This is a genomic window from Kosakonia sp. N21 (genome assembly GCF_050587465.1).
Lineage (GTDB): Bacteria > Pseudomonadota > Gammaproteobacteria > Enterobacterales > Enterobacteriaceae.
Genome location: NZ_JBOBHR010000011.1, coordinates 57672 through 148988, shown reverse-complemented (window position 1 = coordinate 148988; position 91317 = coordinate 57672). Strand labels below are relative to the sequence as shown.

Genomic DNA, 91317 nt, shown 5'->3' with positions numbered 1-91317 from the left:
CCCAAAGGGGAGAGGGAGAAAATCATTCTCACCTGTCTCCAGGTGGGAAAAGAACATCCCCCTCTCCCCGGCCCGCTCCTCACAGGGGAGAGGGAGAAAACCGCCATCACCTCTCTTCAGGTGGGAAAAGAACATCCCCTCTCCCCTTTGGGGAGAGGGTTAGGGTGAGGGGCAACGATTTTTGAATCCCATCACAATCATTCGCTCCCGCTTTTCCCTTTTTGTCCGGGACGGCTACAGTAGAACTCATCCGACCACATAACAATTATTTTACATTGGAAGAGAGCATGAGCCACTACCCGTCGTTGTTCGCCCCGCTGGATTTGGGCTTTACCACGCTAAAAAACCGTGTACTGATGGGCTCGATGCACACCGGGCTGGAAGAGCGCCCTGACGGCGCAGAGCGGCTGGCGGCCTTTTACGCCGAGCGCGCACGGCACGGCGTAGCGCTGATTGTCACTGGCGGCGTCGCCCCTGCGCTTTCGGGCGTCACCATGGAAGGCGGTGCGGTATTGTGCGACAACAGCCAGCTCCCCCATCACCGGCAAATCACCGATGCGGTCCATCAGGAAGGCGGCAAAATCGCACTCCAGATCCTGCATACCGGGCGCTATAGCTATCAGCCACATCTGGTCGCGCCGTCTGCGCTACAGGCACCGATCAACCGTTTCACGCCGCATGCCCTCACGCACGATGAGATCCTCACGCTGATTGCTGACTTTGCCCGTTGTGCGCAACTGGCGCAGCAGGCCGGATATGACGGCGTGGAAGTGATGGGTTCCGAAGGCTATTTGATCAATGAATTCCTCGCTGCGCGGACTAACCAGCGTGAGGATGCGTGGGGCGGCGATGCCACCCGGCGCATGCGGTTTGCCCTGGAAGTGGTGCGCGCTGTACGCGAAGCCGTGGGCCGCGAGTTTATTATTATTTACCGTTTATCAATGCTGGATTTGGTGGAAGGCGGTGCGACGCTGGACGAGACCATCACGCTGGCAAAAGCAGTGGAAGCCGCAGGAGCGACCCTTATTAATACTGGTATCGGGTGGCATGAAGCGCGCATTCCGACGATAGCCACGCCGGTACCACGCGGCGCGTTTAGCTGGGTGACGCGTAAATTAAAAGGCCAGGTGGGCGTGCCGCTGATCACCACTAACCGCATTAACGATCCGCAAGTTGCGGAAGCGATCCTGGCTCACGGCGATGCCGATATGGTCTCGATGGCGCGCCCGTTTCTCGCCGATGCGGCGTTCGTGTCAAAAGCGCAGGAGGGCCGCGCAGATGAAATCAACACCTGCATCGGCTGCAACCAGGCCTGCCTCGATCAAATCTTCGTTGGCAACGTCACTTCCTGCCTCGTTAACCCCCGCGCCTGCCATGAAACCCGGATGCCCGTCATCCCGGCGCTGCACAAGAAAAACCTCGCCGTGGTCGGCGCAGGCCCGGCGGGGTTAGCGTTCGCGATAAATGCCGCCGCCCGTGGCCACAGCGTAACGCTGTTCGATGCGCAGGCGGAGATCGGCGGCCAGTTCAACATCGCCAAACAGATCCCCGGCAAAGAGGAGTTCTATGAAACGCTGCGCTACTACCGCCGAATGATTGCGCTGACCGGCGTTGAGTTATGCCTGAATCAGCGCGTTTCTCCGGCCATGTTAACGTTGTTTGATGAAGTGGTTCTCGCTTGCGGCATTGAACCACGCATTCCGCCCATCCCCGGTATTGATCACCCCAAAGTACTGAGTTATCTCGACGTCCTGCGCGACAAAGTCCCGGTGGGTGAAAGCGTGGCTATTATCGGCTGCGGGGGCATCGGTTTTGATACAGCGATGTATTTGAGCCAGCCAGGCGAACCCACCAGCCAGAATATCGCCGAGTTTTGCGTGGAATGGGGTATTGATACCAGCCTGCAAAATGTGGGAGGGCTGCGCCCGGAAGGGCCACAACTACCAAAGAGCCCGCGCCGTATCGTGATGCTGCAACGTAAAGCCAGCAAACCCGGTGAAGGTCTGGGCAAAACCACTGGCTGGATCCACCGCGCAACCTTGCTGTCGCGCGGGGTGAAAATGATCCCCGGCGTAAGCTATCAGAAGATCGATGATGCCGGTCTGCACCTGTTGATCAACGGTGAACCGCAACTGATTGCGGTGGATCAGGTGATTGTCTGCGCCGGGCAGGAACCGCGTCGTGAGCTGGCGGATCCGCTACGTGAAGCGGGTAAAACGGTGCATTTAATTGGCGGGTGCGATGTGGCGCTGGAGCTGGATGCGCGCCGGGCAATTGCGCAAGGGACAAAACTGGCGTTGGAAATCTAGGTCAGCCGACTGCCGGAAGGCGCTGATGCCTGTCCGGCAGGACGGTTCACGGCATTAGCGTTTTTTACGCACTTTCACCGCTTTCAGGATGACAAACTTGTTGTTGGTCGCCAGCGTTTCGCAGTTGCCGAACACCTTCTTCAGCTTACGGAAATAGTCCAGATGCCGGTTACCGACAATACGCAGTTCGCCCCCGTATTTCAGGCAACGACGCGCATCATTAAACATCTGCCAGGCAATATGATCGGTGATGGCGCTTTGCTGATGAAACGGTGGATTGCACAGCACTGCGTCAAAACGATCCGGCTCCACGCCAGACAAGGCGTTGTTGATCATGTAATCACAACGCGAGATATCCGCCGGTAAGTTGGACTCCACATTGAGCCGGGAAGAGGCGACCGCCATCGCCGACTCATCCACAAACAGCACGCGGCTGTCCGGGTTTTGCGCCAGCAGTTGCAGACCAATCACGCCATTGCCGCAACCGAGATCGACCATCTCCCCTTCCACACCTTCCGGTAAGTGTTGCAGGAAAAAGCGAGCGCCAATATCAAGACCGCTGCGCGAAAAGACGTTGGCGTGGTTATGGATGGTCCAGTCGGTGCCGTCCAGTTTCCAGCTCGCCAACGGGGACGCATCCGCCAGTTCCGGCGCGGTGAACGTACAGTTGATCAAGCGCGCCTTTTTCCACGCCAGCGTGGTGCTGGTTGGCCCAAGGATCGTTTCAAACAGCGCCAGCGTGGAGTTATGCACATCGCGCGATTTCGCCCCGGCGATAATGCGCGTCTGCGGTGTCACCACCTGACGCAGCGCGCGCAACTGCTGTTCCAGCAATGCCAGGTGTTTCGGTACTTTGATCAACACCAGCGCCGGGTTAGCGGGCAGTGGGCTAAGGCTGTCTTGCTGCGTGACGGTGTGTTCATCAAGCGCGTTGATGCGCAGGTTATGCTGTGTGGCCAGCTCAGCAATGTACGAATCGTTTACGCTGACCGGGTGATGTTGCGACAGCGCGCACGCCAGCGCACCGAAGTTATCGTTGAAGATGAGCACCGGGCCAGTGACCTCATTCACCTGCTGCAGCAGATATTCGTCCGCCGCGTCCCATGCCTGTAATGACGCATCTTCCACGCCGACCGGGAATCTGTCTAAAGTGAACAACTGTCCGTTTAACTCAACCTGGCTCATCACCCCTCCGCAATGCTAAAATTCGCGCGTTTTATCGCTTAAATACGTCGGGAAGTAAACACATTTCGCCATGAACACGCTCACTTACCTTCAGGGCTATCCTGAAAACCTGCTGGCGCAGGTAACCGCATTGATTGAACAGAACCGCTTAGGCGAGGTGCTGCAAAAACGCTATCCCGGCAGCCACGGTATTACCACCGACAAAGCGCTGTATCAGTACACGCTGGAGATGAAAAACCAGTATCTGCGTAACGCCGCACCGGTCAATAAAGTGATGTACGACAGCAAAATCCATGTGCTCAATAACGCCCTCGGTCTGCATACTGCGGTATCACGCGTGCAGGGCGGTAAGCTGAAAGCCAAAGCGGAAATTCGTGTGGCGACGGTGTTTCGCGACGCGCCGGAAGCCTTTCTGCGGATGATTGTGGTGCATGAGCTGGCGCACCTGAAAGAGAAAGATCACAACAAAGCGTTTTATCAGTTGTGCTGTCATATGGAACCGCAATATCACCAGCTCGAGTTCGATACCCGCCTGTGGCTGACGCATCTTGCGTTGAAATAACCCGCCGGGCAAAAAACTGGTAGTCTGGGGATCACCCTTTTTCGCCCGCTAGTGATGCCCATGTACAACATTGATGATTTCGACCTGAAGATCCTGACGCTGTTGCAGTCAAATGGCCGCCTGACAAATCAGGAGTTGAGTGAACTGATTGGTTTGTCGGCATCGCAGTGTTCCAGGCGACGTATTGCGCTGGAGCAGGCGCAGCTTATTCTGGGTTATCACGCCAGGCTGGCGCCGGATGCGGTGGGTCAGGAGATGCTGGGGCTGATTGAAGTGCGTCTGTTGAACCATACGCCGGAGTGCGTGGCAAGCTTTCACCAGATGGTCAGCGGCGTCGATGCCATTCTTGATGCCTACAAAACCACGGGCGACAACGACTATTTGCTGAAGGTAGCGGTGTCGGATCTGCCGGGGCTTAACCATGTGATCAGCGGCATTCTGGCGCAGAATAAGAGCGTGGCGCACCTGAAAACCTCCGTCGTGCTTCATCGACTGAAAGAGAACGGGCTGTCGATGCCAGGAAGCAATGCACTGCCCTGATTTGGGGCGCGACGCCCCAAAACTGTGCAAAGACACGACCATTTCACGCATGGTAGATCGATAAAACGCATAAAACACACCTAAAACACCCACAAAACGCACACATCATGCATTCCGTTCTTTTTTGACATTTCAAACTGTTAGCGTCTGCGGCGTCTGTTTTTCCGCCATTTAACGCGATCCGGGGGCGGCCTGGTGCACTTATTGCAGGTGATACTTATCTTTATCACTTAATAAATAGTGCACCCTTATGGATAACGTCCTCACCCCGACTAAACTCACGCACACCTGGCTGGAAGATGCGCTGGCGTTGTTATTTGGCACGCTGATGATCTCATTTGGCGTGGTGCTATTTCGCCAGTCAGGCGCGCTGACCGGCGGCACGGCGGGGCTGGCCTTTCTGATCCACTACACCACGCACATTTCGTTTGGCGTCGCCTTCTTTGTGATTAACCTGCCCTTTTACTGGTTATCCGTACGCCGTATGGGGGCGCAGTTTACGCTGAAGACCTTTTGCGCCGTGGCGATGGTGTCGCTCTTTTCCGATTTGCATGGCCGTTTTATTCATATCGACCAGTTAAACCCGTTCTACGCCACACTGTTTGCCAACATCATGATGGGGGTGGGTTTTGTGGTGCTGTTCCGCCATAAAGCCAGCCTGGGCGGCATGAACATTCTGGCGCTCTATCTGCAAGAGAAAAGCGGCATCCGAGCGGGTAAATTCCAGATGGTGGTGGATGCCTGCATCGTCACGGCATCGCTGTTTGTGGTGAGCCTCCCGATGCTGGTGGTGTCTGTTGTTGGCGCTACGCTGCTGAATTTGATTATCGCCATGAATCACCGGCCAGGTCGTTACGCGGGCTAAGAGCGTGTAATCCCTGCGCTCGCGTTAATCACCCGCAGGCGCGCTCTTCTCCTTAAGGCCATTTGTGCTTCTGCGTGGCAGTGCACTGGTTTTGTCATGCTGTCGTGGTAGAGTGACAAAAGACCCCCATTACGGAGAATCAGCGCCTGTATGATACGTTTCGCTGTCATAGGCACCAACTGGATCACCCGCCAGTTTGTCGATGCCGCCCATGAAACGGGCAAATATAAACTCACCGCCGTTTTTTCCCGCAGCCTTGAGCAGGCGCAAGCGTTCGCCAGCGATTATCCTGTCGAACACCTGTTTACCTCTCTCGACGAGATGGCGCAAAGCGATGCGATTGACGCGGTGTATATTGCCAGCCCTAACTCCCTGCACTTCCCGCAAACCCGTCTTTTCCTCAGCCACAAAAAACATGTGATCTGTGAAAAACCGCTGGCCTCAAACCTGCAGGAAGTGGAAGCCGCTATTGCCTGCGCGCGGGAGAATCAGGTGGTGCTGTTCGAAGCGTTTAAAACCGCCAGCCTGCCCAATTTCATCCTGCTGAAACAGTCGCTGGCGAAGGCCGGTAAAGTGCGTAAAGCCTTTATCAACTACTGCCAGTACTCTTCCCGCTACCAGCGTTACCTGGACGGTGAAAACCCGAATACCTTTAATCCGGCATTCTCTAACGGCTCGATTATGGATATTGGTTTCTACTGTCTGGCATCCGCCGTGGCGCTGTGGGGCGAGCCGCATGCCGTGCATGCCACGGCCAGTAAGCTTGAGAGCGGCGTTGATGCGCACGGTGTGGTGGTGATGGATTACGGCGATTTCAGCGTAACATTACAGCACTCCAAAGTGAGTGATTCCGTGCTACCCAGCGAAATCCAGGGCGAAGCCGGTTCACTGGTGGTCGAGAAGATCTCCGAATGCCAGAAAGTGTCATTTGTGCCGCGCGGTGGTAAAGCACAGGATCTGACGCTGCCACAGCACATCAACACCATGCTGTATGAGGCGGACGTTTTTGCCCAACTGGTGGAAGATAACCAGGTCAACCATCCGGGGCTGGATGTCAGCCGCATCACCGCAAAACTGCAAACGGAGATCCGCCGCCAGACCGGCGTGGTTTTCCCGGCGGATGATGTCAGCCAGCAACTCCCCGCGTAAAGGTTCGTAAGCAGGGCGTGTGTATTATTGACGGAGTGAATACTCTGACATATTTTGTTACCTGCAAAGGGGAGTAACTTCATTGCCGGTGGATCGTCATTACGATGCGTATATGCATCCGGTCGCCGGGCGTCTTTACCGACGTAAGTGAGACCTTGCCGGAAGGCGAGGAACCATTGCATCTAAAGCAAGCGGCTAACGTCTTCTGACGTTGGCCGTTTTTGTTTTTAGGTAAGGAACTGATGATGAATAGTGTCGGCACACCGATGTTATGGGGCGGATTCGCCATTGTGGTGGCAATTATGCTGGCCATCGACCTTCTGCTTCAGGGGCGTCGCGGCGTCCACACGATGACCATGAAGCAGGCGGCCGTCTGGTCGGTGGTATGGGTAACTCTCTCTTTGCTGTTCAATGCCGCGTTCTGGTGGTATCTGACGCAGACCGAAGGCCGCGCCGTTGCGGATACGCAAGCGCTGGCATTTCTCACGGGTTATTTGATTGAAAAGGCGCTGGCGGTTGATAACGTCTTTGTCTGGTTGATGTTATTCAGCTACTTCGCCGTGCCCGCCGCGTTGCAGCGCCGCGTGTTGATCTACGGTGTCCTCGGGGCGATCGTGCTGCGAACCATCATGATCTTCGCGGGAAGCTGGCTGATCAGTCAGTTCTCGTGGTTGCTGTACGTGTTTGGCGCGTTCCTGCTGTTTACCGGCGTGAAGATGGCGCTGGCGAAAGAGGATGAAACCGGGATCGGCGATAAGCCGCTGGTGCGCTGGCTGCGGGGACACCTGCGCATGACGGACAGCATTGAAAATGAGCACTTCTTCGTGCGCAAAAACGGTCTGCTGTTTGCCACGCCGCTGCTGCTGGTGCTGATTCTGGTGGAACTGAGCGATGTGATTTTCGCGGTCGACAGCATCCCGGCGATTTTTGCCGTCACCACCGATCCCTTTATTGTGCTGACCTCGAACCTGTTCGCCATTTTAGGGTTGCGCGCCATGTACTTCCTGCTGGCGGGCGTGGCGGAGCGTTTCTCGATGCTTAAGTACGGCTTGTCGGTGATCCTGGTGTTTATCGGCATCAAGATGCTGATTGTCGACTTCTTCCATATCCCGATCGCCATTTCGCTTGGCGTGGTGGGCGGGATCCTCGCCATGACGCTGCTGATCAACGCCTGGGTTAACTACCGAAACGACAAGAAAAACGCGGCCAGCTAACAGGGGCCCGCCGTCAACGGGCGGCAGGCGTCTTCACACTCTGCGCGGTTTCGACTTTAAACGGGTCGATGCCGCGTTTTTGCATTCGCCAGAAACGGATGATATTCAGCCCGTTCATGATAAGAAAGCTGCCTTCGATCAATGAGCCGCCAATCGATCCGAGCCAGATATTGTGGATCACCCAACAGCCGGTCGAACACCAGATCACACAGCGCATCGGCAGACCTTTAAAACGGAACAGCGCCCAGGTGCTGACGATAGTGCCCGCCACAGGCAACAGCTCCATCGGATGGTGAAATTTCGCCAACCCCAACCCACCGGTCAGCACGATAAACAGCGCCATCACCCACAGACTGCGGGTGCGCAAGGTAATCAACGTACGGACGGCGTTGAGCATGGCGCTCGAACCGGCAGGAAAGGCCCCCATCAGAAAGAAGTGGACGCCAATAATAGCGCTATACACCGAGAGCTGTTTTTTAAACCGTCGTTCATCACGGTTAATAAACGTGGTAATGCCAATCAGAAAAGCAATGACACCCACACCCTGGGCAAGCCAATACGCGGTCATGGAAAATCCTTGAAGGGGTAGATAAAAAAAGAAACGGCCTCTATTAGAGCGCCGTTTTTATTATGGAATCTACCTGCTTACCAAAAAGATTTCGCACCGTGGCAAGGCGGAGTCCCCACTCAGCCCCGGAAACTGACACCTCAGCAACCGGGGTGAATAAGCGCAGCCATGGCGCGAAAGCGAACGGTAACTTACAGGGTTACGCCGCTTTTGAAGATCGCCAGTTCACGGAAATCGTTCTTCTCGTTGCAGGTCTGCTGGCCGTTCGCGATAGCCACAATCACATCGACAAACTCGTTCAGCAGTTGCGGCATCGCTTTGCCGTGGATCAACTGACCGGCATCGAAGTCGATCCAGTGTTTTTTCTTCGCCGCCAGTTCGCTATTGGTGGCGATTTTCACCGTCGGCACAAAACCGCCGTAAGGCGTACCGCGACCGGTGCTGAACAACACCATATGGCAGCCCGCTCCCGCCAGTGCGCTGGTCGCAACAGCATCGTTGCCCGGCGCGCTCAGCAGGTTCAGACCGTGGGTTTTCAGCCGTTCGCCATAACGCAGTACGTCCACGACCTGGCTGGCGCCGGCTTTCTGCGTACAACCCAGAGACTTCTCTTCCAGAGTGGTGATCCCGCCTGCTTTGTTGCCCGGCGATGGGTTCTCGTAAATAGGCTGGTTATGCGCAATAAAGTACTGTTTGAAGTCGTTGACCATGGTAACGGTCTTCTCAAAGGTACTTTCGTCGCGGCAGTGGCTCATCAGGATCTGTTCCGCGCCAAACATCTCCGGCACTTCAGTCAGGACGGTTGTACCGCCGTTACCGATGACATAATCCGAGAAACGCCCCAGCATCGGGTTCGCGGTAATACCGGACAGACCATCGGATCCACCGCATTCCAGACCAAATTTCAGTTCGCTCAGTTTACCCGGTACGCGCTTATCGTTGCGCATGACCTGATACAGCTCGTGCAGATGCTCAAGCCCGGCTTCCACTTCATCGTCCTGGTGTTGGCAAACCATAAAGTGAACGCGCTCAGAGTCGAACTCACCCAGCGTCTGGCGGAAAGCATCGACCTGGTTGTTTTCGCAACCCAGACCAATCACCAGCACAGCACCGGCATTCGGGTGGCGCACCATGTTTTGCAGCATAGTGCGGGTATTAACGTGATCGTCGCCCAGTTGCGAACAGCCATAGGTGTGGCTGAACAGGTAGACGCCGTCGGTGCCTTCGGCATTTTGCGTCTCTTTCAAGAAACGGTTCTGGATCTGACGGGCAATGCCGTTGACGCAGCCTACCGTTGGCAGGATCCACAGCTCATTACGGATCCCCACTTCACCATTAGCGCGACGGTAGATCTGGATATCCCGGTCCACCGCCTGTGCGCCTTCATCCTGAAAATCAGGTTGATAGCTATACTCGTCCAAATCACTCAGATTGGTACGCGCGTTGTGGGAATGAATGTGCTCGCCCGGCGCGATATCTGACGTCGCGTGGCCAATTGGCAGACCGTATTTAACGACATTTTCGCCCTGAGCAATGGCGTGCAGGGCAAATTTATGCCCACGCACCACCGCCTGACGCAGCCGAACGGTCTGGTTGTCGACAACGACTTCCGCGCCTTCGGCGAGATCGGCCAGTGCTACCGCAACGTTATCCAGCGAATGGATCTTGATGTATTGCATATCAACCTCAAACGGCCTTAGTTCAGTTCAATCGCGAAGTAATCACGCGCATTGTTAAAGCAGATATTTTTCACCATCTCGCCCAACAGCTGGATATCCGCCGGCGCTTCGCCCGCTTCGACCCAGTGACCAATCATCTGGCACAGGATGCGACGGAAATATTCGTGACGGGTGTAAGACAGGAAGCTGCGGCTATCGGTCAGCATACCGACGAAACGGCTCAGCAGACCGAGTTGCGCCAGCTGCGTCATTTGACGTTCCATGCCATCTTTCTGATCGTTGAACCACCAGCCGGAACCGAACTGCATTTTGCCCGGCATGCCTTCGCCCTGGAAGTTGCCGACCATGGTGCCCAGCACTTCGTTATCACGCGGGTTCAGACAGTAGAGAATGGTTTTTGGCAGCAGGTTCTCTTCGTTCTGTTTGCTTAACAGTTTGGAGAGTTCTTCCGCCAGCGGGCGGTCATTGATGGAGTCGAAGCCAACGTCCGGCCCCAGCAGTTTGAACTGACGCAGGTTGTTGTTGCGCAGCGCGCCGATGTGGTACTGCTGTACCCAACCGCGACGGGCATATTCAGCACCCAGCCAGACCAGTACCGCGGTTTTAAACTGCGCCACTTCTTTTTCGCTCAGCGTTGCACCGGTCAGGCGACGCGCCAGGATGCTATCCAGCTCGGCTTCGCTGGCTTCGGCAAACAGCACAACGTCCAGTGCGTGGTCAGAGACTTTACAGCCATGCGCAGCAAAGTGATCCAGACGTTTGCTCAAGGCAGTTTGCAGATCGGCAAAGCGACGAATGTCGGTGTCGGACACTTCGCCCAGTTTCGCCATGTAATCATTAAAGGTCGCCAGTTCAATATTGAACGCTTTATCCGGACGCCAGCTCGGCAGCACTTTGATGCTGAAGGTGGTGTCTTTGGCAACCGACGCGTGATGCTCCAGAGAATCGATCGGATCATCAGTGGTGCCGACCATTTTGACATTCATCTGCTGCATGATGCCGCGCGCGGAGAACTTATCCTGCGCCAGCAATTCGTTACCGCGTTCCCAAATTTCACCGGCAGTAGAAGGCGAAAGCAGCTTACCTGTAATACCAAAAGGACGACGCAGCTCCAGATGCGTCCAGTGGTATAACGGGTTGCCGATCGTGTGCGGCACGGTGGCTGCCCAGGCGTCAAACTTCTCGCGATCGGACGCATCACCGGTACACAGGCGCTCCGGCACACCATTGGTGCGCATTGCACGCCATTTGTAGTGGTCGCCTTTCAGCCAGATGTCATACAGGTTTTTAAAGCGGTAGTTATCTGCAATCTGCTGCGGCGGCAGGTGGCAGTGATAGTCAAAAATTGGCTGATCTTTTGCGTAGTCGTGGTACAGGCGGCGAGCAAATTCAGTGTCCAGGAGAAAATCTTCAGTCATAAACGGAGTCATTATCGTCTTCCTCTCAACGAGTGCGTCTGATGTTTACCTTAGATGCTGACAAAGTTATCACACCAATTTCTATAGCCCGAAGATATTTTCGTGAGTTGGATCAATAAAAGCAGACAAAAATTTACCGTTTGTTCCCGCAAATAGCGCGCCAGACCGCGCTGTATCTGGCTTCTCGCGCCAAAGTTAAAGACCACACAAAGAAAAACACTTTTGTGATGTCACTCACCTTTTCAAGTTGTATGACAAGTTATCTTTCTGCCGTCGAATACATAAGCCGACGGAATGCATTCCCGATAACACGTTGATCGGATTTTTAGGGTACGGATACCGACTTAAACACGCTTACTTATGGCAAGGTTTGGGCCGTACCGGGACTGGCTCCCGGTTACGTCCTCCCGTTTCATCCTTCGAGGGCGATCGCAGGATGACCGCGCAAGCGGTAATAACATAACGATGAGGTTTACATGCGTAAAATCAAAGGATTACGTTGGTACATGATAGCATTGGTGACGGTCGGCACCGTGCTGGGCTACCTGACACGTAACACCGTAGCGGCAGCGGCTCCAACGTTGATGGAAGAGCTGCACATCAGCACTCAGCAATACTCCTATATCATTGCGGCTTATTCCGCGGCTTATACCGTTATGCAGCCTGTTGCAGGCTATGTTCTGGATATTCTTGGCACCAAGATTGGCTACGCCTTCTTCGCCGTGACCTGGGCTGTCTTCTGCGGTGCAACGGCACTGGCGGGTAGCTGGGGCGGTCTGGCGCTGGCGCGTGGCGCGGTCGGCGCGGCTGAAGCGGCGATGATCCCCGCAGGCCTGAAAGCGGCGTCCGAATGGTTCCCGGCAAAAGAGCGTTCTATTGCCGTTGGCTATTTTAACGTCGGCTCTTCTATCGGTGCGATGATTGCTCCGCCGTTGGTGGTGTGGGCTATCGTGATGCACAGCTGGGAAATGGCGTTCATCATTTCTGGTGTGCTGAGCTTTGCCTGGGCAATGGCGTGGTTGTTCTTTTATAAACACCCGCGCGATCAGAAAAAATTAAGCGAAGAAGAACGTGACTACATCATTGGCGGTCAGGAAGCTCAGCACCAGACCAACAATGGCAAGAAAATGTCACCATGGCAGATCCTGCGCACTCGTCAGTTCTGGGGTATCGCGCTGCCGCGTTTCCTGGCAGAACCGGCCTGGGGTACGTTTAACGCCTGGATCCCGCTGTTCATGTTCAAAGTTTACGGCTTTAACCTGAAAGAAATTGCAATGTTCGCCTGGATGCCGATGCTGTTTGCTGACCTTGGCTGCATCGTGGGTGGTTATCTGCCGCCGCTGTTCCAGCGTATTTTCGGTGTTAACCTGATTGTCTCCCGTAAAATGGTGGTCACCATGGGTGCGGTACTGATGATCGGCCCGGGCATGATCGGCCTGTTCACCAGCCCGTATGTTGCAATTGGTCTGCTGTGCATCGGCGGTTTTGCTCACCAGTCTCTGTCCGGCGCGTTGATTACCCTCTCTTCCGACGTATTTGGTCGTAACGAAGTGGCTACCGCAAACGGCCTGACCGGTATGGCCGCCTGGACCGCAAGTACGCTGTTTGCTCTGGTGGTCGGCGCACTGGCTGACACCATCGGCTTCAGCCCGCTGTTCGCCGTACTGGCGCTGTTCGACGTGCTGGGTGCGATTGTCATCTGGACCGTGCTGAAAAACCAAACAGCGGAAGAGTTTGAGAGAAGCCATTCGGTTGGCAGTACCGCGACACAAAGTTGATTCACCGCATTAATGTTGACAAAAGCCGCCTTGCAGGGCGGCTTTTTCGTTATAGATTGTGGTGAGAATCAGGTAAAAGTGGTATAACAAATCTACTATTGCCCTTCTTTCCCTGGAGCTCATATGGAAATCTCCGAGTCACGACGTTTGTACCAGCAGCTTGCCGCGGAGCTTAAAAGCCGTATTGAGCAAGGCGTGTATCTTGTCGGGGACAAACTGCCCGCCGAACGCTTCATCGCTGATGAAAAAAGCGTAAGCCGGACCGTGGTTCGTGAAGCCATCATCATGCTGGAAGTGGAAGGGTATGTCGAAGTGCGTAAAGGCTCCGGCATCCATGTCATCTCTAACCAGCCGCGGCATACACAAGCGCCGGATGAAAATCTCGAGTTCGCCAATTACGGTCCGTTTGAACTGTTGCAGGCTCGCCAGCTGATTGAAAGTAATATCGCCGAATTCGCCGCCACTCAGGTGACGAAACAGGACATCATGAAGCTGATGGAAATTCAGGATAACGCGCGTAAAGAGAAGTGCTTCCGCGATTCAGAGTGGGATTTGCAGTTCCATGTGCAGGTCGCGCTGGCGACGCAAAACACCGCGCTGGCGGCGATTGTCGAAAAAATGTGGACCCAACGCGTACACAACCCGTACTGGAAAAAACTGCACGATCACATCGACTTACGTACGGTGGATAACTGGTGCGATGACCATGACCAGATCCTGCGGGCGTTAATCCGTAAAGATCCGCACGCGGCAAAGCTGGCGATGTGGCAACATCTGGAAAATACCAAACAGATGCTGTTTAACGAAACCAGCGACGATTTTGAATTCAACGCAGACCGCTACCTGTTTGCGGAAAACCCGGTGGTGCATCTCGATACCGCCGCCACCGGCACCAAGTAAAAACGGCTTTCCGGGCGCAGAGTTACGCTGCGCCCGTCGTCGATTTTGGGTAAGTAAAAAGTATAGAGTGTCAGCGTTTGTAAATAGCCTCGCCACCCCCTCTCCCGACAAGCAAAATCATCACCGAAACGCTTTTTTCTGACTGACGTATAACGTCAGCCTTTGTTACAATTGGATGCATTTCGCCATCATGTTAGTTAGTGCTTGCTCCCAGCGTCTTTTCCGGGAATATGCCGCACCGGCGTGTCACGAGCGACCATAATGTATTAAAACGCATCGCCGTGCTGTTCCGGGCGTGACGTAAACCGATGTACCAGGAACACTGAATGGAACTGTTAAGCCAATTACTTCATGCCCTCTGGAGCCAGGATTTCGAAACGTTGTCGAATCCAGGCATGATCGGCATGCTTTATTTTGTTTTATTTGTCATTTTATTTCTGGAAAACGGCCTGCTTCCGGCAGCGTTTCTTCCGGGCGACAGCCTGCTGGTATTGATTGGCGTGTTGATTGCCAAAGGTGCGCTGGGTTACCCGCAAACCATCCTTTTACTGACCGCGGCGGCAAGCCTCGGTTGCTGGCTCAGTTACATCCAGGGGCGATGGCTTGGTAATACGCGCCTTGTGCAAAACTGGCTGTCGCATTTACCCGCTCATTATCATCAGCGGGCGCACCATCTGTTTCATAAACACGGGCTTTCCGCGCTGTTAATTGGCCGTTTTATCGCATTTGTTCGTACGCTGTTGCCAACTATTGCCGGACTTTCTGGTCTGAGTAATGCCCGCTTTCAGTTTTTCAACTGGATGAGCGGTCTGTTATGGGTGCTGATCCTGACCTCGCTGGGCTACCTGCTGGGCAAGACGCCGGTGTTTCGCAAATACGAAGACGCACTGATGTCCTGCCTGATGTTGCTTCCGGTAGCGCTGCTGGTGATCGGCCTGATTGGCTCGCTGGTGGTTCTGTGGAAGAAAAAATATGGCAATCGGGGTTAAAAGCATGGAATTGCGACGTCCGTTTCTACGCTGGCTGGTGATGAGCATCTGCGCGCTGGCGCTGTTCAGCGTGATGTTTTTCGCCTGGACGGCGTTGCAGGATCGCGAATCCACGCTGGCGATTCGCCCGGCAGCGCAGAACATTAGCGTACCGGATGGCTTCTCTATCTGGCATCATCTTGACGCGAACGGCATTCGCTTTAAAAGCATTACCCCTGATAACGACACCATACTGATCAAGTTTGATTCCAGCGCACAAAGCGCCGCGGCAAAAGCCGTACTGGATCGTACATTACCCCACGGCTACATCATCGCCGCACAGGACGATGACGCCAGCCAGACCTCCGCCTGGCTCACCCGACTGCGCAACAGCACACATCGATTCGGCTGATCCTTCCAGGATTCTGAATCTTTTCACTCACTTTGGTGTTATCCGTTAACTTAACTATGCTTGAGTAGACGGAACCAGGGTTCACTTTTTGTCACTGGATGCTGGCGTAACGACCGTTTCGCTGGCCAACAATGGAAGGTTTCGACTATGAATTACCGCATCGCACTGGCTCTGACCCTTCTTTCTTTGAGCGCAGTTTCTCAGGCCGCGACGCCATGTCAGGAGAAGGAACAGGAGATCCAGCGAGAAATCAGCTATGCCGAAAAGCATAACAATCAGAGCCGGATTGACGGTCTGAACAAAGCACTGCGCGAAGTGCGCGCAAGCTGTTCTGACAGCAAGCTACGCGCTGCCCATCAGAAAAAAATCGCTGAACAGAAAGAAGAGATTGCACAACGTCGTCGGGAACTGACCGGGGCGAAGCAAAAAGGCGATGCGGACAAAATAAGCAAACGTGAACACAAGCTGAAAGAGGCACAGGAACAACTGAAAGCCCTGGAAGCGCGTGACTATTGAATGAAGGAAATGACCACTCACTCACCTGGAGAGAACTATGTCGAAAGATAATGCTGACCATCTGCGCGCTGAGTTGAAATCCCTGGCGGATACCCTGGAAGAAGTGCTGAGCAATTCCGGGGAAAAATCGAAAGAAGAGCTGAGTAAATTACGCAGTAAAGCTGAACAGGCGCTGCGTGACAGCCGCCATCGTCTTGGCGAAACCGGCGATGCGCTCGCCCGTCAAACCCGTGAAGCGGCCGCCCGTACTGATGAATACGTACGCGAAAACCCGTGGGCCAGCGTGGGTATCGGCGCCGCTGTCGGCGTGGTGTTGGGCGTCCTGTTGACGCGTCGCTAATATGACGGAGCCACGAAACGCGCAGGGGCCAGGCAAAAGCGCGCTGGGGATTGGTCAGCGTATTCTGACCATCCTTGTTGAAATGGTTGAGACCCGTCTGCGGCTGGCGGTTGTCGAGCTGGAAGAAGAGAAAGCCAATTTATTCCAGTTGCTGCTGATGCTGGGGCTGACCATGCTGTTTGCCGCATTTGGCCTGATGAGCCTGATGGTGCTGATAATCTGGGCCATCGATCCGCAATATCGTCTGAACGCGATGATTGCAACCACCATGGTGTTGCTGGTGCTGGCGCTCATTGGCGGCATCTGGACGCTGCGTAAAGCACGGGCTTCAACGCTGCTGCGCCATACCCGGCAGGAGCTGGCAAACGACCGCGCCTTGCTGGAGGATGAAAAACCGTGAGCAACAAAGCGGAACGCCTGAAGCGCAAAGCACGCTTGCTCAGTGAGATCCAGCAACAACGCCTGGATCTCACCGCCGGACGCCGCGACTGGCTGGAAGCCACCAGCGCCTACGATCGCGGCTGGAACGTGCTGCTAAGCCTGCGCTCCTGGGCGCTGGTGGGTAGCGGCGCAATGGCTATCTGGTCTGTTCGTCATCCCAACAGGCTGGTGCGCTGGGCCAAACGCGGTCTGAGCGCCTGGAGCCTGTGGCGACTGGTTAAAGCAACGCTTAACGCGCCGCGATAACGCCCCTCCTGACAGGCGATGGCTGCACATCGCCTGCCTCTCTGTTCTCTTACTCAGTTTTTTTGAAAAATTTCGACAGTTTTCCTTGCTAACAATCCGCCACCGTCGCGATTAATATCCTCTCCATCGACAGCAAGCACGCGGCATCCGCCGGTAATTGCACAAAATTTACTTACAGCCGCTATTGTGGTTCCCTGGAGAGAAAGATGAAAAAATTAGAAGATGTTGGTTTTCTGGTTGCGCGTATCCTGATGCCGATTCTGTTTATTACCGCTGGCTGGGGCAAAATCACCGGTTACGCAGGTACTCAGCAATACATGGAAGCCATGGGCGTTCCGGGGTTCTTCCTGCCGCTGACCATTCTGCTTGAGTTCGGCGGCGGTCTGGCGATCCTGTTCGGTTTCCTGACCCGCACCACTGCACTGTTTACTGCCGGTTTCACGCTGCTGACCGCATTTATCTTCCATAGCAACTTTGCGGAAGGCATGAACTCGCTGATGTTTATGAAAAACCTGAGTATTGCTGGCGGCTTCCTGCTGCTGGGCATCACCGGTCCGGGCGCCATCAGCATCGACCGCGTGCTGAATAAAAAATGGTAAGCGCTCTATACTGAAAAGTACCAACACAGCAAAGCGAGGGGTTTACTCCTCGCTTTTGCTATCTGAAGGAGAAGCAAAATGGGACAACTGATTGACGGCGTCTGGCATGACACCTGGTATGACACGCAATCCACCGGCGGCAAATTCAAACGCTCTGTTTCCGCATTTCGCAACTGGCTGACCGCCGACGGCGCGCCAGGGCCTTCCGGTGAAGGTGGCTTCGCCGCTGAGAAAAACAGATACCACTTGTACGTTTCTCTCGCCTGCCCGTGGGCACACCGCACGCTGATCCTGCGCAAGTTAAAAGGACTTGAGCCGTTTATTTCCGTCTCCGTGGTTAACCCGTTGATGCTGGAAAATGGCTGGACCTTTGATGATGATTTCCCGGCCGCCACCGGCGACACGCTGTATCAGCATGAATTTCTCTACCAGCTCTATCTGCATGCCGACCCCCACTATAGCGGACGCGTTACCGTACCGGTGCTGTGGGATAAGCAGCGTCACACCATTGTCAGCAATGAATCTGCGGAAATCATCCGCATGTTTAACACCGCCTTTGACGGACTGGGCGCGAAAGCAGGCGATTACTATCCGCCAGAATTACGCAGCCAGATCGACGAGCTGAACGGCTGGATCTACGATAACGTCAACAATGGCGTCTATAAAGCGGGTTTCGCTACCAGCCAGCAGGCATATGACGATGCCGTGGTGAATGTGTTTAACGCGCTGGAGCGACTGGAGCAGATCCTCGGTCAGCACCGTTATCTGACCGGCGACCGCCTGACGGAAGCGGATATTCGCCTGTGGACTACGCTGGTGCGCTTTGATCCGGTGTACGTCACCCATTTTAAATGCGACAAACACCGCATTAATGACTATCTCAACCTGCACGGTTTTCTGCGCGATATTTATCAGATGCCGGGTATAGCGGAAACCGTCGATTTTGATCACATCCGCCATCATTACTTCCGTAGCCACAAAACCATCAACCCGACCGGGATTATCTCTATCGGCCCGTGGCAAAACCTGGATGAACCCCATGGCCGGGACCGTCGTTTCGGTTGATCCTTCCGGGCGCGTCGCGGCGCGCCCGAAAATTTGTTTCCGCGCTTACCCGTTTCTCTTTTTGCCGTCTATTCTTACAGTGATCGCTTAGAAAACAACGAATTGACCGTTGACCGAGGTGGAGAATGGACTGGTATTTTAAAGTGCTTAGTAACTACGCCACTTTCAGCGGGCGCGCGCATCGCCGCGAATTCTGGATGTTCACGCTGGTCAATCTCATTCTCTTTGGCGTACTGCATGTTGTAGACAGGATCATCGGCTGGCACACATTAAGCCTGCTTTATGAGCTGCTGGTGCTGGTGCCGTCGCTTGCGGTTCAGGTTCGCCGTTTACACGATACCGACCGTAGCTGGCGTTGGTTATTGCTGCTGCTCTTTCCGGTGATTGGCTGGCTGGCGCTGCTGGCTTTCTACAGCCAGCAAGGAACACCCCAGGAGAACCGTTTCGGGCCGGAACCCAAACTCTTCGCCTGAATGTGACCGCGGCGCCCCTGGCAAAACGGTCACTTATTTACCGGCAAACAGTTTCGGGATTTCGCGCAAACACCAGGCTTTGCCTTCGCCCATGCTGTCGCGCCGCCAGGCCATAATAATGTCCACCTGGCTGGTGTATTCCGGGCTCACCACCCGCAAACGCCCTTCCGCAATATCCTGCTCCACCAGCGGATAAGGCATGGTCGCCACGCCCAGCCCGGCCAGCAGCGCCTGGCGTTTGTCCTCAATGGTGCTTACCGTCAGCCTTGGCTGTTTATCCAGCAACTGCACCGTCAGTACAGGACGCTCGCGGGCGGTGTCCGCCACCGCGACGCCACGGTATTTCACACGCGTCACTTCCGACAACGGCTCTGGCTCATGGTGAATGGGGTGATCTGGCGCGGCAACGTACACATTCATCACCGAGTACAGCTTGCGCGAGTTGATTTCGGATGACGATCGAAAGTGCATATCCGGCGCGACGACGATATCCGCCCGTCCCTGCTCCAGCCGCTCCCACGCCCCTGCCAGCACTTCAGTGATAATCGACAGTTGTGTGTTGGCCTTCGCCGCCAGACGATCCACCAGCGGGAACAGCTCAACCGTCGGCACCAATGCTTCCGTCACCAATGTCAGGTGCGTTTCCCAACCGCGCGCCAGCGCTTCGGCATCGGTAGTGAGTTTGTCTGCGGCTTCTAGCAGCACGCGGCCGCGCTCCAGCAGCATGCGCCCGACGTTGGTGAATTTTGTCCGGTGCCCGGAGCGGTCAAACAGCACCACATCCAGCTCTTCTTCCAGTTTCTGCATGGTGTAGCTCAGCGCGGAGGGAACGCGCCCCAGCTCATCCGCCGCCGCCGCGAAGCTCCCGCGCCGATCAATTGCATCCATTACGCGCAGTGCTTCCAGCGTAAGTGCCCTTTCTTTCGCCATTTTTGTTCTCATTCAGGAAATTTGAACATACCGGGCAGAATATCTGGCTAACAATGAAGCGTCCATACCTTTAACATTGTTTTAAGTAAAGAGAGGTCAATAACTATGATTACTACCCGTACAGCAAAACAATGCGGACAAGCTGACTTCGGCTGGCTTCAGGCCCGCTACACTTTTTCTTTTGGACACTACTTTGACCCGAAACTTCTGGGCTATGCCTCACTGCGTGTATTAAACCAGGAAGTCCTCGCCCCGGGCGCGTCTTTCCAGCCGCGCACCTACCCGAAGGTGGATATTCTGAACCTGATTCTGGAAGGCGAAGCTGAATATCGCGACAGCGAAGGCAACCATATCCAGGCGAAAGCGGGCGAAGCATTGCTGATTGCCACCCAGCCCGGCATCAGCTACAGCGAACATAACCTGAGCAAAGATAAGTCGTTAACGCGTATGCAGTTATGGCTTGATGCCTGCCCGGAACGGGAAAACCCGCCAGTGCAGAAAGTCATGATCACCTCGCGACCGCAACAGTTACTGGCCTCGCCGGATGGCAGCCAGGAGAGTTTGCAACTGCGTCAGCAGGTTTGGCTGCACCATATTGAGATGGAAAAAGGCGAAGAGCTGAGTATTCAGTTACATGGCCCGCGGGCGTATTTGCAATCCATTCACGGGACAGTGCATGCGGTAACGCACTGCGAAGCGAAGGAAGCCCTGACCTGCGGTGACGGCGCGTTTATTCGTGACGAGGCTAACATAACACTGGTTGCCGATACGCCTTTACGTGCATTACTGATAGATTTACCGGTGTGATAGTTGCGTTACGCAGGTAAGTCAATGAACAGAAATAGCAAAAGTACCCTATCAGAAAGTGCGCAATCCTCCTCCCACGATGCCGCCCGCGCGTTTGGGTTTGAAGAGATGTTGACGGAGCTGGAAGCCATTGTCGCCGAAGCCGAAATCCGGCTGGCGGAAGAAGAAGCCACAGCCTGACTGACCGCCCCGGTGCTCGCCGGGGCTGCGTCTTGCCCGAACGTCTGTATGCCTTCCCTTGTCGCTGCCGCCCGTATCAGCTACCGTTATTTAAACGAAACGCCCCCGGTGTTGTGCCAAAGCGCAGCTTGAATGCAGCAATAAACGCGCTGGCATTCTCATACCCACATTGCGCCGCCGTCTCGCTGACAGACTCGCCTCTCAGCAAATACTCCAGTGAAGCCAGAATCCGCGTCTGCTGCCGCCACTGACTAAAACTCAGCCCGGTTTGCTGGCTGAACAACCGGCTGAGTGTCCGAACGCTCAATCCAAAGCGAGAAGCCAATTGCGTTTGCCGGATCGTGTTGTGGGGCTGCATTAATAACAATTCAGCTACCTGCCGGGCGCGACGGTCTTCCGGCAATATCAGTTTCAGCGGCGCAGGAGATATCTGTGCAATTTCATCAACCATTACCGTCAGAAGGTGTCGCTGTCGCTGCCGATCAGCCGGGTTTGATACAAGATGCCGGAGCCTTTCCATCAGCAACAGCAAAAACGGATCGGCAGGCCAGACGCCCGCCTGCACGGATAAAGCGTCCCCGTCAAGCTGCATACTGATCCCATCGATGTCGCCCACGGTCCAGGCGCTGTGACGCATATGTGCGGGAAACCAGCCGATAGTCGCTGGCGTCAACGCCCACTGCACATGATCGGTCTGCACAATCATCATGCCCCGCTGGATGCAAAACAGCTGTCCGGTCGCATGCTGGTGCCAGTCAGTTATATGTTTGCTTTGATGCGTCAGTCGCTGGCTGTGCACAATCAACATGGCTGATTCACCGTATTTAATGTCTGATTACGGTTAATATACCGTTGTCCGGCTTCGATATCCTCTGCTTACCCTAATCAATGAGGATCAACCGATGTCCGATGTCTCTCAGCGCGTTGCCCAGGCATTACATTCTATTGTCTGCACCCCGGAACATGATGAAGCCAAAATCCGTGAGTTCTTTTCGCCGCAGTATCGCCAGTATGTAGACGGGGAATCGCTGGACTTCCGCGGTTTTGTTGAACATATGGCCAGGCTTAAGCAACTGACACACGCGATTGAGCTGACCATTATCGCCATAGCCCATGCAAACCAGGAGGTGCTAACCCACCACCGCGTGGCGGTGAGTAAGAAAGGAGGCGGGGTATCACATGTCGACGTCCTGGCACATTTTACGCTACAGGACGGGATGATTATCCGCTGTGAGGAGTTGACGCGATTAATACAGGGCGCAGAGGAAGATCATTCACTGGGTCACATCCGGTGACGGCACGACGAGCTTACGCGCGGTAACATCGCGGACGAAACGCCGCAGGATCTCTGCTGCACCGGGAGCCGGGAGAACCCCGGCAACTAAGCTGTCGGCATCGACGCCCTCTTTTTCAATATTTGCCCGGTTCAGACGCAGCAGATCGGTGGCGATTTCGGGTGTCATTTCCGGGTGGAACTGCACGGAGACGGCACGGGGTCCATAACGAACAATTTGGTGGTTATCGTGCAGAGATGAAGCCAGCACCGAAGCGCCTTCCGGCAGCCGGGTAACGGTTTGCCGGTGAGTCAAATGCGCCGGAAATGTCGCCGGCAAATGGCTGAGTAACGGATCGTTTGCCGCCGCCGCATTTAAATAGACAGTCTGCGTTCCGGCTTCCCGACCTTTGGGATGATACTCAACATCGCCGCCCAGCGCCCAGGCCATCAACTGGTGGCCATAACAGACGCCAAACAGCGGCATCTCTACCGCTACCGCGTCGCGGATCCACTCTGCGGTTTTCTCGCTCCAGGGGAGCCGGTCCGAAACCATCGCCCAGGAACCGGTAATGATGGCTGCCCGGCTAACATCCGGCGGAGGCAGCGTTTCGCCTTCAAATACGCGCACCACATCCACATCATCCGGCGAGCAGCCGATAGCCTGGCAAAACCAGTCCGGGATATCACCATGAACGTCACGCAGAGGCTCAGGCGCAGTCCCCACCTGAATAATGATTAAGGATTTTTGCTCCATGACAACAGCAGCTCCCGTAGCGGTAGTGGCGATATTTCATGAACATGGTAACGCTTTTTTCGCTCAACCAACGGGCTAATTATTTATATGTTAGAAGCAATGCAGATTAAGTGGAGCAGAAAGCAAGACGCCCACAGGCGTTATCCTGCGGGCGTCTTTATAAGAGTCGATGCTGACCGGTGAGCCGCGTTCTTTCCCGCAGAAAGCAAAAACCCGCCGAAGCGGGTTTTTACCTGAAAAATTGAAACTGACCGATAAGCCGGGTTCTGTCGTGGACAGTCATTCATCTAGGCCAGCAATCGCTCACTGGCTCAAGCAGCCTACCCGGGTTCAGTACGGGCCGTACCTTGTGAACCCCTATTTGGCCTTGCTCCGGGTGGAGTTTACCGTGCCGCGAACTGTTGCCAGACGCGCGGTGCGCTCTTACCGCACCCTTTCACCCTTACCTGATCCCGCTTGCGCGGGCCATCGGCGGTTTGCTCTCTGTTGCACTGGTCGTAGGCTTGCGCCTCCCAGGCGTTACCTGGCACCCTGCCCTATGGAGCCCGGACTTTCCTCCCCTTCGCCCGTCTCCCCCGAAGGAGGACTGCAACGAAGCGGCGACTGTCTGGTCAGCTTCGGCGCGCAGTATAGAGGGTTTGCGCGCGCCTGTCACCCTTCCGTCAACATTCCGACCTGCAAGGTGGCCGCAATGTTGCGTGAAGCGCGATAAATATTGTCAAACGCGCCGCGGAACGCCTCTTCCAGCGTACTGATGCTGGTCAGCACGCTGAACACTGCATCAATCCCATACTGATGCACAACGCCGACATCGCTGGTCAGGCTACCGGCAATGCCGATAACCGGCTTATGGTATTTTTTGGCAACGTGCGCAACACCCACCGGCACTTTACCGTGGATGCTCTGGCTATCGATACGACCTTCTCCCGTCACCACCAGCGTGCAATCGTGGATATGCTCTTCGAGATTCAGCGCCTGGGTGACAATCTCAATACCACTGCGCAGTTCCGCGCCGAGGAACGCCATCAACGCAGCCCCCATGCCGCCTGCCGCACCGGAACCGGGTACATTTTTCACATCCACATGCAGACATGTTTTGATCACATCAGCAAAGTGACCGAGGTTGCGATCCAGCTCGACGATCAACGCTTCGGTCGCACCTTTCTGCGGCCCAAAAATGCGCGATGCGCCTTTCTCGCCCGTTAAGGGATTTGTTACATCACAGGCAACGCGCAGGATGCAGTTTTTCAGCCGCGGATCCAACCCGGAAATATCAATGGCGTTAAGGCTTATCAGACTACCGCCGCCGTAACCTATTTCCGTGCCGTTGGCGTCGGTCAGTCTGGCGCCCAATGCCTGCACCATACCCGCGCCGCCATCGTTCGTGGCGCTGCCGCCGATGCCAATAATAATGTTTGTCGCCCCATGCTCCAGCGCCTGCAAAATAAGTTCCCCGGTGCCGCGCGAAGTGGTAATCAAAGGATTACGTAATTCAGGAGGGACAAGCGCCAGTCCGCTGGCGGCCGCCATTTCGATAAAAGCCGTTTTGCCATCGCCAGACATTCCCCAGCAGGCCTCAACGTTCTCACCCAGTGGGCCGGTCACGTTCGCAGTGTGAACAGTGCCTTGCGTGGCGGCAATCATGGCTTCAACCGTACCTTCACCGCCATCCGCGACCGGAACTGAAACGTACTGAGCATCGGGAAAAATTTCCCGAAATCCTTTTTCTATCGCCTGAGCTACCTCAGAGGCAGAAAGGCTTTCTTTGTAAGAGTCTGGGGCGATTACGATTTTCATAATTGTTAGCCTGAAAGTGCCGCGCAAACCAGGCACTTCATCCCCCAGGCTCGGGCAATACGAAGCCCGTCAACAGCCTGAAAGATGCTGATGTAAAAGAGATCAGGGGCGCTGTTACACGCCCCTTCTGGTTAACGAGTGACTTCGATTTTCGCCAGTTTCTCGTAGTAGCACGCAATCGCGCTGTGGTCGGCATTACCCAGACCATCCGCACGCAGCGCCTGCATCATTTCCATCACGGCAGCCGTCAGCGGCAGTTGCGCACCCACACCATGAGAAGTATCCAGCGCGTTGGCGAGATCTTTGATATGCAGGTCGATACGGAAACCCGGTTTGAAGTTGCGATCCATCACCATCGGTGCTTTCGCTTCCAGCACGGTGCTGCCCGCCAGACCGCCGCGAATCGCCTGGAATACCAGATCCGGATTCACGCCCGCTTTGGTTGCCAGGGTCAGCGCTTCAGACATCGCAGCAATGTTCAGCGCCACGATCACCTGGTTTGCCAGTTTGGTTACGTTGCCCGCACCGATATCACCGGTGTGCACCACAGAACCGGCCATGGCTTTCAGCAGATCGTAATATTTGTCGAAAATCGCTTTATCGCCACCCACCATCACTGACAGGGTGCCATCAATAGCTTTCGGTTCGCCGCCGCTCACCGGCGCATCCAGCATATCAATGCCTTTCGCTTTCAGGGCGTCGCTAATTTCACGGCTTGCCAGCGGAGCGATAGAGCTCATATCGATCAGCACAGTACCGGCTTTCGCACCTTCAATGATGCCACCTTCACCCAGCGCCACTTCTTTTACATGCGGGGAGTTAGGCAGCATGGTGATGATCACATCACACTGTTCAGCAACGGCTTTCGCGCTGGTAGCGGCTTCTGCGCCTGCGGCGATCACTTCGGCAACCGCGTCCTGGTTACGGTCCACGACCACCAGTGAGTAACCTGCTTTAATGAGGTTTTTACTCATTGGTTTACCCATGATGCCCAGGCCAATGAAACCAACTTTCATCGTCATAATTGCGTCTCTCTCTCTTTAATGGTGGTTTGGTTATTTCTTAAAGGTGTCGGCCAGTTTCTGCGTAGCCGAACGGAACACGCCCAAATCGCTACCGACGGCAACCACGGTCGCACCCCATTCCAGGTAACGACGCGCGTCCGCTTCAACCGGCGCCAGGATGCCGCTCGGTTTGTTGTGCGCTTTGGCGCGGGCAAAAATGTGCTGAATCGTACGTTGAACTTCCGGGTGCGCAGCGTTGCCGATATAGCCCAGGGTCGCAGCCAGATCGCTCGGCCCCACAAACACACCGTCTACGCCGTCGGTAGACAGAATGGCATCAAGGTTATCCACGCCCGCCTGGCTTTCAATCTGCACCAGGATAGAGATATTGGCGTTAGACTGGCGGAAGTAATCCGGTACGGTGCCAAACATATTGGCGCGATGAGATACAGACACCCCGCGAATACCTTCCGGCGGATAACGGGTCGCAGCGACAGCGTTCACCGCTTCTTCTTCCGTTTCCACGAACGGGATCAGGAAGTTGTAGAAACCGATGTCCAGCAGGCGTTTAATCACCACCGGATCGTTAGTCGGCACACGCACCACCGGTGCGCTGACGCTGCCTTTTAATGCCATTAATTGCGGTACAAAAGTGAGCACGTCGTTAGGGGCGTGTTCGCCGTCCAGAAGCAGCCAGTCAAAGCCTGCCAGGCCCAGAACTTCAGTGCTGATATGACTACCCAGCGCAGACCAACAACCGATTTGAATCTGTTGAGCCGCCAGCGCGGCTTTGAATTTGTTTGGGAAGATATCGTTATTCATCTTTTGTACCTTAATGAGTTGTTGCTTATTTCTTCAGTTCCATACGTTTGATGTCGCCAACCACAAACAGGTAGCAGACCATCATCATCAGCGCTGAACAGCCAACGAACACCAACGCACCGTTGAAAGAATGCAACTCTTTAACCATGTATCCGATGACCAGCGGCGTTACGATAGACGCCACGTTACCGAACACGTTGAATACACCGCCGCACAGCCCAACAATTTCTTTCGGCGCGACGTCGGAAATGACCGGCCAGCCCAGTGCGCCAAAGCCCTTACCGAAGAACGCGAGCGCCATCAGTGCGACAACCAGTGTTGTGCTATCGGTGTAGTTACACAGAATGATGCTTGAAGCCAGTAACATGCCGACAACGATAGGGAATTTACGCGCCACGGTCAGGGTGGAGCCACGTTTGATCAGATAGTCAGAAAACAGCCCGCCCAACACGCCGCCGGCAAAACCGCACAGTGCCGGAATGGAAGCGACAAACCCTACTTTCAGAATCGACATGCCCTTTTCCTGCACCAGGTAAATCGGGAACCATGTCAGGAAGAACCAGGTAATGGTGTTCAGGAAGTATTGCCCGAAGAACACGCCGAGCATCATGCGGTTGCACAGCAACTGCTTGATGTAATCCATTTTAGGACCCGCGTTTTTGCTGTCGTCCGTTTTTTTATGGTCCATATCCACAACGGCGCCATTTTTCTCGATGTACTCCAGCTCTTCGCGGGTCATACGAGGATGGTCAGTCGGGTTATGCACAAATTTCACCCAGGCGAACGTCAGCACAAAACCGATCACGCCCATCACGGTAAACACATGTTCCCAACCCCAGGCAAATGTCAGCCAGCCCAGCAGCGGCGAGAACAGCGCCAGTGAGAAGTACTGCGCAGAGTTAAAAATCGCCGAGGCAGTACCGCGCTCTTTTGCCGGGAACCAGGCCGCCACGATGCGGGCGTTCGCCGGGAATGAAGGCGCTTCAGAGAAGCCCAGCATAAAGCGCATGAAGAACATTGACACCCCGGCCCATGCAATCGGGAAGATGTCGACGAAACCTTGCAGGAAGGTAAAGAGCGACCAGAAAAACAAACTGTAGGTGTAGACTTTTTTCGAGCCGAAGCGGTCGAGCAGCCAGCCGCCCGGGATCTGCATCAGCAGATAAGCCCAGCCAAAAGCGGAAAAGATGTAGCCCATCGACACAGAATCAAGCTGCAGCTCTTTCGCCACTTCTGTTCCGGCGATAGAAAGCGTCGCGCGATCGGCATAGTTAACTGCTGTGACAATAAATATAATCAGCAGAATTAAATAACGGGTGGGTAAACCCCGTTTTGTCTCGACGGTATGTTCAATAGTCATTTTAATTTCCTCGGGCACCGCTAACTTTTAAAATATAATTATATTTGCTGTTTATTATCCGATTTTATTTAAGCACTCGAAACTTAATATCAGATAATTGGTACTTCGATTTTATAGCCCTCAGTATAATCAGCGACATGATGCCACACACTGGTGTGTTGCTCAATTTTAACATTGACCAGAAAGATTATTTTGAGCATATGCACATAAGCCTGGGCGCTGATGCACAGATCTTGCAATATCCAGCCCCGCCACACGGGGAATCGCGAAAATAAGTGATTTAGATCACATTTTAATATTTGAACTCCTGACATTCTTATTTCAGCAAACAAGATTTTTATTTCTGATATTTATTCCAGAATAAAGAATTGGTTCCTCTCTTTGAGTAATGCATCGTATAGTTAGCTGGAGATTACTTGACAATGTCCGACATTGAAATTAGACAGCAATCGCCTGGGGCGTTTTATATTAAGGTACACGACACTGATAATGTCGCTATCATCGTTAATGACAATGGCTTAAAGGCGGGTACGCGTTTTCCGGACGGTCTCGAGCTGGTTGAGCATATTCCTCAAGGCCATAAAGTCGCCCTCGTCGATATCCCGCATCATGGCGAAATCGTGCGTTATGGTGAAGTCATTGGTTACGCCGTACGCGATATTCCTCGTGGTAGCTGGATTGATGAGTCCATGGTCGAGCTGCCAAAAGCGCCACCGCTGAACACGCTGCCGCTGGCGACCAAAGTGCCAGAGCCGCTGCCACCGCTGGAAGGTTACACCTTTGAAGGTTACCGCAATGCAGACGGCAGCGTCGGCACCAAAAACCTGCTCGGCCTGACCACCAGCGTGCACTGCGTTGCCGGGGTGGTGGATTATGTCGTGAAGATTATCGAACGCGACCTGCTGCCAAAATACCCGAACGTCGACGGCGTGGTCGGTCTGAACCACTTATACGGCTGCGGTGTGGCGATCAACGCACCGGCGGCAGTGATCCCGATTCGCACTATCCATAACATCTCCCTGAACCCGAACTTCGGCGGTGAAGTGATGGTGATTGGTCTGGGTTGCGAAAAATTGCAGCCGGAACGCCTGCTGCAAGGCACTGAAGATGTGCAGTCTATTCCGGTGGATAGCGCCAGCATTGTGCGTCTGCAAGACGAGCATCACGTTGGTTTCCGCTCCATGGTCGACGATATTCTGCAAGTTGCAGAACGCCATCTGGCGAAACTCAACCAGCGTAAACGTGAAACCTGCCCGGCCTCTGAACTGGTTGTCGGTATGCAGTGCGGCGGCAGCGACGCCTTTTCCGGCGTTACGGCAAACCCGGCGGTCGGTTATGCATCTGATCTGCTGATCCGTTGCGGCGGCACCGTAATGTTTTCTGAAGTGACCGAAGTCCGCGATGCGATCCACCTGTTGACGCCGCGCGCCATCAACGAAGAAGTGGGTAAACGTCTGCTGGAAGAGATGGCCTGGTACGATAACTACCTGGACATGGGTAAAACCGACCGCAGCGCCAACCCTTCTCCGGGGAACAAAAAAGGCGGTCTGGCAAACGTGGTGGAAAAAGCGCTGGGCTCGATTGCCAAATCCGGTAAGAGCGCCATTTCTGAAGTGCTCTCTCCTGGCCAGCGCCCGACCAAACGCGGCCTGATTTACGCGGCAACCCCGGCGAGCGACTTCGTTTGCGGGACGCAACAGGTTGCATCCGGCATCACTGTTCAGGTGTTCACTACCGGTCGCGGTACCCCTTACGGCCTGGTGGCTGTACCGGTGATTAAAATGGCGACCCGTACTGAACTGGCAAACCGTTGGTTCGACCTGATGGATATCAACGCCGGCACCATCGCCACGGGCGAAGAGACTATCGAGGATGTGGGCTGGAAGCTGTTCCACTTTATCCTTGATGTGGCCAGCGGCCGGAAGAAAACCTTCTCCGATCAATGGGGTCTTCACAACCAGCTGGCGGTATTTAACCCGGCTCCGGTGACCTGATTTTTATAAAAAAGTTGTAAACCTCAACCTTAAGCATGGCTCCGGCCATGCTTTTTTTTTGCCTGGCAAACCTTTCACAACCTTACCTTCCCTTTCGTAACTTTCATTTTTCCGACTTAAATCACAAAAAAACGTTACGAAAGCCTATATCTTCTTTCGAAGAAAACAAACGAAAGGTTTCGGAGGAAGGATGTATATCATTTCGACAAAAGCAATGCTGAATAAGGCGCAACGGGAAGGCTACGCCGTGCCGGCATTCAATATCCACAATCTCGAAACATTGCAGGTGGTGGTCGAAACCGCTGCGGAACTGCGTTCACCGCTTATTGTGGCGGGGACTCCCGGGACATTCAGCTACGCCGGCGTCGGCAACATTGTCGCCATCGCCAGCGATCTGGCGAAAAGTTACCAGCAACCGCTGGCGATCCATCTCGATCATCATGAAACGCTCAGCGATATCGCCGGAAAGGTTGAAGCCGGTGTGCGCTCGGTGATGATCGACGGTTCGCATCTCCCGTACGACGAAAACTGCGCACTGGTGAAAGCGGTTGCGGATTACTGCCACCGCTACGACGTCAGTGTTGAAGCGGAGCTGGGCCGCCTTGGCGGTCAGGAAGACGACCTGATCGTCGATGCGAAAGATACGCTCTATACCAACCCGGCGCAGGCGCGGGAATTTGTAGAGAAAACCGGTATTGATTCGCTCGCCGTCGCCATTGGTACTGCGCATGGCTTATACGCCGCCGAGCCAAAACTCGATTTTGACCGACTGGCGGAGATCCGTCGGTCTGTGGATATCCCACTGGTGCTGCACGGTGCATCAGGCCTGCCGACCACGGATATCCGCCGCGCCATCTCGCTTGGCGTATGCAAAGTCAACGTCGCGACCGAACTGAAAATCGCCTTTTCCGATGCGCTAAAGGCGTATCTCCTGTCGCACCCGACCGCCAGCGATCCACGCCATTACATGGTTCCCGCCAAAGCAGCGATGAAAGATGTGGTGCGTAAAGTGATCCACGATTGCGGCTGTGAAGGAAAGCTGTAACCCCCCACAGAATTGATGCTGTTTTAGTGATAACCGGAGGATGAAGTGAAAGAGATTATTGCCCGCCATAAAGCGGGAGAACCCGTCGGCATTTGTTCCGTCTGTTCCGCTCACCCGTTAGTGATTGAAGCGGCGCTGCGCTTTGATTTGCACAGCCAGAACAAAGTACTTATTGAGGCGACATCCAACCAGGTTAACCAGTTTGGCGGTTATACCGGTATGGAGCCGAAGGATTTTCGTGACTTTGCGCATAACATCGCCAAAGAGGTTGGCTTCCCGCTCGAACGTCTGATTCTGGGCGGCGATCATCTCGGGCCAAACTGCTGGCAAAATGAGAGCGCTGATGCAGCAATGGAGAAATCGGTCGCGCTGATCAAAGCTTACGTCGCCGCAGGGTTTAGCAAAATTCATCTCGACGCTTCTATGTCCTGCGCTGGCGACCCGGTTCCGCTGGATCCGCAAGTCGTTGCCGAACGCGCGGCACGCCTGTGTCAGGCAGCAGAAGAAACCGCCAGTGACGCGCTAAAAAAATCACTGACCTATGTGATTGGCACCGAAGTGCCGGTACCCGGCGGCGAAGCCAGCAGTATTAATACCGTTCACGTCACACGCGTCGAAGACGCCGCACGTACGCTGGAAACCCATCGCGTTGCGTTTGCCGCCCTGGGCCTGAACGAAGCCATGACGCGCGTGATCGCCATTGTGGTTCAGCCAGGCGTTGAGTTCGATCATACGCAGATTATCCACTATCAATCGCAGGCGGCAGAAGCGCTCTCCGGTTGGATCAGGCAAACCCCCATGGTGTACGAAGCCCACTCCACGGACTACCAGTCGCGCCAGGCCTACCGTGCGCTGGTTCGCGATCATTTCGCCATCCTGAAAGTCGGCCCGGCATTAACCTTCGCCCTGCGAGAAGCCATTTTCGCGCTCGCACAAATGGAAAATGAGCTGATCGCGCCGGAAAACCGCAGCCGCGTGCTTGAAGTGATCGATGAAGTGATGCTCAACGAACCGGGGTACTGGAAGAAGTATTACCGTCCGACCTTTAGCCAGGCGATGGTGGATATTCACTTCAGCCTCTCTGACCGCATCCGCTACTACTGGCCGCATCCGCGCATTCGCCAGAGTGTGGAAAAACTGCTCGCCAACCTTAACGCGACAACGCTGCCATTGGGACTCATCAGCCAGTTTATGCCGGTCCAGTTCGAACGTTTGTCACTAAATGAGATCACCGCGACGCCACAAAACCTGATTATTGACAAAATACAGGATGTATTGCGCGCTTACCGCTACGGCTGCGCCCCTGAAACGGCCTGATGTCTGGAGATTGTATGAGTCAACTTTTTGTCCGTACCGGAATTGAATTTACCTCGCGCCAGCACGTACTGGCGCACATTGGCGAGGAGATGCTGGCGAAAGGCGTGGTGCATGACACGTACCCGGCGGCGTTGCTGGAACGTGAGGCGACCTATCCCACCGGCATCGCACTTGAGCACCATGCGGTCGCTATTCCGCATTGTGAGGCAACCCATGCAAAATCCGCCGCGCTGTATCTGATCCGCCCGGATAAGCCGGTCTATTTTCAGCAGGCGGATGATGATGCAGAGATCGCCGTCTCGTTGATTATTGCGCTGATCGTCGAGAACCCGGCCGCGCAACTGAAGTTATTAAGACGTTTATTTAGTGAGCTGCAAAACCCGAACACGCTGGATGCACTGCTGACGGCCCCGGCTGATGACCTGGCGACGCTTTTTCGGGACACGATCCTTGAGCCTGAGCAGTGCCAGCAGGCTTAATAACATATTGATAATAAAAGGAGTACCCTATGAAACGTAAAGTGATCGTCGCCTGCGGCGGCGCTGTTGCGACCTCCACCATGGCTGCCGAAGAGATCAAAGAACTCTGCGCCGCCAACAATATTGAACTCGATCTGGTGCAGTGCCGGGTCAATGAGATCGAAACCTATATGGACGGCGCAGACCTGATCTGCACGACCGCAAAGGTCGATCGCACCTTTGGCGAAATCCCTGTGGTGCACGGCATGCCATTTATTTCTGGCGTCGGCATCGAAGCATTGCAGCAAAAAATCCTGACCATTCTCGTGGGGTGACGCGATGTTTAGCGAAATTATGCGTTACATCCTCGACCTGGGTCCCACGGTTATGCTGCCGGTGGTGATTATCATCTTCTCAAAATTGCTGGGGATGAAGCTCGGGGATTGTTTTAAATCCGGTCTGCATATCGGTATTGGTTTTGTCGGTATAGGCCTGGTGATTGGCCTGATGCTCGACTCTATTGGGCCTGCGGCAAAAGCGATGGCGGAGCATTTCCAGATTAACCTGCATGTTATTGATGTGGGCTGGCCGGGATCGTCACCGATGACCTGGGCATCGCAAATTGCGCTGGTCGCGATTCCTGTCGCCATCGCCGTGAACATCTTTATGCTGGTGACCCGTATGACCCGCGTCGTCAATGTCGATATCTGGAATATCTGGCATATGACATTTACCGGCGCCATGCTGCACCTCGCGACGGGCTCGTACTGGATCGGCATTCTCGGTGTGGTCGCCCATGCGGCTTTCGTCTTCAAGCTGGGTGACTGGTTTGCCAAAGATACCCGTGACTTCTTTGGTCTGGAAGGGATCGCCATTCCGCACGGCACCTCCGCCTACCTTGGCCCGATTGCCGTTCTGGTTGATACGCTTATCGAAAAAATCCCGGGGCTTAACCGTATTCACTTTAGCGCCGATGATATTCAAAAACGTTTCGGGCCTTTTGGCGAGCCGGTCACCGTTGGCTTCGTTATGGGGATCGTTATTGGTCTGCTGGCGGGTTATGACCTGAAGGGCGTACTGCAACTGGCGGTGAAAACCGCAGCGGTCATGCTGCTGATGCCGAGGGTGATCAAACCGATCATGGATGGCCTGACCCCGATTGCCAAACATGCGCGTAAACGCCTGCAAGCCAGATTCGGTAGCCAGGAGTTCCTGATTGGCCTCGATCCCGCGCTGCTGCTTGGTCACACGTCGGTGGTTTCCGCCAGCCTGATCTTTATTCCGCTGAGCATTCTGATTGCAGTGCTGGTGCCGGGTAACCAGGTACTGCCGTTTGGTGACCTGGCGACGATCGGCTTCTTTGTGGCGATGGCAGTGGCGGTGCATCAGGGCAACCTGTTCCGCACGCTGATCTCCGGCGTCATTATTATGAGCATTACCCTGTGGGTTGCGACCCAGACCATTGGTTTGCATACGCAACTGGCCGCCAATGCCGGTGCGCTGAAAGCGGGCGGAATGGTGGCGTCAATGGACCAGGGCGGCTCCCCCTTCACCTGGCTGTTAATCCAGCTCTTTACCTGGCAAAACGTGGTCGGATTCGTGGTTATCGCCACAATTTATCTGGCGGGCGTACTGCTGACCTGGCGCAGAGCGCGCCACTTCAGGGCAGCAGAAAAAGCGGCAATGGCGCAACAAAGCCAGACCGCGTCCTGATTCGGGGGGAGCACCCTGCTCCCCCTGTTCATTCCTGGAGAGTGTTATGAAATCAGTGGTTATTCACGCTGAGGGCAACGTTTGCGTTGAAGAGCGCCCGGAGCCTCAGCTACAGCATGATGATGACGTCAAGGTAAGGGTTGTCAGTTCCGGTCTTTGCGGCTCTGATATCCCGCGCATTTTCGCCAACGGCGCACATTTTTACCCCATCACCTTAGGACATGAATTTAGCGGTTATGTGGAAGCCTGCGGTCCGGCGGTGAGTGATTTGCACAACGGTGATGCGGTCGCCTGTGTGCCATTATTGCCCTGCTTCGATTGCCCGGAGTGCCGCCGGCACTACTTTTCGCTGTGCAAACGCTATCAGTTTGTCGGCTCGCGCAGCGATGGCGGCAACGCGGAGTATGTTGTGGTGCGCCGCGCTAACCTCGTTCAGTTGCCGCAAAATATGACGATTGAAGATGGCGCGTTTATTGAACCCATTACCGTCGGGCTGCATGCCTTTCATCTGGCGGGCGGCTGTGAAAATAAAAACGTGGTGATTATCGGCGCGGGCACCATCGGCTTGTTAGCAATGCAGTGCGCACGGGCGCTGGGTGCAAAAAGCGTCACGGCGATTGATATCAATCCCGACAAACTCAAGTTAGCCGCCGCGCTGGGCGCAACGCAGACCTTTAACAGCCGGGAGCAGGACGCTAACACCATTCTCGCCGCGCTGGAAACTTCGCGTTTCGACCAGTTAGTGCTCGAAACAGCAGGCGCACCGCAAACGGTCTCACTGGCGATTGAAATTGCCGGCCCGCGCGCGCAACTGGCGCTGGTGGGCACGCTACACCATGACCTGACATTAACCGCGCCGGTTTTTGGCATGATTTTACGTAAAGAGCTGACCATCGTCGGTAGCTGGATGAACTACTCCGGCCCCTGGCCTGGAGAAGAGTGGCAAACCGCAACACGGCTGCTGACGGAAAAACGCCTGGCGCTGGAGCCATTGATTGCCCATCGCGGCGACCCGGAGAGTTACGCCCGGGCGGTTCAGGCGCTTAATGGCGCGCCAATGCAGGGTAAAATCCTGCTGCGCCTCGGTTAAGTGAAAGAGCCAGCAACCTGAGCTGGCTCACATTTACTTTCGATCATCAGCGTTCAACTTTCGCAATCCTTCGATTACACTATCTGGAGTTAATTACCAGGCAAATCAATATGAACTCATTTGAACGAAGGAATAAGATCGTCGATTTGGTCAATGCGCAGGGAAGTGTGCTGGTGATCGATCTTTCGAATACCTTTGGTATCTCAGAAGTCACCATCCGTACGGACCTGCGCCTGCTGGAAGAAAAAGGGCTGGTGACTCGCTTCCACGGCGGCGCGGCGAAACCCGGCACGTCAATGCTGGACAGCGAAAACCAGGAAGTGGTGCTGGAAGATCGCTACAAACTGGCCAGCGATCCCAAGAAACGCATCGCCCAGGCTGCGGCGGCCATGATAGAGGAAGGGATGACAGTGATCCTCGACAGCGGCAGCACCACCATGCTGATTGCCGAAGCGCTGGCCAAAAAGACCAATATCACCGTCATCACCAATAATCTTCCTGCGGCTTTTGCACTCTCTGACAATAAAGACATCACCCTGGTGGTTTGCGGCGGCACGGTGCGCCATAAAACGCACTCCATGCACGGCACCATTGCGGAGCGCTCATTGCAGGGGATCAGCGCTGATGTGATGTTTGTGGGTGCCGACGGCATTGATGCTACCCATGGCATTACCACGTTTAATGAAGGCTATTCCATTAGCGCGGTGATGGCCGCAGCAGCGCATAAAGTGGTTGCGGTGGTGGATGCGAGTAAATTCAACCGTCGGGGCTTTAATCAGGTTCTGCCCATGGCGCAGATTGACTGCGTGATCACCGACGACAGCATCAGCGAAAAAGATGTCTCCGCCTTGCGCAAGGTGGAAAAAGCATTGCTGGTTGTTTAAGGCTGACCGAACGGATGAGCGGCAGGCGTTAGCCTGCCCTGGCACTTTATTTTACCTGCCAGTACCCGCCCTTCTTCGCACCAATACGGGTGAGCTTACCCTTTTGCTGTAACGATTTCAGGTAACGCTCCACGGTGCGTGCGCTCACCCCGAGGATACGGGATAGCGCAAGTGCACTGTGTCGGGGCTGCGTCTTTAGCAGGTCGATGAGCGCCTTTTCCGCCCCGCTGAAGAGCATATTTTTTTCCGACATGTCTTCCGACACGTTATCCGACATGCTGAAACCGGGATCCAACCCTTCCACTAACGCCGCGTTAACCGCCGACAGCATAAATTCGACAAACGCCGTGCAATCGCTGGCTTTATCACACGCGCCCAACACCTGATAATAACGTTCTTGCTGGTAGTGAATGATGGTTTCAACCGGCAACCATGCCAGTTCAGAACGCCATTCACTCAGGATCAAGGTCTGCCACAAGCGCCCCATTCGCCCATTACCGTCCGCAAAAGGGTGGATAAACTCAAGCTCATAATGGAAAACAGAACTCGCGACTAAGGGCGGCAAATCCGTTGCGGCGAGCCATGCCATGAGATCGCTAATCAGAGGTGAAACACGTGAAGCCGGGGGGGCCATATGAATGAGCTGGGTCTCACGGTAGATACCAACATTGCCCTGACGGAAATGACCGGCGTTATCCACCAGGCCATATGTCAAAAGACGATGCGCTTCCAGCAAATCATCAACACGGTGGCTTTTCCAGCGGGGCATCGCATCATAGGCCTTTATCGCGTTGCGAACTTCCTGAATATCTTTTGCCGGGGCCAGTACGCGTTTACCTTCAAGAACAGCGGTCACCTGCTCTGTTGTCAGGCTATTGTGCTCTATTGCCAGCGAGGCCTGAATGGTGCGAATACGGTTATTTTTACGTAGCAACGGCGATGAACGCCCGGATTGCGCCGCCCAGTGCCCCAATAACTCACCAATCTCAATCACCTGGTTGAGGATCCCGGCGGTAATGGTAAAGGGGGGCACGTAGCGGCTCATCAGAGTTACTCTTGATTATCCAGCGCGTATTTATACAGCGCATTTTTCTTCACGCCGTGGATTTCCGCGGCCAGCGCGGCGGCCTTTTTCAGCGGCAACTCCGCTTGCAGCAACGCCAGCGTGCGCAGCGCATCGGCGGGAAGTTCGTCTTCCTGCGCTTTATGGCCTTCCACAATTAACACCATTTCGCCTTTGCGACGGTTTTCGTCTTCTTTGATCCACGCCAGTAACTCACCAACCGGCAAACCCTGAATGGTTTCCCAGGTTTTGGTCAGTTCACGCGCCAGCACCACATAACGGGATTCGCCCCAGACGGCGACCATATCTTCCAGGCTTTCCAGCAAACGGTGGGTGGATTCATAAAAAATCAGCGTACGGCTTTCTGTTTCCAGTGCTTTTAACGTATCGCGGCGGCCCTTTGATTTGGCGGGCAGAAAACCTTCATAGCAGAAACGGTCCGATGGCAGTCCCGCCGCGCTTAGCGCTGCAATGGCCGCGCAAGGCCCCGGCAGAGGGACAACGCGAATACCGGCTTCCCGGCAGGTGCGCACCAGGTGATAGCCCGGATCGTTAATCAGCGGCGTACCGGCATCCGACACCAATGCGATGTTCTGCCCCTCTCTCAGTTTCGCCACCAGCGTGTCGGCTTTTTGTTGCTCATTGTGATCGTGCAGCGCAAACAAACGGGCGTTAATGGCGAAGTGCTGGAGCAATAAACCGGTGTGACGGGTATCCTCAGCTGCAATTAAATCAACGGTTTGCAACACAGTCAGCGCACGTTGAGTAATATCAGCCAAATTCCCGATGGGAGTAGGTACAATATAGAGCTGACCCTGAGAATTCTCCGCCGATTCGTGTTGTTTCATTGTTTCATCCGTATTGCCGATTTAATATTGAGCATTGCGTAAAAAATATCACTGGATACAGTATGCTACCGTCAACATTTCTACGTTCGAAAGCCACACGCTGCCTGCCTGTGGTGCTGGCCGCCCTGCTGTTTGCTGGCTGTGGCACCCGGTCTGGTGACCAGAGCGCCGCGCATATGCAAGGCGCGACGCAGGCTAATTCTGCTTTTTACCTGCAGCAGATGCAGCAAAGCACAGATGATAGCAAGACCAACTGGCAATTACTCGCCATTCGTGCACTGCTGAAAGAGGGGAAAACCCAGCAGGCAAGCGAGCTGTTTGGCAAGTTGCCGCAGGATCTGAACGATACCCAGCGCAAAGAGTACAGCCTGCTTTCTGCAGAACTGAAACTCGCGCAGCGGGACTTTGCCGGCGCGCTGGCGCTACTGAATAAAATCGATCCTGCCGACCTTGAGCAACCGCAACAGGCTCGTTACTGGCAGATCGGCATCACCGCCTCTCAGGGTAAACCGTCGCTCACGCTGCTGCGCGCATTGATTGCACAGGAGCCGCTGTTAACCACCCCGGAAGAGAAGCAGAAAAATATCGATGCCACCTGGCAGGCGCTGTCATCCTTTAATCAGGAGCAGGCGAAAGCCTTCGTGATCAACGCCGATGAAGTTACGCTGCAAGGCTGGCTTGACCTGCAACGCGTGTGGTTCGACAACCGTAACGATCCGAACATGTTGAAAGCCGGTATCACCGACTGGCAGACGCGCTACCCGCAAAACCCGGGAGCGAAAACCCTGCCGAGCCAGCTATCGAATCTGCAAAACTTTAAACCCGCATCCGCCAACAGAATCGCCCTGCTGCTGCCATTAAACGGCCAGGCTGCGGTCTTCGGCCGGGCTATCCAGCAAGGTTTTGAAGCCGCGAAAAACGGTGTGTCTGCGGTTTCCGGCCCGGCAGTACCGCAACAGGTGGCTCAGGCAGCAACCAGCCCGGTAGTGAGCCCATCACAAACCAATGTCAACGACCTGACTGACGCGTCTGCGCAGCAAGACGCTGCCGCGCCAGATGCGCAACAAGCTGAAGCGCCGGACAGCGCTGCGCAAACCGCAACCGCAGAAACCACGCCTGCGGCAGAGACGGCGCAGCCAGCAGATGCCAATGCAACGCAGCCCGTAGCCGCGCCTGCTGTGGCTGCAGCACCGGCAAACCCTGGCGTAGAGCTGAAAATTTACGACACCAGCGCACAGCCGATGGATCAGGTGCTTAATCAGGTGCAGCAAGATGGCGCCAGCATCGTGGTAGGTCCGCTGTTGAAAAACAACGTTGAAGAGCTGATGCGCAGCCACACCACGCTGAATGTACTGGCGCTCAACCAGCCGGAAAACGTCGAGAATCGCGCCAACATCTGCTACTTCGCCCTCTCTCCGGAAGATGAAGCCCGCGATGCCGCGCGCCATATCCACGAACAAGGTCGCCATGCGCCGTTGTTGCTGATCCCACGTAGCCCGCTGGGCGATCGCATCAGCAACGCCTTTGCCCAAGAATGGCAAAAACTGGGCGGCGGCGTAGTGCTGGCACAAAAATTTGGCTCTACCGCTGAGCTGCGTATGGGGATTAACAGCGGTTCCGGCATTGCGATGACCGGTAGCCCGGTGCTCTCCAGCCTGCCGAAACAGCAGGGCGTTACCATTGGTGGGCTGAACATTCCTGCGCCGCCGACCGATGCGCAAATCAGCGGCAGTGGCAACATTGACGCGGCGTATATCGTGGCGACACAGGATGAAATTGCGCTGATCAAACCGATGATCGCCATGCGTACCGGCAGTCAGAGCGGCGTGATGCTGTATGCCAGTTCCCGCAGTGCGCAGGGCGGCGCTGGCCCGGACTTCCGCCTTGAAATGGAAGGACTGCAATTTAACGACATCCCGATGCTCGCTGGCGCCAACCCCTCATTGATGCAGCAGGCGCTGAAAAGCGTGAACAATGACTATTCACTGGCGCGGTTGTATGCAATGGGCGTTGATGCCTGGTCGCTGGCGAATAACTTCTCGCAAATGCGTCAGGTGCCAGGGTTCGAACTCAATGGCAATACCGGCGATTTGACCGCCACTCAGGATTGCGTGATCAACAGGAAGTTGTCATGGCTCAAATACCAGCAGGGGCAAATCGTCCCGGCGAGTTAAGTCGTAAACAGACCGGCGACGCGTGGGAAGCCAAAGCGCGTTGCTGGCTGGAAAGCAAAGGACTGCAGTTTATCGCCGCCAACGTGCGTGAGCGCGGCGGCGAGATTGATTTGATAATGCGGCACAATCACACCACCGTATTTATCGAGGTGCGTTATCGCAGGTCAGGCCGTTTCGGCGGCGCCTTGAGTAGCGTCACCCGGACGAAGCAAGTGAAACTGCTGCATACCGCCCGTTTGTGGCTCGCCCGGCACAATGGGAGTTTTGATACTGTGGATTGCCGGTTTGATGTGGTAGCCTTCACCGGAAATGAGGTTGAGTGGATACAAAACGCCTTTAACGACCACTCATAATTGCTGAATTATAGGGATTACCGTGCTCGAACGAATTAAAGTCTGCTTTACGGAAAGCATTCAAACGCAAATTGCGGCGGCGGAAGCATTGCCTGACGCCATTTCCCGCGCCGCCATGACGATGGTCCACTCCCTGCTTAACGGCAACAAAATCCTCTGTTGTGGCAATGGCACGTCTGCCGCCAACGCACAGCATTTTGCTGCCAGCATGATCAACCGTTTTGAAACAGAACGCCCCAGTTTACCTGCCATTGCACTTAATACCGATAATGTGGTCTTAACGGCAATAGCAAACGATCGTCTGCATGATGAGATTTACGCCAAGCAGGTTCGGGCGCTCGGTCATACCGGCGATATTCTGCTCGCTATCTCTACGCGGGGTAACAGTCGCGATATCGTTAAGGCCGTGGAAGCGGCGGTAACGCGCGATATGTCGATCATCGCGTTGACGGGCTATGACGGTGGCGAGCTGGCGGGTCTGCTGGGGCCGCAGGATGTCGAAATTCGTATTCCTTCCCACCGCAGCGCGCGCATTCAGGAGATGCACATGCTGACGGTCAATTGCTTATGCGATCTGATTGATAACACGCTTTTTCCTCACCAGGATGATTAAGGAGTACACATGAAGGCATTTACGCCCCTCGCAGTCCTTATTTCCGCGCTGCTGTTACAAGGTTGTGTTGGCGCTGTGGTGGTAGGTTCCGCAGCAATGGGCACCAAAGCCGCGACGGATCCGCGTACCGTGGGCACCCAGGTTGACGACAGTACACTGGAACTGCGCGTGAATAGCGCGCTGTCGAAAGACGAACAGATTAAGAAAGAAGCGCGTATTAACGTCACTGCCTATCAAGGGAAAGTGTTGCTGACCGGCCAGGCGCCGAACACCGATCTCTCTTCCCGGGCAAAACAGATTGCCGTGGGCGTTGACGGCGCCACCGAAGTCTTTAACGAGATCCGCCAGGGTCAGCCGATTGGTCTGGGCACGGCCTCTTCCGATACCTGGATCACCACCAAGGTGCGTTCTCAGCTCTTAAGCAGCGACCAGGTGAAATCGTCTAACGTGAAAGTCACCACGGAAAACGGGGAAGTGTTCCTGATGGGACTGGTGACCGACCGTGAAGGCAAAGCCGCGGCGGATATCGCTAGCCGCGTCAGCGGCGTCAAACACGTCACTACCGCGTTTACTTTTATCAAGTAATGCGCGATCGCCACCTCCACAGGAGGTGGTTTAAGATTGATAACAAAAAACCCGGCATTGCCGGGTTTTCTTTTTCTTTGACCGCCATCCATCAGAACAGCGCAATCATTCCGGTAAGTATCCCACACAGCGCCACCAGGCCCGCCGTCATCCACAAGGCTTTCGCCGGGAATGATTTACGCAGCATGATAAGCGACGGCAAACTCACTGCCGGTAACGTGATCAGCAATGCCAGCGCAGGTGCCATGCCCATACCGGCCAGCATCATGGTCTGCACAATCGGGATTTCCGCCGCTGTCGGGATGACAAACAGGCAACCGACAATCGCCATGGCAATCACCCACAGCAGCGTGTTGTCGATAGCACCATCCGCATGCGGGAACAACCAGACGCGCGCAGCGCCCAGCACCAGTACTGCCAGAATATAAACAGGAATGGTGCTCCAGAAGAGCTGCCACAGCGCTGTCCCCCAGCGTGCCATAAAGCTTCCCTGCGGCTCCGGCAGCGTGATATCTACGGCATCCGCCTGCTGCGGGTTCTCTTTCACCAGCGCCTGCACCAGCATCGCCACGCCAAGGACAGTCACCAGTCCCGCCACAAGGCGAATGGCAGCAAAATGCCAGCCAAGTACAAACCCCATAAACACCAGCGTGGCCGGGTTCAACAGTGGGTTACCCATCCAGAATGCCAGTGCGCCGCCCATCGACACGCGCTGGCGGCGCATACCGGCGGCAACCGGCGCAGCGCAGCAGGAGCACATCATGCCAGGCAAGGCGAACAGCGTGCCAAAGAGCGTACCGCTAAAGCGTTTTTGCCCCAGCGTGCGCAGCAACCAGTCACGCGGGATCAACACCTGAATTAACGATCCCAGCAGCACGCCCAGTACGGCGGCTTTCCAGACGGCAAGGAAATAGACCATTGCGTAATCCCATGCCGCTTTAAACGGACTGGCATCGGCCTGCGCGAGAATAGATTTACCAATACTGTGTGTTTCTGCAGCAGTGAAGGCTTTGCCGTAATAAGGCTGCCATTTCACATACCAAAGACCAACGATAACAACAAGAAAGAACAGTGCGGGTTTCCACCACTGAAAGCGGGGTGCCGCCTGAGATGAAGACTGACCAGTCATAACATTCCCCGGGGATAATGTGGTTTGAGCCTGCGAATAGTACGCCGGAAATGCTATTTTGCAAATGCACGCTCAGCGGCAATGGCGCGAAGCTGTGCCGACCCGATGATCTGTACCCCACAGGTATTTGGCGAAAATGCCAGCGTCAGTAACGCCAGCGCGACATCCTGCGCGTTAATTGACTTCCAGTTGCCCGGTAGAAAACGAAACAGCGGTGCCAGCAACGACTCATTAAAGCGCGTCTTCTGGCGATCTCCCAGTAGCATCGACGGACGGGCGATAGTCAATGAAGGCCACCCCTGCGCGATTAACGCATTCTCCATTTCGCCTTTTACCCGGTTATAAAAAAAGGGAGAGCGTGCATTGGCTCCCATGGCACTGACCACCAGCATCTGTTTCGCCCCCAGCCGCAAACCGGCGATCGCCGTGTCCACCACCAGCGTGAAATCCGCATGGATGAATGCCTCTTTACTGCCCGCTTCGCGCCGCGTGGTGCCAAGGCAACAAAAGACCGTGTCCACGGGTTCCGTGACCTGCGCCAGCGCATCGGTTAATTGCGGATCGTGGGGATTGAACACGCCCGCGACGTCACCCAACGGACGCCGTGTTGGTGCAGCAATGGAGGTGATGCGCGGCTCGTTAATCAGTAGCCGCAGTAAATGCCCACCCACCAGACCGGTCGCCCCGGTCAGTAATATACGTTGCATCTCTTCCCCCTTTGCAGATGAATCCGTCTTGCAATACCCGCCCGCTGAACCAGGCTTACTGTTCTGGTGAATTATCAGTATGGATAATTCGCCTCTCTGAAGCCAAAACAACGGAGGAATTATGAGCAAGAAAATTGCTGTCTTGATCACCGACGAGTTTGAAGATTCAGAATTCACGTCGCCGGCGCAGGAATTTCGTAAAGCCGGGCATGAAGTGATCACCATTGAGAAACAAGCAGGGAAAACCGTGCACGGTAAAAAAGGCGAAGCCGATGTGGTGATCGATAAAGCCATTGATGACGTTAGCCCGGCGGATTTTGATGCGCTGTTGCTACCGGGTGGGCATTCACCGGATTATCTGCGCGGAGACGATCGCTTTGTGACCTTTACGCGGGACTTTATCAGCGCCGGTAAACCTGTTTTCGCCATTTGCCACGGCCCACAGCTGCTGATCAGCGCAGATGTGGTGAGAGGCCGTAAGCTGACGGCGGTGAAACCCATCGTTGTGGATGTGAAAAACGCCGGGGGCGAGTTTTATGACCAGGAAGTGGTGATCGATAACGATCAACTGATCACCAGCCGAACCCCCGATGATTTGCCCGCTTTCAACCGCGAAGCACTGCGTTTACTGGGTGCCTGATTCACGGATCCAGTGAAGTTTTTTGCCAAACCCCAGCGTGTTGTCGGTGAATTTCACCTCGTTGAGGCGAATTTCCCACATCGGGGCTGACAGCATGCGGGCTACCGGAAAGCGACGGTTGTACTGCGCGCGCGGTACCGCGCTTTCCTCTTCATCCAGCCGACGGATCTCCCCGGCGAACTGCACACCCCGGATCAACGCCACGGTTTTCGGTTGACCGTTTACCGTACCGGCAACCTGCGCTTTCAGGCCGGTCATTTGCCCATGGCGCGTCTGGTCTTCACTCAGGACATAAAACGCCACGGCGTGCGGATCATAGAAATAAAATGCATTGGCGCACCATAACTCCCCCCTGTTCGCCACGCACCAGGTCACCACATGCTGTTTTGCCAGCCAGCGATTAATGGCCGCAAGAGTCTCCATTTTTGCCCTTCCTCGTGTTATTTTTCCGTTCACATTAACACAATGAATACTGCCATGACGCCCTGGTTTCTCTATCTTATTCGTACGCCGGATAATGCCCTCTACACCGGCATTACTACCGATGTCGCGCGCCGATTTGCGCAGCATCAAAACGGAAAAGGGGCAAAAGCGTTACGGGGAAAAGGCGAGCTGGAGCTGGTTTTTTCGGCGCAGGTAGGGGACAAATCGATCGCGCTGCGGCTGGAATACCGAATCAAACAGTTGACCAAGCGCCAGAAAGAGCGCCTCGTCGCCGGAGATGGCGCATTCGAAGCGCTGCGGGAGAGTTTGCTATCGCCTGCGGTTACAGGCGATTGAAGTGCTCTGAATACTCAACCAGACCACGTACGCCGTTTAAGGCATCGTCAGCCAGGCGGTGCACCAGAAACGCCGCTTCGGTTTCCGGCCAACGGCAGTGCAGGCCGTGCTGCGCCGCGTTTTCAAAACCGAGACGGCTGTAGAACGCCGGATCGCCCAGCGTCACCGCAGCCGCGTAGCCAAACTCATTCAGCGAATCCAGCCCTTCATACACCAACTGGCGCGCAAGGCCCTGCCCGCGGTACTGTTCGTCCACCGCCAGCGGCGCAAGCCCGACCCATTGCAGCTCTTCGCCCTCAACCGTAACCGGGCTGAACGCAACATAGCCAATCACTTGCCCTTCATCATCGGTTGCGACAAATCCCAGCGTGATCAAACCGTCTTCGCGCAGATCGTGCACCAGCCGGGCTTCGCCCTCGCCGCCAAAGCTGCGCCGGAGCAACGCGTCGATACCCGGCGCATCAATGGGAATTTCAACTCTAATCAGCATGGCTCACCTACAGAAGGTTGTGTCGTTGCAGGCGGCGCTTGCAGGCCAGCCTCAACAAATTCCGCCAACTGCAACAGCATCACCCGCAGGGGTTTTGGCATCTGCTCCAGTTCAATGGCGTCCATCAAATTCTTAACGTAAAGCCCCAGCTCCGTATCCCCTTCAATCACCAGTCGGCGCTGGAAGAAGAGCGTATCCGGATCCTGTTTGCGTGCGGCAATCATCAGCAAATCGCTGGCATCCGCGCTGAAGCTCACATCGGCGTCCGCCGATTCGCGCACGATCAACCGCCCGTCCTCAACAGAGGTATACCACGTCAGGCCAATATCACGAACCTGAATACTTAACCAGCGGCCTTCCAGAAACTCAAGCTCTCCGTCCGCCAGAGCCTGTTGGAACTGCCAGCGCAGCACCTGCTCCAGTACCTGGCGCTTGATGGCGAAAGGCGTCAGCTTAACCGGCACACTCAGTAACGACGGACCAAAGTGAACAAGATGTGAACGCAATTTTTCCAACACGAGCTTTACTCCCTGAAATGATAATGACTGCTATTTTGCCACACCAGTGAAATGACATAGCGGCGCAAATCAACAATTACACAATAAATCGGCCCCGATTATTGGTATTGCCAATACACATTTAACTGCCTCAAATCAAGAATTGTCGCAGACAGGTTAACTAAAATCCCAGTTCGTTAACAATTAGCGCCCCCAGGGGTACGACCGGGCCACTGCGCCCCCGATTGCAGGATACACTATGGAGTTGCTCTGCCCTGCCGGAAACCTTCCGGCATTGAAGGCGGCCATCGAAAACGGCGCCGACGCTGTCTATATCGGCCTGAAAGATGACACCAACGCCCGTCATTTCGCCGGACTCAATTTTACGGAGAAAAAACTCCAGGAGGCGGTCAGTTTTGTGCATCAGCATCGCCGCAAACTGCATATTGCCATCAATACCTTTGCGCATCCGGATGGCTACTCACGCTGGGAGCGTGCGGTGGATATGGCGGCGCAAATTGGTGCCGATGCATTGATCCTGGCGGATCTGGCGATGCTGGAGTACGCCGCCGAGCGTTATCCGCACATTGAACGCCATGTTTCCGTGCAGGCTTCTGCGACCAATGAAGAGGCTATCCGTTTTTATCATCGCCACTTTGATGTCGCCCGCGTCGTGCTGCCGCGTGTGTTATCTATCCACCAGGTTAAACAACTGGCCCGCGTCACTCCCGTGCCACTGGAAGTGTTCGCCTTCGGCAGCCTGTGCATTATGGCGGAAGGACGCTGCTACCTCTCCTCTTACCTGACGGGTGAATCGCCGAATACCGTGGGCGCATGCTCCCCGGCGCGCTTTGTCCGTTGGCAGCAAACCCCGCAGGGGCTGGAATCCCGCCTCAACGAGGTGCTGATCGATCGTTACCAGGATGGCGAAAACGCAGGTTACCCGACGCTGTGCAAAGGGCGTTATCTGGTGGATGGCGAGCGCTACCACGCTCTGGAAGAGCCCACCAGCCTGAACACACTGGAACTGCTGCCGGAACTGCTGGCGGCGAACATCGCCTCGGTAAAAATCGAAGGGCGCCAGCGTAGCCCGGCCTATGTTAGCCAGGTGGCAAAAGTGTGGCGTCAGGCAATCGATCGCTGCATGGCTTCCCCGCAAAATTTCGTGCCGCAGCCCGCGTGGATGGACACGCTGGGATCGATGTCTGAAGGTACGCAAACCACCCTTGGCGCGTACCACCGTAAATGGCAGTAGGTAGAACATGAAATATTCATTAGGACCGGTGCTTTACTACTGGTCAAAAGAGACGCTGGAAGACTTTTATCGCCAGGCGGCAAACAGCACCGCCGATGTTATCTATCTTGGCGAAGCCGTTTGCAGCAAGCGCCGCGCCACCAAAGTCGGCGACTGGCTGGATATGGCGAAGGAACTGGCAACCAGCGGCAAACAGGTGGTGCTTTCCACTCTTGCGCTGGTGCAAGCGTCATCCGAGCTGAACGAACTCAAACGCTATGTCGATAACGGCGAATTCCTGCTGGAAGCCAGCGATTTGGGCGTGGTGAATATGTGCGCTGACCGCAAGCTGCCGTTTGTCGCCGGGCATGCGCTCAACTGCTATAACGCAGTGACGTTACGCTTGTTGCTGAAGCAAGGCATGGTGCGCTGGTGCATGCCGGTGGAGCTTTCCCGCGACTGGCTGATTAACCTGCTCGATCAGTGCGATGCGCTGGGCATCCGTCAACAATTTGAAGTGGAAGTGCTCAGCTACGGTCATTTGCCGCTGGCCTACTCCGCGCGCTGCTTTACGGCACGTTCGGAAGACCGACCGAAAGACGAATGCGAAACCTGCTGTATCAAATACCCGAACGGGCGCAGCATGCTGTCGCAGGAAAATCAGCAGGTGTTTGTGCTCAATGGCATCCAGACCATGAGCGGCTATGTCTACAATCTCGGCAATGAACTGACATCCATGAACGGGATTGTGGACGTGGTGCGTCTGTCGCCGATGGGTAATGACACGTTTGCCATGCTCGATGCGTTTCGTCGCAATGAAACCGGCGCATCACCGTTGCCGCTGGCGTCAAACAGCGACTGTAACGGCTACTGGCGCAGGCTACCGGGCCTGGCGCTGCAACAGTAAAAAGGCTCAAGTTGTTAACAGCTATCAGCAAAGGTTAATGCACTATAAAAGTTGCAGCTTTTCTGGCCGGGCGCGGCACATTGCGCCAGGCTGGAAGAAGACCTTCAATCTGATGACGATGCTGTAGCAAAGTGAGTTTTTATGTCTGATAAAACCATTCCCTTTTCGGTGCTCGATCTGGCGCCGATCCCGCAACATTCCAGCGCCCGCGAGGCGTTTACGCACTCGCTGGATCTGGCAAAACTCGCCGAAAAGCGCGGTTATCACCGTTACTGGCTGGCGGAGCACCATAATATGACCGGTATCGCCAGCGCGGCGACCTCGGTGTTGATCGGCTATCTGGCGGCGAATACGCAAACTCTGCATCTGGGTTCCGGCGGCGTTATGCTCCCAAATCATTCACCACTGGTGATCGCAGAGCAGTTCGGCACGCTGAATACGCTTTATCCTGGCCGTATTGATCTTGGACTGGGTCGCGCACCGGGTAGCGATCAGCGCACAATGATGGCACTGCGTCGCCATATGAGCGGCGATATTGATAACTTCCCGCGTGATGTGGCAGAACTGGTGGACTGGTTTGATGCCCGCGATCCGAATCCACACGTACGCCCGGTGCCAGGCTATGGCGAGAAGATCCCGGTCTGGCTGCTGGGTTCCAGCCTGTATAGCGCACAACTGGCTGCACAGCTTGGTCTGCCGTTTGCGTTTGCCTCGCATTTTGCGCCGGATATGCTGCTCCAGGCGCTGCATCTCTACCGCTCCAATTTCAAACCTTCGGAGCGGCTGGAAAAACCGTACGCGATGGTGTGCATCAATATTGTCGCCGCCGACAGCAACCGCGATGCGGAATTCCTGTTTACCTCCATGCAGCAGGCCTTTGTGAAACTGCGCCGTGGCGAAAGTGCACAGCTGCCGCCGCCGATCCAGAGTATGGATCAATTCTGGTCACCGTCGGAGCAGTACGGTGTGCAACAGGCGCTAAGCATGTCTTTGGTAGGCGATAAGGCAAAGGTGCGCCACGGTCTCGAATCCATTCTGCGGGAAACGGATGCAGACGAGATTATGGTTAATGGGCAGATTTTTGATCACCAAGCGCGGCTGCATTCATTTGAGCTGGCCATGCAGGTGAAAGAAGAACTTCTGGGTTAGCGTTTCACCGGGTGGCGCAGGCCAGTCAGCCGCGCCGCCCGGCTTTATGCTACTGGTAAACCGGCAACAGATTAAAGCTGGAAAGCAGATGCACCGCCGCGTTGCCTGCGCCAAACAGCAGGATTAATACAATCATTGGCTTACCGCCCCAAACGCGAAAAATCGGGCTACCAAAGCGTTTGCGGGACGCATTCGCCAGTAACGCCGGCACAATAGCTGCCCAGATGGTCGCGGCCAGACCCGCATACCCAATGGCGTATAAAAACCCATTCGGCCAGAGCACACCGCCAATGATCGGTGGCGTGAATGTCAGCAGTGCGGTTTTAAAACGCCCCAGCGGAGAGTCGTCAAAGTTGAACAAATCCGCCAGATAGTCAAACAGCCCCAGCGTAACCCCAAGGAAAGAACTGGCGACGGCAAAATTCGAGAAAATCACCAGCAGCAGATCCAGACTGCGGCTGTTCAGCACGCCGCTCAACGCCTGTACCAGCACATCAATGTTTCCGCCCTTTGCCGCGATGTCGATAAACGCCGGACGCGGAATATTGCCCATGGTCACCAGCAGCCAGATAACGTACAGCCCCAGCGCCAGCAGCGTTCCGTAGACCAGGCAACGGATGATGGTGCGCGGATCCTTACCGTAGTACTTCATCAGGCTCGGTACATTGCCGTGATAACCGAACGACGCCAGACAGAAAGGCAGGGTCATCAATAAGTACGGCGTATAGGAGGTGTTGCTTTGCGCCACATTCAACAGCGTGGCGGGCTGCACATGCCCGAGCAAGCTACCGAAGGTCAGGAAGAACGTGATCACTTTCGCACCCAGCACAATCGCGGTCATCCGGCTAACTGCATGGGTTGAGAGCCAGACAATAAATGCCACTCCCAGTGCAAAGCAGAATCCCGCCAGCCGCGCCGGAACATTAAGTGACAGCTCTGAGAAGGTGTGATGCAGAATTGAACCACTGGCCGAAATATAGGCGTAGGTCAGGATATAAAGCACAAAAGCAATGGAGACGCCATTCACCAGGTTCCAGCCTTTACCCAGCAGATCTTTGGTGATCGTGTCAAAGCTCGCACCGCTGCGATAGTTCAGGTTCGCTTCGAGGATCATCAACCCGGAGTGCAACATGCAAAACCAGGTAAAAACGAGCGCCAGAAGCGACCAGAAGAACCACGCGCCGGACATCACCACTGGCAGCGAAAACATGCCTGCGCCGATGATCGTACCGCCGATAATCACCACCCCGCCGAGCAGCGAAGGGGAAGCCTGTGTGGTTGTCAGTGTCGACATCTGAAAAATTCTCCTGTGGTCATGCAATGCCGGAAATAGAACCGCTGCATTGTACCAGTACAGGAGTACATTACAGATAAAAAAAGCCCCAATCATTTCGATCGGGGCTGTATCTTTTTCTTTACGACCTGTAACGCAGAATAATCAGCGTTAATTACGCATCGTTACGACGACGTGGAGCGCTGTCGTCACGATCACGGCGCGGTGCGCGACGTTCGCCACCGAAACCACGACCTTCCTGACGCTCGCCGCTGAAACGGCGACCTTCACCACCGCGACCGCCTTCACGACGCTCGCCACCGAAGCCACCGCCACGACGCTCACCACCACCGCGACGTTCGCTACGCTCACGCGGCTGCGCATCGCCCAACAGTTGCATATTCATCGGCTTGTTCAGAATACGCGTGCGGGTAAAGTGCTGCAGAACTTCGCCCGGCATGCCTTTCGGCAGCTCGATAGTGGAGTGGGTGCCAAACAGTTTGATGTTACCGATGTAGCGGCTGCTGATGTCGCCTTCGTTAGCGATAGCGCCAACAATATGACGAACTTCAACACCGTCATCACGGCCCACTTCAATACGGTACAGTTCCATTTCGCCAACATCACGACGCTCGCGACGCGGACGATCTTCACCACCACGTTCCGGACGGTCGCCACGCGGACCACGATCGTTACGATCGCCACGGCGTTCAAAACGATCATCGCGCTCGCGGAATTCACGACGCGGACGCATCGGCGCATCCGGCGGCAGGATCAGCGGACGTTCGCCCTGCGCCATTTTCAGCAGTGCAGCGGCCAGCGTTTCGATATCCATCTCTTCTTCAGAAGAAGGCTGGATTTTCGCCAACAGCGCACGGTACTGGTCCAGATCGCTGCTTTCCAGCTGCTGCTGTACTTTCGCGGCGAATTTTTCCAGACGGCGTTTGCCCAACAGCTCTGCGTTCGGCAGTTCCACTTCCGGAATGGTCAGCTTCATCGTACGTTCGATATTGCGCAGCAGACGGCGTTCGCGGTTCTCAACGAACAGCAGCGCGCGACCGGCGCGACCCGCACGACCGGTACGGCCAATACGGTGAACGTAGGATTCAGAATCCATCGGGATGTCATAGTTGACAACCAGGCTGATGCGTTCAACGTCCAGACCACGAGCCGCAACGTCGGTCGCAATCAGGATATCGAGACGACCATCTTTCAGACGTTCCAGAGTCTGCTCACGCAGCGCCTGGTTCATGTCGCCGTTCAGCGCGGCGCTGTTATAGCCGTTACGCTCCAGCGCTTCGGCCACTTCCAGCGTTGCGTTTTTGGTACGCACGAAAATGATCGCCGCATCAAAATCTTCCGCTTCAAGGAAGCGAACCAGCGCTTCGTTTTTACGCATGCCATACACCGTCCAGTAACTCTGGCTGATGTCCGGGCGCGTGGTAACGCTGGACTGAATGCGCACTTCCTGCGGCTCTTTCATAAAGCGGCGAGTGATGCGACGAATAGCTTCCGGCATGGTTGCAGAGAACAGCGCGGTCTGATGACCTTCCGGGATCTGCGCCATGATGGTTTCTACGTCTTCGATAAAGCCCATACGCAGCATTTCGTCGGCTTCATCCAGTACCAGACCGCTCAGTTTAGAGAGATCCAGCGTACCGCGTTTCAGGTGATCCAACAGACGACCCGGCGTACCGACGACGATCTGCGGCCCCTGACGCAGGGCGCGTAATTGCACGTCATAACGCTGGCCGCCATACAGAGCAACCACGTTTACGCCGCGCATATGTTTAGAGAAATCGGTCATCGCTTCAGCGACCTGAACCGCCAGTTCGCGGGTCGGAGCGAGCACGAGGATCTGCGGCGCACGCAGGTCCGGATCGATGTTGTTAAGCAGTGGCAGGGAAAACGCTGCGGTTTTACCGCTACCAGTCTGGGCCATACCCAGCACGTCACGACCAGAAAGCAGGTGCGGAATGCACTCAGCCTGGATCGGAGATGGTTTTTCGTAACCGAGATCGTTAAGGGCTTCAAGGATAGGAGCCTTCAGGCCCAGATCTGCAAAAGTGGTTTCGAATTCAGCCATGTAGTACAAGTGCCTCTATGTCATTGGCGGCCAGTCTACATAACTCATCGTGAAAAAGATTAGCAATTTTCATTGAAAAGTGTGAACCGGCTCAAAGTAGGTTAATTAACGAACAATAAAGCCCTCACCCGTGAAGGTGATGGCAATCAAAAAAGATTACGGGCTGATATGTTCGTCAGCTATTGCTGGTCCGATTCTGCCAGGTCGTCGTGCTCCTGGCCCAAGAGCGCTAATTCCAACAATGCGTAACGGTGCTCAACAAAGTTATGTACGTTGTTAGCAACCGCTAGTTTGAACAGTGCCGTGGCGCTGTCCTTATCCCCCAGACTTAGGTAGTACTTACCTAAATAGAAGTTGGTTTCACTGAGATGCTCAGCGAGCGAGGTGTTATCCGTTGCGTCTGCCTTCAGGCGATCCATTAGCGTTGCTTCGCTAATGTCGCCGAGGTAGAACTCGACAATGTTCCATCCCCACTGTTCCTGGTCCGATTTTTCGAAGCGCTGTTTCAGTGCTTCTTTAGCCTGCTTCTCATCGAGCTTCCGCTCAACGATGTAAAGCCACAGACTGCGGAAAGGATCATTAGGATCGTCTTGATAAAACGCCAGCAGATCATCTTGCGCTAACTTATTACGACCGCCGTAATGCAAGGCAATGCCGCGATTCAAGTGCGCGTAGTTGTAAGTTGGATCAAGCTCAAGTACAGAATCAAACGCTTCATAGGCAGCATCAAAATTGCCTGCCTGCGTTAAATAAATGCCTAAGTAATTGAATACTTCAGGCATATCGGGTCGAATCGCCAGCGCTTGTGAAAAATCATTCCGCGCCAGGGCTCTTAAACCGAGGCTATCATACAATACTCCGCGCTCATATAAAAGCTGTGCGCGTTCGTCATCGGTTAAAGCCCGACTGGCAAGAATTTGTTCCATGCGTGCCAGAATCACTTCCTGCTGCAAAGTCGGTTGCAATGGCACCGCGAGGACTTCGCTCTTACGCCAGGCAGAGTTGCTGCATCCTGCCAGCGTTAAAGCTGTCGCAACGAAACACCAGCGCAAAAAAGGCTTCATTTCCCACTCCCGAAGACAACTATTGGATGAACGTCCTGTCCCCCGGCTGCAAACATGGCGTCCTGCCTGCTAATACGCCCTCCGCATAGGCGGAGGGCAAAGGCAACCTTACTCGCCCTGCTCTGCCTGCGGCGCTTCTGCCGCTTCAGCAGGCTGAGTTTGCTCAGTTGCTTCTTTAATGCTCAGACGGATACGGCCCTGGCGATCAACTTCCAGAACTTTCACCGGCACTTCCTGGCCCATCTGCAGATAGTCGGTCACTTTCTCAACACGCTTGTCAGCGATCTGAGAAATATGCACCAGACCTTCTTTACCGCCACCAATGGCAACAAATGCGCCAAAGTCGACGATACGGGTCACTTTACCATTGTAGATACGACCAACTTCGATCTCAGCAGTGATCTCTTCGATACGACGGATAGCGTGTTTTGCTTTATCGCCGTCGGTTGCTGCGATTTTCACAGTACCGTCATCTTCGATTTCAATAGTCGTGCCGGTTTCTTCGGTCAGCGCACGAATTACGGAGCCGCCTTTACCGATCACGTCTTTGATCTTGTCCGGATTGATCTTGATAGTATGGATACGCGGTGCAAATTCAGAGATATCGCCGCGCGGCGCGTTAATCGCCTGCTCCATCACGCCCAGAATATGCAGACGTGCGCCTTTCGCCTGATTCAGCGCAACCTGCATGATCTCTTTGGTGATACCTTCAATTTTGATATCCATCTGCAGCGCAGAGATACCATCGCGGGAACCCGCAACTTTGAAGTCCATATCGCCCAGGTGGTCTTCATCGCCCAGGATATCGGACAGAACAACAAAGTTGTCGCCTTCTTTCACCAGACCCATTGCGATACCGGCAACAGCCGCTTTCACCGGCACGCCTGCGTCCATCAGCGCCAGAGATGCGCCGCACACAGATGCCATGGAGGAGGAGCCGTTAGATTCGGTGATTTCAGAAACCACACGCACGGTGTACGGGAATTTTTCTGCATCCGGCATCACTGCCAGTACGCCACGTTTCGCCAGACGACCGTGACCAATTTCACGGCGTTTTGGTGAACCCACCATCCCGGTTTCGCCTACGGAGTACGGAGGGAAGTTGTAATGGAACAGGAAGGAGTCAGTACGCTCGCCCATCAGTTCGTCGATGATCTGTGCATCACGTGCGGTACCCAACGTTGCAGTCACCAGCGCCTGAGTTTCACCACGGGTGAACAGTGCGGAACCGTGAGTACGCGGCAATACGCCGGTGCGAACGTCCAGACCACGGATCATGTCTTTTTCGCGGCCATCGATACGCGGTTCACCAGCCAGTACGCGGCTACGCACAACGTTTTTCTCGATAGCGTGCAGGATTTCACCCAGCTCGTTAGCGTCCAGCGCTTCGTCTTCGGCAACCAGCGTAGCGATAGTTTCAGACTTAATCACGTCAACCTGAGCATAACGCTCTTGTTTATCAGTGATGCGGTAGGCATCGCTCAGACGTGATTCCGCCAGCGCAGCAACACGCGCGTTCAGCGCTTCGTTTACTGCTTCCGGCTGCCAGTCCCAACGCGGTTTGCCGGCTTCTTTCACCAGCTCGTTGATGTTCTGGATAACAACCTGCTGCTGATCGTGGCCAAATACCACCGCACCCAGCATCTGGTCTTCGCTCAGCAGTTCTGCTTCAGATTCAACCATCAGCACTGCCGCTTCAGTACCGGCAACAACCAGGTCCAGCTTACTGGCTTTCAGCTCTTCCTGAGTCGGGTTCAGCACATACTGGTCGTTGATGTAACCAACACGAGCAGCGCCGATTGGGCCGTTAAACGGGATACCAGACAGAGACAGCGCAGCAGAGGCACCGATCATCGATACGATGTCCGGGTTAACCTGCGGGTTGACGGAAACGACAGTGGCAATAACCTGAACTTCGTTCACGAAGCCTTCCGGGAACAGCGGGCGAACCGGGCGGTCAATCAGACGCGCAATCAGGGTTTCGCCTTCACTCGGACGGCCTTCACGACGGAAGAAACCACCAGGGATTTTACCCGCAGCGTAAGTACGCTCCTGATAGTTAACGGTCAGTGGGAAAAAGTCCTGACCTGGTTTCGCTTTTTTCTGGCCGACAACGGTAACAAATACTGCGGTGTCATCCATGCTTACCATTACGGCAGCGGTGGCCTGACGGGCCATCATGCCGGTTTCCAGTGTGACGGTGTGCTGGCCATACTGGAATTTACGAACGATCGGATTCAGCAAAATTCTATCCTTTCTTAATGAATATCAGCACACCGCTGGCGTGCTGAGTATTTAACCGGACCTTCTTGCATCCTCGCGACTAATGACAACCCTGACCCGCCCCATTGCGGATAAAGCCTCTCATTAGCCGCGCGAACCTCTGCAACGAAGATCATACATGGCAACAATACATTAGTTTACTGCCAATTGCTGCCGCCTGGTTGAAAAAAGGGGCCTTGAAGGCCCCTTCTTGAAACTCGCCAGACTTAGCGACGCAGACCCAGACGCTCGATCAGCGCAGTGTAGCGTGCAACGTCTTTACGTTTCAGGTAGTCGAGCAGTTTACGACGCTGAGAAACCATGCGCAGCAGACCACGACGGCTGTGGTGATCTTTTTTGTGCTCTGCAAAGTGACCCTGCAGGTGGTTGATCTGAGCAGTCAGCAGTGCAACCTGAACTTCGGTAGAACCGCTGTCGTTAGAACCACGACCAAACTCGGAAACGATTTTTGCTTTAGCTTCAACGCTTAGAGACATTTTAAACTCCAATAATAAAAAAAATGAAAGGGCGCCGATCTCTAATTCAGCGACCCCAGGTTTAACGTCGCACGATGTTAAATACATAGCCCGACGTTAAGCGGCAATATTCTACTCGCAGTAGCAGCTTCCCGCAAGGAGAGGCCGTTATACCGCAGGATACTCCACAACCAGACGACGCGGTGCAACGAGGCCTTCGTCGTCAATTTCACCCATGCCGATGAATTTCGCTTCGTCACCTTCTGTCACGCGCACCAGTCCCTCTTTTGGCGCGGCCGATGTACGCACCGGCTGACCATTTTTAAAGTACGCAGCCACAACGGACGGGATATTAACAACCGGAAAATCTGACGCAGGACTGTCCATCGGCATCAGCAGCGGATCCAACAGTTGTGCCGCCGGAATAGCCTGCTGTTCAGCCTGCTCCACCAGTTCACGCAACTGTTCGAGCGTGACCATGCGCTCGACGGGGTACTTACTCACCGCCAGACGACGCAGGTAAATAACGTGCGCGCCGCAACCGAGTTTCTCGCCCAGATCATCAACGATCGTGCGGATATACGTCCCCTTCGAGCAGTGAATTTCCAACTCAAGCTCATTACCTTCATGGCGTATAAACAGCAGCTCATAAACCGTGATTGGCCGGGCTTCGCGCGGGACGTCAATTCCCTGGCGCGCATATTCGTAGAGCTTCTTTCCTTGATACTTCAACGCAGAATACATCGACGGGACCTGTTGCGTATCACCGCGGAAACTTTCCAACGCCGCCGCCAGTTGCTCTGCGGTGAACGTCAAAGGGCGTTCTTCGACAATCTGTCCATCTGCATCCGAGGTATCGGTACGCTGGCCAAGGCGGGCAATCACCCGGTAGCGTTTATCAGAATCCAGCAAATATTGAGAGAATTTCGTCGCTTCACCCAGACAAATCGGCAGCATGCCGGTTGCCAGAGGATCCAAGGCGCCAGTGTGCCCGGCGCGATTGGCATTATAGAGACGCTTTACTTTTTGCAAGACATCATTGCTGGAAGCGCCTTGCTGTTTATCCAGCAGCAACACGCCATGCACATCGCGACCGCGACGACGAGGACGACTCATCAGTCCTCCTTGCTGTCGTCCGGATTCACCCGACGCTCGTCATCGTGTTTCACGACGCTTGTCACGAGATTGGACATGCGCATCCCTTCTACCAGCGAGTTGTCATAGAAGAAGGTCAGTTCCGGCACAATACGCAAACGCATCGCTTTACCCAGCAGCGTACGGATAAAACCTGACGCATCATGCAATGCTTTAATACCCGCTTTGACAGAGGCTTCGTCTTTGTCGTTGAGGAAAGTGACAAACACTTTGGCGTAGGCCAGATCGCGGGACACTTCCACACCGGAAACGGTGGTCATCATACCCAGACGTGGATCTTTGATTTCGCGCTGCAGGATAATAGCAATTTCTTTTTGCAGTTCCTGAGATACGCGCTGCGGGCGACCAAATTCTTTCGCCATAATAATTCTCCAGACTAAAAAGGGGCCGTAGCCCCTTTTGATATTTCTTGCCGGGTGGCGCTTCGCTTACCCGGCCTACATGACTGACACTGTTGCGTCGATTACTCGATGGTACGCTGGATCTCAATGATTTCGAACACTTCGATCATATCGCCGGTACGTACGTCATTGTAGTTCTTCACGCCGATACCACATTCCATACCGTTACGAACTTCGTTGACGTCATCTTTGAAGCGACGCAGAGATTCCAGCTCGCCTTCATAGATAACCACGTTGTCGCGCAGTACGCGGATCGGGTTGTGACGTTTAACCACACCTTCGGTAACCATACAGCCTGCGATGGCGCCAAATTTCGGTGATTTGAAGACATCACGAACTTCCGCCAGACCGATGATCTGCTGTTTCAGTTCCGGAGACAGCATACCGCTCATCGCCGCTTTCACTTCGTCGATCAGGTTATAGATGACGGAGTAGTAACGCAGATCCAGGCTTTCTGCTTCGATCACACGGCGCGCAGAGGCATCCGCACGAACGTTGAAGCCAACCAGAATGGCGTTGGAAGCGGCAGCGAGGGTCGCATCGGTTTCGGTGATCCCACCTACGCCGGAGCCAACGATCTTCACTTTCACTTCGTCGGTAGACAGTTTCAGCAGTGAGTCGGCAATTGCTTCCACGGAACCCTGAACGTCTGCCTTCATGACGATGTTCACTTCATGAACTTCGCCTTCGGTCATGTTAGCAAACATGTTTTCCAGTTTGGATTTCTGCTGACGCGCCAGTTTAACTTCGCGGAATTTGCCCTGACGATACAGCGCCACTTCACGCGCTTTCTTCTCGTCACGAACAACAGTCGCTTCATCACCCGCAGCAGGAACACCGGACATACCGAGAATTTCGACTGGAATGGACGGACCGGCTTCGCTTACTTCACGACCCAGTTCGTCACGCATTGCACGCACACGACCGTACTCAAAGCCACACAGTACGATATCGCCTTTATGCAGGGTACCTTCACGAACCAGAACCGTTGCTACCGGGCCACGACCTTTATCCAGGAAGGATTCGATAACCACGCCGCTTGCCATACCTTTACGCACGGCTTTCAGTTCCAGAACCTCAGCCTGCAGCAGGATAGCGTCCAGCAGGTCATCAATACCGGTACCGGCTTTCGCAGATACGTGTACGAACTGGCTTTCACCGCCCCACTCTTCCGGGATGATCCCGTACTGGGTCAGTTCGTTTTTAACACGATCCGGATCGGCTTCTGGTTTATCAATCTTGTTCACTGCAACTACCACCGGTACCTGCGCCGCTTTCGCGTGCTGGATAGCTTCGATGGTCTGCGGCATCACGCCGTCGTCTGCAGCAACAACCAGCACCACGATGTCCGTTGCCTGAGCACCACGGGCACGCATTGCGGTAAACGCGGCGTGACCTGGGGTATCCAGGAAGGTGATCATCCCGTTGTCAGTTTCAACATGGTAAGCACCAATGTGCTGAGTAATGCCGCCCGCTTCGCCAGAAGCCACTTTCGTCGAACGAATGTAGTCAAGCAGAGAGGTTTTACCGTGGTCAACGTGACCCATAATGGTCACTACCGGCGCGCGCGGTTCTGCCGCCGCCCCCGTATCACGGTCGCTCATTACCGCTTCTTCCAGTTCGTTTTCACGACGCAGGATGACTTTGTGCCCCATTTCTTCAGCAACGAGCTGTGCGGTTTCCTGGTCGATCACCTGGTTAATGGTGGCCATCGCACCCAGTTTCATCATCGCTTTGATGACCTGAGAGCCTTTTACCGCCATCTTGTTAGCCAGTTCGCCAACGGTCAGGGTTTCGCCAATCACCACGTCACGGTTAACAGCCTGCACCGGCTTCTGGAAGCCCTGTTGCAGAGAAGAACCTTTACGTTGTCTGCCGCCTTTACCACCACGAACGGCGGCACGCGCTTCTTCGCGATCGGCTTTGCTTTCAGCGTGCTTGTTGCCTTTCTTGGGACGCGCGGCTTTCGCTGTGCGACCACGACCACGTCCGCCTTCAACTTCGCGGTCGTTGTCATCTTCAGCCTGACGCGCATGCTGGGAAGTGGTTACGTGATAATCACCAGTAGTCTCTTCTTCTTCGCTACTACCAGCGGTCCAGCCATTTTCATTCTGTTCTGCCATACGACGAGCTTCTTCCGCTACGCGACGCGCGTTTTCTTCCAGTTTACGACGAGCCTCTTCCTCTGCTTTGCGCTTGAGTTCTTGCGCTTCGGATTCACGACGGGCTTTTTCCGCCTGGGCTGTCCTGGTCATTTCGTCAGATTGTTGGTTGCTCACTTTGCTATTTTCCGCAGCCTCGCGTTTTGCATTTTCAGCATGTTCGCGTTTAGCTTTTTCTTCGGCTTCACGTTTCACACGGCTTTCGGCGTCACGCTTTGCTTTTTCCCCGGCTTCGCGTTCAGCGGCTTCCTGTGCTTCACGACGGGCCTTCTCTTCCGCTTCACGCATCGCCTCTTCTTCCGCAGCGAGACGTTCAGCCTCTTGTGGATCGCGTTTTACAAAGGTGCGTTTTTTACGGACTTCGATCTGCACCGATTTACTTTTACCACCGGTGCCCTGAATACTTAATGTACTGCGCGTTTTGCGCTGCAGCGTCAGCTTATCAGGCCCGGCGCCGTGTTCACGGTTCAGGTGCGCTAATAGCGTCTGCTTTTCTTGCGCCGTCACTGAGTCTTCAGATGACTTGCGGATCCCTGCATCAGCAAATTGCTGTACCAGGCGGTCCACAGAGGTCTGAATCTCAGCGGCCAGCGTTTTTACGGTTACATCTGTCATGCTGTTCCTTCCTGCTACAGTTTATTACGCTTCGTCACCAAACCAGCAAATATTACGTGCGGCCATGATGAGCTCACCTGCTTTCTCGTCGGTTAACCCTTCGATATCACTCAGGTCATCCACGCCTTGCTCAGCGAGGTCTTCCAGCGTACAAACACCACGAGCAGCCAGTTTGAAAGCCAGTGCGCGATCCAAACCTTCCAGATTCAGCAGGTCTTCAGCCGGAGCTTTATCGCTAAGGCTTTCTTCCTGCGCCAGTGCCAGAGTGGTCAGCGCATTCTTCGCGCGATCACGCAGGGCTTCAACAGTGTCTTCATCCAGACCGTCGATTTCCAGCAGCTCTTTGATAGGCACATAGGCCAGTTCTTCCAGCGTAGAGAAACCTTCTTCAACCAGAACAGTGGCGAAATCTTCGTCAATGCCCAGGTAACGGGTGAAGGTATCGATCGCCGCATGCGCTTCAGCCTGATGCTTAGATTGCAGGTCTTCAACGGTCATTACGTTGAGTTCCCAGCCGCTCAGTTGAGACGCAAGACGCACGTTTTGACCATTACGGCCGATCGCCTGCGCCAGGTTGCCCGCTTCAACAGCGATATCCATCGTGTGTTTATCTTCATCCACGACGATAGAGGCAACGTCAGCCGGCGCCATCGCGTTGATAACGAACTGCGCCGGGTTGTCGTCCCACAGCACAATATCAATACGCTCGCCGCCAAGCTCGGTAGAAACCGCCTGAACACGCGCGCCACGCATACCAACACAGGCGCCGACCGGATCGATACGCTTGTCGTTAGTTTTTACCGCGATTTTTGCGCGTGAACCCGGATCGCGGGCTGCGGCTTTAATTTCAATCACTTCTTCGCCAATTTCCGGCACTTCAATGCGGAACAGTTCGATCAGCATTTCCGGTTTTGAACGGGTAACGAAAAGTTGCGCACCACGTGCTTCAGGGCGCACGGCATACAGTACGCCACGAATGCGGTCACCCGGACGGAAGTTTTCGCGCGGCAGCATATCTTCACGCAGAATCACGGCTTCAGCATTATTGCCAAGATCGAGCGTGATATTGTCGCGGTTCACTTTTTTCACGACGCCAGTGATGATTTCGCCTTCATGTTCGCGGAACTGATCAACCACCATCGCACGTTCTGCTTCGCGAACTTTCTGTACGATAACTTGCTTAGCCGTTTGCGTCGTGATGCGGTCAAAAGTTACCGATTCGATCTGATCTTCAACGTAATCGTCAACGTTCAGGCTCTCATCTTCGTAACGCGCCGCTTCCAGAGTGATTTCGCGCGTCGGCTGAGTCACTTCTTCAACGACGAGCCAGCGACGGAATGTATCGAAATCACCGCTTTTGCGATCGATGCTTACACGCACATCGATCTCTTGTTCGTATTTTTTCTTGGTTGCTGTAGCCAGAGCACTTTCCAGCGCTTCAAAGATTTTTTCACGCGGAAGCGACTTTTCATTAGAAACAGCTTCAACAACAGCCAAAATTTCTTTGTTCATTGGGGGCCTTTCACCTCAATCCAGACTGTTAAAAGTGGGGGACCAGGTTCGCTTTCTGAATGTTGCTCAATGCGAACACTTCATCTTTACCTTCGACCGTAACGGTGATCATCTCGCCATCGACATCTTTAATAATGCCCTGCCATTTACGGCGATTCTGTACCGCCATGCGCAGGACCAGCGAGACTTCTTCGCCCTTAAAACGCGTATAGTGCGCAGCCGTAAACAAAGGACGCTCAAGACCTGGTGAAGACACTTCCAGGTTGTAAGCGACAGTAATCGGATCTTCTACGTCCAATACCGCACTGACCTGGTGGCTGACATCAGCGCAATCATCAACATTGATGCCATCTTCACTATCAATATAGATGCGCAGCGTGGATGTGCGCCCACGTATAAACTCGATACCGACCAGTTCATAGCCCAGTGCTTCAACCGGTGCCGTAACCATCTCTGTTAACTTTTGCTCTAATGTGGACAAGTCCACCCCCAAGACATAAAAAAAGGGCGTATAGCCCAGTTATTCCGTAGTCAGATAACAAAAAACCCCGATAAGTCGGGGCTTTAAATAACTGAACCCTATAGCTGCAAATGCAGCCTGGAGAACCTTCCGTGAGTATTTTTTTCAAATCCGGCTACGAAGGCATTAAGTCTTCATAGTATATTTGAAAAAAAACACTTAGGGAAAGTGGTTGCGGGGGCCGGATTTGAACCGACGACCTTCGGGTTATGAGCCCGACGAGCTACCAGGCTGCTCCACCCCGCGCCTGAAACGTGACAAACTCTACTCGTTTGAGAGCGAATTTGCAAATAATGCTGGGATTTGGTACCGAAGACGGGACGTAAAATCGGCCTGAAGTATATTGATAAACATAACTGTCTGTCAACAGCAAGCATTAGCATCCTGTGCGCATTCATGTATGCACATTATAGATGAAGGGGTGACATGTCCTATCGATGCATCGCAGCATTAATGCAATGAAAATTGCACTCTTCTCTTTCGGTCATCGTCAAAAGATGATTAAATGAAAACTCATTTATTTTGCATAACCATTCACTAATGAGTTTCAGGTGGATGGCACAAACATGATGGCGCAGCTGTAAAGTCTGTCGCCACAGGTCTATCAAGCAGGGATTTTTTTATGACGACGATTCTCAAGCATCTTCCCGCAGGTCAACGTATCGGTATCGCTTTCTCTGGCGGTCTGGACACCAGTGCGGCACTGCTGTGGATGCGCCAAAAAGGCGCGGTTCCTTATGCATATACGGCAAATCTGGGTCAACCGGATGAGGATGACTACGACGCGATCCCGCGTCGTGCGAAAGAATACGGTGCCGAAAATGCTCGCCTGATCGACTGTCGCAAACAGCTGGTCGCAGAAGGTATTGCTGCCATTCAGTGTGGCGCATTCCACAATACCACGGGTGGCCTGACTTATTTCAATACCACACCGCTGGGACGCGCAGTGACAGGTACCATGCTGGTTGCCGCGATGAAAGAAGATGGCGTGAATATCTGGGGTGACGGCAGTACTTATAAAGGAAACGATATCGAACGTTTCTATCGTTATGGTCTGCTGACCAATGCCGAGCTGAAAATCTACAAACCGTGGCTGGATACTGACTTTATTGATGAGCTGGGCGGCCGTCAGGAAATGTCCGAATTCATGACCGCTTCCGGTTTCGACTACAAAATGTCTGCCGAGAAAGCGTATTCAACGGACTCCAACATGCTGGGCGCCACGCACGAAGCGAAAGATCTCGAATTCCTGAATTCCAGCGTGAAAATTGTCAATCCGATCATGGGCGTTAAGTTCTGGGATGAAAACGTCAAAATCCAGGCTGAAGAAGTCACCGTTCGTTTTGAGCGTGGCCACCCGGTTGCGTTGAATGGCAAAACATTCGCTGATGATGTTGAGTTGATGCTGGAAGCAAACCGTATCGGTGGGCGTCACGGCCTGGGTATGAGCGATCAGATTGAAAACCGTATCATTGAAGCGAAAAGCCGCGGCATTTACGAAGCTCCGGGGATGGCACTGTTACATATCGCCTATGAGCGCCTGTTAACCGGTATCCATAACGAAGATACCATTGAACAGTATCATGCTCATGGTCGCCAACTGGGCCGTTTACTGTATCAGGGTCGCTGGTTTGATCCACAAGCACTGATGCTGCGTGATTCTCTGCAGCGCTGGGTGGCAAGCGCCATTACCGGTGAAGTGACGCTGGAGTTGCGTCGTGGTAACGACTATTCAATCCTGAATACCGTTTCCGACAACCTTACGTATAAAGCAGAACGTCTGACCATGGAAAAAGGTGAATCAGTGTTCTCACCGGACGACCGTATCGGTCAACTGACTATGCGTAATCTTGATATTACCGATACCCGTGAAAAACTGTTTAATTACGTGCAAACGGGTTTACTGTCAGCCAACTCAGGCAACGGTTTGCCACAGGTTGAGAATCTGGAAAACAGTGACAAGAAATAACCGCTTCTGCTGAGCTAAAGCAGTCTACGGTTTGTTGTCGGTATCTACCGCGAAAAGGGTTCATGTTCATCATGAGCCCTTTTTTATGGTGTTAATCCAAAGGTTAGCCGAGCTATGCTGGCTTTCTCAAACAGGTGACAAAGGAAATAGCGATACACAAGGAGTGCCGGGCCTGAAATACGGATTTTGAAGTCGTACGTAGCAAGGAAAGAAACAGAACCATGGATGGGCATCATTTACCCGGAATACAGACGAAAAAAAAAGACATCTTACGATGTCTTTTTTCTGGAATATTGGTACCGAGGACGGGACTTGAACCCGTAAGCCCAATCGGGCACTACCACCTCAAGGTAGCGTGTCTACCAATTCCACCACCTCGGCACGACTTACTGATTAATGCGGGATATCGCTGGTCGGCTGAGCCGGCGCTGCTGGCTGAGTCTGCTCGGTTTTAGCCGGAGCACTCAGGTTTTCCCACTCGCTTCCTTTATTGGTTTTGTTGCTGTTAATGTTGCCCAGCACCAGGCTAATAATAAAGAACAGTGTTGCCAGTACAGCAGTCATACGGGTCATAAAGTTACCCGAACCACTTGAACCGAACAGCGTACCAGACGCGCCAGCGCCAAAGGAGGCTCCCATGTCAGCGCCTTTACCTTGCTGCAGCATAATCAGACCCACAAGAGCCAGCGCTACAATAAGGAAAACAACTAAAAGAGCTTCGTACATAATTAACCTGTTCCTTGCGGGGTTGCCGCAGCCAATGCTTCAAACCAATAATCGTGGGAAGTTTCTTGCTTTCCCACTGAAGCGGGTGTGAATACTAACCAAAGCGAATGACCTTCGCAAGGGCAATTTCAGCGCATTTTATCAAGTGCGGAAAAAAACAGCAAAACTGCGATCTTTGCCTGATAAAAAGGCAGCAATAGCCGCCTTTTTAAACACTTAACACTCGATTATACTGCTTTCACCGCATCCGCGATGCGATTTGCCAGCGCCGTCACCTGCGCTTCATCTTCGCCCTCAACCATCACACGAATAAGCGGTTCAGTACCTGACTTACGCAGCAGCACACGACCACGGTTGCCGAGCGTCGCTTCGACTTCTGCCGTCACCGCTTTGACCGTGTCATCTTCCAGCGGGTCGCCATTGCCTGCCGTGAAGCGCACGTTAACCAGCACCTGCGGGAACATTTTCATGCCGCTGCAAAGATCGTGCAGGGACATATGGTTGCGGACCATCGCGGCAACCACCTGCAACCCCGCTACGATACCGTCGCCAGTGGTGGTTTTATCAAGCAGTATCACATGCCCGGAGTTTTCCGCCCCAATGCGCCAGCCTTTTTCCTGCATTTTTTCCAGCACATAACGGTCGCCGACTTTCGCACGGGTAAACGGGATACCCAGTTGCTTCAGTGCTACTTCCAATCCCATATTGCTCATCAGGGTACCGACCGCGCCACCGCGCAACTGACCCTGGCGCAGCCCTTCGCGCGCAATGATATACATGATTTGATCGCCATCGACTTTATTCCCCTGGTGATCAACCATGATGACGCGATCGCCGTCACCATCAAACGCAATCCCCAGATCGGCTTTTTCCGCCAGAACACGCTGCTGTAACGCGGCAACATCGGTCGCACCGCATTTCTCATTAATGTTCACCCCATCCGGCTCGCAGCCCATCGGGATAACTTTTGCACCCAGCTCACGGAATACGCTTGGCGCAATGTGGTAGGTCGCACCGTTGGCGCAATCGACCACAATTTTCAGCTCATTGAGGCTCAGCTCATTAGGGAATGTCGCTTTGCAGAACTCAATATAACGACCAGCCGCGTCAACAATACGGCTGGCTTTCCCCAGTTCCGCAGAATCCACGCAGGTCAGCTCTTTTTCCATTTCAGCTTCAATGGCTTCTTCAACCGCATCCGGCAGTTTAGTGCCATCGATAGAGAAGAATTTGATGCCATTGTCATAGAAAGGATTGTGAGAGGCGGAAATCACGATCCCCGCTTCAGCACGAAAAGTGCGCGTCAGATAAGCCACCGCTGGCGTCGGCATCGGTCCGGTAAACGAAGCAGAAAGCCCGGCAGCCGCTAAGCCCGCTTCGAGTGCGGACTCCAGCATATAGCCCGAGATGCGGGTATCTTTGCCAATAATAATCTTACGCGAGCCATGACGAGCGAGAACCTTGCCTGCGGCCCAGCCCAGCTTCAGAACAAAATCAGGGGTAATCGGGGCGTCGCCAACACGGCCACGAATGCCATCGGTGCCAAAATATTTACGGTTACTCATAACGCTTATTTTCCTTCGCTGACAGTGTGGCTTCCACCACCCGCATAGCCTCTACGGTTTCTTTTACATCGTGAACACGAATAATTTGCGCTCCCTGCATTGCCGCAATAACTGCACAAGCGAGGCTGCCGCTTAAACGTTCGGAAGGACCGACATTCAGCAACTGACCGATCATGGATTTCCGTGACATTCCCACCAGCAGAGGCAGACCAAAATGATGAAATTCGGCCAGCCGGGCAAGCAGCGCATAATTGTGGGAGAGATTCTTACCGAAACCGAATCCCGGGTCGAGCAACAATTTCTCTTTTGCAATACCGGCCTGCTCACAGCGCGCAATATGTTCAACAAAAAAGCGGTTCACATCGGTATAGACATCATCATACTTCGGTGCTTCCTGCATCGTTTTGGGTTGCCCTTGCATGTGCATCAGGCATACAGGCAGACCGGTTTGCACTGTCGCTTCCAGCGCGCCAGGTTCAGTGAGCGAACGAATGTCGTTGATGATATGCGCCCCCGCCCGTGCCGATTCGCGGATAACCTCCGGCCTGGACGTATCGACAGAAATCCACACTTCAAAGCGCTGTGCAATGGCTTCGACCACTGGAATAACACGATCCAGTTCCTCTTCCACGCTGACGTCCGCAGCGCCAGGGCGCGTAGACTCACCGCCAATATCCACAATTGTCGCGCCTGCATTGATCATCAGATTGGCATGCTTGACAGCCTCAATCAGCGTGTTGTGCGTGCCGCCGTCCGAGAACGAGTCCGGTGTGACATTGAGGATGCCCATCACATGAGGATGAGACAGATCGAGCGTGGTGCCCTGGGCATGGAGTTTCATGTCTAAAAATCCCTGATAATCACGTGGTTAAACAGTAAAGAAAAACCCCGGTGCAAGCCCGGGGTTTTAGAAGAAGAACAGATCATCAACAGCGGATAACTTATTTGTCGCCCAACTGTTCTGACATCGTGTTACCCGGGTTCGGCGTACGTGGTTCATCAACCGGACGCGGTGCACGCGGCGTACCACTGTTGTCAGAATTGTTCGCACCCGGCTCTTCCCAGCCCGCCGGCGGACGTACATCACGACGCGACATCAGGTCATCAATCTGCGGTGCATCGATGGTCTCATATTTCATCAGAGCATCTTTCATTGCGTGCAGGATATCCATGTTGTCATTCAGGAGCTGACGCGCACGATTGTAGTTACGTTCAATCAGCGCTTTCACTTCCTGGTCGATGATACGTGCGGTTTCATCGGACATATGTTTTGCTTTAGCAACGGAACGACCAAGGAAAACTTCGCCTTCTTCTTCCGCATATAGCAGCGGGCCAAGTTTGTCAGAGAAGCCCCATTGGGTGACCATGTTACGTGCCAGGTTCGTTGCGACTTTAATGTCGTTCGACGCACCGGTAGAAACATGTTCCACACCGTAGATAATCTCTTCCGCCAGACGGCCGCCGTACAGCGTGGAGATCTGGCTTTCCAGTTTCTGGCGGCTGGCGCTAATTGCATCGCCTTCCGGCAGGAAGAAAGTGACACCCAACGCACGACCACGCGGAATGATCGTCACTTTGTGCACCGGATCATGTTCAGGTACCAGGCGACCGATAATCGCATGGCCTGCTTCATGGTAAGCCGTGGATTCTTTCTGCGCTTCCGTCATCACCATGGAGCGGCGTTCCGCACCCATCATGATTTTGTCTTTCGCTTTTTCGAACTCAACCATGGAAACCACGCGTTTGTTACCGCGTGCGGCAAACAGCGCCGCTTCGTTCACCAGGTTAGCCAGATCCGCACCAGAGAAGCCTGGCGTACCACGCGCGATGATTGCCGCATCAATATCCGGAGAAAGCGGAACACGGCGCATATGCACTTTCAGGATCTGCTCGCGACCACGAACGTCCGGCAAACCGACCACAACCTGACGGTCAAAGCGACCTGGACGCAGTAACGCAGGGTCCAGCACATCCGGACGGTTAGTTGCGGCGATAACGATAATGCCTTCGTTACCTTCAAAACCGTCCATCTCAACCAGCATCTGGTTCAGCGTCTGTTCACGTTCATCGTGACCACCGCCCAGACCTGCGCCACGCTGACGACCTACGGCATCGATTTCATCGATAAAGATAATGCACGGCGCCGCCTTCTTGGCCTGTTCGAACATGTCACGTACGCGGGATGCACCCACACCAACGAACATTTCAACGAAATCAGAACCGGAAATCGTGAAGAACGGGACTTTCGCTTCACCGGCGATGGCTTTCGCCAGCAGCGTTTTACCGGTCCCCGGCGGCCCTACCATCAGGACGCCTTTCGGGATTTTACCGCCCAGTTTCTGGAAACGGCTCGGCTCACGTAAGTATTCAACCAGTTCGCCAACCTCTTCTTTCGCTTCGTCGCAACCAGCAACATCCGCGAAAGTGGTTTTGATCTGATCTTCCGTAAGCATCCGCGCCTTGCTCTTACCGAACGACATGGCGCCTTTGCCACCGCCGCCCTGCATCTGGCGCATAAAGAAAATCCAGACCCCAATCAACAGCAGCATCGGGAACCAGGAAATGAAGATGTTAGCCAGCAGGCTCGGCTCTTCAGGCGGTTCACCCACAACCTTGACGTTTTTCGTCAGCAGGTTGTCGAGCAGTTTTGGATCGTTGACCGGGATGTAAGTCGTGTAACGGTTACTATCTTTCTTGGTAACGTTGATCTCACGTCCGTTGATACGCGCTTCGCGAACCTGGTCCTGGTTGACCTCTTGCAGGAAGGTAGAATAATCCACCTTACGGCCATTAGACTCGCTGGGCCCAAAGCTCTGGAATACTGACATCAGCACAACGGCAATGACCAGCCAGAGTATTAGGTTTTTCGCCATGTCACTCAAGGGATTAACCTCATATTACAACTGTGTTAAAAACAGCGTCAGGATACAACATATCCCGTTTCTTTCAAACCAAAGGCCGAAATCAACGAGGTATCATTTTCGCCCGGTCGCTACAATGTACACTTCGCGAGAACGCGCACGCGAAGAGTCCGGTTTACGTACTTTCACTTTCGTAAACAGGGAGCGAATTTCCGTCAGGTACTCATCGAAACCTTCGCCCTGAAACACCTTCACTAAAAAACTACCGCCAGGCGCCAATACGTCACGGCACATTTCCAGCGCCAGCTCTACCAGGTACATAGAGCGGGGAATATCGACTGCCGGAGTTCCACTCATGTTCGGCGCCATGTCTGACATGACAACCTGCACTTTACTGTCACCTACGCGATCCAGTAACGCTTTCAGGACTAATTCATCACGAAAATCGCCCTGAAGGAAGTCCACACCGACGATTGGATCCATCGGTAAAAGATCGCAAGCGATGATGCGACCGGTACCCCCAATTTGGGTGACCGCATACTGCGACCATCCGCCGGGCGCCGCCCCAAGGTCAACAATCGTCATCCCCGGTTTAAAAAGTTTGTCACTTTGCTGTATTTCATCAAGTTTAAACCAGGCACGGGAACGCAACCCTTTTTTCTGCGCCTGTTGAACATATTTATCGCTAAAGTGTTCCTGAAGCCAGCGGCTCGAGCTGGCAGAACGCTTTTTACCTGTCATTTAACTTTCCATCCGGGTTCATCGTCGACATCGATAAATTTCGACGTGCAATTTGGCGATACAGAGGAGATGGCGGTAGAATGAACCGTTTTCAATCCCAACGTAAGCAAAATATACGATGAATCTGAGTACTAAACAAAAACAGCACCTGAAAGGTCTGGCACATCCGCTCAAGCCTGTAGTTATGCTTGGCAATAATGGTTTGACCGAAGGGGTACTGGCCGAGATTGAACAAGCGTTAGAGCACCATGAACTTATCAAGGTGAAGATCGCCTCTGAAGACAGAGAAACTAAGACCTTGATTGTGGAAGCTATCGTTCGCGAAACCGGCGCCTGCAACGTACAGGTCATCGGTAAAACGCTGGTGCTTTATCGCCCAACCGCGGAGCGTAAAATCGCGCTGCCACGCTAAGAATATCCTGAATTGAACACAAGTTCTGTGTAAAACGAGGGGTTTTCCGCCAGCAGAGGTGCAAAATGCCACGCTCCAGGTGTTGTTGAAAGGCCGCAATGCGGCCTTTTTCTTTTCTTTACAATACGTCAACAATCACTGCAAACGCAGCAATTACAGATATTCCACTTTGACGATTTCATATTCGACTTCGCCGCCAGGCGTACGAATCACCACCACATCATCCTGCTCTTTGCCCACCAGACCGCGAGCAATCGGTGAGTTAACGGAGATGAGATTCTGTTTAAAATCAGCTTCATCATCGCCAACAATGCGGTAAGTTTGCTCTTCGTCGTTATCCAGGTTCAGTACCGTGACGGTTGAACCAAAAATCACGCGTCCACTCTTCGGCATCTTCGAAATGTCGATAACCTGTGCATTAGACAATTTCGCTTCGATATCTTTGATACGGCCTTCGCAGAAACCTTGCTGTTCACGCGCCGCATGATATTCCGCGTTCTCTTTCAGGTCGCCATGTTCGCGGGCTTCCGCGATAGCGGCGATAATTTCAGGGCGACGAACGGATTTCAGAAACTCCAGCTCTTCGCGCAATTTTTCAGCACCACGTAAGGTCATCGGAATAGCTTGCATTTGTTATACCTCTTGAACATTCCTGTAAGGAGCAGGTTGTCCTGCCCCGGCAGCTCTCTATCCGCCCGATTACAGGCGCATACCGCCGGGCAGAAGCAAAAGAAAACTGACCCGGGGACAAAGCCCCAGGTCAGCAGCAATTTTTCAATTTGATACGTATTTTACCCGGAAGTTCACTATGGGTCATCGTTTACTTTCCGGGTCGATGCGCCGTAGTATGACGGCTTGTTTCCAGGTTCTTAGCGCGAGATTATGCGATTTTCCAGCTTTATCATCGGATTGACCACCAGTATAGCCTTGAATGTTCAGGCCGCGAATGTCGACGAATACATCAATCAGCTCCCGGACGGTGCGAATCTTGCGCTGATGGTGCAAAAAGTGGGGGCTCAGACGCCAGAGATTGATTATCACGGTAAACAAATGGCGCTGCCGGCAAGTACGCAAAAAGTGATCACCGCGCTGGCGGCCCTGCTGCAACTCGGGCCAGATTTTCGCTTTACCACCACACTGGAAAGCAAGGGTTCCGTCGATAATGGCGTGTTAAAAGGCGACTTAATTGCACGATTTGGCGGCGATCCCACGCTAAAACGCCAGGATCTTCGCAATATGGTAGCAGCGCTAAAAAAGTCAGGCGTGCAGAAAATCGACGGTAATGTCTTTATCGATACGTCCATTTTCGCCAGCCATGATAAAGCGCCCGGTTGGCCGTGGAATGATATGACGCAATGCTTCAGCGCTCCGCCCGCTGCGGCAATTATCGATCGTAACTGCTTTTCGATTTCGCTGTACAGCGCTCAGAAGCCTGGCGATTTGGCCTATATTCGCGTGGCCTCATACTACCCGGTGAACATGTTCAGCCAGGTGAGAACGCTGGCGAGAGGTTCGTCGGATGCCCAATATTGCGAACTGGATGTGGTGCCAGGCGATCTCAATCGCTTCACGTTAACCGGCTGTCTGCCGCAAAGAGCCGATCCGTTACCACTGGCTTTCGCTATTCAGGATGGCGCCAACTATGCCGGGGCGATCCTCAAAGATGAACTGAAAGAAGCCGGGATTACATACACCGGTACCTTACTGCGCCAAACGCAGGAAAATCAACCCGGCACGATCGTTGCCAGTAAGCAATCCGCGCCGCTGCACGATCTGCTGAAGATCATGCTAAAAAAATCGGACAATATGATTGCTGATACCGTGTTCCGGATGATCGGCCATGCGCGCTTTGGTGTGCCAGGCACATGGCGCGCCGGGTCCGATGCGGTACGGCAGATCCTGCGCCAGCAAGCTGGCGTTGACCTTGGCAACACGATCATTGCCGATGGCTCAGGCCTGTCGCGTCACAACCTGCTGGCACCAGCCACCATGATGCAGGTGCTTCAATACATTGCGCAGCATGATACGGAACTCAACTTTATCTCGATGCTGCCGCTGGCGGGCTACGACGGCTCTCTGCAGTATCGTGCGGGTTTACACCAGGCAGGCGTGGACGGCAAAGTCTCGGCAAAAACAGGCTCGCTGCAAGGTGTTTATAATCTGGCGGGCTTTATCACCACTGCCAGCGGTCAGCGGATGGCTTTTGTACAGTATCTGTCCAGTTATGCGGTTGAACCGGCGGATCAACGCAATCGACGGATCCCGTTGGTGCGCTTTGAGAGTCGGCTCTATAAAGATATTTATCAGAACAACTAATAAAAATGCCGGGCAGCATGCTGACCCGGCATTTTTGTTGGCGACAATATCCCCGGCGCGCCGGGGAAGTCACAGGAATTAACGTTTATAGATAAATTCGACGCCTTCTTCGTCGTCTTCATCCCAGTCGTCATCCCACTCTTCGTCGTCTTCTTCTGCTTCCGCTTCTTCGAGCTGCTGGCGATGATAATCATCCCACATGAACTCGACTTTCTCAGGCTGTTTCTCTTCTTCCGCCTGTGTCAGCGGGTTTTCGATGATAAATGTCATCACATCCCAGCAGAGATCTTTAACCCCTTGCTGGCTGGCTGCTGAGATCAGGTAGTACTTATCTTCCCAGCCCAGAGCCTGCGCGATGGCTTTGGCTTTCTCTTCCGCCGCCGCTTTATCCATCAGGTCAATTTTGTTGAATACCAGCCAACGTGGTTTATCGGCCAGTTTTTCGCTGTATTTTTCCAGCTCGCCAACAATGATGCGCGCATTCTCAACCGGATCAGAACCGTCAACAGGCTCGATATCGATCAAATGCAACAGCACGCGGCAGCGTTCCAGATGTTTCAGGAAGCGAATACCAAGGCCTGCGCCATCAGCAGCCCCTTCAATCAGCCCTGGGATATCGGCAACCACAAAGCTTTTTTCGTTGTCCATACGTACAACGCCAAGGCTTGGCACCAGGGTGGTAAACGGATAATCCGCCACTTTCGGTTTTGCCGCAGAGACGGCGCGGATAAAGGTAGATTTCCCGGCGTTCGGCATCCCGAGCATACCGACATCAGCCAGCAGCATCAGTTCCAGTTGCAAATCCCGCTTGTCACCCGGCGTACCCATGGTTTTCTGACGCGGGGTACGGTTTACCGAAGATTTGAAACGGGTATTGCCCAGACCGTGCCAGCCACCTTTTGCCACCATCAGACGCTGACCATGTTTGGTCATATCGCCCATGGTTTCGCCGGTGCCCTGATCGATCACACGCGTACCAATCGGCACTTTAACGGTGATGTCTTTGCCCCGTTTCCCCGTGCAATCACGGCTCTGACCATTCTGACCACGCTCAGCACGGAACGATTTTTCAAAGCGATAGTCAATCAGGGTATTCAGGTTTTCGTCGGCCTCCAGCCAGACATCGCCGCCATCACCGCCATCACCGCCGTCAGGACCGCCTTTCGGGATATATTTTTCGCGGCGGAAGCTTACACAGCCATTACCGCCATCGCCCGCTACGACCAGAATCGTAGCTTCATCAACAAACTTCATTTTACTCTCCGTAACTCATTCGCCTGAGCGGGGCACAGTGGCGACCACTTCACGATTGCGCCAGCGTCCTAAAAGACGATGGCCAATAGCGGAAAACATCGCGCCCGCAACCACGACAAACGCACCGAGATAACCGATCAGGTTTAACATCGGTCTGGCGAAAACATCGGGCCAGGCCATTGATAACAAATCCGAAAACAACAACGTAAATAGCGGCGTCAGCGTAATCAACGCGCTAACCTGCGCCGCCTGCCAGCGCGCCATGGCTTCCGCCAGCGCGCCGTAGCCTACCAGCGTATTCAGTCCACAAAAAATCAGACAGGCCAGTTGCCAATCGCTCAACTGCAACAGCACTCCCGGCTTCGCCAACGGCAACAATGCAATCGTACATAAAGTGTACAGCAAAAAAAGGATCTGCTGGGATGCCAGGCGACGCAATAATACTTTTTGCGCCACGCCATAACTGACCCATACCGTCGCTGCACCGACACCGAAAATAACGCCCCAGGTGTAGTCCGTCAGCCGGGTAAAAATCTCCACCAGACTGGTATTAAAAAACATGACCAGACCACAAATAAGCATCAGGGCGCCAACCACCTGGGTACCGCGCATCTTCTCTTTAAGAATAAAGACGCTGGCAACCATCATCCCCACAGGAGAGAGTTGACCAATCACCTGCGACGCCGTAGGGCTAACATATTGCAGGGACGAACTGAACAGAATGAAGTTCCCGAACAGTCCCCCCGTGGCAATGGCGAGCAAGATTAACCAGCGCGGCTTGCGAAAAATACGCATTGGCGGAAGTTTTCTTTTGCAAGCAAGAATAAGACCGAGGCCAACTCCCGCCATCAAAAAGCGATAAAACACCACTGTCGGTGGTTCCATCACTTCCAGCACCTGCTTCATCGCAATAGGTAACGCCCCCCAGCACATGGCCGTCGTGAGCGCCAGGACAATACCAATGCCCGCCTGCTGTTTCATGCCCCTATTCCCTGCCAGAATTTTGCCGGACTTCTAATGTAAAAAGCCCCGCAACGTGTTGCGGGGCTTTCTTCCGTTACCGGGACTCGAAAAACTTATTCAGCAACGATGCTGATGAATTTACGATTTTTCGGGCCTTTAACTTCGAACTTAACTTTACCGTCAGTCAAAGCGAACAGAGTGTGGTCACGGCCGCAACCAACGTTAGTGCCGGCGTGGAATTTGGTACCACGCTGACGAACGATGATGCTACCTGCCAGAACTGCTTCACCGCCAAAGCGTTTAACACCCAGACGTTTAGCTTCTGAATCGCGACCGTTACGAGTTGAGCCGCCAGCCTTTTTATGTGCCATTTAAATCTCTCCTCAGGTCTTAGGCGCTGATGCCAGTGATTTTCACATCAGTGAACCACTGACGGTGACCTTGCTGCTTACGGTAGTGTTTACGACGACGAAACTTAACGATTTTAACTTTCTCGCCACGACCATGAGCAACAATTTCAGCTTTGATTACGCCGCCATCAACGAAAGGAACGCCGATTTTGACTTCTTCACCGTTTGCGATCATCAGAACTTCTGCGAACTCAACAGTTTCGCCAGTTGCGATGTCCAGCTTTTCCAAGCGAACGGTCTGACCTTCGCTTACTCGGTGTTGTTTACCACCACTTTGGAAAACCGCGTACATATAAAACTCCGCTTCCGCGCACTTCTCCTGAATGATTCAGAGCGCGCTAAAAATATTCACAATAGGGCGCGAATATTACGCAAGTCGCGAGCCTTTGACAAGTACGATCGTCAATCCATGCAGAAAAAAAACACAACGTGTAAGGTAACGTTTATCTGGCGCGTTTTTTCAGTACAATCAGCAATACTATTCTAACCCGTAACCCTTTGTTATCCCATTTTGATATGTGGTAAACAGGACTGAAAGCCCGGCTTTTGCGATGAATTTAGAAAAAATCAATGAGTTAACCGCGCAAGACATGGCGGGTGTGAATGCGACGATTTTGCAACAACTCAACTCGGATGTTCAGCTAATCAACCAGTTGGGTTATTACATCGTCAGCGGCGGCGGCAAACGCATCCGTCCAATGATTGCCGTGCTGGCGGCTCGCGCCGTGGGCTATGAAGGCACTTCGCATGTCACTATCGCTGCGCTAATCGAATTTATTCACACCGCGACGCTATTGCATGATGATGTCGTGGACGAGTCCGATATGCGACGCGGCAAGGCCACGGCCAACGCCGCGTTCGGTAATGCGGCCAGCGTTCTGGTCGGCGATTTCATCTACACCCGCGCTTTTCAGATGATGACCAGCCTCGGTTCGCTGAAAGTGCTGGAAGTGATGTCGGAAGCCGTTAACGTCATTGCTGAAGGGGAAGTCCTGCAGTTGATGAACGTGAACGATCCGAACATCACTGAAGAAAACTATATGCGCGTCATTTACAGCAAAACGGCGCGTCTGTTTGAAGCCGCTGCACAATGCTCCGGCTTGCTTGCAGGATGTAGTGATGTGCAGGAAAAAGCGTTGCAGGATTATGGACGTTACCTTGGTACCGCATTCCAGTTAATTGATGATCTGCTCGACTACAGCGCGGATGGCGAAACGCTGGGTAAAAATACGGGGGATGATCTCAATGAAGGTAAACCAACACTGCCCTTGCTGCATGCCATGCATCATGGCACCCCGGAACAATCCCGAATGATCCGCGAAGCTATCGAGCAGGGTAACGGTCGCCATCTTCTTGAACCTGTTCTGGAAGCGATGGCCGCGTGCGGCTCATTGGAATGGACACGTCAGCGCGCTGAAGAAGAAGCGGATAAAGCCATCTCCGCTCTGCAAGTGCTGCCAGATTCGCCATGGCGCGAAGCGCTGATTGGTCTTGCCCATATCGCCGTTCAGCGCGATCGTTAACATTTATGTCCCGCGCGCGTCGCGGGAAATTCCAACAAGTTCCTATAAAATCAATAATTCACAAAAAACACTGATTATTCATCCTGGTGTAATCCTAAAACGCACAAACATTACATGAACTTTTTAGAGCAAGTGAGTTTGTATGCGTATAGTAAACATTGTGCAGGTACTCAGATACCGGCGTGTTTTACTATCAGGGAGATATTATGGAAACAAAATTCAATGACTGGCACCAGGCCGATATCATTGCGGGATTGCGTAAAAAGGGAACATCGCTCGCCGCAGAATCACGCAAGAATGGTCTCAGCTCTTCAACACTTGCCAATGCTTTGACCCGTTCCTGGCCGAAAGGGGAATGGATTATCGCTCAGGCGTTGGATACCGATCCCTGGGTCATCTGGCCATCGCGTTATCATGATCCGATCACGCATGAGTTTATTGATAAAACTAAGCTGATGAGAAAAAAACGGGACACAGAGTAAAGGCTACATCAACCAGCAATCCCCCTTGCACATCGGGCAGGGGGCTGCCTGGCTTGTATTAACGACGAAAGAGGAGCGGGACGGCATCGCTAAAGCTCAAAAGCGTCATCATCGACTAAACCACGGATAAACGCTTCGAAATTATCAGCAAGGTGCACGATCCTGTAATCCTGCTCTTGATCGATATGCACAACGGTTGGCTCATCTTCTATTGTCAGGCACTGCCGGTAATCAAGAAAAACCATATCATGCCCGGCTGATGGACAGTTGCAAATCGCCACGCCAATGTCCGGATAACCCCAATGTTCAATCCAGAAGCGGCTGCCGAAGTCGCTACCCAGCGAATACCGCTTATTGCCAATCCCCATAATACCCGTGATAGCAATGTGATCTTCTGCCCAACTGGTAAATTCATTGGTTGGGAAATTCTGATTTCGAGGGATCCCACCGTTGTGTTGCCGCATTAGCCAGATATAAGAGGCAGGCAAGCGATAGCCTAATGTCGATTCAATGGCCGCCAACTCATCTTCACTAAAAGGGGCATTGATGTACGCTTCGCGCGCGTATTCCCGGTCATCCCAAAAATCGGTGAAATCAAAACCGGCAAACGGTGTTGTTCCCATCATCCAGATATCCTTTCAGAAATATCAATAAAAAGGGGAGCCGAAGCTCCCCCTTGTGTAAGCACCAAAAAAGCTTATTCGCCTTTTACGCGCTCAATATTTGCACCCAGGGCGCTGAGCTTATCTTCAATACGCTCGTAACCACGATCGATATGATAGATACGATCGACGATAGTGGTTCCTTCCGCGATGCACCCCGCCAGCACGAGGCTTGCGGATGCGCGCAAATCGGTGGCCATCACCTGCGCACCAGAGAGTTTTTCCACACCGTGACAGATAGCCGTATTGCTTTCGATTTCCGCGTGCGCGCCCATACGGATCAGTTCCGGAATGTGCATAAACCGGTTTTCGAAGATGGTTTCAGTAATCACACCAGTCCCTTCCGCCACCAGGTTCAGCAGCGTGAACTGTGCCTGCATATCCGTCGGGAATCCCGGATGCGGAGCCGTACGCACATTCACCGCTTTCGGGCGTTTACCGTGCATATCCAGGCTGATCCAATCTTCGCCAACGTCGATATCCGCGCCCGCATCACGCAGTTTCGCCAGTACGGCATCAAGCGTATCCGGCTGTGCATTGCGGCAAACAATTTTCCCGCCAGAGATGGCCGCAGCCACCAGGAAGGTACCGGTTTCGATACGGTCCGGCAGAACACGGTAAACCCCACCGCCCAGGCGTTTCACGCCTTCGATGGTAATACGATCGGTTCCCATACCGGTGATTTTCGCACCCAGGGTATTGAGGAAGTTCGCCGTATCAACAATTTCCGGCTCACGCGCAGCGTTTTCAATAATGGTTGTGCCTTCTGCCAGCGTGGCTGCCGACATGATGGTCACCGTTGCGCCAACACTCACTTTATCCATCACAATATGCGCGCCCTTCAGGCGACCGTTGACGGAGGCTTTAACGTAGCCCTCTTCTAAAGTGATCTCGGCGCCCAACTGCTCCAGACCGGTAATGTGCAAATCAACCGGACGCGCACCGATAGCGCAACCGCCCGGCAAAGAGACCTGCCCCTGACCAAAGCGAGCCACCAGCGGACCAAGCGCCCAAATAGACGCACGCATGGTTTTCACCAGATCGTAAGGCGCGCAGAACACATTCACTTCGCTGGCATCGATCCAAACGGATCCGTTACGCTCCACCTTGGTGCCCAACTGGCTGAGCAACTTCATAGTGGTATCGATATCTTTCAGTTTCGGGACGTTACGAATTTCAACCGGCTCTTCCGCCAGTAATGCAGCAAAAAGGATCGGCAGCGCAGCGTTTTTTGCGCCTGAAATTGTCACTTCGCCCTCGAGACGCGTCGGCCCCTGTACACGAAACTTATCCATTCATTTGATCTCTGTTTAGAATTCACACGCGCGGGGAGTTGCCCCCTACGCTCAAAAGCCGTTAAGTTTGCGATCCCGCGCCCACTCAGCAGGAGTGAACGCTTTGATCGACAGGGCATGAATGCGGTTATCCGCAATATATTCCATCAGCGGGCCGTAGATGGTCTGCTGCTTTTTGACCCGACTCATGCCGTCAAAAATTTCACCCACAGCAATAACCTGAAAGTGACTGCCATCGCCAGTGACGTGGGCTTCCTGGAGAGAAAGTGCGTTCATCAGCACTGTCTGAATTTCATGATTTTCCATGGGCGTAAATATCATCTAAAAGTGAAAACAGTCACACATCTTAGAGGAAAGTAGCGCTGGCTTAAACAAGCAAAAAGCCCCATCGCAATAAAGGATGGGGCTTGAGGTAGTAACGCATTGAAAAAATTAGCGGGACAATACATCCTGGGGCAAATTATAGAGAGCAGCCAGTGTGACGACATTCTCGCTCACGCCATCGAGCGTCACGCTCACACCCTGCTTTTTCCCCTGTTCGACAAGATGAACCAGTAATGCAACGCCCGCGGTATCCACGCGCGTCACGCCCTGCAAGTCGATACAGGTCACTCCCTTCATTGCTTCAATTCGGGCGTCCCAGAGCGGATTTAACACGTCCTGGTCCAGTTCGCCCTGCAATGCCAGACGTTCGCCATCACGCGACCAGCTTAGCCGCTGCGTCATTATTTCTTCTCGTCCAGCGTAATTTTCTGGCGGGAAATGGACTGCAGTTGCGCGGTCAGACCATCGATGCCTTTGGTACGCAGCAGGTCGCTCCATTCATTCTGCTTGGTGGTGATCATGCTCACCCCTTCAGCAATCATGTCATAAGCCTGCCAGTTGCCGGTCTGGGTATTTTTACGCCACTGGAAATCAAGACGCACCGGCGGGCGCCCGTTCGGATCGATAATTGTGACGCGGATGGGCACAATCGTGGCATCGCCCAGCGGTTGTTCCGGCGCAATCTGATAGGTCTGGCCATGGTACAACGCCAGCGCCTGGCCGTAGGCCTGTTTCAGGTATTCACGAAACGCTGCAAAATAGGCATCACGTTGTGCAGGCGTTGCGTCTTTATAATAACGCCCCAGCACCAACGCACCGGCGTATTTCACCTGCACATAGGGCAGCAGTTCCTGATCCACCACATCACGCAAGTGGTCCGGGTTTGCGCGGATCTGCGGCTGTTCGTTTTTAAGGCGATCAAATGTTTTCTGCGCCGCCTCTTTCATCGCGGCATAAGGGTTACTTTGATCGGCCGCTACGGCCGCGCCCAACGGTGCAACCACCAGCAGAGCAACCATCAATAGACGTTTAAACATACGTCGCATCTCCTCGTTAATTCGCCTGACCAGCAGACGGTGCGGCTTGAGTATTCCCTTCGCTATGCTCTGCCGCATCGCCTGAATTCTTATTGTCGCCGCCTTTACTGCTGTAAAGGAATTGTCCTATCAGATCCTCCAGCACCATCGCGGACTTCGTATCCTGGATAGTACTGCCTTCTTTAAGCATAGAAGTCCCCAGTTCAGGGTCATCAAAGCCAACATTCAGCGCCAGATATTGCTCGCCGAGCAAGCCTGAAGTCCGGATCGCCAGTGAACTGGTATCGGGGATTTGGTTATAACGCTCTTCAATATCCAGCGCGACGCGCGGCAGATACGTTTTGGGATCAAGAGAGATATCAGCAACGCGGCCAATCACCACCCCGCCGATACGGACTGGCGAACGCGCTTTAAGGCCGCCAATATTATCGAATGTCGCATATACGCGGTACGTCGGTTCTGTACGCATTGAGGCGACATCTGCCGCTTTCAGGCAAATAAAGAGTGCGGCCAGCAGCGCCAGCAACAGAAAAACGCCTACCCAAATTTCACTTTTTTTCGTTTGCATGAACTCAATTCCCAAACATCAATGCGGTGAGCACAAAATCAAGACCGAGTACGGCCAACGACGAGTGCACAACGGTACGTGTTGTCGCGCGGCTGATCCCGGCCGACGTCGGGATCGCGTCGTAACCGTTAAACAGCGCAATCCATGTCACAGTGATGGCAAACACCACGCTTTTGACCAGACAGTTGACCAAATCCATCCGCCATTCGACGGCGTTTTGCATCGCGGTCCAGAAAAAGCCGGTATCAATACCTTTCCAGTTAACACCAACCAGAGAACCGCCCCAAATCCCGACGGCAACGAAAATTATCGTCAACAGCGGCAGTGAGATCACACCCGCCCAGAAGCGTGGCGAAATCACACGCCGCAACGGATCGACCGCCATCATCTCCAGACTGGAAAGCTGTTCCGTCGCGCGCATCAAACCGATTTCGGCTGTTAACGCTGATCCGGCTCGCCCGGCAAACAACAATGCAGCGACAACCGGCCCCAGTTCGCGCAGCAGCGACAGCGCCACCAGCATGCCAAGGCTCGTCTCCGCACTGTAGGTTGTCAGCACCAGGTACCCCTGCAAGCCAAGCACCATACCGATAAAGACGCCAGAAACGATAATGATGAGCATCGACAGCACGCCCACGTTATAGAGCTGGCGCACCAGCAATGGCGCATGCTTGCGAAATTCCGGCTTACCGACCACCGCGTTGAACAGCATTAAACCAGCCCGCCCGAACGTCGCGATGGTTTTAATCCCGCGATGCCCCAGCGACGCCAGTGCATTTAACAGCATGAGTACTTAACTCCCTGTTTCTAATAAATCGAGCCGATAATCGCCCGCAGGATAACGGAACGGAACCGGCCCGTCGGCGATACCATCAAGGAACTGACGCACCCGGGGATCGCTGTTTTCCTGCAGGCCTTGCGCGCGACCGTGGGCGATGATTTTTCTCTCCGCCACGATGTAGGCGTAATCCGCAATACTCAGCACTTCCGGTACATCGTGAGAAACAACGATACATGTGACGCCTAATGCGCTGTTGAGTTCAGAAATCAATTTCACCAGCACGCCCATGGTGATCGGATCCTGACCCACAAACGGTTCATCAAACATGATCAGATCCGGTTCAAGCGCAATGGAGCGGGCAAGCGCGGCTCGACGCGCCATGCCGCCAGACAGCTCTGACGGCATCAGCCAGGCTGCGCCACGTAGCCCAACGGCTTCCAGTTTCATCATAACGGTGGTATGCAACAGCGCTTCGGGCAAATTCGTATGCTCGCGCAGAGGGTAAGCGACGTTGTCGAAAACATTCATGTCGGTAAACAACGCGCCAGACTGAAACAGCATGCTCATTCTTTTACGCACGGTGAACAGACGCGAACGGGTCATCCCCGGCACGTTTTCGCCATCAAACAAGATTTCGCCACTATCCGGAGGGATCTGCCCACCGATAAGGCGTAACAATGTTGTTTTGCCGATGCCGGACGGCCCCATAATGGCGGTGATTTTGCCGCGCGGCACCGTCAGTGAAATGTTGTCGAAGATAGGGCGACTGCCACGGGAGAAGCTGACGCCACGAACATCGACCAAATTCGCCATATTCTGGCTCATTGACTCTTCCTTATAAGCCTTATCGGGTATAAGCATGACGCTGGATAACATCACGAACCCAACATTTTTACAGAATATTACCTGCTGGGGTTAGCGAAAGCTGGCATTTGTTTTACTTTTGAGCCGCATAAAGTCAAAATTAGGAATCATTACGCTACGCGGAACACCCGGTCTCCTCCGGCATGGCAGCCTGCGAACCGGCGGATTATACCTGAAGAAAGGACGTTAGATGCTCTTAGCGACAGCGCTATTGATAATTGGTTTGCTTTTGGTGGTCTACAGCGCTGATCGTCTGGTTTTTGCTGCCTCTATTCTCTGCCGGACACTCGGCGTACCTCCCCTGATTATTGGTATGACGGTGGTCAGCATTGGCACCTCGCTGCCGGAGATCATTACCGCTGTCGCAGCCTCTCTGCATGGCCAGTTGGATCTGGCGATTGGTACAGCCATCGGTTCTAACATCACCAATATTTTGCTGATCCTGGGTGTTGCCGCCCTGCTCCACCCTTTTACCGTGCACTCCGATATCCTGCGTCGCGAATTACCGTTCACCCTTGTCGCCAGCCTGCTGGCGGGCGTCGTGCTGTATGATGGTCAGATCACGCGCGTTGACGGCATTATTTTACTGTTATTAGCCGTGCTATGGCTGGTGTTCATTGTTAAAATTGCCCGCCTTGCCGAGCGACAAGGTAACGACAGCCTGACCCGGGAACAGTTGGCTGAACTGCCGCGTGAAGGAAGTCTCTCGGTGGCATGCCTGTGGCTTGGGGTGGCGTTGATCATTATGCCGATGGCAACCCGTATGGTGGTGGATAACGCAACCGTCGTGGCGAACTATTTCGCGATGAGCGAACTGACCATTGGCCTGACGGTCATTGCGATCGGCACCGGCCTCCCTGAACTGGCGACCGCGATTGCGGGCGCGCGCAAAGGCGAAGACGATATCGCCATTGGCAATATTATTGGCTCAAACATTTTTAACATTGCCATCGTACTGGGCTTGCCGGCGATGATTGCGCCCGGTGCCTTTAACCCGATGGCTTTCACACGTGATTACGGCGTGATGTTGCTGGTCAGCGCCATTTTTGCTCTCATTTGCTGGAAGCATAAGCAAATCACCCGGAGCATTGGCGCGCTATTGCTGAGCGGGTTTATCGTATGGCTGGCGCTGCTTTACTGGCTGTCGCCGCTTTTAACTGGATAATCGGATACGCATTATGTCGCAGATAGATTTGCAGCCGGGTTTTGACTTTCAACAGGCAGGAAAAGAGGTCCTGGAGATTGAACGTGAAGGCCTCGCTGAACTGGATCAGTACATCAATGAGGACTTTGCGCAAGCGTGCGAAAAAATGTTCTATTGCGCGGGCAAAGTGGTGGTTATGGGCATGGGCAAATCCGGGCATATTGGCCGGAAAATGGCCGCTACGTTTGCCAGTACCGGCACCTCTTCTTTCTTTGTGCATCCCGGCGAAGCCGCTCATGGCGATTTGGGGATGGTCAGTCCGCAAGATATCGTGATTGCGCTGTCTAACTCCGGCGAGTCCAATGAGATCCTCGCCCTGATCCCGGTATTGAAACGGTTAAAAGTGTCGTTGATCTGCATGACCAGCCGACCAGAAAGCAGCATGGCGCGCGCGGCGGACATTCATCTCTGCGTCAGAGTACCGAAAGAGGCCTGCCCGCTCGGTCTGGCACCAACATCCAGCACCACAGCGGCGCTGGTCATGGGCGACGCGTTAGCGGTGGCGTTACTGAAAGCACGTGGTTTCACCGCCGAGGATTTCGCCCTGTCGCACCCTGGCGGCGCACTGGGTCGCAAGCTGCTGCTGCGAGTTAACGATATTATGCACACGGGTGATGAGATCCCGCACGTCAGCAAAAAGGCCAGCCTGCGCGATGCTCTGCTGGAGATTACGCGCAAAAATTTAGGCATGACGGTTATCTGCGATGACCTGATGAAGATCGAAGGGATCTTCACCGATGGCGACTTGCGCCGCGTGTTCGATATGGGCGGTGATGTCCGCAGCATGGGCATTGCGGAAGTGATGACGCCAGGCGGCGTTCGCGTGCGTCCGAATACGCTGGCCGTCGACGCGCTTAACCTGATGCAATCCCGGCATATCACTTCCGTCATGGTTGCCGATGGCGACCAGTTGCTGGGTGTGTTACATATGCATGATCTGCTGCGCGCAGGCGTAGTGTAAAGAAGGACATAAGAATGAGTAATGCTGGCGCATCGCTTGCCACCTGCTATGGGCCGGTAAGCGCGCAAGTCATGGCAAAAGCCGGGAAGATCCGTCTGTTAATCCTGGATGTCGACGGTGTGTTATCCGATGGGCTCATCTATATGGGCAACAACGGGGAAGAGTTAAAAGCGTTCAATGTTCGTGATGGTTATGGGATCCGCAGTGCGCTCACGTCTGGCATTGAGATTGCCATCATTACCGGGCGAAAAGCTAAACTGGTGGAAGATCGTTGCGAAACGCTGGGTATCGCGCATCTGTATCAGGGACAGTCTGATAAACTTTTGGCTTACAGAGAATTACTGGCGAAGCTGGATCTGACTGCAGATCAAGTTGCTTATGTAGGTGATGATTTGATCGACTGGCCCGTGATGGCGGAAATAGGTTTAAGCGTTGCCGTCGCGGATGCACATCCGCTACTGATTCCGCGCGCAGATTATGTCACCCGTATCAACGGAGGACGCGGCGCGGTTCGTGAAGTCTGCGATTTATTGTTGCTGGCTCAGGGCAAGCTGGACGAGGCCAAAGGGCAATCAATATGAGTAAAACCAGACGTTGGGTCATCATTCTGCTGTCGCTGGCCGCCCTGGTGCTGATTGGCATCAACCTGACCACTCAGGATGCCCCAGAACAAATTACGACCAGCAGCACAGATCCAACTTATAAGAGCCAGCATACCGACTCCCTGGTCTACAGCCCGGAAGGGGCGCTGAACTATCGCCTGGTGGCGCAAAACGTTGAATATTTCTCCGCCGACGGCGTGAGCTGGTTCGCACAACCACTGCTGACAACCTTCGATAAGGACAAGATTCCGACCTGGTCAATTAAGGCGGATAAAGCGAAGCTGACCGATGACAGAATGCTTTATCTTTATGGACATGTTGAGGTTAATGCCCTGACAGCAGATGCCCAGTTACGAAAAATCACCACGGATAACGCCCAGATCAACCTGGTGACGCAGGATGTTACCTCCGATGATCAGGTCACGTTGTACGGTACAACATTTAATTCCACCGGCCTGAAAATGCGCGGCAATTTACGCAGCAAAAACGCCGAGCTGATTGAAAAGGTTAGAAGCTTCTATGAAATTCAAAACAAACAAACTCAGCCTTAATCTTATCCTGGCCAGTACACTTTTAGCCGCTGCGCTTCCGGCGCTTGCCGTCACCGGTGATACTGAACAGCCCATTCACATCGATTCAGACCAGCAATCATTAGATATGCAGGGCAATATTGTGACTTTCACAGGCAACGTGGTGGTCACACAAGGCACCATCAAAATTAATGCCGACAAAGTCGTTGTCACGCGTCCGGGCGGTGAGCAAGGGAAAGAGATCATCGACGGTTACGGTAATCCGGCCACCTTCTACCAAATGCAGGATAACGGCAAACCGGTGAAAGGCCACGCATCGCAGATGCATTACGAACTGGCGAACGACTTCGTTGTGCTGACCGGCAATGCCTACCTTGAACAGCTGGACAGCAATATCAAGGGTGACAAAATCACCTACCTGGTGAAAGAGCAGAAAATGCAGGCATTCAGCGACAAAGGTAAACGCGTGACCACCGTGCTGGTGCCATCGCAGTTGCAGGACAAGAGCAACAGCAAAACCCCGGCTCCGGCGCAAAAAAAGAGTAACTAATTCGTTATGGCAACATTAACTGCAAAGAACCTCGCCAAAGCCTATAAAGGCCGCCGCGTTGTTGAAGACGTCAGTCTGACGGTAAACTCTGGCGAAATCGTCGGCCTTCTCGGCCCTAACGGTGCAGGGAAAACCACCACTTTCTACATGGTGGTGGGCATTGTGCCGCGCGATGCAGGCAACATCATTATTGATGACGAAGATATCAGCTTGCTGCCGCTGCATGCGCGCGCGCGTCGCGGCATTGGCTATTTGCCGCAGGAAGCCTCTATTTTTCGTCGCCTGAGCGTGTATGACAACCTGATGGCAGTGCTGCAAATTCGTGATGACCTGACGGCTGAACAGCGTGATGATCGCGCTAAAGAGTTGATGGAAGAGTTCCATATTGAGCATCTGCGAGACAGTATGGGGCAAGCGCTGTCCGGCGGTGAACGTCGTCGTGTGGAAATTGCCCGCGCGCTGGCGGCTAACCCGAAATTTATTCTGCTGGATGAACCGTTTGCCGGTGTTGACCCCATTTCGGTCATTGATATTAAACGTATCATCGAACACCTGCGCGACAGCGGGCTGGGCGTGCTGATTACCGACCATAATGTCCGCGAAACACTGGCGGTGTGCGAACGTGCTTATATCGTCAGCCAGGGGCATTTAATTGCGCACGGTACACCGCAGCAAATCCTTGAAGACGAACACGTTAAGCGCGTATATCTTGGGGAAGACTTCAGACTCTGATAGGGTAGAGATTATTGACGTTTTTTGTCGGAGAGTACTGCTCTGAATATGAAGCAAGGTTTGCAACTAAGGCTTAGCCAACAGCTAGCCATGACGCCACAACTGCAGCAGGCAATTCGTCTGTTGCAGTTGTCCACGTTGGAACTTCAGCAGGAACTTCAGCAGGCGCTGGAGAGTAATCCATTGCTGGAGCAAACCGATCTTCACGAAGAAGTGGATGCCCAACAAGACCAGGATAATGAAGGCCTGGATACCGTCGACGCGCTTGAACAAAAAGAGATGCCCGACGAACTGCCGCTGGATGCAAGCTGGGACGAGATCTATACCGCAGGAACCCCCTCCGGCAGCAGCAATGATTACCTTGATGACGAACTGCCCATTTATCAAGGTGAAACCACCCAGTCGCTGCAGGACTACCTGATGTGGCAGGTGGAACTGACGCCGTTTTCCGATACCGACCGCGCGATTGCAACCTCCATTGTGGATGCTGTTGACGACACGGGCTATCTGACCGTATCGCTGGAAGATATCCTCGAAAGCATGGGCAATGAAGACGTGGGTCTGGACGAAGTCGAAGCCGTGCTTAAACGCATCCAGCGTTTCGATCCGGTTGGCGTAGCCGCGCGGGATCTGCGCGACTGCTTGCTGATCCAGCTTTCGCAGTTTTCGAAAGAGACGCCGTGGTGTGAAGAAGCGCGATTGATCATTAGCGATCACCTTGATCTGCTGGCTAATCATGACTTCCGCACGCTGATGCGCATGACGCGCCTGAAAGAAGACGTGCTGAAAGAAGCGGTTAACCTGATTCAATCGCTGGATCCGCGCCCTGGCCAGTCTATTCAGACCGGCGAACCGGAATACGTGATCCCGGACGTGTTAGTGCGTAAGCACAACGGCCGTTGGGCGGTAGAGCTGAACTCTGACAGTATTCCGCGTTTACAAATCAACCAGCACTACGCCTCCATGTGCGCCGGAGCGCGTAACGATGCCGACAGCCAGTTTATCCGCAGCAACCTGCAGGATGCGAAATGGCTGATCAAAAGTCTGGAAAGCCGTAACGATACCCTGCTCCGCGTTAGCCGCTGTATTGTTGAACAGCAGCAAGCGTTCTTTGAGCAGGGCGAAGAGTTTATGAAACCGATGGTCCTTGCGGATATCGCGCAGGCCGTCGAAATGCACGAGTCCACCATTTCACGTGTGACGACCCAGAAGTACCTGCACAGTCCGCGCGGCATTTTCGAACTTAAATATTTCTTCTCCAGCCATGTAAGCACCGAGGGCGGCGGCGAAGCCTCGTCTACGGCCATTCGCGCGCTGGTGAAGAAGTTAATCGCCGCAGAAAACCCTGCGAAACCACTGAGCGACAGTAAGCTGACGACACTGCTTTCCGATCAAGGAATTATGGTGGCGCGGCGTACCGTTGCGAAGTATCGAGAATCTTTATCCATTCCGCCGTCCAACCAGCGCAAACAACTGGTTTGACCAAAACCGATAAGGAAGACACTATGCAGCTTAACATCACAGGACAGAACGTCGAGATCACTGATGCTCTCCGCGACTTTGTAAATAGCAAATTCGCCAAGCTTGAACAGTATTTCGACAGGATTAATCAGGTCTATATTGTGTTGAAAGTGGAGAAAGTGACTCACACTTCGGATGCAACGCTCCATGTTAATGGAGGGGAGCTTCATGCCAGTGCGGAAGGGCAGGATATGTATGCTGCAATCGACGGTTTAATTGATAAACTGGCGCGGCAACTAACGAAACATAAAGATAAACTGAAACAACACTAATTGTCCGGGCGTCCGCCTGGTGCGTCGCACCCTACCGCAACCCGGTAGGGTGTCTGCATTGGCGTCGCTTAGGTGAAATTATGATGAATAACGATTCCGCTCTTCAACTGAGCAATGTCCTTAACCAGGAATGTACCCGTAGCGGCGTTCACTGCCAGAGCAAAAAACGCGCTCTGGAAATCATCAGTGAACTGGCGGCAAAACAGTTAGGCCTGCCGCCGCAGGTCGTCTTCGAGGCCATCCTTACCCGTGAAAAAATGGGCAGTACCGGTATTGGTAACGGTATTGCCATTCCACACGGTAAGCTCGAAGAAGACACGCTTCGCGCCGTCGGCGTTTTTGTACAACTCGAAACGCCCATTGCTTTCGACGCTATCGATAATCAGCCCGTCGATCTGCTGTTTGCACTATTGGTGCCGGCAGATCAAACCAAAACGCACTTGCATACGCTCTCGCTGGTCGCTAAACGTCTGGCGGATAAAACAATTTGTCGGCGCCTGCGCAGCGCGCAAAGTGATGAAGATCTGTATCAGATAATCACGCAGACAGAAGGCGAAGGTGATGATGCGTAACGGAAAGGCCGCCTTTTTATCAGTCGTCCTGAGGAGAAATGGTTCATGGTCCTGATGATCGTCAGTGGTCGTTCGGGTTCAGGCAAATCAGTGGCGTTACGCGCCCTGGAAGACATGGGTTTTTATTGCGTCGATAACCTGCCGGTCGTGTTATTACCGGATTTGGCGCGCACGCTTGCCGACCGTCAGACTTCCGCAGCCGTCAGTATTGATGTGCGCAATATGCCGGAATCCCCGGAAATCTTTGAGCAGGCGATGAGCAGCCTG

99 protein-coding genes, 2 tRNA genes and 1 other RNA gene (1 of these 102 cut by a window edge) are annotated in these 91317 nt (G+C 53.9%); 52 read left to right on the top strand and 50 right to left on the bottom strand.

The genetic code is table 11. The annotated features are described in order from the left end of the window. Positions 1 to 287 precede the first annotated feature (287 nt). Positions 288 to 2309, top strand: a complete 2022-nt coding sequence (locus ACQ3G7_RS21970) for an oxidoreductase (protein WP_430892120.1) — start codon at positions 288 to 290, stop codon at positions 2307 to 2309. A 54-nt stretch (positions 2310 to 2363) separates the two neighbouring features. Here the strand turns inward: ACQ3G7_RS21970 and rlmG are convergent, their stop codons facing one another. Next, entirely contained in the window at positions 2364 to 3494 is a 1131-nt protein-coding gene (gene rlmG, locus ACQ3G7_RS21965) for a 23S rRNA (guanine(1835)-N(2))-methyltransferase RlmG (protein WP_430892118.1), read from the bottom strand. 70 nt (positions 3495 to 3564) lie between these two features. Here rlmG and ACQ3G7_RS21960 point away from each other — a divergent pair, with 70 nt between their 5' ends. From ACQ3G7_RS21960 to ACQ3G7_RS21940, 5 genes are all read left to right on the top strand, one after another. Continuing rightward, positions 3565 to 4056 carry a M48 metallopeptidase family protein gene (locus tag ACQ3G7_RS21960; protein ID WP_263099215.1) on the top strand — a complete coding sequence of 164 codons (492 nt, stop codon included), beginning with the start codon at positions 3565 to 3567 and terminating at the stop codon, positions 4054 to 4056. 60 nt (positions 4057 to 4116) lie between these two features. Beyond that, entirely contained in the window at positions 4117 to 4596 is a 480-nt protein-coding gene (locus tag ACQ3G7_RS21955) for an Lrp/AsnC family transcriptional regulator (RefSeq protein ID WP_430892116.1), read from the top strand. A gap of 250 nt (positions 4597 to 4846) precedes the next feature. Beyond that, positions 4847 to 5461: a YitT family protein gene (locus ACQ3G7_RS21950; RefSeq protein ID WP_430892114.1), complete on the top strand. Its 615-nt coding sequence runs from the start codon at positions 4847 to 4849 to the stop codon at positions 5459 to 5461. Between the two features lie 150 nt (positions 5462 to 5611). Beyond that, positions 5612 to 6610 (top strand): Gfo/Idh/MocA family protein, encoded by a 999-nt coding sequence (locus ACQ3G7_RS21945; RefSeq protein ID WP_430892112.1) that lies wholly within the window; start codon positions 5612 to 5614, stop codon positions 6608 to 6610. A gap of 245 nt (positions 6611 to 6855) precedes the next feature. Then, positions 6856 to 7824, top strand: coding sequence for a TerC family protein (locus tag ACQ3G7_RS21940; RefSeq protein WP_430892124.1), 969 nt, complete (start codon positions 6856 to 6858; stop codon positions 7822 to 7824). Between the two features lie 13 nt (positions 7825 to 7837). On the opposite strand, the gene ACQ3G7_RS21935 is transcribed toward ACQ3G7_RS21940, so the two are convergent. The 3 genes from ACQ3G7_RS21935 to uxaC all read right to left on the bottom strand — a co-directional run bounded on the left by ACQ3G7_RS21935 (position 7838) and on the right by uxaC (position 11501). Continuing rightward, entirely contained in the window at positions 7838 to 8392 is a 555-nt protein-coding gene (locus tag ACQ3G7_RS21935) for a YgjV family protein (protein ID WP_263099206.1), read from the bottom strand. 191 nt (positions 8393 to 8583) lie between these two features. After that, positions 8584 to 10071 (bottom strand): UxaA family hydrolase, encoded by a 1488-nt coding sequence (locus tag ACQ3G7_RS21930; protein WP_430892110.1) that lies wholly within the window; start codon positions 10069 to 10071, stop codon positions 8584 to 8586. Positions 10072 to 10088: 17 nt separating this feature from the next. Then, positions 10089 to 11501, bottom strand: a complete 1413-nt coding sequence (gene uxaC, locus ACQ3G7_RS21925; protein WP_263099204.1) for a glucuronate isomerase — start codon at positions 11499 to 11501, stop codon at positions 10089 to 10091. A gap of 464 nt (positions 11502 to 11965) precedes the next feature. Here uxaC and ACQ3G7_RS21920 point away from each other — a divergent pair, with 464 nt between their 5' ends. The 11 genes from ACQ3G7_RS21920 to ACQ3G7_RS21870 all read left to right on the top strand — a co-directional run bounded on the left by ACQ3G7_RS21920 (position 11966) and on the right by ACQ3G7_RS21870 (position 19227). Further along, on the top strand, positions 11966 to 13267 hold the full coding sequence (locus tag ACQ3G7_RS21920) for an MFS transporter (RefSeq protein WP_263099203.1): 1302 nt from the start codon (positions 11966 to 11968) through the stop codon (positions 13265 to 13267). A gap of 123 nt (positions 13268 to 13390) precedes the next feature. Beyond that, positions 13391 to 14167 carry a transcriptional regulator ExuR gene (gene exuR / locus ACQ3G7_RS21915; RefSeq protein ID WP_263099202.1) on the top strand — a complete coding sequence of 259 codons (777 nt, stop codon included), beginning with the start codon at positions 13391 to 13393 and terminating at the stop codon, positions 14165 to 14167. A 326-nt stretch (positions 14168 to 14493) separates the two neighbouring features. Beyond that, the gene (yqjA, locus tag ACQ3G7_RS21910; protein ID WP_263099201.1) at positions 14494 to 15156 is read left to right on the top strand and encodes a DedA family general envelope maintenance protein YqjA; all 663 of its coding nucleotides are present in this window, start codon (positions 14494 to 14496) and stop codon (positions 15154 to 15156) included. A 4-nt stretch (positions 15157 to 15160) separates the two neighbouring features. Then, positions 15161 to 15547, top strand: coding sequence for an EnvZ/OmpR regulon moderator MzrA (mzrA, locus tag ACQ3G7_RS21905; protein WP_430892107.1), 387 nt, complete (start codon positions 15161 to 15163; stop codon positions 15545 to 15547). 147 nt (positions 15548 to 15694) lie between these two features. After that, positions 15695 to 16063, top strand: a complete 369-nt coding sequence (locus ACQ3G7_RS21900) for a DUF1090 domain-containing protein (RefSeq protein ID WP_263099199.1) — start codon at positions 15695 to 15697, stop codon at positions 16061 to 16063. A 37-nt stretch (positions 16064 to 16100) separates the two neighbouring features. Further along, positions 16101 to 16403, top strand: coding sequence for an ElaB/YgaM/YqjD family protein (locus tag ACQ3G7_RS21895; RefSeq protein WP_263099198.1), 303 nt, complete (start codon positions 16101 to 16103; stop codon positions 16401 to 16403). A gap of 1 nt (position 16404) precedes the next feature. Beyond that, entirely contained in the window at positions 16405 to 16803 is a 399-nt protein-coding gene (locus ACQ3G7_RS21890) for a phage holin family protein (RefSeq protein WP_430892104.1), read from the top strand. After that, entirely contained in the window at positions 16800 to 17090 is a 291-nt protein-coding gene (locus ACQ3G7_RS21885; protein ID WP_263099196.1) for a YqjK-like family protein, read from the top strand. Before ACQ3G7_RS21890 ends, ACQ3G7_RS21885 begins: the two co-directional genes overlap by 4 nt. A 206-nt stretch (positions 17091 to 17296) precedes the next feature. Next, the gene (locus tag ACQ3G7_RS21880; protein WP_263099195.1) at positions 17297 to 17689 is read left to right on the top strand and encodes a DoxX family protein; all 393 of its coding nucleotides are present in this window, start codon (positions 17297 to 17299) and stop codon (positions 17687 to 17689) included. 78 nt (positions 17690 to 17767) lie between these two features. Continuing rightward, on the top strand, positions 17768 to 18754 hold the full coding sequence (locus ACQ3G7_RS21875; RefSeq protein WP_430892101.1) for a glutathione S-transferase family protein: 987 nt from the start codon (positions 17768 to 17770) through the stop codon (positions 18752 to 18754). Positions 18755 to 18879: 125 nt separating this feature from the next. Continuing rightward, positions 18880 to 19227 (top strand): DUF805 domain-containing protein, encoded by a 348-nt coding sequence (locus ACQ3G7_RS21870; protein ID WP_430892099.1) that lies wholly within the window; start codon positions 18880 to 18882, stop codon positions 19225 to 19227. A gap of 33 nt (positions 19228 to 19260) precedes the next feature. On the opposite strand, the gene ACQ3G7_RS21865 is transcribed toward ACQ3G7_RS21870, so the two are convergent. After that, positions 19261 to 20157, bottom strand: a complete 897-nt coding sequence (locus ACQ3G7_RS21865; RefSeq protein WP_061493051.1) for a LysR family transcriptional regulator — start codon at positions 20155 to 20157, stop codon at positions 19261 to 19263. Between the two features lie 105 nt (positions 20158 to 20262). Here ACQ3G7_RS21865 and ACQ3G7_RS21860 point away from each other — a divergent pair, with 105 nt between their 5' ends. Beyond that, positions 20263 to 20964, top strand: a complete 702-nt coding sequence (locus ACQ3G7_RS21860) for a pirin family protein (RefSeq protein ID WP_430892097.1) — start codon at positions 20263 to 20265, stop codon at positions 20962 to 20964. A 24-nt stretch (positions 20965 to 20988) separates the two neighbouring features. Then, a complete protein-coding gene (locus ACQ3G7_RS21855) occupies positions 20989 to 21144 on the top strand; it encodes a protein YhaL (protein ID WP_263099191.1) in 156 nt (51 codons plus the stop codon). 76 nt (positions 21145 to 21220) lie between these two features. On the opposite strand, the gene ACQ3G7_RS21850 is transcribed toward ACQ3G7_RS21855, so the two are convergent. After that, the gene (locus tag ACQ3G7_RS21850) at positions 21221 to 21952 is read right to left on the bottom strand and encodes a helix-turn-helix transcriptional regulator (protein ID WP_430892095.1); all 732 of its coding nucleotides are present in this window, start codon (positions 21950 to 21952) and stop codon (positions 21221 to 21223) included. Positions 21953 to 22046: 94 nt separating this feature from the next. On the opposite strand from ACQ3G7_RS21850, the gene ACQ3G7_RS21845 reads away from it, so the two are divergent. Next, entirely contained in the window at positions 22047 to 22439 is a 393-nt protein-coding gene (locus tag ACQ3G7_RS21845) for a nuclear transport factor 2 family protein (protein ID WP_430892093.1), read from the top strand. On the opposite strand, the gene ACQ3G7_RS21840 is transcribed toward ACQ3G7_RS21845, so the two are convergent. The 6 genes from ACQ3G7_RS21840 to ACQ3G7_RS21815 form a co-directional block, all read right to left on the bottom strand. Beyond that, the gene (locus ACQ3G7_RS21840; RefSeq protein ID WP_430892091.1) at positions 22419 to 23174 is read right to left on the bottom strand and encodes a glutamine amidotransferase; all 756 of its coding nucleotides are present in this window, start codon (positions 23172 to 23174) and stop codon (positions 22419 to 22421) included. The genes ACQ3G7_RS21845 and ACQ3G7_RS21840 overlap by 21 nt on opposite strands. Positions 23175 to 23413: 239 nt before the next feature. Continuing rightward, positions 23414 to 23793, bottom strand: an RNA gene (gene rnpB, locus ACQ3G7_RS21835) — RNase P RNA component class A. A gap of 32 nt (positions 23794 to 23825) precedes the next feature. Next, a complete protein-coding gene (gene garK / locus ACQ3G7_RS21830; protein WP_430892089.1) occupies positions 23826 to 24971 on the bottom strand; it encodes a glycerate 2-kinase in 1146 nt (381 codons plus the stop codon). Positions 24972 to 25102: 131 nt separating this feature from the next. Beyond that, positions 25103 to 25993 (bottom strand): 2-hydroxy-3-oxopropionate reductase, encoded by an 891-nt coding sequence (gene garR / locus ACQ3G7_RS21825; protein ID WP_430892087.1) that lies wholly within the window; start codon positions 25991 to 25993, stop codon positions 25103 to 25105. A gap of 33 nt (positions 25994 to 26026) precedes the next feature. Further along, a complete protein-coding gene (gene garL, locus ACQ3G7_RS21820) occupies positions 26027 to 26797 on the bottom strand; it encodes a 2-dehydro-3-deoxyglucarate aldolase (RefSeq protein ID WP_263099184.1) in 771 nt (256 codons plus the stop codon). A gap of 25 nt (positions 26798 to 26822) precedes the next feature. Beyond that, the gene (locus ACQ3G7_RS21815; RefSeq protein WP_430892085.1) at positions 26823 to 28157 is read right to left on the bottom strand and encodes an MFS transporter; all 1335 of its coding nucleotides are present in this window, start codon (positions 28155 to 28157) and stop codon (positions 26823 to 26825) included. Between the two features lie 422 nt (positions 28158 to 28579). On the opposite strand from ACQ3G7_RS21815, the gene garD reads away from it, so the two are divergent. The 8 genes from garD to ACQ3G7_RS21775 all read left to right on the top strand — a co-directional run bounded on the left by garD (position 28580) and on the right by ACQ3G7_RS21775 (position 36658). Then, complete coding sequence (gene garD, locus ACQ3G7_RS21810) at positions 28580 to 30151, top strand: galactarate dehydratase (RefSeq protein ID WP_263099182.1); 1572 nt, start codon at positions 28580 to 28582, stop codon at positions 30149 to 30151. Positions 30152 to 30341: 190 nt separating this feature from the next. Then, on the top strand, positions 30342 to 31196 hold the full coding sequence (locus ACQ3G7_RS21805; RefSeq protein ID WP_430892083.1) for a tagatose bisphosphate family class II aldolase: 855 nt from the start codon (positions 30342 to 30344) through the stop codon (positions 31194 to 31196). Positions 31197 to 31241: 45 nt separating this feature from the next. Further along, entirely contained in the window at positions 31242 to 32513 is a 1272-nt protein-coding gene (gene gatZ / locus ACQ3G7_RS21800) for a tagatose-bisphosphate aldolase subunit GatZ (protein WP_430892081.1), read from the top strand. A gap of 14 nt (positions 32514 to 32527) precedes the next feature. Further along, positions 32528 to 32992: a PTS galactitol transporter subunit IIA gene (gene gatA, locus ACQ3G7_RS21795; RefSeq protein ID WP_430892079.1), complete on the top strand. Its 465-nt coding sequence runs from the start codon at positions 32528 to 32530 to the stop codon at positions 32990 to 32992. A gap of 29 nt (positions 32993 to 33021) precedes the next feature. Continuing rightward, positions 33022 to 33306, top strand: coding sequence for a PTS galactitol transporter subunit IIB (gene gatB, locus ACQ3G7_RS21790; protein WP_430892077.1), 285 nt, complete (start codon positions 33022 to 33024; stop codon positions 33304 to 33306). A 4-nt stretch (positions 33307 to 33310) separates the two neighbouring features. Continuing rightward, on the top strand, positions 33311 to 34684 hold the full coding sequence (locus ACQ3G7_RS21785; RefSeq protein ID WP_430892075.1) for a galactitol-specific PTS transporter subunit IIC: 1374 nt from the start codon (positions 33311 to 33313) through the stop codon (positions 34682 to 34684). Positions 34685 to 34730: 46 nt separating this feature from the next. Then, positions 34731 to 35774: a galactitol-1-phosphate 5-dehydrogenase gene (gatD, locus tag ACQ3G7_RS21780; RefSeq protein ID WP_430892073.1), complete on the top strand. Its 1044-nt coding sequence runs from the start codon at positions 34731 to 34733 to the stop codon at positions 35772 to 35774. 110 nt (positions 35775 to 35884) lie between these two features. After that, a complete protein-coding gene (locus ACQ3G7_RS21775) occupies positions 35885 to 36658 on the top strand; it encodes a DeoR/GlpR family DNA-binding transcription regulator (protein WP_430892071.1) in 774 nt (257 codons plus the stop codon). A gap of 46 nt (positions 36659 to 36704) precedes the next feature. Here ACQ3G7_RS21775 and ACQ3G7_RS21770 read toward each other — a convergent pair whose 3' ends face one another. Together ACQ3G7_RS21770 and rsmI are read right to left on the bottom strand one after the other, a co-directional pair. Next, positions 36705 to 37703: a Fic family protein gene (locus tag ACQ3G7_RS21770; protein WP_430892069.1), complete on the bottom strand. Its 999-nt coding sequence runs from the start codon at positions 37701 to 37703 to the stop codon at positions 36705 to 36707. A 5-nt stretch (positions 37704 to 37708) separates the two neighbouring features. Continuing rightward, a complete protein-coding gene (rsmI, locus tag ACQ3G7_RS21765; protein WP_430892067.1) occupies positions 37709 to 38569 on the bottom strand; it encodes a 16S rRNA (cytidine(1402)-2'-O)-methyltransferase in 861 nt (286 codons plus the stop codon). A gap of 62 nt (positions 38570 to 38631) precedes the next feature. Between rsmI and ACQ3G7_RS21760 the strand changes: the two genes are divergently transcribed. Genes ACQ3G7_RS21760 through dolP form a run of 4 tightly spaced genes read left to right on the top strand, consistent with a single transcriptional unit; the run spans position 38632 to position 42294 of the window. Beyond that, on the top strand, positions 38632 to 40743 hold the full coding sequence (locus ACQ3G7_RS21760) for a penicillin-binding protein activator (RefSeq protein ID WP_430892065.1): 2112 nt from the start codon (positions 38632 to 38634) through the stop codon (positions 40741 to 40743). Continuing rightward, complete coding sequence (locus tag ACQ3G7_RS21755; RefSeq protein ID WP_263099179.1) at positions 40701 to 41096, top strand: YraN family protein; 396 nt, start codon at positions 40701 to 40703, stop codon at positions 41094 to 41096. Before ACQ3G7_RS21760 ends, ACQ3G7_RS21755 begins: the two co-directional genes overlap by 43 nt. Before the next feature lie 22 nt (positions 41097 to 41118). Continuing rightward, positions 41119 to 41709: a DnaA initiator-associating protein DiaA gene (gene diaA / locus ACQ3G7_RS21750; protein ID WP_040016590.1), complete on the top strand. Its 591-nt coding sequence runs from the start codon at positions 41119 to 41121 to the stop codon at positions 41707 to 41709. A gap of 9 nt (positions 41710 to 41718) precedes the next feature. Continuing rightward, the gene (dolP, locus tag ACQ3G7_RS21745) at positions 41719 to 42294 is read left to right on the top strand and encodes a division/outer membrane stress-associated lipid-binding lipoprotein (RefSeq protein ID WP_430892063.1); all 576 of its coding nucleotides are present in this window, start codon (positions 41719 to 41721) and stop codon (positions 42292 to 42294) included. Positions 42295 to 42385: 91 nt separating this feature from the next. Here dolP and ACQ3G7_RS21740 read toward each other — a convergent pair whose 3' ends face one another. Together ACQ3G7_RS21740 and ACQ3G7_RS21735 are read right to left on the bottom strand one after the other, a co-directional pair. Further along, positions 42386 to 43423 (bottom strand): permease, encoded by a 1038-nt coding sequence (locus ACQ3G7_RS21740; RefSeq protein WP_430892061.1) that lies wholly within the window; start codon positions 43421 to 43423, stop codon positions 42386 to 42388. A gap of 53 nt (positions 43424 to 43476) precedes the next feature. Next, positions 43477 to 44130 carry an NAD(P)H-binding protein gene (locus ACQ3G7_RS21735; RefSeq protein ID WP_430892059.1) on the bottom strand — a complete coding sequence of 218 codons (654 nt, stop codon included), beginning with the start codon at positions 44128 to 44130 and terminating at the stop codon, positions 43477 to 43479. A 121-nt stretch (positions 44131 to 44251) separates the two neighbouring features. On the opposite strand from ACQ3G7_RS21735, the gene ACQ3G7_RS21730 reads away from it, so the two are divergent. Beyond that, positions 44252 to 44770, top strand: a complete 519-nt coding sequence (locus ACQ3G7_RS21730) for a type 1 glutamine amidotransferase (RefSeq protein ID WP_263099175.1) — start codon at positions 44252 to 44254, stop codon at positions 44768 to 44770. Here ACQ3G7_RS21730 and ACQ3G7_RS21725 read toward each other — a convergent pair. Continuing rightward, positions 44756 to 45193, bottom strand: coding sequence for a YhbP family protein (locus tag ACQ3G7_RS21725; RefSeq protein ID WP_430892057.1), 438 nt, complete (start codon positions 45191 to 45193; stop codon positions 44756 to 44758). The genes ACQ3G7_RS21730 and ACQ3G7_RS21725 overlap by 15 nt on opposite strands. Positions 45194 to 45247: 54 nt before the next feature. Between ACQ3G7_RS21725 and ACQ3G7_RS21720 the strand changes: the two genes are divergently transcribed. Next, positions 45248 to 45550, top strand: coding sequence for a GIY-YIG nuclease family protein (locus ACQ3G7_RS21720; RefSeq protein ID WP_430892055.1), 303 nt, complete (start codon positions 45248 to 45250; stop codon positions 45548 to 45550). Here the strand turns inward: ACQ3G7_RS21720 and ACQ3G7_RS21715 are convergent. Next, positions 45537 to 46040 carry a GNAT family N-acetyltransferase gene (locus ACQ3G7_RS21715; protein WP_430892053.1) on the bottom strand — a complete coding sequence of 168 codons (504 nt, stop codon included), beginning with the start codon at positions 46038 to 46040 and terminating at the stop codon, positions 45537 to 45539. The two genes, ACQ3G7_RS21720 and ACQ3G7_RS21715, sit on opposite strands and share 14 nt — an antisense overlap. Continuing rightward, positions 46034 to 46558: a ubiquinone anaerobic biosynthesis accessory factor UbiT gene (ubiT, locus tag ACQ3G7_RS21710; protein ID WP_061493032.1), complete on the bottom strand. Its 525-nt coding sequence runs from the start codon at positions 46556 to 46558 to the stop codon at positions 46034 to 46036. Before ubiT ends, ACQ3G7_RS21715 begins: the two co-directional genes overlap by 7 nt. A 238-nt stretch (positions 46559 to 46796) precedes the next feature. Between ubiT and ubiU the strand changes: the two genes are divergently transcribed. The 3 genes from ubiU to ACQ3G7_RS21695 all read left to right on the top strand — a co-directional run bounded on the left by ubiU (position 46797) and on the right by ACQ3G7_RS21695 (position 49827). Then, positions 46797 to 47792, top strand: coding sequence for a ubiquinone anaerobic biosynthesis protein UbiU (gene ubiU, locus ACQ3G7_RS21705; protein ID WP_263099171.1), 996 nt, complete (start codon positions 46797 to 46799; stop codon positions 47790 to 47792). Between the two features lie 7 nt (positions 47793 to 47799). Next, on the top strand, positions 47800 to 48678 hold the full coding sequence (locus ACQ3G7_RS21700) for a U32 family peptidase (RefSeq protein ID WP_430892050.1): 879 nt from the start codon (positions 47800 to 47802) through the stop codon (positions 48676 to 48678). A 141-nt stretch (positions 48679 to 48819) separates the two neighbouring features. Beyond that, positions 48820 to 49827: a luciferase-like monooxygenase gene (locus ACQ3G7_RS21695; RefSeq protein WP_430892048.1), complete on the top strand. Its 1008-nt coding sequence runs from the start codon at positions 48820 to 48822 to the stop codon at positions 49825 to 49827. Between the two features lie 49 nt (positions 49828 to 49876). Here ACQ3G7_RS21695 and mtr read toward each other — a convergent pair whose 3' ends face one another. The 12 genes from mtr to ACQ3G7_RS21635 all read right to left on the bottom strand — a co-directional run bounded on the left by mtr (position 49877) and on the right by ACQ3G7_RS21635 (position 63599). After that, positions 49877 to 51121, bottom strand: coding sequence for a tryptophan permease (mtr, locus tag ACQ3G7_RS21690; protein WP_263099168.1), 1245 nt, complete (start codon positions 51119 to 51121; stop codon positions 49877 to 49879). A 154-nt stretch (positions 51122 to 51275) separates the two neighbouring features. After that, positions 51276 to 53186 (bottom strand): DEAD/DEAH family ATP-dependent RNA helicase, encoded by a 1911-nt coding sequence (locus tag ACQ3G7_RS21685; RefSeq protein WP_061493027.1) that lies wholly within the window; start codon positions 53184 to 53186, stop codon positions 51276 to 51278. Beyond that, positions 53179 to 53259, bottom strand: coding sequence for a protein YrbN (yrbN, locus tag ACQ3G7_RS21680; RefSeq protein ID WP_425294667.1), 81 nt, complete (start codon positions 53257 to 53259; stop codon positions 53179 to 53181). The genes ACQ3G7_RS21685 and yrbN overlap by 8 nt, the downstream gene beginning before the upstream one ends. Before the next feature lie 106 nt (positions 53260 to 53365). Beyond that, a complete protein-coding gene (gene nlpI, locus ACQ3G7_RS21675; RefSeq protein ID WP_263099166.1) occupies positions 53366 to 54250 on the bottom strand; it encodes a lipoprotein NlpI in 885 nt (294 codons plus the stop codon). Between the two features lie 108 nt (positions 54251 to 54358). After that, on the bottom strand, positions 54359 to 56494 hold the full coding sequence (pnp, locus tag ACQ3G7_RS21670) for a polyribonucleotide nucleotidyltransferase (protein WP_263099165.1): 2136 nt from the start codon (positions 56492 to 56494) through the stop codon (positions 54359 to 54361). A 245-nt stretch (positions 56495 to 56739) separates the two neighbouring features. After that, positions 56740 to 57009 carry a 30S ribosomal protein S15 gene (gene rpsO / locus ACQ3G7_RS21665; protein WP_017457357.1) on the bottom strand — a complete coding sequence of 90 codons (270 nt, stop codon included), beginning with the start codon at positions 57007 to 57009 and terminating at the stop codon, positions 56740 to 56742. Positions 57010 to 57156: 147 nt separating this feature from the next. Then, the gene (truB, locus tag ACQ3G7_RS21660; RefSeq protein WP_430892044.1) at positions 57157 to 58104 is read right to left on the bottom strand and encodes a tRNA pseudouridine(55) synthase TruB; all 948 of its coding nucleotides are present in this window, start codon (positions 58102 to 58104) and stop codon (positions 57157 to 57159) included. Continuing rightward, on the bottom strand, positions 58104 to 58505 hold the full coding sequence (rbfA, locus tag ACQ3G7_RS21655; RefSeq protein WP_263099163.1) for a 30S ribosome-binding factor RbfA: 402 nt from the start codon (positions 58503 to 58505) through the stop codon (positions 58104 to 58106). The genes truB and rbfA overlap by 1 nt, the downstream gene beginning before the upstream one ends. Before the next feature lie 101 nt (positions 58506 to 58606). Then, positions 58607 to 61321: a translation initiation factor IF-2 gene (gene infB / locus ACQ3G7_RS21650; RefSeq protein ID WP_430892041.1), complete on the bottom strand. Its 2715-nt coding sequence runs from the start codon at positions 61319 to 61321 to the stop codon at positions 58607 to 58609. Between the two features lie 24 nt (positions 61322 to 61345). Then, positions 61346 to 62833, bottom strand: a complete 1488-nt coding sequence (gene nusA / locus ACQ3G7_RS21645) for a transcription termination factor NusA (protein ID WP_263099161.1) — start codon at positions 62831 to 62833, stop codon at positions 61346 to 61348. Between the two features lie 28 nt (positions 62834 to 62861). Continuing rightward, complete coding sequence (gene rimP / locus ACQ3G7_RS21640; RefSeq protein WP_061499745.1) at positions 62862 to 63314, bottom strand: ribosome maturation factor RimP; 453 nt, start codon at positions 63312 to 63314, stop codon at positions 62862 to 62864. Positions 63315 to 63522: 208 nt separating this feature from the next. After that, positions 63523 to 63599: transfer RNA gene (locus tag ACQ3G7_RS21635), tRNA-Met, on the bottom strand. A 376-nt stretch (positions 63600 to 63975) separates the two neighbouring features. Here ACQ3G7_RS21635 and argG point away from each other — a divergent pair. After that, on the top strand, positions 63976 to 65322 hold the full coding sequence (gene argG / locus ACQ3G7_RS21630; RefSeq protein ID WP_061493020.1) for an argininosuccinate synthase: 1347 nt from the start codon (positions 63976 to 63978) through the stop codon (positions 65320 to 65322). A gap of 294 nt (positions 65323 to 65616) precedes the next feature. On the opposite strand, the gene ACQ3G7_RS21625 is transcribed toward argG, so the two are convergent. The 6 genes from ACQ3G7_RS21625 to rlmE all read right to left on the bottom strand — a co-directional run bounded on the left by ACQ3G7_RS21625 (position 65617) and on the right by rlmE (position 71215). Beyond that, positions 65617 to 65703: transfer RNA gene (locus ACQ3G7_RS21625), tRNA-Leu, on the bottom strand. 12 nt (positions 65704 to 65715) lie between these two features. Then, entirely contained in the window at positions 65716 to 66048 is a 333-nt protein-coding gene (gene secG / locus ACQ3G7_RS21620; RefSeq protein WP_263099160.1) for a preprotein translocase subunit SecG, read from the bottom strand. 227 nt (positions 66049 to 66275) lie between these two features. Then, positions 66276 to 67613 carry a phosphoglucosamine mutase gene (gene glmM, locus ACQ3G7_RS21615; protein WP_263099159.1) on the bottom strand — a complete coding sequence of 446 codons (1338 nt, stop codon included), beginning with the start codon at positions 67611 to 67613 and terminating at the stop codon, positions 66276 to 66278. Further along, positions 67606 to 68454: a dihydropteroate synthase gene (gene folP, locus ACQ3G7_RS21610; RefSeq protein ID WP_430892037.1), complete on the bottom strand. Its 849-nt coding sequence runs from the start codon at positions 68452 to 68454 to the stop codon at positions 67606 to 67608. Before folP ends, glmM begins: the two co-directional genes overlap by 8 nt. A 100-nt stretch (positions 68455 to 68554) precedes the next feature. After that, complete coding sequence (ftsH, locus tag ACQ3G7_RS21605; protein ID WP_263099158.1) at positions 68555 to 70486, bottom strand: ATP-dependent zinc metalloprotease FtsH; 1932 nt, start codon at positions 70484 to 70486, stop codon at positions 68555 to 68557. A gap of 102 nt (positions 70487 to 70588) precedes the next feature. Then, positions 70589 to 71215, bottom strand: coding sequence for a 23S rRNA (uridine(2552)-2'-O)-methyltransferase RlmE (rlmE, locus tag ACQ3G7_RS21600; RefSeq protein ID WP_263099157.1), 627 nt, complete (start codon positions 71213 to 71215; stop codon positions 70589 to 70591). Between the two features lie 118 nt (positions 71216 to 71333). Here rlmE and yhbY point away from each other — a divergent pair, with 118 nt between their 5' ends. Further along, entirely contained in the window at positions 71334 to 71627 is a 294-nt protein-coding gene (yhbY, locus tag ACQ3G7_RS21595) for a ribosome assembly RNA-binding protein YhbY (protein WP_061493013.1), read from the top strand. 153 nt (positions 71628 to 71780) lie between these two features. On the opposite strand, the gene greA is transcribed toward yhbY, so the two are convergent. Then, complete coding sequence (greA, locus tag ACQ3G7_RS21590; protein ID WP_061493012.1) at positions 71781 to 72257, bottom strand: transcription elongation factor GreA; 477 nt, start codon at positions 72255 to 72257, stop codon at positions 71781 to 71783. A 252-nt stretch (positions 72258 to 72509) separates the two neighbouring features. Here greA and dacB point away from each other — a divergent pair, with 252 nt between their 5' ends. Beyond that, complete coding sequence (gene dacB / locus ACQ3G7_RS21585; protein WP_430892034.1) at positions 72510 to 73943, top strand: serine-type D-Ala-D-Ala carboxypeptidase; 1434 nt, start codon at positions 72510 to 72512, stop codon at positions 73941 to 73943. A gap of 78 nt (positions 73944 to 74021) precedes the next feature. Here the strand turns inward: dacB and cgtA are convergent, their stop codons facing one another. From cgtA to rplU, 4 genes are all read right to left on the bottom strand, one after another. Continuing rightward, positions 74022 to 75197, bottom strand: a complete 1176-nt coding sequence (gene cgtA / locus ACQ3G7_RS21580) for an Obg family GTPase CgtA (protein ID WP_430892032.1) — start codon at positions 75195 to 75197, stop codon at positions 74022 to 74024. A 15-nt stretch (positions 75198 to 75212) separates the two neighbouring features. Beyond that, on the bottom strand, positions 75213 to 76178 hold the full coding sequence (locus tag ACQ3G7_RS21575) for a DMT family transporter (protein ID WP_430892030.1): 966 nt from the start codon (positions 76176 to 76178) through the stop codon (positions 75213 to 75215). A gap of 95 nt (positions 76179 to 76273) precedes the next feature. Beyond that, positions 76274 to 76531 carry a 50S ribosomal protein L27 gene (gene rpmA / locus ACQ3G7_RS21570; RefSeq protein WP_002434222.1) on the bottom strand — a complete coding sequence of 86 codons (258 nt, stop codon included), beginning with the start codon at positions 76529 to 76531 and terminating at the stop codon, positions 76274 to 76276. 19 nt (positions 76532 to 76550) lie between these two features. Beyond that, the gene (rplU, locus tag ACQ3G7_RS21565) at positions 76551 to 76862 is read right to left on the bottom strand and encodes a 50S ribosomal protein L21 (protein WP_061493008.1); all 312 of its coding nucleotides are present in this window, start codon (positions 76860 to 76862) and stop codon (positions 76551 to 76553) included. Between the two features lie 259 nt (positions 76863 to 77121). Here rplU and ispB point away from each other — a divergent pair, with 259 nt between their 5' ends. Next, positions 77122 to 78093, top strand: coding sequence for an octaprenyl diphosphate synthase (gene ispB, locus ACQ3G7_RS21560; RefSeq protein ID WP_263099154.1), 972 nt, complete (start codon positions 77122 to 77124; stop codon positions 78091 to 78093). Between the two features lie 206 nt (positions 78094 to 78299). Next, entirely contained in the window at positions 78300 to 78575 is a 276-nt protein-coding gene (sfsB, locus tag ACQ3G7_RS21555; protein WP_263099153.1) for a DNA-binding transcriptional regulator SfsB, read from the top strand. Positions 78576 to 78664: 89 nt separating this feature from the next. Here sfsB and ACQ3G7_RS21550 read toward each other — a convergent pair whose 3' ends face one another. The 8 genes from ACQ3G7_RS21550 to mlaF form a co-directional block, all read right to left on the bottom strand. Then, on the bottom strand, positions 78665 to 79201 hold the full coding sequence (locus tag ACQ3G7_RS21550) for an SMI1/KNR4 family protein (RefSeq protein WP_263099152.1): 537 nt from the start codon (positions 79199 to 79201) through the stop codon (positions 78665 to 78667). Positions 79202 to 79272: 71 nt separating this feature from the next. Beyond that, entirely contained in the window at positions 79273 to 80532 is a 1260-nt protein-coding gene (murA, locus tag ACQ3G7_RS21545) for a UDP-N-acetylglucosamine 1-carboxyvinyltransferase (protein WP_263099151.1), read from the bottom strand. A gap of 51 nt (positions 80533 to 80583) precedes the next feature. Next, positions 80584 to 80838, bottom strand: coding sequence for a BolA family iron metabolism protein IbaG (gene ibaG, locus ACQ3G7_RS21540; protein WP_088236597.1), 255 nt, complete (start codon positions 80836 to 80838; stop codon positions 80584 to 80586). A 126-nt stretch (positions 80839 to 80964) separates the two neighbouring features. Then, positions 80965 to 81258, bottom strand: a complete 294-nt coding sequence (gene mlaB / locus ACQ3G7_RS21535; RefSeq protein ID WP_430892021.1) for a lipid asymmetry maintenance protein MlaB — start codon at positions 81256 to 81258, stop codon at positions 80965 to 80967. Next, positions 81258 to 81893 (bottom strand): phospholipid-binding protein MlaC, encoded by a 636-nt coding sequence (mlaC, locus tag ACQ3G7_RS21530; protein WP_263099148.1) that lies wholly within the window; start codon positions 81891 to 81893, stop codon positions 81258 to 81260. The genes mlaB and mlaC overlap by 1 nt, the downstream gene beginning before the upstream one ends. A gap of 16 nt (positions 81894 to 81909) precedes the next feature. After that, the gene (gene mlaD / locus ACQ3G7_RS21525) at positions 81910 to 82461 is read right to left on the bottom strand and encodes an outer membrane lipid asymmetry maintenance protein MlaD (RefSeq protein WP_263099147.1); all 552 of its coding nucleotides are present in this window, start codon (positions 82459 to 82461) and stop codon (positions 81910 to 81912) included. 4 nt (positions 82462 to 82465) lie between these two features. Then, entirely contained in the window at positions 82466 to 83248 is a 783-nt protein-coding gene (mlaE, locus tag ACQ3G7_RS21520; RefSeq protein ID WP_061493000.1) for a lipid asymmetry maintenance ABC transporter permease subunit MlaE, read from the bottom strand. Positions 83249 to 83254: 6 nt separating this feature from the next. Then, positions 83255 to 84067, bottom strand: coding sequence for a phospholipid ABC transporter ATP-binding protein MlaF (gene mlaF / locus ACQ3G7_RS21515; protein ID WP_263099145.1), 813 nt, complete (start codon positions 84065 to 84067; stop codon positions 83255 to 83257). A gap of 229 nt (positions 84068 to 84296) precedes the next feature. Here mlaF and ACQ3G7_RS21510 point away from each other — a divergent pair, with 229 nt between their 5' ends. From ACQ3G7_RS21510 to rapZ, 10 genes are all read left to right on the top strand, one after another. Continuing rightward, positions 84297 to 85271: a calcium/sodium antiporter gene (locus tag ACQ3G7_RS21510; protein WP_430892018.1), complete on the top strand. Its 975-nt coding sequence runs from the start codon at positions 84297 to 84299 to the stop codon at positions 85269 to 85271. Positions 85272 to 85284: 13 nt separating this feature from the next. Next, positions 85285 to 86271, top strand: a complete 987-nt coding sequence (gene kdsD / locus ACQ3G7_RS21505; RefSeq protein WP_430892016.1) for an arabinose-5-phosphate isomerase KdsD — start codon at positions 85285 to 85287, stop codon at positions 86269 to 86271. Between the two features lie 14 nt (positions 86272 to 86285). Continuing rightward, positions 86286 to 86852, top strand: a complete 567-nt coding sequence (gene kdsC, locus ACQ3G7_RS21500) for a 3-deoxy-manno-octulosonate-8-phosphatase KdsC (protein ID WP_430892014.1) — start codon at positions 86286 to 86288, stop codon at positions 86850 to 86852. Next, on the top strand, positions 86849 to 87424 hold the full coding sequence (gene lptC / locus ACQ3G7_RS21495; RefSeq protein WP_430892012.1) for an LPS export ABC transporter periplasmic protein LptC: 576 nt from the start codon (positions 86849 to 86851) through the stop codon (positions 87422 to 87424). Before kdsC ends, lptC begins: the two co-directional genes overlap by 4 nt. Beyond that, complete coding sequence (gene lptA, locus ACQ3G7_RS21490; protein ID WP_263099141.1) at positions 87393 to 87953, top strand: lipopolysaccharide ABC transporter substrate-binding protein LptA; 561 nt, start codon at positions 87393 to 87395, stop codon at positions 87951 to 87953. Before lptC ends, lptA begins: the two co-directional genes overlap by 32 nt. 6 nt (positions 87954 to 87959) lie before the next feature. Then, positions 87960 to 88685 carry an LPS export ABC transporter ATP-binding protein gene (gene lptB, locus ACQ3G7_RS21485; protein WP_263099140.1) on the top strand — a complete coding sequence of 242 codons (726 nt, stop codon included), beginning with the start codon at positions 87960 to 87962 and terminating at the stop codon, positions 88683 to 88685. Positions 88686 to 88733: 48 nt separating this feature from the next. Then, positions 88734 to 90167, top strand: a complete 1434-nt coding sequence (gene rpoN, locus ACQ3G7_RS21480) for an RNA polymerase factor sigma-54 (RefSeq protein ID WP_430892009.1) — start codon at positions 88734 to 88736, stop codon at positions 90165 to 90167. Positions 90168 to 90190: 23 nt separating this feature from the next. Next, positions 90191 to 90478 carry a ribosome hibernation promoting factor gene (hpf, locus tag ACQ3G7_RS21475; RefSeq protein ID WP_061492991.1) on the top strand — a complete coding sequence of 96 codons (288 nt, stop codon included), beginning with the start codon at positions 90191 to 90193 and terminating at the stop codon, positions 90476 to 90478. A gap of 80 nt (positions 90479 to 90558) precedes the next feature. Continuing rightward, the gene (gene ptsN / locus ACQ3G7_RS21470) at positions 90559 to 91050 is read left to right on the top strand and encodes a PTS IIA-like nitrogen regulatory protein PtsN (RefSeq protein WP_061492990.1); all 492 of its coding nucleotides are present in this window, start codon (positions 90559 to 90561) and stop codon (positions 91048 to 91050) included. Between the two features lie 45 nt (positions 91051 to 91095). Continuing rightward, a protein-coding gene (rapZ, locus tag ACQ3G7_RS21465) for an RNase adapter RapZ (protein WP_263099138.1) crosses the window boundary here: on the top strand, positions 91096 to 91317 show its 5' end (the start). Its footprint extends 633 nt past the window's final position; the window shows 222 of its 855 coding nt (coding positions 1–222); its start codon is at positions 91096 to 91098; its stop codon lies beyond the right edge, outside the window.

Coding starts and splice junctions, on each gene's coding strand:
- ACQ3G7_RS21970 (WP_430892120.1), top strand. CDS start 288: ATGAGCCACTACCCGTCGTTGTTCGCCCCGCTGGATTTGGGCTTTACC.
- rlmG (WP_430892118.1), bottom strand. CDS start 3,494: ATGAGCCAGGTTGAGTTAAACGGACAGTTGTTCACTTTAGACAGATTC.
- ACQ3G7_RS21960 (WP_263099215.1), top strand. CDS start 3,565: ATGAACACGCTCACTTACCTTCAGGGCTATCCTGAAAACCTGCTGGCG.
- ACQ3G7_RS21955 (WP_430892116.1), top strand. CDS start 4,117: ATGTACAACATTGATGATTTCGACCTGAAGATCCTGACGCTGTTGCAG.
- ACQ3G7_RS21950 (WP_430892114.1), top strand. CDS start 4,847: ATGGATAACGTCCTCACCCCGACTAAACTCACGCACACCTGGCTGGAA.
- ACQ3G7_RS21945 (WP_430892112.1), top strand. CDS start 5,612: ATGATACGTTTCGCTGTCATAGGCACCAACTGGATCACCCGCCAGTTT.
- ACQ3G7_RS21940 (WP_430892124.1), top strand. CDS start 6,856: ATGAATAGTGTCGGCACACCGATGTTATGGGGCGGATTCGCCATTGTG.
- ACQ3G7_RS21935 (WP_263099206.1), bottom strand. CDS start 8,392: ATGACCGCGTATTGGCTTGCCCAGGGTGTGGGTGTCATTGCTTTTCTG.
- ACQ3G7_RS21930 (WP_430892110.1), bottom strand. CDS start 10,071: ATGCAATACATCAAGATCCATTCGCTGGATAACGTTGCGGTAGCACTG.
- uxaC (WP_263099204.1), bottom strand. CDS start 11,501: ATGACTCCGTTTATGACTGAAGATTTTCTCCTGGACACTGAATTTGCT.
- ACQ3G7_RS21920 (WP_263099203.1), top strand. CDS start 11,966: ATGCGTAAAATCAAAGGATTACGTTGGTACATGATAGCATTGGTGACG.
- exuR (WP_263099202.1), top strand. CDS start 13,391: ATGGAAATCTCCGAGTCACGACGTTTGTACCAGCAGCTTGCCGCGGAG.
- yqjA (WP_263099201.1), top strand. CDS start 14,494: ATGGAACTGTTAAGCCAATTACTTCATGCCCTCTGGAGCCAGGATTTC.
- mzrA (WP_430892107.1), top strand. CDS start 15,161: ATGGAATTGCGACGTCCGTTTCTACGCTGGCTGGTGATGAGCATCTGC.
- ACQ3G7_RS21900 (WP_263099199.1), top strand. CDS start 15,695: ATGAATTACCGCATCGCACTGGCTCTGACCCTTCTTTCTTTGAGCGCA.
- ACQ3G7_RS21895 (WP_263099198.1), top strand. CDS start 16,101: ATGTCGAAAGATAATGCTGACCATCTGCGCGCTGAGTTGAAATCCCTG.
- ACQ3G7_RS21890 (WP_430892104.1), top strand. CDS start 16,405: ATGACGGAGCCACGAAACGCGCAGGGGCCAGGCAAAAGCGCGCTGGGG.
- ACQ3G7_RS21880 (WP_263099195.1), top strand. CDS start 17,297: ATGAAAAAATTAGAAGATGTTGGTTTTCTGGTTGCGCGTATCCTGATG.
- ACQ3G7_RS21875 (WP_430892101.1), top strand. CDS start 17,768: ATGGGACAACTGATTGACGGCGTCTGGCATGACACCTGGTATGACACG.
- ACQ3G7_RS21870 (WP_430892099.1), top strand. CDS start 18,880: ATGGACTGGTATTTTAAAGTGCTTAGTAACTACGCCACTTTCAGCGGG.
- ACQ3G7_RS21865 (WP_061493051.1), bottom strand. CDS start 20,157: ATGGCGAAAGAAAGGGCACTTACGCTGGAAGCACTGCGCGTAATGGAT.
- ACQ3G7_RS21860 (WP_430892097.1), top strand. CDS start 20,263: ATGATTACTACCCGTACAGCAAAACAATGCGGACAAGCTGACTTCGGC.
- ACQ3G7_RS21855 (WP_263099191.1), top strand. CDS start 20,989: ATGAACAGAAATAGCAAAAGTACCCTATCAGAAAGTGCGCAATCCTCC.
- ACQ3G7_RS21850 (WP_430892095.1), bottom strand. CDS start 21,952: ATGTTGATTGTGCACAGCCAGCGACTGACGCATCAAAGCAAACATATA.
- ACQ3G7_RS21845 (WP_430892093.1), top strand. CDS start 22,047: ATGTCCGATGTCTCTCAGCGCGTTGCCCAGGCATTACATTCTATTGTC.
- ACQ3G7_RS21840 (WP_430892091.1), bottom strand. CDS start 23,174: ATGGAGCAAAAATCCTTAATCATTATTCAGGTGGGGACTGCGCCTGAG.
- garK (WP_430892089.1), bottom strand. CDS start 24,971: ATGAAAATCGTAATCGCCCCAGACTCTTACAAAGAAAGCCTTTCTGCC.
- garR (WP_430892087.1), bottom strand. CDS start 25,993: ATGACGATGAAAGTTGGTTTCATTGGCCTGGGCATCATGGGTAAACCA.
- garL (WP_263099184.1), bottom strand. CDS start 26,797: ATGAATAACGATATCTTCCCAAACAAATTCAAAGCCGCGCTGGCGGCT.
- ACQ3G7_RS21815 (WP_430892085.1), bottom strand. CDS start 28,157: ATGACTATTGAACATACCGTCGAGACAAAACGGGGTTTACCCACCCGT.
- garD (WP_263099182.1), top strand. CDS start 28,580: ATGTCCGACATTGAAATTAGACAGCAATCGCCTGGGGCGTTTTATATT.
- ACQ3G7_RS21805 (WP_430892083.1), top strand. CDS start 30,342: ATGTATATCATTTCGACAAAAGCAATGCTGAATAAGGCGCAACGGGAA.
- gatA (WP_430892079.1), top strand. CDS start 32,528: ATGAGTCAACTTTTTGTCCGTACCGGAATTGAATTTACCTCGCGCCAG.
- gatB (WP_430892077.1), top strand. CDS start 33,022: ATGAAACGTAAAGTGATCGTCGCCTGCGGCGGCGCTGTTGCGACCTCC.
- ACQ3G7_RS21785 (WP_430892075.1), top strand. CDS start 33,311: ATGTTTAGCGAAATTATGCGTTACATCCTCGACCTGGGTCCCACGGTT.
- gatD (WP_430892073.1), top strand. CDS start 34,731: ATGAAATCAGTGGTTATTCACGCTGAGGGCAACGTTTGCGTTGAAGAG.
- ACQ3G7_RS21775 (WP_430892071.1), top strand. CDS start 35,885: ATGAACTCATTTGAACGAAGGAATAAGATCGTCGATTTGGTCAATGCG.
- ACQ3G7_RS21770 (WP_430892069.1), bottom strand. CDS start 37,703: ATGAGCCGCTACGTGCCCCCCTTTACCATTACCGCCGGGATCCTCAAC.
- rsmI (WP_430892067.1), bottom strand. CDS start 38,569: ATGAAACAACACGAATCGGCGGAGAATTCTCAGGGTCAGCTCTATATT.
- ACQ3G7_RS21760 (WP_430892065.1), top strand. CDS start 38,632: ATGCTACCGTCAACATTTCTACGTTCGAAAGCCACACGCTGCCTGCCT.
- ACQ3G7_RS21755 (WP_263099179.1), top strand. CDS start 40,701: ATGGCTCAAATACCAGCAGGGGCAAATCGTCCCGGCGAGTTAAGTCGT.
- dolP (WP_430892063.1), top strand. CDS start 41,719: ATGAAGGCATTTACGCCCCTCGCAGTCCTTATTTCCGCGCTGCTGTTA.
- ACQ3G7_RS21740 (WP_430892061.1), bottom strand. CDS start 43,423: ATGACTGGTCAGTCTTCATCTCAGGCGGCACCCCGCTTTCAGTGGTGG.
- ACQ3G7_RS21735 (WP_430892059.1), bottom strand. CDS start 44,130: ATGCAACGTATATTACTGACCGGGGCGACCGGTCTGGTGGGTGGGCAT.
- ACQ3G7_RS21730 (WP_263099175.1), top strand. CDS start 44,252: ATGAGCAAGAAAATTGCTGTCTTGATCACCGACGAGTTTGAAGATTCA.
- ACQ3G7_RS21725 (WP_430892057.1), bottom strand. CDS start 45,193: ATGGAGACTCTTGCGGCCATTAATCGCTGGCTGGCAAAACAGCATGTG.
- ACQ3G7_RS21720 (WP_430892055.1), top strand. CDS start 45,248: ATGACGCCCTGGTTTCTCTATCTTATTCGTACGCCGGATAATGCCCTC.
- ACQ3G7_RS21715 (WP_430892053.1), bottom strand. CDS start 46,040: ATGCTGATTAGAGTTGAAATTCCCATTGATGCGCCGGGTATCGACGCG.
- ubiU (WP_263099171.1), top strand. CDS start 46,797: ATGGAGTTGCTCTGCCCTGCCGGAAACCTTCCGGCATTGAAGGCGGCC.
- ACQ3G7_RS21700 (WP_430892050.1), top strand. CDS start 47,800: ATGAAATATTCATTAGGACCGGTGCTTTACTACTGGTCAAAAGAGACG.
- ACQ3G7_RS21695 (WP_430892048.1), top strand. CDS start 48,820: ATGTCTGATAAAACCATTCCCTTTTCGGTGCTCGATCTGGCGCCGATC.
- mtr (WP_263099168.1), bottom strand. CDS start 51,121: ATGTCGACACTGACAACCACACAGGCTTCCCCTTCGCTGCTCGGCGGG.
- ACQ3G7_RS21685 (WP_061493027.1), bottom strand. CDS start 53,186: ATGGCTGAATTCGAAACCACTTTTGCAGATCTGGGCCTGAAGGCTCCT.
- yrbN (WP_425294667.1), bottom strand. CDS start 53,259: ATGAAAATTGCTAATCTTTTTCACGATGAGTTATGTAGACTGGCCGCC.
- nlpI (WP_263099166.1), bottom strand. CDS start 54,250: ATGAAGCCTTTTTTGCGCTGGTGTTTCGTTGCGACAGCTTTAACGCTG.
- rpsO (WP_017457357.1), bottom strand. CDS start 57,009: ATGTCTCTAAGCGTTGAAGCTAAAGCAAAAATCGTTTCCGAGTTTGGT.
- truB (WP_430892044.1), bottom strand. CDS start 58,104: ATGAGTCGTCCTCGTCGTCGCGGTCGCGATGTGCATGGCGTGTTGCTG.
- rbfA (WP_263099163.1), bottom strand. CDS start 58,505: ATGGCGAAAGAATTTGGTCGCCCGCAGCGCGTATCTCAGGAACTGCAA.
- infB (WP_430892041.1), bottom strand. CDS start 61,321: ATGACAGATGTAACCGTAAAAACGCTGGCCGCTGAGATTCAGACCTCT.
- nusA (WP_263099161.1), bottom strand. CDS start 62,833: ATGAACAAAGAAATTTTGGCTGTTGTTGAAGCTGTTTCTAATGAAAAG.
- argG (WP_061493020.1), top strand. CDS start 63,976: ATGACGACGATTCTCAAGCATCTTCCCGCAGGTCAACGTATCGGTATC.
- secG (WP_263099160.1), bottom strand. CDS start 66,048: ATGTACGAAGCTCTTTTAGTTGTTTTCCTTATTGTAGCGCTGGCTCTT.
- glmM (WP_263099159.1), bottom strand. CDS start 67,613: ATGAGTAACCGTAAATATTTTGGCACCGATGGCATTCGTGGCCGTGTT.
- folP (WP_430892037.1), bottom strand. CDS start 68,454: ATGAAACTCCATGCCCAGGGCACCACGCTCGATCTGTCTCATCCTCAT.
- ftsH (WP_263099158.1), bottom strand. CDS start 70,486: ATGGCGAAAAACCTAATACTCTGGCTGGTCATTGCCGTTGTGCTGATG.
- rlmE (WP_263099157.1), bottom strand. CDS start 71,215: ATGACAGGTAAAAAGCGTTCTGCCAGCTCGAGCCGCTGGCTTCAGGAA.
- yhbY (WP_061493013.1), top strand. CDS start 71,334: ATGAATCTGAGTACTAAACAAAAACAGCACCTGAAAGGTCTGGCACAT.
- greA (WP_061493012.1), bottom strand. CDS start 72,257: ATGCAAGCTATTCCGATGACCTTACGTGGTGCTGAAAAATTGCGCGAA.
- dacB (WP_430892034.1), top strand. CDS start 72,510: ATGCGATTTTCCAGCTTTATCATCGGATTGACCACCAGTATAGCCTTG.
- cgtA (WP_430892032.1), bottom strand. CDS start 75,197: ATGAAGTTTGTTGATGAAGCTACGATTCTGGTCGTAGCGGGCGATGGC.
- ACQ3G7_RS21575 (WP_430892030.1), bottom strand. CDS start 76,178: ATGAAACAGCAGGCGGGCATTGGTATTGTCCTGGCGCTCACGACGGCC.
- rpmA (WP_002434222.1), bottom strand. CDS start 76,531: ATGGCACATAAAAAGGCTGGCGGCTCAACTCGTAACGGTCGCGATTCA.
- rplU (WP_061493008.1), bottom strand. CDS start 76,862: ATGTACGCGGTTTTCCAAAGTGGTGGTAAACAACACCGAGTAAGCGAA.
- ispB (WP_263099154.1), top strand. CDS start 77,122: ATGAATTTAGAAAAAATCAATGAGTTAACCGCGCAAGACATGGCGGGT.
- sfsB (WP_263099153.1), top strand. CDS start 78,300: ATGGAAACAAAATTCAATGACTGGCACCAGGCCGATATCATTGCGGGA.
- ACQ3G7_RS21550 (WP_263099152.1), bottom strand. CDS start 79,201: ATGATGGGAACAACACCGTTTGCCGGTTTTGATTTCACCGATTTTTGG.
- murA (WP_263099151.1), bottom strand. CDS start 80,532: ATGGATAAGTTTCGTGTACAGGGGCCGACGCGTCTCGAGGGCGAAGTG.
- ibaG (WP_088236597.1), bottom strand. CDS start 80,838: ATGGAAAATCATGAAATTCAGACAGTGCTGATGAACGCACTTTCTCTC.
- mlaB (WP_430892021.1), bottom strand. CDS start 81,258: ATGACGCAGCGGCTAAGCTGGTCGCGTGATGGCGAACGTCTGGCATTG.
- mlaC (WP_263099148.1), bottom strand. CDS start 81,893: ATGTTTAAACGTCTATTGATGGTTGCTCTGCTGGTGGTTGCACCGTTG.
- mlaD (WP_263099147.1), bottom strand. CDS start 82,461: ATGCAAACGAAAAAAAGTGAAATTTGGGTAGGCGTTTTTCTGTTGCTG.
- mlaE (WP_061493000.1), bottom strand. CDS start 83,248: ATGCTGTTAAATGCACTGGCGTCGCTGGGGCATCGCGGGATTAAAACC.
- mlaF (WP_263099145.1), bottom strand. CDS start 84,067: ATGAGCCAGAATATGGCGAATTTGGTCGATGTTCGTGGCGTCAGCTTC.
- ACQ3G7_RS21510 (WP_430892018.1), top strand. CDS start 84,297: ATGCTCTTAGCGACAGCGCTATTGATAATTGGTTTGCTTTTGGTGGTC.
- kdsD (WP_430892016.1), top strand. CDS start 85,285: ATGTCGCAGATAGATTTGCAGCCGGGTTTTGACTTTCAACAGGCAGGA.
- kdsC (WP_430892014.1), top strand. CDS start 86,286: ATGAGTAATGCTGGCGCATCGCTTGCCACCTGCTATGGGCCGGTAAGC.
- lptC (WP_430892012.1), top strand. CDS start 86,849: ATGAGTAAAACCAGACGTTGGGTCATCATTCTGCTGTCGCTGGCCGCC.
- lptA (WP_263099141.1), top strand. CDS start 87,393: ATGAAATTCAAAACAAACAAACTCAGCCTTAATCTTATCCTGGCCAGT.
- lptB (WP_263099140.1), top strand. CDS start 87,960: ATGGCAACATTAACTGCAAAGAACCTCGCCAAAGCCTATAAAGGCCGC.
- rpoN (WP_430892009.1), top strand. CDS start 88,734: ATGAAGCAAGGTTTGCAACTAAGGCTTAGCCAACAGCTAGCCATGACG.
- hpf (WP_061492991.1), top strand. CDS start 90,191: ATGCAGCTTAACATCACAGGACAGAACGTCGAGATCACTGATGCTCTC.
- ptsN (WP_061492990.1), top strand. CDS start 90,559: ATGATGAATAACGATTCCGCTCTTCAACTGAGCAATGTCCTTAACCAG.